Raw genomic sequence first — 115,343 nt, forward strand, 5'->3', positions numbered from 1 at the left:
CATATTGTCTGGTAGTTATGGCGAGAAGGTCACACCCGTTCCCATCCCGAACACGGTAGTTAAGCTTCTCTGCGCCAATGGTAGTTGGGGGCTTCCCCCTGCGAGAGTAGGTCGCTGCCGGGCAATATTATTTCTGGAGGTTTAGCTCAGCTGGGAGAGCATCTGCCTTACAAGCAGAGGGTCAGCGGTTCGATCCCGTTAACCTCCATTTTTATGCCGGCTTAGCTCAGTTGGTAGAGCAACTGATTTGTAATCAGTAGGTCGCGAGTTCGACTCTTGCAGCCGGCACCATTAATATTATCTTTATAATAATACATATTTTTATTGTAGAGAGCCGTTAGCTCAGTTGGTAGAGCATCTGACTTTTAATCAGAGGGTCGCTGGTTCGAACCCAGCACGGCTCACTTTTGCGGGTGTGGCGGAATTGGCAGACGCACCAGATTTAGGATCTGGCGCCGCGAGGCGTGGGGGTTCAAGTCCCTTCACCCGCACTTATTATAAAATATGCGGAAGTAGTTCAGTGGTAGAACATCACCTTGCCAAGGTGGGGGTCGCGGGTTCGAACCCCGTCTTCCGCTCCATATTTTATAGCAACGCCGGGGTGGCGGAACTGGCAGACGCACAGGACTTAAAATCCTGCGGATAGTGATATCCGTACCGGTTCGATTCCGGTCCTCGGCACTTATATTTGCGCCCATAGCTCAACTGGATAGAGTACTTGACTACGAATCAAGCGGTTAGAGGTTCGACTCCTCTTGGGCGCACTTTATTAAACGGGAAGTAGCTCAGCTTGGTAGAGCACTTGGTTTGGGACCAAGGGGTCGCAGGTTCGAATCCTGTCTTCCCGATTGTTTCATCTTTTATAATGGGGCCTTAGCTCAGCTGGGAGAGCGCCTGCTTTGCACGCAGGAGGTCAGCGGTTCGATCCCGCTAGGCTCCACTTACTTCACATTTAATCACATAATTAGAAAGAAAATGGTAGCCTTATTATTATGGCGGCGTAGCTCAGCTGGCTAGAGCGTTCGGTTCATACCCGAGAGGTCGTGGGTTCGATTCCCTCCGCCGCTATTTTCAATCTTGGACCTTTAGCTCAGTTGGTTAGAGCAGACGGCTCATAACCGTCCGGTCGCAGGTTCGAGTCCTGCAAGGTCCACTTGTCACTTTATTATTATCATGGAGGAATACCCAAGTCTGGCTGAAGGGATCGGTCTTGAAAACCGACAGGCGGGTAATACCGCGCGGGGGTTCGAATCCCTCTTCCTCCGTTTTTTCACTTGTGATATGTGGACTAAATTAAATATTATTGTCGCGGGGTGGAGCAGTCTGGTAGCTCGTCGGGCTCATAACCCGAAGGTCGTAGGTTCAAATCCTGCCCCCGCAATAGTGGTTCCGTGGTGTAGGGGTTAACATGCCTGCCTGTCACGCAGGAGATCGCGGGTTCAAATCCCGTCGGGACCGCCATTATGGCTTGGTAGCTCAGTTGGTAGAGCACTTGATTGAAGCTCAAGGTGTCGGCAGTTCGATTCTGTCCCAAGCCATTCTTTTTAAACATTTTTGCCTTATGGCGGATATGGCGAAGTGGTTAACGCACCTGATTGTGGTTCAGGCATTCGTGGGTTCGATTCCCATTATCCGCCCTTTGTTTTTAAATTTTATTATGCGGGTGTAGTTTAGTGGTAAAACTACAGCCTTCCAAGCTGTTGTCGTGGGTTCGATTCCCATCACCCGCTTTTTACCATGAAATTAGATTTACTAGGGGCCTATAGCTCAGCTGGTTAGAGCGCACGCCTGATAAGCGTGAGGTCGATGGTTCGAGTCCATTTAGGCCCATTTTATTCCACAGTAGCTCAGTTGGTAGAGCAATCGGCTGTTAACCGATCGGTCGCAGGTTCGAGTCCTGCCTGTGGAGTTATTCTTTCAAAAAGAGAATAGATTTTTTATATCTGGGGAAGTACTCAAGTGGCTGAAGAGGCGCCCCTGCTAAGGGTGTAGGTCGCTCGCGCGGCGCGAGGGTTCAAATCCCTCCTTCTCCGCCAGATATGGCCCGTTGGTCAAGCGGTTAAGACACCGCCCTTTCACGGCGGTAACACGGGTTCGATTCCCGTACGGGTCATCTAAAAAAACAATGTCGAACATCGACATTGTTTTTTTTTAGTAAGTTTTCGGAGGTGTGTTATGGGGGCAAAAGGGAAGTTTTGGATTTTAACGATGGTTGTAGCTATATCTGGATTATCTCAAGGTGTTTTACTGCCACTTATTGCGATAATTTTAGAAGAAAAAGGGGTAAGTGCTGGAATAAATGGGTTTCATGCAACAGGAATTTACTTAGGTGTTTTACTGATTTCTCCATTTATTGAGGCACCTTTACATAAATATGGTTACAAGCCTATAATATTAGTTGGCGGAGGGCTTGTTGCGATTGCAATATTTGCTTTTCCTATTTGGTTTAATTTATATTTTTGGTTTATATTGCGATTGCTTATTGGTATTGGGGATCATATGTTGCATTTTTCATCGCAGACATGGATTGGAGCAATGAGTGATCCTAGTAAGCGTGGTCGAAATATGGCTATTTATGGCTTGTTTTTCTCTGTAGGATTTGCGATTGGGCCACAGTTGGTGAATTTGGCAAAAGTAAATGCAAACTTGCCTTTCTTCTTGTCAGGTATTTTAGTATTGATTGCTTGGAGTCTTGTTTGGTTTATTCGAAATGATTTCGTGGGAGAAAAGGCTGTTATTCGGAAAATTTCTTTTTGGGGAAGTATAAAACGCTTTTCGGGCGTATTTAAGATGGCTTGGGTTGCGATGATTCCACCGTTTTTGTATGGGATTCTTGAAACCGGACTTAATGCGACATTTCCAGTTGTAGGGTTGCGAGACGGGCTTGATACAATGATGATTGCGATGATTATTTCTTCTTTTTCAGTTGGGACGATTATTTTTCAAGTGCCGATTGGGATTATTAGTGATAAATTTGGTCGGGATAAAATGTTACCGCTTTTGACTGGAGCAGGGGCTGTGGTTTTTGTATTAACAGCGTTTGTTAAGATACCTATTTTCTTTGTGATATTTTTCTTTATTTTGGGGATATTGCTAGGCTCGCTTTATTCACTAGGGTTATCTTATATGACTGATTTGACGCCGCTTGAACTACTTCCGGCTGGAAATATTTTGGTAGGAATGTTCTTTAGTTTAGGGAGTATTATTGGTCCGAGTGCAACGGGGATGATGATAGGGATTTTTGGAAATCAAATATTTTATTTTGTGGTCGCTGGAATCCTTTTGCTAGGCTGTTTATTATTAGCTTTGGGAGGACGGAAGGAAGCACATTGAAAGAAAATAAAAATTTAATGATTGACAGTTTTTAGTTGCAAGTGGTATGATGATTTCAATCCAATTTAAGTGATTAAAAAAACTAAATAAATTACTCTTATTATGAGTGGTAGAGGGACTGGCCCGTTGAAACCCAGCAACCTTTCAATTCGTTGAAAAGGTGCTAAATCCTGCGAAGTGTGATGCTTCGAGAGATAAGAGAGACTTAAAAAGTTTCACTGTATTTGTGTATCGAAACTTCCAAACCTCTCTAGTTCTCTAGGGAGGTTTTTTATTGGCAAAAAATTGAGAGGATAAGGTGATAGGTATGGTAAAGGCGATTAGTTCAAACTTGGGGTATCCGAGACTTGGGGAGAAACGTGAATGGAAACGTGCGCTAGAAAAGTTTTGGAATGGTGCGATTTCAGAAGAGGAATTATTGGCGGAAACAAAAGCTCTAAGATTACATGCGCTAAAGAAACAACAAGATAAAGGAATTGATTTGATTCCAGTTGGTGACTTTAGTTTTTATGATCAAGTGCTAGATACGAGCGTTACATTTGGGATTATTCCAAAACGCTTTCAACATGATGGTGGGAAGGTTTCGCTAAATACATATTTTGATATTGCGCGTGGTAAGAGTGACGCGGTTGCTTCTGAAATGACTAAATGGTTCAATACTAACTATCACTACATCGTGCCAGAACTTGCTGAAGCTGATCCTAAAGTATTAGATAACCGGGCGCTTTACTACTACGAAGAAGCGAAAAACGAGCTTGGGATTGAAGGGAAGCCAGTACTAGTTGGTCCAGTTACTTATTTAAAACTTGGAAAAGGTAGCGATGCAGAAAGCTTTGAAATATTATTAGATAAATTTATTCCAGCGTATATTGAAATTTTGAAAGAGCTTGAAACTGCTGGTGCTACGTGGGTTCAAATTGACGAACCTTATCTTGCAACTAGTTTTGATAAAAAAGAAATTGCTTTATTTGAAAAAGTATACAAAGCGTTTCATGATGCTGTACCAAACTTGAAAATAGAGTTACAAACTTATTTTGAAAGTTTGGATTATTATGAAGAGGTTGTTAATTTGCCAGTTGCGGCGGTTGGAATTGATTTTGTTCATGATCACGGCGATTCGATTAAAGCGTTGAAAGCTCACGGATTTCCGCAAAATAAATATTTAGCGGCTGGGGTGATTGATGGTCGAAATGTTTGGCGCAGTGATTTGGATGCGAAATTGGCACTCCTTACTGACATCGCTCATTATGTGGCGGAGGATAAATTGATTGTCCAACCATCGAATTCATTATTACATGTACCAGTAACAAAACTAAGCGAACCTGATTTAGATGAAGTGATTCTAGGCGGCTTATCATTTGCTGATCAAAAATTAGATGAAATTGCAATTTTAACGAAAGCTTTAACAGAAGGTGCGGAAAGTGTGGCTGCTGAGCTAAATGAAGCTCGTGAGGCTGTAAAAGCGCTTAATGAATCAAGCCATCGAAATAATTTAGAAGTTCAAGCGGCGATTGCTAATTTAGAAAATGTTCGGGTTGACCGAGAATTACCATTTGCAGAACGAATCAAATTACAACATGAATGGCTCAAATTACCACTGTTTCCAACAACGACTATCGGAAGTTTTCCACAGTCACCAGAAGTTCGGAAAACACGTGCAGATTGGTTAAAAGGAAATATCACCGATGCAGAATATAATGCATTTATTGAAAAAGAAACTGCTCGCTGGATTAAAATTCAAGAGGATTTAGATATCGATGTGTTAGTTCACGGTGAATTTGAACGTACTGACATGGTAGAATATTTTGGACAAAAATTAGCAGGCTTCCAGGCAACTAAATTTGGGTGGGTACAATCTTATGGTTCGAGAGCGGTTCGTCCACCACTTATCTACGGGGATGTTGCTTTTACAGAGGAAATTACAGTGAAAGAAAGCGTCTATGCCCAGTCGTTAACGAAGCGCCCAGTAAAAGGGATGCTCACTGCGCCGGTGACAATCATCAATTGGAGTTTTGTCCGTGATGATGTGCCGGAAAGTGTTGTTGCGAATCAAGTTGGCCTCGCGCTTCGTAAAGAAGTAGAAGCACTAGAACGTAATGGCATTAAGGTTATCCAAGTGGACGAGCCAGCTTTACGTGAAGGTTTACCATTGAAACAAGCGAGATGGCAAAAATATTTAGATGATGCGGTATATTCATTTAAATTAACAACTGCTTCGGTTCAAAATGATACGCAAATTCATACTCATATGTGTTACTCGGACTTTGATGACATTATTGATACAATCAGTGCTTTGGATGCCGATGTGATTTCGATTGAAACCTCAAGAAGTCATGGGGAAATTATTTCGACATTTGAAGAAGTGACTTATGATAAAGAAATTGGACTGGGTGTTTATGATATTCATAGCCCGCGAGTTCCAACTGTTTCAGAAATTCAAGATAATATCCGTCGTGCGTTACGTGCAATTGATGCAAAACAATTTTGGATTAACCCGGATTGTGGTTTGAAAACGCGGAAAGAGCCTGAAACAATTGCAGCACTTCAAGATATGATTAAAGCGACTAAAGAAGTTCGTGCGGAATATCAAGTATTAGAGAAATAAAGGAATGGAGGAGAGGTAATTATGGCAAAGCTGAAACAAGAGACGATAGCAGCGCAAATTGGAAATAGAAAGTGTGAAAGAACGGGTGCTGTCAATATGCCAGTCTACTTCTCTACAGCTTACCAGCATGCCGATCTTGGGGTATCAACGGGATATGATTATACTAGAACGGGAAATCCAACGCGAGATGCTTTACAAGAAGCACTTGCGGAACTAGAGAATGGCACGCATGCATTTGCGACGAGTTCTGGGATGAGTGCGATTCAATTAGTCTTTCAGCTATTTAAAACGGGTGAACATATTATAAGTTCGCAGGATTTGTACGGAGGGACTTTTAGATATTTTGAACAGTTTGGAGCGCAATATCAGATTGGTTTTTCTTATTGGGACGGGGCGAACGTGAATGATTTGGAAAAATTGGTTCGCCCGGAAACAAAAGCGATTTTCATCGAAACGCCGACTAATCCATTGATGCAAGAAACAGACATTGCTAGTGTGTCTCGGTGGGCACATGCGAATGATTTACTTGTTATTGTAGATAATACATTTTATACACCTGTTTTGCAGCAACCATTAACTTTAGGCGCAGATATTGTTATTCATAGTGCGACGAAGTATCTTGGTGGACATAACGATGTGCTGGCAGGCGCGGTTATTGTTAAAGAGGAATGGCTTGGAAAATTCTTTTTTGATCAGCTAAATGCAACGGGTACTGTGTTATCGCCATTTGATAGTTGGCTTTTGATTCGTGGTCTGAAGACGCTTGTTTTACGAGTGAGACAGCATCAGGCAAATGCGGAGAAAATCGCTGCGTTTTTGGAGGAGCATGAGTTAGTGGAGGAAGTACGCTATCCGGGCCGCGGGGGAATGATTAGTTTCTTTATTAAGGATGCAGCGCTCGTATCGCCACTTTTAAAAGAGCTTGAGTTGTTTACTTTTGCGGAAAGTTTAGGTGGGGTAGAGAGTTTGATTACTTATCCAACAACACAAACTCATGCGGATATTCCATTGGAACTTAGAAATTCTTATGGGCTCACAGATAAATTATTACGAATTTCGGTTGGAATTGAAGCTAGTGAAGATTTAATTGCTGATTTATCTAAAGCGCTTGATGCGGTTTTGAAAGGGGTGACCGCTCGTGGCTAAGGATTATGGGCAAGATACAGCTGTAATTAAAGCTAGTTTAGGAATCGATAAAGAAACAGGTGCTCTTAATACGCCCATTCATTTATCGTCTACATTTCATCAGCATGATTTTGATAATTACCATACTTATGATTATGCAAGAAGTGGCAATCCGACGAGAGAAAAAGTGGAGCAAGCGATTGCGGAGTTAGAAAGTGGCACGAACGGTTTTGCTTTTGCAAGTGGTATGGCGGCTGTTTCTGCGGCACTTTTTACCTTATCTAAAGGGGATCATTTTATTATTTCAAAAGATGTGTATGGTGGAACTTTTCGTTTGGTTGAGCAAGTGTTGCCGAGGTTTGGGATTACGCATACTTTTGTTGATACGACAAACATTGATGAAGTTGCGAAGGCGTTTCAAGCGAATACTAAGTTGGTTTACTTGGAAACACCATCCAATCCGCTATTACATGTGACGGACATTCGGACTGTTTCTAAACTTGCGAGAGCGAATGGCTGCCATACGTTTGTTGACAATACTTTTTTAACACCACTTATTCAAAAACCGTTAGAGCTTGGAGCAGATTTAGTTATCCACAGTGCGACGAAATTTCTTGGCGGTCATAGTGATATTTTGGCAGGACTTATTGTTACTAATAACCCGGATTTGGCTGAAGCTATTTACTTTTTGCAAAATTCAACTGGTGGGGTTCTTGGGGTACAAGATTCATGGTTGCTGCTTCGCGGACTTAAAACGCTATCTGTTCGGATGAAAGCTGGGACGGAAACTGCGGAAAAAATTGCTTTGTTTTTAAATGCAGAACCAGATGTAGTTGCGGTGCATTATCCTGGCTTACCATCCCATGCAGGCTATGAAATTCAAGTAGAACAAGCGACGAGTGGTGGAGCTGTTTTGTCTTTTGATCTTGGTAGCGAAGAAGCTGTGCGCGAGCTCGTAAATCATTTGGAGTTACCGGTATTTTCCGTGAGTTTAGGTGCGGTTGAGAGTATTTTATCTTATCCTGCTAAAATGTCTCATGCTGCTGTTCCAGAAAAGGAGCGTTTGGCGCAAGGAATTACACCAGGATTATTACGTTTTTCAGCGGGGCTTGAGGATGCAGATGATTTGATTGCTGATTTAAAACAAGCACTTTCGTTCATTAAGAAAGGAAGTGTCGCGAAATGAATTTAAGAAAAGATTTAAGCGAAAAAGTATTAATTGCAGATGGTGCGATGGGCACTTTGCTTTATTCCTACGGGGTGGACCGTTCGTTTGAAGAACTGAATTTATCTCATCCGGAAGATATTGTAGCGATTCATAAGGCTTATATTGGTGCTGGTGCGGATATTATTCAAACTAATACTTACGGAGCCAATTATATTAAACTCGCTCGATATGGTCTTGAGGATGAAGTGAAGCGAATTAACCAAGCCGCCATTCGGTTAGCAAAGGAAGCGGCGAGAGGGACTGGGACGTATATCTTTGGCACGATTGGCGGGATAAATGGAGCTGTGGATGCAAGACTTCCGGCGGCTCCTCTGGAAGAAATTAAGCGTAGTTTTCGGGAGCAGCTATACTGTTTTTTGTTAGATGGTGTGGATGCAATTTTGCTCGAGACGTATTATGATTTAGATGAACTTAAAACGGTGTTGAAAATTCTCCGTGAGACGACTGATTTACCTGTCGTGGCAAATGTATCGATGCATGAACCAGGTATCCTGCAAAACGGGAAAAAATTACCAGATGCGCTGGAAGAACTTATTGCGCTCGGTGCAGATGTGGTTGGTATCAATTGCCGACTTGGACCATATCATATGGCGCGTGCTCTTGAAACAGTACCACTTTATGATAAGGCATACTTAGCTGTTTATCCCAATGCGAGCCTGCCAGAAGTGCAAGAAGGGAAAGTCATTTATCAGTCAGATACAGATTATTTTGAGCATTACGGGGAAGTTTTTCGACAAGAAGGTGCACGAATTATCGGTGGCTGTTGCGGAACGACTCCAGATCATATTCGGGCTTTGCGTAAAGGATTAGAGAGCACTAAGCCCGTTTTGGAAAAAGAAGTTCGACCGATTTTGGAGCTTGTTCCTGAAGAAGTGGAGGACGAGGAGTCTGGTGAGCGTTTACTTGATAATGTGAAGGAACGGTTGACGATTTTAGTAGAACTTGATCCACCTCGGACTTTTGATACATCGAAATTTTTTGAAGGAGCTAAGGCGCTGGATGAGGCTGGAGTTGACGCGATTACGATTTCGGATAATTCACTAGCGACTCCGAGAATTAGTAATATGGCGCTGGCTTCCATTTTGAAACATGAGTATGGCATTAAGCCGTTGATTCATTTGACGACGCGGGACCATAATTTAGTTGGGATGCATTCGCATGTGATGGGATTTCATAAGCTAGGTCTCCATGATGTGCTTGCGATTACTGGTGATCCGACTAAAGTAGGTGATTTCCCAGGAGCATCCTCGGTGTTTGATTTAAGATCGGTGGAGCTCGTTCAACTGATTAAAAAGTTTAATGACGGTATTTCATATACAGGAAAATCGTTGAAGGAAAAAGCGCGGTTTCATGTTGGCGCAGCGTTTAACCCCAATGTGCTTAACTTAGAAAAGGCGGTTCGATTAATTGAACGAAAAGTAGAATACGGCGCGGATTATATTATTACGCAGCCCATTTATGATGTAAATAAAGCTGTTTTACTTAAAGAAGCTTTGCAAAAGGCAAATATTGATGTGCCGCTTTTTATCGGGGTTATGCCATTACTTTCAAGTCGAAATGCAGAATTTCTTCATAATGAAGTTCCGGGCATTCGCTTGACTGATGAGGTTCGGGAACGGATGAGAGAAGCGGAAGAACACGGTCACGCAAATGAAGAAGGCATGGCGATTGCGCGTGAATTAGTTGATGCTATTTGTGAGCATTTTCAGGGGATTTATATTATTACGCCATTTTTACGATATGATTTGTCGATTGAACTTGCGAAATATGTTCAAAATAAACAACAATTACAAATTGCTTCCAAATAAAAAAACTGGTTGTCATTAGGACAACCAGTTTTTTACATGAATAAGTTTCTAGATAATAGGCTTAAAAGATAAGCGAATGCTAGTGTAATTCCAAAGATAGTTAAAGCTTTGGAAGTGGATTTCATAGCGGGAACCATTGTGATCGGTGAAGTTTTTCCAATGAAACGACGAACAGCACGAATGGCTTCTGGCAAACTAAGTAGAATTAATAGCGTCCACCACGGAGCATCTTGGGTAAAGATAAGGGCGATTTCAAATACATAACTGAAAAGAAAAGCAGCTGCGAAAAGAACTGTTGCCCATTTACGACCAAGTAAAATAGCTAAAGTTAAACGACCATTTTTCTTATCAGGAACTAAATCACGAATACTATTGGCTAGTAACAAGTTTCCAACAAGTACCATTATTGGAATAGAAACGTAGACGATAAACGAACTAATAAATTCCGCTTGGATGTAGAAAGAAATAAAAGTAATAATTCCTCCCATAAAGAACCCTGCCATAATTTCACCAAACGGCGTATAAGCAATTGGGTAAGGTCCGCCTGTATAAAGAAAGCCAACAAGCATACAAATTGCGCCAAGTAAGCCAACGTACCAATTTAATTCAATGGATAGATAAACGCCACCGAGGATCGATAAAATGTATAAAAAGATTGCTAGGAACAATATAAAACCTGGGCGCATACCATTACGAACGATAGCACCACCATTTCCAACCGAATGTTCATCGTCTTGTCCTTTTTTATAATCAAAATATTCATTGAATAGATTGGCTGATGTTTGAATGAAGAAACAAGCAATTAGCATGACGATAAAACGTGTAAAATGAAAACTGGTATAGCTCATTGCGACGGAGGTTCCTAAAAATACCGGAACAAAAGAAGCTACAAGCGTATGAGGGCGAAGTAACGACCACCATTTTTGAAATCCAGTTTGTTTTGTAAGTGCAGATTTTGAGGCATTAGCCATGTTTTTCTCTCCTTTTTCACTTCCATATGTTTCAGATGTCTACCCTTCATTTTAGGGAATTAATTGAACGACGTCAATAATTAATAACGAAATGAAAGAAAAAACGCAAACCAAGCAGTTTAGCTCTATTTTTGGTATAATAGAAGATGTGAATGTAAAAGGAGAGATAAGCATATGAATACTAAATTGCCTCTTGATTTATTTAATCAAGCGAAACGTAGCGCAAGCCAAGATCAACCGGCTCTATTTAGCTGGGTAACTGAGTTAGATGAATTAGTGTCTCCAGTCAAATTGTTTAAAAAAGCTGGTACGGCTTTTAAAGGTGAACGTTTTTTCTGGCAAAATCCAGAAATGACACTGACGATGACCGGTTTTGGTGTAACGAAACAATTTTTGGCGGAGAAGAAAAAAGATGCTTTTCTTGGACTGCAAGAGAAAATTGAAAAAAGACTGCGCACTTGTGTAACAAATGCAACAGTAGATGCAACTGGGCCAATTTACTTTGGCGGTTTTGCTTTTGATCCTGAGCGGGATACAGAGAAAGAATGGCAAAGTTTTAAAGATGGTTTGTTCTACTTACCGCTATTTATGTTGACTAATAAGGATGGGAAAAGCTACTTAACGGTCAATTTGTCCATCTACTCAGATGATACGGAGAGCAAATTAGAAGCTGTTTTTAATCAGTGGCAAAAAATCATTCATCAAGAGGTTAATGAAGCTGAAATGGCATTGCTAACAGATTTTAAGGAAATTGGTAAAGAGCATTTCCTAGAGACTGCAAGTGAGATTATCGATATGATTAATCATTCAGAAGACGTGAAAAAAGTAGTTTTAGCTAGACGGATGGGGTTACGTTTCCAGCGACAAGTAGATAGCGCAATTATTTTGGAAAATATGCTAGCAACACAAGAAAATAGTTATTTCTTTCTTATAGAAAAGGGAACGGGAGTCTTTTTTGGCGCAACTCCAGAAAGATTGCTTGCTGTAAATGGGGATACAATCCAGTCCTCTTGTGTAGCTGGTTCAACCGAACGTGGTGCTACGGATGATGCAGATGAAGCCCTAGGAAATGCTTTACTGCAAGATGCAAAAAATTTACGAGAGCATTCCTATGTTGTACAAATGATGGAAGAAACATTAAAACCATTTACAACAGGTCTTTCGTTATCTAGCCAACCCGTTCTACTAAAAAATCGCGATATTCAACATTTATATATGAATATTACAGCGAAGAAAAAGCCTGATGTGACAATGCTTGAAATGGTGAAAGCTCTTCATCCGACACCGGCACTTGGCGGATTACCGCAAAAAATGGGGCTGGCGATTATTCGAATGAAGGAAGAAATGGACCGCGGATTTTACGGCGCACCAATTGGCTGGGTTGATTTAAAAGGCTCTGGTGAGTTTGCTGTTGCGATTCGTTCTGGTTTAATTGTTGATTCGCAAGGTTTGATCTATGCTGGTTGCGGGATTGTTGGTGATTCTGTTCCAAAAGAAGAATTAAAAGAAACTGAGGTTAAATTCCAACCGATGTTACGCGTATTAGGAGGCATAAAGAAATGACAAACCACGAACAAGTGCTGACAGATTATTTAGCTGCATTTATTGAGGAGCTTGTGCAAGCCGGTGTAAAAGAAGCAATTATTAGCCCGGGTTCTCGTTCAACTCCGCTGGCACTGATGATGGCAGAACATCCAACATTGAAGATTTATGTAGATGTTGATGAACGATCGGCTGGTTTTTTTGCGCTTGGACTAGCGAAAGCATCCAAACGTCCAGTTGTTCTGCTCTGTACTTCCGGAACTGCAGCGGCAAACTATTTTCCTGCTGTGGTGGAAGCAAATTTATCACAAATTCCATTAATTGTCCTAACTGCTGACCGTCCGCATGAACTTAGAAATGTTGGAGCACCACAAGCAATGGATCAACTGCATTTATACGGTTCGCACGTAAAAGATTTCACTGATATGGCGCTTCCTGAAAACAGTGATGAAATGCTTCGTTATGCTAAATGGCATAGTAGTCGCGCGGTGGATATTGCTATGAAAACACCTAGGGGACCAGTGCATCTTAATTTTCCGCTTCGTGAACCACTTGTGCCTATTTTAGAACCTTCTCCATTTACTGCTACTGGGAAAAAACATCATCATGTACATATTTACTATACGCATGAAGTTTTAGACGATAGTTCCATTCAAAAAATGGTCACCGAATGCACGGGCAAAAAAGGCGTATTCGTTGTTGGACCGATTGATAAAAAAGAATTGGAACAGCCCATGGTAGATTTGGCGAAAAAACTAGGGTGGCCAATTTTAGCGGATCCTCTTTCTGGCTTACGTTCTTACGGGGCAATGGATGAAGTGGTAATTGACCAATATGATGCATTTTTAAAAGAAGCGGATATTTTGGATAAATTAACACCAGAAGTAGTGATTCGCTTTGGAAGTATGCCAGTTTCTAAACCACTAAAAAACTGGTTGGAACATCTTTTTGGCATCAGATTTTACGTAGTAGATCCTGGTGCTGCTTGGAAGGATCCAATTAAAGCTGTAACTGATATGATCCACTGCGACGAGCGATTTTTACTTGATATTATGCAACAAAATATGCCGGACGATACGAAAGACGCTTCATGGTTAAATAGATGGACTTCTTACAATCAAAAAGCGCGCGAAATCGTTCTGGAAGAAATGGCGAATACAACTACTTTAGAAGAGGGCAAAATTGTTTCGGAATTGCGCCGTTTGTTACCAGATAAAGCTGGTTTATTTATTGGTAATAGTATGCCAATTCGCGATGTAGATACTTACTTTTCGCAAATTGATAAGAAAATAAAAATGCTCGCAAACCGTGGCGCTAATGGTATTGATGGGGTTGTTTCCTCGGCGCTAGGTGCTAGTGTTGTATTCCAACCAATGTTTTTACTGATTGGTGATTTATCGTTTTATCATGATATGAATGGCTTGCTTATGGCGAAAAAATATAAGATGAACCTTACTATTATTATTGTCAACAATGACGGCGGTGGGATCTTCTCATTTTTACCTCAAGCAAACGAACCGAAGTATTTTGAGTCACTGTTTGGTACTTCAACTGAACTTGATTTCCGCTTTGCTGCGGCATTTTATGATGCTGATTATCATGAAGCAAAATCTGTGGACTCACTTGAAGAAGCTATTGATAAAGCAAGCTACCATAAAGGTTTAGATATTATTGAAGTAAAAACCAATCGTCATGAAAATAAAGCAAACCACCAAGCGCTTTGGGAAAAAATTGCGACTGCTTTAAAGGCGTTAGATTAATATGCTAGTAAACGGTCAACATTATCATTTAATAAATGATATAAGCGGGGAAAAACCAGTTTTATTAATGTTACATGGTTTTACTGGTTCCAGCGAGACTTTTCAAGATAGCATATCGCTTTTAAAAGAGCATTTTAGTATCATCGCGCCTGATTTACTTGGGCATGGAAAAACTTCTTGTCCCAAGGAAGTTGCGCGTTATTCGATTGAAAATATTTGCGATGATTTGGCCAGTATTTTACATCAATTAAAAATCGATAGCTGTTTTGTTTTAGGGTACTCAATGGGCGGGAGAGTAGCGACTGCTTTTGCTGCAAAATATAAGGAGCTTGTGCGCGGGCTTATTCTAGTTAGTAGTTCACCAGGACTGCGAGATGAAAAAGCACGCGCAAGTCGAATTAGTGCAGATAATCGGTTAGCAGACACGCTTGATTCAGATGGTATTGAACCTTTTGTAGCTTACTGGGAAAATTTAGCCCTTTTTGCATCACAGAAGAATTTACCGTTTGCGTTAAAAAAGCGAATAAGATTAGAGCGATTAGCTCAAAATCCACATGGTTTAGCAAAGAGTTTACGCGGAATGGGCACCGGGAAGCAACCTTCTTATTGGGAAAATTTAGCGGACTTTACTTTTCCTGTGCTACTGATTACGGGCAATTTAGATGAGAAATTCGAAAAAATCGCCCGAGAAATGAAGCAACTTTTACCAAATAGCACTCATGTCACGGTACAAGAAGCGGGGCATGCTGTTTATTTAGAACAACCAAACATTTTTTCAAGTCAGCTCATATACTGGCTGGAAGGTATTTTAAAGGAGGAAGAAAAATGAGTTTTAATTGGCAAACAGAAAAAGTATACGAGGAAATCAAATATGAAAGTTATGAAGGAATCGCAAAAATTACGATTAATCGTCCAGAAGTACATAATGCATTTACACCAAAAACGGTAACAGAAATGATTGATGCATTTAACTTGGCACGCGATAATTCGGATCTTGGCGTTATTATTTTAACTGGGGAAGGCGAAAAAGCATTCTGTTCTGGCGGAGACCAAAAAGTTCGCGGTCACGGCGGTTACGTTGGCGATGACCAAATTCCACGCTTAAACGTACTTGATTTACAACGTTTAATTCGCGTTATTCCAAAACCAGTTATCGCGATGGTTGCAGGCTGGTCCATTGGTGGAGGAAATGTTCTTCAATTAGTTTGTGACTTAACAATTGCAGCAGACAATGCGAAATTCGGTCAAACTGGGCCGAATGTTGGTAGCTTTGATGCTGGATATGGTTCTGGTTATTTAGCACGTGTGATTGGCCATAAGAAAGCGAAAGAAGTTTGGTTCATGTGCCGTCAATATACAGCGGACGAAGCACTTGAAATGGGCTGGATTAACACAGTCGTTCCAGTAGCAGATTTAGAAAAAGAAACGATAGCTTGGGCAAAAGAAATGCTACAAAAAAGTCCAACTGCCTTGCGTTTCATCAAAGCTGCTTTCAATGCAGATACTGACGGTTTAGCAGGTATTCAGCAATTAGCTGGTGACGCAACACTTCTATACTATACAACAGATGAAGCCAAAGAAGGTCGCGATGCCTTTAAAGAAAAACGCGATCCAGACTTTGACCAATTTCCAAAATTCCCTTGATTTGAAGGTGTAAAAATGGACATGACAAACTGGCTTCAAAAACGAGTGCGGCTTTCTCCTGGAGAAACCGCGCTCGTTTTTGAAGGAAAACAAGAAACGTTTGAAGAAATATATGAAGCCGTAGAGAAACTTGCGGGTAAATTATTCGCGCGTGGTATTAGAAAAGACGAGATGGTTGCTTTACTTGGAAAAAACGACCGAATGACTTTTTTACTTATTCATGCTTTGCAACAACTTGGAGCTATCACTTTATTCCTTAACAATCGTTTAACGAAAAAAGAGATTACTTTTCAATTGGCAAATGCTGAGGTAAAACAAGTGATTGTAGCAGATGCGTTTGTGGATAAAGTGACTTCTGGAATTAGCTACGAAGAGTTACAGCAAACGACATACGTGGAACCCGATTTATGCAAAACATGGGATTTATCACGCACAGCTTCGGTTATGTATACTTCAGGAACAACTGGAAAACCAAAAGGTGTAATGCAAACATATGAAAATCATTGGTGGAGCGCTGTTTCTTCAGTTTTAAATTTAGGTTTAACGGAGAAAGATAGTTGGCTTTGCGCTGTACCTATTTTTCATATCAGCGGTTTATCAATTATGATGCGTTCCGTTATTTATGGAATTCCCGTGTATTTAGAAGAGCATTTCGATGAAGAAAAAATTACGCAATTGCTTGAAAGTGGTAAAATTTCTACCATCTCTGTAGTGACTTCGATGTTAGAACGATTGTTAAAAATTCAAGGCGGAAGCTACCATCCGAATGTGCGAACTGTTTTGTTAGGTGGGGGACCAGCTAATAAAGCTGTTTTGGAAATTTGTAAACAACGCGATATTCCATTAGTACAGTCGTTTGGAATGACTGAAACGGCTTCACAAATTGTGACATTGCCACCAAAAGATGCCTTAAACAAAATTGGCTCCTCAGGTAAAGCATTATTTCCTGCAGAAGTAAAAATTGCTGACGATGGCGAAATTTTACTAAAAGGCCCTTCAATTACACCTGGATATTTACACAATGAAAAAGCAACGGCAAAAGCTTTTATAGATGGCTGGTTTAAAACGGGTGATATTGGTTATTTGGATGAAGAAGGCTTTTTATTTGTTTTAGAGCGGCGTTCTGATTTAATTATTTCTGGTGGCGAAAATATTTATCCGACTGAAATAGAACATGTGATTGGCGCTTATGAGGCTGTGGAAGAAGTTGCGGTTGTAGGTAAGTCAGATGCTAAATGGGGCAGTGTTCCTGTTGCCTTTATCGTTGTAAATGAAGGATTTGATGAAGGGGTATTAAAAGATATTTGTCAAACGAACTTGGCTAGTTTTAAAATCCCTAAGCAAATAACGATTGTGGAACATCTACCGAAAACAGCTTCAGGCAAAATTCAGCGAAATAAATTAAAAGAAAGACACTCTAATTAATTAGAGTGCCTTTCTTTTTTTAATAATCAAGTCCTTGTTTTAAAGCTTTTAAATTATCGTTCATGATGGAAAGATAATCGCGACCTTGGTCTATATCTTTTTGTGTCAGTGTTTCGAGATTATGAAGTGTCAGTGTTTTTGTATTTGTTTCTTGCTTGATGACATCTGCTATTTTCGAATTAGTGTTTTGTTCAAGCATAATGTAAGGGATTTTTGCTGCTTCAATTTTTTCCACGATAGCTTTTAATTTCTTCTGAGAAGGTTCGTCGCTAGTGGATACGCCGGCTATAGGGATTTGGTGTAAGTGATATTCTGTTTCCCAGTAACTGTAAGCGGCATGAGCTGTAACAAAATCTTCTTGTTTTGCTTCACTTGTAACGGAGCGGAAATCTGCGTCTAGTTTTTTTAATTTTTCTTCTACAGCTTGATAATTTTGCTCGAATGTTTCTTTTTGATCGGGCATTTCTTTAATTAACTTATCTTTTACGATAGTAGCCATTTGTTCCATATACACAGGGTTTAACCAAACGTGCGGATTTATATCGCCATGATCGTGTTCCTCTTCGCTTTCGTGGTCATGTTCTTCGGCCGCATCAGGATCTTTTGGCAGGTCGAGTTTTTCTGCGGTAGGGACAAAAGTAACATGTTCATTCGCTAATGTTTTTTCTGCTTTATCGACAAAACCTTCCATACCAAGTCCGATATAGAAAAATAAATCGCTATCGGCAATTTTCATCATATCTTTCTGTGTCGGTTCAAAACTGTGGGCATCAGAACCAGGCGGGTAAATGCTTTTAACGTCTACATATTTGCCACCAATTTGTTCTGTTAAATACTGTAAAGGATAAACGGTAGTGTAGACGTTCAATTTACCGCTTTTTGTTGCTTTTGTATTACTACTGTCTGAACAGCCCGTAAGTATTAAAAAAACGGATAATAATGCTGTTAAAGCAAGAAGATAACTTTTTTTCAATCCATTCACTCCTCTAAATCGAAATTGTTCTTGTTTAAATAATATACTAATCGTAGCAATTACGATTTATAGTCCGAATTTGATAATACCTTATTATTTCAGAAAAAGCAAGAAAAAATGAACCGGTATAAACCGATTCATGCTATTATTAATGGTGATGATGCGCTTTACAAGTATGGCTAGAATCATCATTTTTATCTTTTTTAGGTGGTACGAAATCAAGTCCGCCTTTATGAAAAGGGTGGCATTTGGAAATACGTCTAATTGCGAGATAACTTCCTTTTAGGGCGCCATGTGTTTCTATCGCTTCAATTCCGTAAGCAGAACAGGTCGGATAAAAACGACAGGTAGCCGGAGTGAAACGAGAGATATATTTTTGATAAAGTCGGATTCCTCCGATAAGCATTTTTTTCATTAATATTCATCCTCTAAAATTCATCTTACTAACAGCTTACCATATTTTTGAAAAAAGAAAAGGAAGTGAGTTTTTGTTTATTTATAAAGATACTTTAGGCAATAAAGTGACCATTTATTTTGAAGAACAAGGGAAAAATCCAGATGACGTACTCATTATTCCTAAAATTGACGATGGTTGGCTTTTTACGGAACATAAAATTCGCGGTCTCGAATTCCCCGGTGGTAAAGGAGAGCCGGGCGAGACTAGTCTTGTGGCAGCCCGCCGCGAACTAATGGAAGAAACTGGTGCAGTGGCTGAAGAATTTCATTTTGTTGCGGATTATTTAGTTGAATCTAAGGAACGAACTTTTACAAAACGGGTTTATACAGCAAAGATTGTTTCAATAACAAGGCAACAAAACTACTTAGAAACAAAAGGTCCAGTTGTTGTGAAAGGAACACTTAGTAAGTTTATTTTGCAACCGGCATTTAGTTTTTTTATGCGTGACGCTGGAATGGTACAAATTGTTAAGCAGGCTGAGCGGATTTTAAACGATAAAAACTAGTCAAACCAGGGTAATCTCTGCTATGATAAAAGAAACTGGAGGTGAGAAAATTGGGTATGCCACTTGAGGTAAACACAATGATCGTAACAAAGGGAAATGAAAAAAGAATTTCAGATAATTTCTTTGAACTGGAAAAAATAGGTTACCGGATTTATCCAATTGATGTTCCAATTGCTGTTCGTAAAACAAAAGAAGGCGAAACACTTGGAGAAGCAATTCCGCGCAAACTTGTATGGGAAAATAATAAAACCATCATTAAATATGAATTAATCGCTTTAAATTCAAGTAACTAATTGTGGAGGGGATTTTTTGAAACGCAAAGTTGGTATAATTGGTGCTGGTCATGTTGGAAGCGACGTGGCTTTTTCTCTTGTTACGCAGGGGATTTGTGATGAAATCATTATAATTGATAAAATAGAAGCAAAAGCAGAGAGTGAAGCGCTTGAGTTACGCGATATGGCATCGATGACTCGTTCCTATACAACCATTACAGCGAATAACTGGGAAGCTCTTTCAGATGCAGATATTATTGTGATGGCTGTTGGTCCGGAAACACTACTACGAGAAGATCGTATGGAAGAACTCGTTGAAACAAGTCGTTCGGTAACGGAGATTGTGCCGAAAATTTTAGCGACAGGTTTTAAAGGGATTTTTGTGAATATTACTAATCCGTGTGATGTTATTACCATGCTCATTCAAAAAATATCTGGTTTTGATCGTTCCCGTGTATTTGGAACAGGGACATCGCTTGATACTGCTAGAATGAGAAGAGTAGTTGGAGAAGCTTTACATATTAATCCAAAAAGCATCGAGGGGTATGTTCTTGGCGAGCACGGTGAATCACAATTCGTTGCGTGGTCGACTGTGAAAATCGGTGGCGTCAATATCACTGATTATAAAACGAAGACACCGCTTGATTTACCTGCTTTAAAAGATGCTGTACGCGGCGGCGGCTGGAATATTTTAACGGGTAAAGGTTGGACGAGTTTTGGAATTGCTACTGCTACAGCGGGAATTGTTGATGCTCTCTTAACAGATGCAAAACAAGTATTTCCGTTAGCTGTTTTTTCAGAACAAACAAATACATATATCGGACAACCAGCACTTATTGGAGCAAATGGGGTTCTAGATACGATAAAACCACCACTAACTAAAGAAGAACAAACTAATTTTGAACATTCAGCGGAAGTTATCCGTAAAGCTTTCGACTTGCTTTAGATTTAAAATTATCCATAAAAAAACTAGCTACATTAAAGATTCTCATCTTTTAACGTAGCTAGTTTTTTAAGCTGTTTTGACTTTTTTCTTTTGTTTAGTTTTTTTTGATTTTTTGGAAATAAAGCGAACTAGGCTAATAATAAGTGATACGACATATTCACCAAATGAACCAATAAAAATAGCAATAGCGATTTCTGTTTGTGACATCCCACCACCGTAGAAACTGATGAAAAATACCACACCACTTGCAATTAATCCCATTGTTGCTAGGAAATATTTAAACCAATACCAACGAAAAACAAAATCAAATAAACATACAACGGCTAAAAACCCAAGAAAAATAATCAAGGATAACGTAATTAAACTCATAGATACAATCTCCTTTAGATAAGTAAAACATCTTTTTTATCCATCTATCATACCACAGGATGGAAATAATGATAAGCGAAAAATAAAGGAAGGCATTTTTTTACTGTTTTTTGCAAATGGAAATCAAGACAAAACCGAATTTTTATTGCATATAGCCTCAGTTTATGGTATTCTATCTTAGAATTAAAATTTATCTCTTATCCAGAGCGGTAGAGGGACTGACCCTTTGAAGCCCAGCAACCTACACATATAAGTGAAAGGTGCTAATCTGTTGCAGGAGTAATATCTCCTGAACGATGAGAGCAAAGGTATAATTATAGCCTTTCTCTATTCGTGCGCGTTTCGTGCAAAATAGAGAGAGGCTTTTTATATGAGACGTATTTGGAGAGAACTAAAGGAGGAAAATAAAATTGGCTAAAAACCGTCATCTATTTACATCGGAATCGGTTTCTGATGGACATCCAGATAAAATTGCAGATCAAATATCTGATGCAATTTTAGATGCAATTATTTCAAAAGATCCGGACGCACGTGTCGCTTGTGAGACTACTGTGACAACTGGTTTAGTTTTAGTAGCAGGTGAGATTACTACTTCTGTATATGTAGATATTCCTAAAATCGTTCGTGATACTATTAAAGAAATCGGCTATACTCGAGCAAAATATGGTTTTGATGCAGAGACATGTGCTGTTTTAACGGCTATTGACGAACAATCACCAGATATTGCGCAAGGTGTGGACGAGGCACTAGAATCAAGAAGTGGTAGTGAAATTGATGCTGCTATTGAAGCAATTGGGGCAGGAGACCAAGGTTTGATGTTTGGTTTTGCAACAGATGAAACAGAAGAATTAATGCCACTACCAATCTTTTTGGCACATGGCTTAGCACGTAAGTTAACAGAATTACGCAAAACGAATAAATTAGATTATTTACGACCAGATGCAAAAACACAAGTAACCGTAGAATATGATGAATTTAATCAACCTGTTCGCATTGATACAATTGTTGTTTCAACGCAACATCATCCTGACATCACACAAGAACAAATCGCGAAAGATTTACACACACATCTATTCCCAGAAGTAATTGATGCTTCTTTCTTAGATGAAAATACGAAATACTTTATTAATCCAACTGGCCGCTTTGTTATTGGTGGACCACTTGGCGATGCTGGACTTACTGGCCGTAAAATTATCGTGGATACATACGGTGGTTATGCGCGTCACGGCGGGGGAGCATTTTCTGGTAAAGATCCAACCAAAGTAGACCGTTCGGGTGCTTATGCAGCAAGATATGTCGCTAAAAATATCGTTGCTGCTGGACTTGCTAAAAAAGTAGAAGTACAAGTTGCATATGCCATCGGAGTTGCGCGTCCAGTTTCCATTTCGATTGACACATATGGAACAAGTGACTATTCAGAACAAGAATTAATTGATGGTGTTAATGAGCTATTTGACTTACGCCCAGCTGGGATAATCCATATGCTTGATCTACGTCGTCCAATTTATCGTCAAACAGCTGCATTTGGTCATTTTGGCCGTAGCGACCTTGATTTACCTTGGGAAAGAACGGATAAAGCAGAAGCCTTAAAAAAATTAATCGTAAAATAAGCTTAACCGAACATTTCTTGTGAGGAATGTTCGGTTTTTTTCTTTCCTAAACAGTGCAAAGAAAGCCTAGTTATGATATGATAGACGTTGTGAAAAAAAGATAAAATGATTATCTATATAGAGGAGAAATGTTACCATGTGTGGATTTGTAGGATGCGTACATGACCGCATTACAGAAATTACTGGCGCTGATAAAGAAACCTTTAGACAAATGAACAGTATGATTACGCACCGTGGGCCAGATGATGAAGGATACTTCACAGATGATCACGTGCAGTTTGGTTTCCGCCGTTTAAGTATTATTGATGTAGAAAACGGTCATCAACCGTTAACGTATGAAAATGAGCGTTACTGGATTATTTTTAATGGAGAAGTTTATAACTATGTGGAACTCCGCGAGCAATTAGTTGCTGAAGGAATGACATTTGAAACCGAAAGTGATACCGAAGTAATTATCGCTACATATGCGAAATACAAAGAAAAAACAGCAGAACGTCTTCGTGGGATGTTTGGTTTCGTTATTTGGGATAAACAAGAAGAACTTGTTTACGGCGCACGCGACCCATTCGGCATTAAACCATTTTTCTATGCAGAAGAAGACGGTAAGCTATTTATGGGTTCTGAAAAGAAATCCATTTTACATGCTTTAAAAGAAAAAGAACTAGATGAAGTTTCATTACAAAACTACATGACTTATCAATTCGTTCCAGAACCAGATTCCTTAACTAAAAATGTAAAACGCTTAGAACCAGGACATCAGTTCACGAAGAAAATTGGTCAACCAATGGAAATTACTACTTATTGGAAAGCATCTTTTGCACCAGTAACTAAATCAGAAGACGCATGGATTAAAGAAGTGCGTGACGTAATGTATGATTCTGTAAAAATGCATATGCGCTCCGATGTACCAGTTGGTTCATTCCTATCTGGCGGTATTGATTCATCGATTATTGCGGCGATTGCCAAAGAATACCATCCTGCAATTAAAACATTTTCTGTTGGTTTTGAACGCGATGGTTTCAGTGAAATCGATGTAGCAAAAGAAACAGCAGATAAGCTTGGTGTAGAAAATATTAGTTATGTTATCTCACCGGAAGAATATATGAAAGAATTACCAAAAATTGTTTGGCATATGGATGACCCACTTGCTGATCCGGCTGCTATTCCGCTTTATTTCTTATCAAGAGAAGCGCGTAAACAAGTAACAGTAGCATTATCAGGTGAGGGCGCAGATGAACTTTTTGGCGGTTATAACATTTATAACGAACCAAATTCCCTTGCGATGTTTAACAAAATGCCAGGCGTATTTAAATCAATGTTAAATAGCGTGGCGCGTATTATGCCAGAAGGAATGCGTGGTAAAAGTTTCTTAGAACGCGGAACAACACCGATGGAAGAACGTTACATCGGAAACGCCAAAATGTTCACAGAAAAAGAAAAACAAATTTTACTTCCGAAATACCAATCTGGTCATGATTATACGAACATTACGGATCCATTTTATGCAGAAACTAAGAATTATCATCCTGTAGAAAGAATGCAGTATATTGATATTCATACGTGGCTACGTGGAGATATTCTCCTAAAAGCTGACCGTATGACAATGGCTAATTCACTGGAAGTCCGTGTACCTTTCCTTGATAAAGAAGTGTACAATGTGGCAAGAAATATTCCAGATACAATGAAAACAACTAACGGAACTACTAAATATATCTTACGTAAAGCGGCAGCAACATTTGTACCAGAACATGTACTTAATCGCCGTAAACTAGGATTCCCAGTACCAATTCGTCACTGGCTAAAAGACGAAATGAACGCTTGGGTTAAAAATATCATTAAAGAATCACCAACCGATCATTTAATTAACAAACAATACGTTCTAGGCTTACTAGACGATCACTGTGCCGGTAAATTCGACTACAGTCGTAAAATCTGGACAGTTGTTATCTTTATGATTTGGTATGATGTATACGTAGCAGATAAATACGATTTTGGAAAATAAAAAGAAAACCTAGACAGGCTAATTACTAGCTTTGTCTAGGTTTTCTTTTTTCGATGATAATGACGAATGGGGCATCATTTTTTTGATTGATAAAGTTATAAGATAAAACGTGGAAATCTTGTTGTGGGATTGCTTCACAAAAAGTCACAACAGCATCTTTTTCCAGTTTTCCAGCGGGGTGGCCGTGATATATAACGAGAATAATGACGCCACCAACTTCGAGTAGCTGCATTAAATGGCCAATGCTTTCTAACGTAGAATCAGCGGTTGTCGTAATTTCTTTATCGCCACCTGGCAAGTAGCCGAGATTGAAAATAGCAGCGCGAACAGGTTTTGTTGCATATTCTGGAATAAGCGCATGGCTAGCACATACGAGCTCTACTTGTGATACGACACCAGCATTTTCTAAACGAGTTTTCGTTGCATCAATTGCCATTTGTTGAATATCAAACCCGAGCACATGACCATTTACACCCACAAGTTCTGCTAGTAAAAGTGTATCATGCCCGTTGCCACATGTTGCATCAATTACATAATCTCCAGAGCGAACTACTTTTCGAAGTGTATCATGAGCGAAGGGGAGAATACCACGTAAATTCATTGGGAACTCACTTCCACAGGTTGATATAGTTTCCCTTGCCAACTATCTCTTCGAACGAGTTCTGCATCAATGGCATTCAGTACTTCAAACTTATTTAAACTCCAAACTGGTCCAATTAAGTCATCCACGCCACCATCACCTGTAATTCGGTGAATAACCATTTCAGGAGGCAGAATTTCAAGTTGGTCAGCTACTAAGTTCACATAACCATCACGGGTTAAAAATTCTAAGTCACCTTTTTTATAATCTTCTACCATTGGCGTTCCTTTTAATAAATGGAGTAAATGGATTTTAATACCATCAACGCCACTTTCAACTACTTTTTGTGCGGTTTCCATCATCATTTCCGGCGTTTCTTTCGGAAGACCATTAATAATGTGGGTACAAATGCGGATATTATGTTTTTGCAGTTTGCGCACGCCTTCTAAATAACAATCATAGTCATGCGCGCGGTTAATTAAGCGCCCAGTTTCATCGTGAGCAGATTGTAAACCAAGCTCTAACCATAAATAAGTCCGTTCATTTAATTCAGCCAAGTATTCAACGACATCATCCGGCAAACAGTCAGGTCGTGTCGCAATCGAAAGCCCAACCACGCCAGGCTCATTCAAAACCGTTTCAAATTTCTCGCGCAGTTCAGCAACAGGGGCATGAGTGTTAGTAAAAGCCTGGAAGTAAGCAATACATTTCCCGTCTTTCCATTTCGTTTGCATTTTGTCGCGCACTTGCTGGAATTGTACTTTTAAATCAAGCGCTCGGTTCCCAGCAAAATCACCAGAACCTGCCGCACTACAAAATGTACAACCGCCATGCGCTACTGTGCCATCACGATTTGGACAATCAAAACCGCCATCAAGCGCAACTTTATATGTCTTTTGCCCAAATTCTTCTCGTAAACAGTAGTTCCATGTATGGTATCTTTTATTATCATTACTATATACAAATGGATTCGTTTGTTTCACTAGTTTTAGACTCCTTCAAATGAAATTCTCCATTCATTTTAGCACATTTTACTACGAAAGTTAGATAAATCTTCAGACCGCTTGCTAAAAAACCTAAATTCAGCTACAATAAGACTAATGAATTTTGCGAAATAGCGATGAATTGGAGTAGTAATCTGCATATTTTGATGTGAAGAGAGCTGACGGTTGGTGCAAGTCAGTCACAAAATCCGGATGAACTTACCATGGAGCTTGGGTGTATCCCCGTTTTCCGCGTTAAGGAATTGTTAAGTTGAGTGGTTAAACACTAATGTGGGTGGTACCGCGGGAGAAGCATCTCTCGTCCCATGGCGATAAGCCGTTGGGATGTAGGGATTTTTTTGTAGCCAAAATTCGATATTTTAAGGAAAAGAGGATGAGTAAAGTGACATTTAATCATAAAAAAATGGAACCGAAATGGCAACAATATTGGAGTGAACATAACACTTTTAAAACAACAGAAGATAAAGATAAAGAAAACTTCTATGCACTAGATATGTTTCCTTACCCATCTGGAGCAGGTCTTCACGTAGGACATCCAGAAGGCTATACTGCAACAGATATTTTGTCTAGAATGAAACGCATGCAAGGGAAGAACGTCCTTCATCCAATCGGTTGGGATGCATTTGGACTTCCTGCAGAGCAATATGCGATTGATACTGGTAACGATCCAGAAGAATTCACCGCATTGAATATTGCCAACTTTACTCGCCAAATTAAATCTCTTGGTTTCTCCTATGATTGGGACCGTGAAATTAATACAACAGATCCAGAATATTATAAATGGACACAATGGATTTTTGAAAAACTATATGAAAAAGGCTTAGCTTATGAAGCCGAAATCGCTGTAAACTGGTGTCCGGCACTTGGTACAGTTTTAGCCAATGAAGAAGTTATCGATGGCAAAAGTGAACGTGGTGGCTTCCCAGTTTTCCGCAAACCAATGCGTCAATGGATGCTTAAAATTACCGCCTATGCAGATCGTTTGCTAGATGACCTTGAACTTGTAGACTGGCCTGAAAATATTAAAGATATGCAACGTAACTGGATTGGTCGTTCAGAAGGCGCAGAAGTTACTTTTAAAATTAAAGATAGCGATGAAACGTTTAATGTCTTTACAACACGCCCAGATACACTTTTTGGCGCAACGTATACAGTTTTTGCACCAGAACACGAACTTATCGAAAAAATCACAACACCTGAGCAAAAAGAAGCAGTTGAAGCTTATAAAAAACAAGTAGAACTAAAAAGCGAACTAGAAAGAACTGACCTTGCAAAAGACAAAACAGGCGTATTCACAGGAGCTTACGCGATTAATCCAATCAACGGCGAAGAAGTGCCGATTTGGATTGCTGATTATGTGTTGATTCAATATGGAACAGGGGCAATTATGGCCGTACCAGCCCATGATGAACGCGACTTTGAATTTGCGCAACAATTTGGTTTGAATATTCGTCCAGTACTTGAAGGCGGCGACGTTACAAAAGAAGCTTTCACTGGCGATGGACCACATATTAACTCGGAATTCTTGAACGGACTGGCTAAAGCCGAAGCGATTACCGCTGCGATTGATTGGCTAGAAAAAGAAGGCATCGGTAGCCGTAAAATCACGTATCGTTTGCGCGACTGGTTGTTCAGCAGACAACGTTACTGGGGCGAACCAATTCCAGTTATTCATTGGGAAGACGGTGAAACAACGCTTGTACCAGAAGAAGAACTGCCACTACTTCTGCCAAAAGCAACGGAAATCAAACCTTCAGGAACTGGCGAATCTCCACTTGCTAACTTGCACGACTGGGTAAACGTTACAGACGAAAATGGTCGTAAAGGTCGTCGTGAAACAAATACGATGCCACAATGGGCTGGATCAAGCTGGTATTTCTTGCGCTATATCGATCCAAACAATACAGAAGCAATTGCTGATAAAGAAAAATTAGCAGAATGGCTTCCTGTAGATGTTTATATCGGCGGGGCAGAACATGCAGTGCTTCACCTTCTTTATGCACGTTTCTGGCATAAATTCTTATACGATATCGGCGTAGTTCCAACAAAAGAACCTTTCCAAAAACTATTTAACCAAGGCATGATTCTTGGCGAAAATAACGAAAAAATGTCCAAATCAAGAGGCAATGTCGTTAACCCTGATGAAGTAGTAGAAAAATACGGTGCAGACACACTTCGCTTGTACGAAATGTTCATGGGACCACTAGAAGCTTCTATTGCTTGGAATGAAAATGGACTAGAAGGTGCGCGTAAGTTCTTAGATCGTATTTGGCGCTTACTAGTAACTGAAGAAGGCACACTCGCTGAAAAAGTTACAACCGATGCAAATACTAATTTAGAAAAAGCGTATCATCATATGGTGAAAACAGTTACCAATCATTACGAAAACCTGCGTTTCAATACCGGTATTTCGCAATTAATGATTTTCATCAATGAAGCGTACAAACAAGATACGATTCCAAAACAATATGTTGAAGGTTTCGTGCAACTCTTGTCCCCAATCGCACCACACCTTGCAGAAGAATTGTGGGAAATCCTTGGTCATACAGAAACAATTAGCTATGTAGCTTGGCCAACATACGACGAAACAAAACTAGTAGAAGATGAAGTAGAAATCGTACTTCAAGTAAATGGCAAAGTAAAAAATAAAATCACCGTTGCAAAGTCACTCGGAAAAGAAGAACTAGAGAAACTCGCACATGAAGACGATAAAATCAAAGAAAACATAGACGGAAAAACCATCCGTAAAGTAATCGTCGTTCCAGGAAAACTTGTAAATATTGTTGCGAATTGATTAGAGAAACGCTTCGAAATTGAGCTTTGTTGCTAATTTTGAAGCGTTTTTTCTTTGGAAAATTTTAAGCAACATGCATAACAAATATAGCTAATATTTTGCTAGTATTAATGTAAAACGGGGTGTCAGCAATGAAAAACAGTATAGACTACATTTAAACTGTCCAAAATGTAAAACGTTTTTTTGAGGAGTTTCAGTATTTGGTCTTCCTTTTAGGACCTAGGAACAAAATAAAACTTAATTCTGAGGGAATAATAGAAGAAAAGTTAGTAACTGATGACAGTAGCTATCTAACTGCAATAGGAAAACTAGTTCAATTATATACAGAGATATTAAATACCATGAAACCTCTGCATCGTTTTATTCTAATTAAATGTTATATTGATAAACAAAAAGACATCGCTACAATGATGGAACTACCTTATGAAATAGCACAATTTAAAAGAATAAAAAAACAAGCCGTTCTCAGTTTAGCCGAAGACCTTGAAATCATCGTTGAAAAAAATTACTTTTAGAAGAAGATATGCATTACAGGTTGCATATTTCTCGTTTTTATGGTATATTAGGAAACGGTGTTAAATCACACACGCACGGTGACAGACTGAGAAGGTGCTTAACGACTTGTTCGCTTAAGTTTTTCAGCTGGTTGATCCATGCGGAGGGCGGTTATCCGCAAAAAATAAACCAATAGGAGGGAATAACACATGCCTGTTATTTCAATGAAACAATTACTCGAAGCAGGAGTTCACTTCGGCCACCAAACTCGCCGTTGGAACCCCAAAATGAAGAAATATATCTTCACAGAAAGAAATGGTATTTATATCATTGACCTACAAAAAACAGTGAAAAAAGTAGACGAAGCTTTCAACTTCATGCGTGAAGTAGCTAGCGACAACGGAACTATCCTGTTTGTAGGAACTAAAAAACAAGCTCAAGAATCCGTTCGCGACGAAGCTATCCGTTCTGGACAATATTTCGTGAATCATCGTTGGTTAGGTGGTACTTTAACTAACTTTGAAACTATTCAAAAACGTATTCAACACCTTAAAAAAATCGAAAAAATGGAAGCAGACGGAACTTTTGAAGTCCTTCCTAAAAAAGAAGTAGTCCTTCTTAAAAAAGAACAAGAAAAACTAGAACGCTTCTTAGGCGGAATCAAAGACATGAAAGGTCTTCCTGATGCTTTATTCATCGTTGACCCACGCAAAGAACGTATTGCGGTTGCAGAAGCTCGTAAACTTCATATTCCTATCATCGGTATTGTTGATACAAACTGTGATCCGGATGAAATCGACTACGTAATCCCTGCAAATGATGATGCTATCCGTGCGGTTAAACTTTTAACTGCTAAAATGGCTGACGCTATCATTGAAGTGAACCAAGGGGAAGAGTTAACTGAAGCGGAAGTTGCTCCTGTAGAAGAAAAAGCTGCAGAAGAAACTACTGAAGCATAAGATTTTATTTGAAACTTTCAAGGTGATAAGGCACTATTCTTATCACCTTTTTTAAAGAGAAAAATTGGAGGGAAAATAAATGGCTAATATTACAGCTCAAATGGTAAAAGAATTACGTGAAAAAACTGGCGCTGGTATGATGGATTGTAAAAAAGCGCTTGTAGAAACTGAAGGAGATATGGAAAAAGCAATTGACTATCTTCGTGAAAAAGGAATCGCTAAAGCTGCGAAAAAATCTGATCGTGTTGCTTCTGAAGGTATGACTCATGTAATCAGCAATGAAAAACATGCAGTAGTACTTGAAGTAAATGCTGAAACAGATTTCGTTGCTAAAAACGACAACTTCCAACAATTAGTTGATGCACTAGCTAAACAAATTCTTGAAGTACGTCCAGATAGCTTAGAAGATGCACTTAAAACAGAAATGCCTAATGGTCAAACTGTTCAAGACTACATCACTGAAGCAATTACAAAAATCGGTGAAAACATTTCCCTTCGTCGTTTTGAAGTTAAAGAAAAAGCGGACAACTCTGCTTTCGGCGAATACATCCACATGAACGGACGTATTGGTGTTCTTACACTTCTTGAAGGAACTACTGACACTACAGTTGCAAAAGATGTTGCAATGCACATCGCTGCAATCAACCCTAAATACATTTCTCGTGAAGACGTTTCTACTGAAGAAGTTGAACACGAAAAAGAAGTATTAACTCAACAAGCATTAAACGAAGGCAAACCAGCTAATATCGTTGAAAAAATGGTAGAAGGTCGTTTGAAAAAATATCTAAGCGAAATTTCTTTAGAAGACCAACCATTTGTTAAAAACCCAGACATCACTGTTGGCGAATACGTAAAACAAAGCGGCGGAAAAGTTGTATCATTCGTACGTTTTGAAGTAGGCGAAGGAATCGAGAAAAAAGAAGATAACTTTGTTGAAGAAGTAATGAGCCAAGTGAAAAAATAAGTAATATTTGAAAGAATATCAACTCCTGCAACCCTCTATGGATTGCAGGAGTTTTTTTATTTATTTTGATAGTTTATCCTGCGTGTGTTTTTTGCTATACTTAGAAGGTACAATAAAACTAAGGGAGAACAGCATGAAAAAAATCATCAAGGTTATTTTTGTTACTTTATTTATTTTATTTTTAGTAAATAATTTACGAGTAATGATTCAAACAAAGGACGGATTAGATTCACCTCTTTGGCTACAAATTGTTTATTTATTAGCTTATCTAGTTTCTGCAATTGGTGCCTATAAAGAAAAGTGGTTCGGTTTTTTTACAGCATTTTTATTTGGAGTTATGATTATGATAGCAAGTATTATTATCACTTTATAAACAAAAAGCTTCGATTTAATTATCGAGGCTTTTTTTGAGAATTTTAATATACTATCACTGAATATTTATACATTTTATATATAAGAATTTATATATATAAAGGGATTTTGGTATTGGTTCTTAACCGCGAAATCCAGTTCCTTGAACAATTTGTCATATTTGGAACATTGGTTGCATAAAATAGTGAAATACACTCAAAATAAGGTGAAATAATAGACCAAATAGACGATTCGTTTCAAAAAGTGTAATAATAATTCTAATTTAAGCCTGATTTTAGTCGTTCATGACAAGAATTGGCTATTTCATTACATTTTTGGTTATACATTCGCTATCCATGTTACAATTTTTTTGGAGGGTATAAAGCTTAGAAATGAGGCGTTCAAGGTTGGAAAAAGGGATGACGAACATTAAAAGAAATATTTATAAATTACTTTTATTTTTACTTAGTTTGCTAGTAGCTTTTATTGTATATTTCCGTATATTTTATAATATCTTACCCATGTACTTTGGCAATATGGAGAGCTTGAATAAAAATGTTTTAGCTTTTGGGATTGTGGTATTCACCCTATACATTTTACTCAAAATGGTTTTTAAGCTTCAAAATAAATGGGATGGATATTTATTACTCTTATTGTATTTATTCGTTTTAACTATCGGCTTATTAAGACCTGATGATAGTGTATCTTTAGAGTCCTATTTCAATGTCAATGTGATGCTTATTTTAGAAGATTTACGCATTAATGAAGCTTCGTGGTTCGTACTTTTAATTAATTTAGTGTTATTCACTCCTATGTATTTTCTGCTAAGCTTTGTTCCATTTTTGGATGATTTTCTAAAGCGCTTTATTGCCTTTTTTACTTTGATTTTAGTAATCGAAAGCTTGCAATCTATATTAAAAGGGGGGATGTTTGATGTAACCGATTTGCTATTATATATCATCGGTTTTTTCGTTGGATTCGGAGTTTACTGTTGTATAAAAAATGTATTTAGAGCACAAAAGCCCAGAAACTCGAGCCAATTTTAAAAATTTAGTACGTACGAAAGCTTGTTATTATTTAAATAGGGATTTCCTATTTTTATGATATAGTTTGAGAGAAAAGGGGGAGTATTCATCACGTTTGGAAGAAAAAAAGGTATACGTATTAACTAATATGTTTACTGTTTCACTTGAAAAATTACTTACAAAGAGGAGCGACACAGAATGAAGAAAATTTTATCATTGTTAGTAGCATTTATTTGCGTATGGAGTATGGTTATGCCGAGTGTGGAAGCGAGTGCGGCAGCTAAAATTATTACATGGGATTTAGTAGATAGTAGTAAGCATTTAGATTACTCAGGTAATTCGAAGTATATGTCTTTTATAAGATCAGGGGCCAATACTTGGAACGCCTATAAAAAGGGAGTAATTAGACCAGCTTCTGCGCAGAATAAATCTGATGTTTATTGCAGTGATGTTTCCGTCAATAACAATGTTAATGCTACTACTTATAGCAATGGAAAAATTACTTTTAACAAAAAAAATATGGATAAAAAAAATAATGCTGGTAAGCAAAATGTAGCAACACACGAATTAGGTCATGGTTTGCGATTAGCTCATAATGCATCCTCTGATGTGATGTACCAATATAGTACTTCCAAGACGAGCTTATCTACGAACGACAAAAGATCTTATGATGCAGCATATAAAAAATATTAAAAAGGGGTACTTAAGATGAAAAAGACAACTATGGGAATAATTGCTTCAACAGTAACAATTTTAGGTATCGGTTGCTTGCTAACAGTAAGTACATATGCAGAAAAAACAGAACCAAAGAAAAAAGAAGTTCCAACTTATGCCATTCATTCAGACTATACACTAAATATCGATAATCCAAATGAAGTTGTTGGTGATGCGGATTATGTGTTTGTCGGAAAAGTAACAGGAGAGAGCGGGACTATTTATAAAAATAAAACGCCAATCGAACAAGAAGATGGTTCGGTAAAATATATCGGAGAAGCCTACACAAATTATAAAATCAAAGTTATTTCTAATTTAAAAAATGAACTGGCAACGGATAAAGAACTTGCGATAGCCAAACAAGGTGGTATTCGAGAGGACGGTTCTGCCTATGATATATTTGAAGATGACATACTGCCAGATGTAGGAAAAGTTTATATTTTTACTGCTTATACGCAAGATGATGGTTCATTACTTATTTCAGGTGGTAACTCTACAATAGCATTCGATGAAAAAACAAAAAATATCGATACAGCAAAAGAAGTTACGCAAACAGAAGAATATGAAACATATGAAAATGCCGTAGAAAACCAAGTGAAAATAGAAGAAAACTAAATAGAAATGATCAAAAAGCATAACGGTGCTTACTAAGTATCGTTATGCTTTTATTGTATATAGCTGTATTTTTTCTTAAAAGTAATCCCGAAATACAAATAATTTTTAAACAATTTGCAATTATTTGTTGCGCTTTCAAACGAAATCGGTTAAACTAATATCGTTGCATAATAAAACAAAGGAGGAATGGACGATGAATAATTATATTACGACTTCAAACATGGCATTATTGCGCTTAAAAATAGAATTTATTTCACCGGACCATTTCGCGAGCAAGGGAACTCTCCTTTAAGTTGGTTTTATTTTATACAAAGTGGTGACAAATAAATATATTTTTTCGGGTAATAATGGGCAGAAATAGGTCCATTATTTTTATTTGTCCAAATTTAAGGAAAAAAGGGAGGGATAGTTGTTTGAAAATTTTTAAAGCATTAAGCTGGTTTTTTAAAGAAAATTGGAAGTCTTATGCGTTTGGGGTAACAATTTTATTTACAATTGCGCTTTTGCAGTTAGTACCGCCGCAAATAATTGGCTACACGGTGGATGCAGTCACAAATGACTCACTGACAAAAGAAAAATTGATTAAATGGATGCTTATTCTCGTTGTAGCAGCTGTTCTTGCTTACGTTGGACGTTACGTTTGGCGGATGTTGATTTTCGGTTCTGATAACAAATTACAACGGACGTTACGCTTACGACTGTTCGAACATTTTACGAAGATGTCACCATTTTTCTTCCAACGTTATCGTACTGGGGATTTAATGGCACATGCGACGAATGATATTACCGCTATTCAACAAGTGGCGGGAATTGGTGTTTTGACATTATCGGATTCTGTGTTAACAGGAGGAACGGTTATTGCAACCATGGCGATTACGATTGACTGGCGCCTTACTTTGATTGCATTACTTCCAATGCCGTTTATGGTACTCGGAAGTTCGATTTTAGGTAAAAAATTACATGATCGTTTCCACGGGGCTCAAGCTGCTTTTTCGATGTTAAATGATAAAACACAAGAAAGTATTTCAGGAATTAAAGTCACACGAACGTTTGGGCAAGAAAAAGAAGATATTCAAGATTTTGCCAAACAAACAAAAGAAGTAGTTCAAAAAAATATTTCAGTTGCTAAAGTGGATGCGATGTTCGATCCAATGATTTCGATTATTGTAGGGATTTCCTTTGTGCTTTCCTTAGGGTTTGGAGCTAAATTCGTTGTTGACGGAGAATTGACTATTGGACAAGTGATTGCTTTTTCAAACTATTTATTCTTACTCATTTGGCCGATGTTAGCATTTGGATTTTTATACAATATCATTCAGCGCGGAAATGCTTCTTACGACCGTGTGCAGCATTTGCTTGCGGAAAAAGAAGATGTAATTGATCACGCAGATGCAGTAGATGTTACTCCAGAAGGTAATTTACATGTGGAAATTAATGCATTTACCTATCCTGATGAAAGTGAACCAGTATTGTCAGAGATTGGTTTTGACTTAAAATCTGGTGAAACGCTTGGAATTGTTGGGCGAACTGGTTCAGGGAAAACATCGTTATTAAAATTATTAATGCGAGAATATGATACGTACGATGGCGAAATTTCTTTTGCTGATGTAAAAATTCAAGATTACACTGTACGAGCTTTGAGAGAAGCAATCGGCTATGTGCCACAAGATCAGTTTTTATTCTCAACAACCGTGCGTGATAACATTCGTTTTGGGAAACCAGAAGCACCTCAAGAAGAAGTGAGCAAAATCGCGCAACTTGTATCTGTTGATGAAGATATTCTTGGGTTTGAACATGGGTATGATACGATTGTCGGCGAGCGCGGAGTTTCACTTTCTGGTGGACAAAAACAGCGTCTTGCAATCGCACGTGCCTTAATTATGAATCCAGAATTGTTGATTTTGGATGATGCACTTTCGGCGGTAGATGCAAAAACGGAAGAACAGATTCTATCTAATTTAAAAGAGAATCGTTCTGATAAGACAACCATCATTAGCGCACACCGACTTAGCTCTGTGGAACATGCTAATTTGATTATTGTTATTGATAAGGGGAGAATTGTGGAACGAGGAACGCATAGTGAGCTAATGACGCTAGATGGCTGGTATGCAGAAATGTTCCATGAGCAACAACTAGAGGAAGCTCTAGGAGAAGGGGGTGCGGCTGATGGAAGTGATGAATGAACAAGACGAAATGTTAGTGATGTCCGGTAAAGAACACCGTGCAGTATTAAAGCGAATGCTTAGTTACACAAAATATCATATTCCAAGTTTGATTTGGACTGGAATTCTTGTTCTTCTTGTAACGCTTGCAGATGTATTCGCGCCAATTTTAATTAAAATATTCTTGGATGATTATTTAACGCCAATGAATTTAGAAATGCAAGCTTTGTTAATTTTAGGAGCGGGGTATTTAGGGCTGACAATTGGGAAATCCATTGTGTGGTACTTCCAATTGCTTTATTTCCAAAAAATCGCGCTTGAAATTGTGCAGCAAATGCGGATTGACATTTTTACGAAGCTTCATTCACTTGGAATGCGTTATTTTGATAAAACACCTGCTGGGAGTATCGTTTCGCGTGTGACAAATGATACGGAAGCTGTGAAAGATATGTTTATTAATGTGCTTTCAACTGCGATTCAAAGTTTGTTTATGCTCGTAGGGATTTATGCGGCGATGTTTGCGCTCAATGTTCAGTTAGCGCTTTATAGTTTGCTGTTATTCCCACTTATTGTCTTTATTATTTTTGTTTACCGGAAATACAGTTCCCAGTTTTACCGGGCAAGACGAGAAAAATTAAGCCAATTAAATGCGAAAATTGCTGAGTCGATTTCAGGGATGTCAATTGTGCAACAATTTAATCAAGAGCGCCGTTTAGTAAAAGAATTCGAGCACATCAACAAAGACTATTATGATGTTGGAATGAAAAATATTAAATTTAATGCACTATTACTTGGGCCAGCCATTGACTTGATTTACGCGCTAGCAGTTGTGATTATTCTTAGCTTTTTCGGGGCTGAATCTTTAACTGGTCCTGTAGCTATCGGGACAATTTATGCGTTTGTTAGTTATTTTGATCGGTTTTTAGAAGCGATTTATAACGTAATGGAACGTTTGGCTATGTATCAAGAAGCCATCACAGCAGCGTCTAGAGTATTTCGTATTATGGATGAAACAGAAGAAGTCCCAGCTCAATTAAATGATCCAGAAGCAAAAATTACTCGTGCAAAAATTGAGTTTAAAGATGTTTCGTTTGCGTATGAAGGCGGACGTGATGTACTTAAAAATATTAGCTTTACAGCAGAACCTGGTCAAACGGTGGCTTTAGTTGGTCATACAGGGAGCGGGAAAAGTTCGATTATCAATTTAATGATGCGCTTTTATGAATTCGAGCGCGGCGATATTTTAATTGATGGTAAGTCGATTAAATCCCATGAAATTGCTGAATTGCGTAAGAAGACGGGACTTGTCTTACAAGATAGTTTTATGTTTTATGGCGATATTAACACGAATATTCGTCTTTATGATAAAAACATTACGGATGAGCAAATTGTGGATGCCGCGAAATTTGTTCAAGCAGATGGTTTTATTCAAACGCTATCCGATCAATATCAACATAAAGTTATTGAGCGAGGTGCTTCATTTTCAAGTGGGCAAAGGCAGTTGATTTCTTTTGCTAGAACAGTTGTGACGAACCCACAAATTCTTGTGTTAGATGAAGCGACAGCAAATATTGATACAGAAACAGAAAGCTTAATTCAAACTGGGTTAAAACGAATGAGAGAAGGACGTACAACGATTGCGATTGCGCATCGACTTTCGACAATTAAGGATGCCGATTTAATTTTAGTTTTATCTAAAGGGCGAATTATTGAGCGTGGTACACATGATTCATTAATTGCAGAACAAGGTGTATATCACTCAATGTATCAATTACAAAATAGCGGAATGGATTTAGACGAAGCGCTTTAAGCAGAGAAGTTTATTTCAAGCGGTAAAAGGAATATAATGAGGAGCGAAGTGTTACAGCAGATAAGTAGGGGGAATTAATCGTGTCATTAGTCATTTCAATTATCATTACACTTGTTTTTGGGGCTGGAATTATCATGATAAGAATGAAAGCATCGAAGCGTCCAGCAAGTGTGAAAGGGATTATCATACCGCCAATTATGATGTCGACAGGCGCACTCATGTTTGTTATTCCTTTTTTCCGTGTTTCGGTAGTAGATATTTTAGAAGCAATTGCCATGGGGCTAGTGTTTTCTGTTATTTTAATTTGGACTACAAAATTCGAAGTTCGTCATAAATACGTATTTATTAAACGCACGAAAGCTTTTCCGGTTATTTTGATGGGATTATTGCTTATTCGGATTTTCATTAAATATTGGATTAGCGGCAGTTTGGAAGTAGGCGAATTATCTGGTATGTTCTGGATTATGGCGTTTGCAATGATTGTGCCTTGGCGAATCGTTATGTATTTCCAATATAAAAATACGGAAAAACAGCTAGGTAAAGTAGAAGTTAGTGGCGAGTACGAATAATAGTGAAAGCATTTTCCAAAACAGCTTGAATTATCTAGTATGAATAGCTTATAATGAATAATGTTACATCGTGAGTAATGTTACTTGCCGGATGGGTGAAGCATATCCGAGACTGACGCGGCCAGTTACAAAAGGGCTTCCGAGTTTGGCTTGAAAAAAAGGAGGACATCATCTTGAAAAAATGGTTATTAGTAGTTTTAACTTTAGCACTAGGATTGTCGCTTGCGGCTTGTTCCGGTTCTAATAGTTCCGACAAAAAAGAAGACACAAAAAAAGAAACATCAAACGTTAAGGACGACGTATTAAATTATTACATGGACTTAGTAGACGTTATTAATGAAAACAACGGCGATTACAACGCTTATGTAGGAGCGGTTGGCGCAGATCCTAAACCATCTGAAGCAGACCTTGCTGCTCTTGCAAAACCAGCTAGTGAATCAGCACTTAAAGTATCTGAAACACTTGCTAGTGAAAAAACACCAGACCTAGGTAAATACACAGATGATTTCAAAGCAGCTGTGAAACAATTAAGTGATGCTTATAAATTAGAAGCAGATGCACTTAAAGCTAGCGGTCGTGACACAACAAAAGCAGACGAAGCGATGGCAAAAGCGGACGAAGCAATTGCTGGCGTATTAAAAGATGCTGGACTTAATCCTTCAAGCATTACAACTGATACAGCTTCCTGATAATAAAAAAGACAGTTTCCAAATGGAAGCTGTCTTTTTTATTATTTGTTTTTTGTTTGGTTAATTTCATTTTGAAGTTGTTCAAATGTCGCCATTAATTCTTGAGACTTAACTTCTAGTAGCTCTTTTTGGTCAAGTTCGGTATCATTGAATAATACCGGATCGCCAAAACGAATAATGATTTTTTTGCGTTTTAAAATTTCTCCAAATGTTTTGGGTCCATCATAAACAGCAGGTAGCATTGGAACTTTTGCTTTATGAGCGATAGTTACAGCACCACGTTTTAAATGAAGGTTGGTTGTTTTTCTTGTACCACTAGGGAAAATACCAACTACTTTACCAGATTTAAGCATCCGAATGGGAGCTTTAATGGCACTTGGTCCAGGATTATCACGATTGACTGGAAAAGCGTTAAGGTGCGTCATTAGCCAGTTGAGGAATTTTCCTTTGAAAAGCTCTTGTTTCGCCATATAATGTACTGGTGTTGGCGACAAAGCGAAACCAAGATATAAGATCTCAATCCAAGACGTATGAGTGGAAACTACAACATAAGGCGCTTCGATAATTTTCTCTTTGTTTTGTACTTGAAATCGTCCACCAATAATAATTAAAATAAAATGAACGAGGTTTTTTGCGAAATGATAAAACAACTTCTTCACTCCCAATATTGCTAGTTATTTTTTTAAACTATATCTAGTATACTTAAAAATGACGAGTTTTGCATTAAAAATAAATAATCTCTGAGAAAAAGAAAAGAGGAAAACGATGAAATTTTTACATACAGCTGATTTGCATTTAGGGAAAATTGTATCTGGCGTATCGATGCTAGCTGAGCAAGAATATATTTTGGCACAAATAACGAAGATTGCCGAGGAAGAACAAGTTGATGCGCTTATTTTGGCTGGAGATTTATATGACCGTGCTGTACCGCCTGCGGATGCGGTGAAAGTGCTAAATGATATTTTAGTGAAATGGAATGTAGAACTAGGTATTCCGATATTTGCGATTAGTGGTAATCATGATAGTGCAGAGCGACTAGCTTTTGGCAGTCAGTGGTACGAAAGCAGCAAGCTATATATGAAAGGGAAATGTACTTCGCAGTTTGAACCAATTTCGTTTATGGATGCGGAAGTGTGGCTTGTGCCTTATCATGAGCCGGCAATTATTCGTGAAGTTTTGGCTGATAGTTCTATTCGTAGCTTTGAGGACGCTATGCAAGCCGTGACGAAACAAATTCGAACAAAATGGAACCCAGCTAAGGCGCAAATTTTAGTAGGACATGCGTTTGTTTCTGGCGGGATTCCTAGCGATTCAGAACGCCAACTTGCGATAGGAAATGTGGACCGAGTTTCAACGAACTGTTTTGATGGATTTACTTATACCGCGCTTGGTCATTTGCATCACCCACATGCGATTAATCATCCTGCTATTTTTTATAGCGGATCGCCGTTAAAATATTCTTTTTCAGAAACAAAGGATAATAAAAGTGTGCGCATTGTAGAAATTGAGGGAAATGAACTTATTAATGTAAAAGAGCGATTTCTAACGCCGAAACATGATATGCGCATCATTTCTGGAACACTGGCGGAACTTACGGAAAACTTAGTGGAAAATCCAAATGATTTCTTTCAAGTTAATTTAATGGATGAAGGTGCTTTAATTGATCCAATGGGGAAATTGCGCCAATTTTATCCCAATATTTTACATTTAGAACGTAAAAAGCAAACCTTAAAAGAAACGCAAGATAACTTTGAAGAAATGATGAAAAAAGATGATTTAGAGTTATTTGGGCAATTTTTTGAATATGTAAATGGTACGAAATTAACGGAGACGCAACAACAAAAATTAGCAGATGTATTTGAAGAAGCTCGAAAGGAGGATACTGAATGAGACCGATAAAATTAACCATGCAAGCATTTGGAGCTTATGCCAAAAAAGAAGTAATTGACTTTGAAAAACTAGGAACGGAACAAATTTTCGTGATTTCTGGTAAAACAGGGGCGGGGAAATCCACTATTTTTGATGCAATTAGCTTTGCGATTTTTGGAAAAGCAAACACATTCGATCGGGAAAGTTTTTCCATGCGCAGCCATTTTGCGACGGACAAAGAAATAACGGAAGTAACGCTTGTGTTTAGATTGAAAGACAAAATTTATCAGATCAGTCGTATTCCTCAACAAGAAATTGCTAAACAACGAGGAAATGGAACGACAACTTCTCCTCAAAAAGCTGAATTATACGAACTCATAGGTGATGAAATGAAGCTCCTTGCGAGTTCCGTTCGTGATGTTAATACGAAAATGGAAGAATTAATTCAACTTAATGTGGATCAATTTAGACAAATTTTAATGATTCCTCAAGGTGAATTTAGAGAACTACTTGTATCGGATAGTAAAGAAAAAGAAGTAATTTTGCAACGATTAGCGCATACCGTGTACTATGAAAAAGTTGAAAATTTGCTGTGGGAAAAACAAAAAGAAGCAGAAATTTTAGTTGTCGAAGCGAGAAAAAAAGTCGCCGAGCTTGCCGAACTCAGCTTGCCAGGAATAGAAATAACCGGCAAGACAACAACTGAAATTAGTTTGCTGCAAACAGAAGCTATCAAGCAAGAACAAGCAATTTTAGCAGAGTTAGAAAGTGCTTTAAGCATCATTCGTAAAGAAACAAGTGAAGCGGTTGAAAAAGTGACTCTTGCGAAAGAACAACTGCTTGATTGGCAAAATTTAGATTTATATATAGAAGAAGTAGCTAAATTAGAAGCTGAAAAAGATTTTTATCAAGTGATAGCAAACCGAATTGAAGCAGCTAAAAGAGCCAGTAACCTGCGTTCTCAGGATGCGCTTTGTATCCGTTTAAAAGAACAATTAGAAACAGCAGTAAATACTGAAAAACAAGTGGCGCATGAAGTAGAGTTGATAACAAACCGATTTTCAAATGCAAAAAAACAAAAAGAAGCACTCGCTGAACAAGAAGCAGTACTAGAAGCTAACAAACGCACACTTTTTCAATTAGAAGAAATGGAACCAAAAATCATTGAATTAGAAACAGTAACGATTCAAAAAAGACGCGCAGAAATTAATTGGAAAGAAGCAGCGGATCGTTTAGAAAAAGTGATGAAAACAGAGCAGGAAATCGCAGTAGAACTACAGTCAATGGAAACTCGTTTAGGAGAAATTAACCAAGCAGAACTAGCGATTTTAGAGGCTATTAATAAACGAACAACTGCCGAAGCTCTCATTGAAAAAAATCAAGAACTTGTTAATAAACGAATGAAAATGGATCTATGGAATAAACAAAAACAAACAGAAGAACAAACGCTAAAACAACTTTTAACAGAAAAATTAGCTATAGAAACAACGATTAAACAAGAAGAATCAAATTTACAACAAGAACAAGCTGCAACACTCGCAGCTCATTTGCACGAGGGTGACGCTTGTCCTGTCTGCGGATCTGTGTCACATCCACAATTGGCAGAATACGGGGAATCGGCCAGCCTCACAACGCTAGAAGAGGCAAAAGCCAAACTACACGAAAAACAATTAGCGATTAATGAGGTTGAAAAATCAATCAGCCAACTTGAATGGCAATTAGCTGAATGGGCAGACATAGCAGGTGTGGATCTAGTTGCAGTAGAAAAGTTATTAGCAGAAAACCGCCAATTAGCTAAAAACCTATCAGATCAAATAAATCAATTACAAACTAACGTGGCGCAAAAAGAAAATATTCAAGGCACACTTGAAACATTAAAAAACAAACAAAAAGAGCTAGAAACAGAAAAAAATAATACGGCTCTTCAAGTAGAAAGTTTTCATCAAGAAGTCCAACTCTCATCTGGAAAACTAAGCTATTTAGAACAAGCAATTCCAGTCGATTTACGAGACAAAACTATTTTTGATAAGAAAAAGAATGAATTAAGTAACAGCATTAAAACGCATCTGGAACAAGCCGAACAAGTGGATAAAATATTTAGAGAAGCTGAAAAAGAAACAACTAGGCTGGAATCAACATTGCAATCTGCCGAGAACACAACACTGGACGCTAAAGAAGCATTACAAGTCCAACGCGAAGTTTTTAAAGACGCAATGAAACAAAATGATTTTCCTACTTATGAGGCGTATAAACAAGCTTTAATGTCAGTAGAAGAACTAAAAAGTAAAGAAGAACAACTAGCTGACTTTGAGCGGAAACGCCATTTAGCTATATCACGCCAAGCTGATTTAACAGAAAAACTGAAAAACAAACAAAAACCAAATATCGAACAACTAGAATCATTTATGACCGAAAAACAATTAGAACTTGCTCAGTCAGAAGAAAACACAATTAAACAACGCGACTTTGTTTTGAAACGAAAAGAACTTGCCGAAAACTATCAAAACAGTATTCAAGCAGTAGAAAAAGCAGAAGAAAATTATGCGGACATTGGCTTATTAGCAGACTCAGCTCGTGGTAAAAATGCTAGAAGGCTAACATTTGAACGTTATATTTTAGCGATGTTTTTAGATACTATTATCCACCGAGCTAATCATCGTTTATCTAAAATGACTAGCGGACGCTTTGAACTCAAGCGAAAAATCGAAAAAGCAAAAGGGAATGTCCAAAGTGGGTTAGAACTTGAAGTTTTTGATGAATATACGGGGCTGACGCGTCATGTAAAAACACTTTCAGGTGGAGAAAGTTTTAAAACCTCGCTAGCACTTGCTTTGTCGCTTGCAGAAGTTGTCCAAGAAATGGCTGGTGGAATTTCACTGGAAACCATGTTTATTGATGAAGGGTTTGGTACGCTTGATCCAGAGTCACTAGAGGTCGCCGTAGAATGTTTACTGGAAACACAAGAAAACGGCCGCTTAGTCGGGATTATTTCCCATGTGCCAGAGCTAAAAGAACGCATTTCAGCAAGGTTAGAAGTAACTGCAACTAATCACGGAAGTACAACTAAATTTATTACTGCTAATAGCTAAAAGACCGCTTGCGTTGCCGTCACTCGTCTTTTCCTATATAATAGTAGTTTAGAGTAATGGACGGTTTTGGGAGGAAGAAAGTAATGGAGCACTTTACAGCAATTCAAAATAAAATGATTCCATATAGTGTGAAACAGGCTGGAAAAAAACTGATGGAAGACGGAGAAATCATTCAGTTTCGTGAAAAAGACGCATCAGACCATTTTTTAACCTATTTTATTGATCAAAATGTCGTAGAAGATGCTGGGAGTGAAAATTATGCTTGTAGCTGTGCCGATTTTCAGCTAAATGCTATTTGCAAACATATCTACGCGACACATTTAAAAATGGAAAAAGAAAAACAAAAAGCAGCCAAACAAGATTTTAAAAATCGAATTCTCACACAAGAATCAAATACACTTCTTTCCCTTTTTCAACAAAATATGGCGCAACAACTTGAAGTGGAAGAGGATATTACTAATAAAATACCACTTCAAACACAATATATCATTCGCTTAAAACCCGATGATTCTAGTTATATTATGACAATTGAAGTCAAAGTAGGGACAGAGCGAACATATGTAGTAAAAAATATGAATACATTTTTAGCTGCGATTCGTGATCGGCAGTGGCTTGTCTTTACTAAGAATTTTGCTTATGATCCAAATGAGCATTTCTTTTTGGAAGAAGACAAACAAATTTTGGACAAATTACTTCAAATCAGTGAAATTGCCAAGATGTATGATACAGATTCTTTCTACTGGTCAAAATCCTATGCGGAAGAGAAAAACCTTACTATTCCACCTAGTATGGCTGGTGAACTATTAGAACTCTTAACTGAGCGCGACACGACTTGTATTATTATGAAAGAACGCGTAGAAGATATTAAATACCGCGGCATCAACGTTCGCCGCGATAACCTAGACTTTATTTTTGAACTTAAAAAAAGTGCGGATGACAAATACCAACTAGAAATGGAAGACTTACAACAAGCAATCTTTTTCGAAGCTTATCAGTTACTTTTTTTTGATGGTACTTTTTTCATTCCTGTTAAAGAAGTTTGGGAATCTTTAAAACCGTTAATGGAATTTCATAAAGTTACGAAAAATGAAGTGGTGCAGTTTTCAGAGTCGCAATTGAGTGAAGTGATTTCCTATGTTTTACCAGCTTTACAAAAAAGTGGTAAGTTGAAACTGGACGACTCGATTGAAGACCGGATTACACAGCAACCACTTGATTGTAAATTATTTATTGCGCTGGAATACGGAGAGCATACATTACGCCTTGAATATCATTATGGCAATCAATTATTTGACCCATTTGCAATTACGGAAGAAGAAAACGAAAAAATCATGATTCGTGATGTGGAAAAAGAAGCACGCGTGATGAATATTATCGAAAGCGCTCCTGTTCATTTTTCAGGAACAAAAATGGTTGTTAATAAACAAGAAAAGGATTTATATCAATTTTACTATCGAACCATTCCAAAACTTGCCGAGTATGCGGAGATTTATATGGAAGATGGTTTAGAAGAAATGGTAGAAGACAACGTGCGCCCTGTGACAACGCTAGATGTTTCTTCAGATAATGATTATCTTTCTGTTTCGTTTGATTTCAAAGGCATCCCGGAAGAAGAAGTCCAAAATGTCCTAGAATCATTGCGAGAAAAACGTAGCTATCATCGTCTGAAAAATGGACGTTTCTTATCGCTTGAATCAGAAAACTATAAACAAATGGAAGACGTACTACAAATGTTAGAAGTGCGTAAAAAAGATGTCCAGCCGAATATGCAAGTTCCGCTTTATCGAGGTATGCAAATTTACGATATTTTAGGGGCGGGAACGCAAGATGAACATCATAAATTCAGCCGTTCTTTCCGTGAACTACTGACAGACATAACTACTCAATCAGAAGACAGTTTTAGTTTACCAAAAGGATTAAAAGCAGAGTTGCGTGATTATCAGTTAACAGGTTTTGAATGGATGAAGTCACTTGCTAAATATAATCTTGGTGGTATTTTGGCAGATGATATGGGACTCGGTAAAACTGTACAAACGATTAGCTTCTTGGCATCAGAATTAGAAGAGAATCCGAACTTAAAACCGGTCTTAATAGTTACACCAGCCTCACTGCTCTACAACTGGCAAAGTGAATTAGAAAAATTTGCGCCAGAAATCCCTGTGACTGTTTTACATGGAACGAAACAGGCTCGTATGGCAGAAATGGAAGAGATAAAACACGGTCATGTTTATTTGATTTCTTATCCATCTTTACGTCAAGATATTATTCATTTCGCTGATGTAGCTTTTTCAAGTGTCATTATTGATGAATCGCAAGCCATTAAAAATTACCATACAAAAGCATCACAAGCAGTGCGTGCGCTTAAACGAAATCATGTATTTGCGTTAAGTGGAACGCCACTTGAAAATAGTATCGATGAATTATGGGCGATTTTCCAAACATTAATGCCAGGATTTTTCCCATCGCTACGCAAATTCAAAGAAATCCCGTACGAAAACATTGCCAAAATGATTCGTCCGTTCTTACTGCGCAGATTAAAACAAGACGTAGTAAAAGAACTACCCGATAAAATTGAAACAAACCTTTATTCTGAATTAACCGATGAGCAAAAAACAATCTACTTAGCTTATTTAGAGAAAATTCAAGCTGATTTAGAAGAAAGTAATGGCAATGCTTCGGAAGAACGAATCAAATTACTCGCGGGATTAACCCGTTTACGCCAAATTTGCTGTGATCCAAGCCTTTTTGTCGAAAATTATCAAGGTGAATCTGGTAAATTACTACAGTTATTTGATACAATACAGACAGCAAGAGAAAACGGCAAACGAATACTGATTTTTTCTCAGTTCACTGGTATGCTTGCGATTATTCGCCGGAAATTAGAAGAAGATGGTCAACCCCTTTTCTATATGGATGGTAAAACGCCTGCTAAAACAAGATTAGATATGGTTAATGCTTTTAATGAAGGTGAGAATGATATTTTCCTAATCTCTTTAAAAGCAGGAGGAACCGGGCTAAATCTTGTGGGTGCAGATACGGTGATATTATACGACTTATGGTGGAATCCAGCTGTAGAAGAACAAGCGACAGGACGTGCTCACAGAATCGGTCAAAAACGTGTCGTTCAAGTGTTCCGAATGATTACAAAAGGAACGATTGAAGAACGAATTTTTGACTTACAAAAGAAAAAACAAGCGCTCGTGGATGAACTTATCCAACCAGGGGAACAAATGCTAGGTAAATTAAGCACAGAAGAAATTAAACAAATTTTACAATTGGATAATGGAAGGGATGACAAATAATGAAAAAGTGGGAAGTATTCGCAGTTCAAAATGTAGGCGCAGCAGAGGAAATTATCAACAAGTTAGTAAGTGAGGGCTATGAAAAAGAAGATATTTCTGTTTTAGCTAAATCCAAACATAATAAAAATCTCGAAACATTAGCGGAAAAAGAAAATATTGAAATCGAACGTCCAGTTAATGAAGAGGCGTTTGGCATTATCTCTGGAATACTGCAATCACTTAGTGGCGCAATTGTTATTCCACAAGCTTATAATCCGAAATACGGTGCCCTTTATGCGGCAGGACCTTTTGCTAAATGGTTCTCAAAAACAGACGATAAATCTGTTAAAAAACTTCTAGAAGATTTCGACTTAACAGAAGAACAGGTTGATAAAATGATTGAAAATTTACATGCAGATAACATCTTAATTTTTGCGAGATAGTATCGGTGAAAAAGGAGAAGTTTATGCAAATTAAAGAATTTTTGATTAGTCGTCGTTCAGAGGTAGTTAACAATTTTTACGATAATTATTATACTCAAACGGATGAATATAAGTTGAGGCTTAGTGCTGGTGAGGATGAACAATCTATTCGCTCACTAAGTACCGCATCGTGTGGCATGATTATTGATGTCATTACGGGAGTGAAAGAACGAGATTTTGAAAACATCGGTAAAAGACGCTTCAATGACAAAACGGACATTAGAAAAATCCATCAACATATGAGCGAAATTGATAAATTTATTATAAACAGCTTACTTAAATGGAAAGAAACTGAAGATGTTTTTTATACGGATGCTGATATTATTCAGTTTATGTTAGAAATAAAAGACACACTCGCATCCATTCAACAGCAGCTTCTTGAAGGATTTATGCAAGAAAATAGAAATCAAGTTATGGCTCAGCGCAAAGAAATTATCCAATTATCGACGCGTATTATTCCGATTACTGATTCCATTGGAGTTTTACCGATAGTTGGAAGTTTAGATGATGATCGAGGCTATTTTATGAAAGAAAAAGCAATCGAATCTGCGGATAAGTTAAATTTAGACTTCATCGTAATAGATTTTTCTAGCGCCGTTTTAAAAGATGATTTTGCAACAAAACACATGGAAGATATGATTCAATCATTTAAATTGATTGGATTAATCCCGATACTTTCTGGTATGCAACCAAGCTTTGCCCAGCGCACAATTCAGGTTGGTTCGAATATTTCGAAACTCCAATCATTTGGCTCCCTAGAACAAGCATTAACCAATTTAGGTCTATAAAAAAAGGTGAATGGCACTTCGTTGTCATTCATTTTTTTGTTATAAGAAAAAGTTATTGAATTATAGCGAATTCTCTTTGTTTACTTATCGCTTATTTTTAAGTACAATAGATGAGAGAGACCAGTCGTTTCAAGAATTGAAGGAGGAAACGTGGATGACTAATTGGAAAGAAAAAGCAAAAGCATCATTTAAACTTAATGACAAAACGTATCATTACTACAAACTTAAAACCTTAGAAGAGGACAAAATCACAAACATCGAGAAATTACCTTATTCTGTACGTGTTCTACTTGAATCCGTATTAAGACAAGCTGATGGCAGAGTAATTAAGGATTCACATGTAGAAGACCTAGCTCATTGGTCAAAAAATGGTAACGAAGGAGAAGTTCCATTTAAACCAGCGCGTGTTATTCTACAAGATTTCACCGGTGTTCCAGCAGTTGTTGACTTAGCTTCATTACGAAAAGCGATGGCTGACCTAGGCGGCGACCCAGAAAAAATCAATCCAGAAATCCCAGTTGATTTAGTAGTCGATCACTCGGTACAAGTTGATAGTTATGCGAATCCAGAAGCGCTAAAAATCAACATGGAGCTAGAGTTCAAACGCAATATGGAGCGTTATCAATTTTTAAACTGGGCGCAAAAAGCATTTGATAACTATCGTGCTGTGCCACCTGCAACTGGTATCGTTCACCAAGTTAACTTAGAGTATTTAGCAAACGTCGTCATCGCGAATGAAGTTTCGGACGGCGAATTTGTAGCGTTTCCAGATTCCCTTGTTGGGACAGATAGCCATACGACAATGATTAATGGTATTGGCGTTTTAGGTTGGGGAGTTGGCGGTATTGAAGCTGAAGCCGGAATGCTCGGACAACCATCTTATTTCCCAATTCCGGAAGTTATCGGTGTGAAATTATTAGGCGCTTTACCAAACGGCGCAACTGCCACCGATTTTGCCTTGAAAGTAACACAAGTTTTGCGGGAACAAAAAGTAGTAGGGAAATTTGTTGAATTTTATGGTCCAGGCGTTGCAACCCTTCCACTAGCTGACCGCGCGACTGTTGCCAATATGGCTCCTGAATACGGCGCAACTTGCGGATTTTTCCCGGTAGACAAAGAAGCGCTTAACTATTTAAAACTAACTGGTCGTGACAAAGAACAAATCGAATTAGTAGAAGCTTATTTAGAAGCAAACGATTTATTCTTTACACCAGAAAAAGTAGAACCAAATTATACACAAACAGTGGAAATCGATCTTTCTGCTATTGAGCCAAATCTAGCTGGGCCAAAACGTCCACAAGATTTGATTCCGCTTTCGAAAATGAAAGAAACATTCCGTGAATCCATTACAGCGAAAGCAGGCAACCAAGGTTTCGGTCTTGATAAATCAGCTTTAGACAAAGAAGTAACTGTTACATTTGGCAATGGTGACCAATCAACAATGAAAACTGGTTCCGTTGCTATTGCAGCAATTACAAGCTGTACGAATACCTCTAACCCATACGTAATGCTAAGCGCCGGTTTGGTCGCTAAAAAAGCTGTTGAAAAAGGCTTAGAAGTACCCAAATTCGTCAAAACTTCCTTAGCGCCAGGTTCCAAAGTTGTTACAGGCTACCTGGAAAAAGCTGGTTTACTTCCATATTTAGAAAAACTTGGCTTTGACCTAGTTGGTTATGGTTGTACAACTTGTATCGGTAACTCAGGTCCATTAAAAGAAGAAATTGAAGAAGCGATTCAAGAGAGTGATTTACTAGTTTCCGCAGTTCTCAGTGGTAACCGTAACTTTGAAGGACGAATTCATGCACTTGTGAAAGCAAACTTCTTAGCTTCACCACCACTTGTAGTTGCTTATGCGCTTGCTGGGACAACGAACGTAGATATGTTAACAGAACCAATCGGACGTGGTAATAATGGCGAAGATGTCTTCTTAAACGATATTTGGCCAAGTTCAGAAGAAGTGAAGGCGCTTGTAGAAGAAACCGTAACGCCAGAACTTTTCCGTGAGCAATATGCCCATGTATTTGATGAAAATGAAGCTTGGAATGCGATTGAAACTACAGAAGATGCTTTATACAAATGGGATGAAAATTCGACGTATATTGCCAACCCGCCATTCTTTGATAATTTAGCAAAAGAAGCTGGCAAAGTAGAAGCTTTATCTGGTCTTCGTATTATTGGTAAATTTGGTGATTCTGTTACAACCGACCACATTTCACCAGCTGGTGCAATCGGTAAAGATACACCAGCCGGAAAATTCCTGCAAGAAGAAGGCGTAGCGATTCGTGATTTCAACTCGTATGGCTCTCGTCGTGGTCATCATGATGTTATGATGCGCGGTACATTCGCCAATATTCGAATCAAAAACCAAATCGCTCCTGGAACAGAAGGTGGTTACACAACATACTGGCCAACTGGGGATGTAATGTCCATTTATGACGCATCTAGAAAATATATCGAAAACAACACTGGCTTAGTGATTCTTGCTGGCGATGATTACGGAATGGGATCTTCACGTGACTGGGCTGCCAAAGGAACTAATTTACTTGGAATTAAAACTGTAATTGCAAAAAGTTATGAACGGATTCATCGTTCTAACCTTGTAATGATGGGTGTTTTACCACTTCAATTCCTACCAGGAGAAGATGCAGATACACTAGGCCTTACTGGTTCAGAAAGTTTACAAGTGGAAATCAGTGAAGGTGTAGCGCCAAGAGATATTGTCAAAGTAACAGCTGTTCGCGAAGACGGCACTAGCTTCACCTTTGATGCACTTGCACGATTTGACTCAGAAGTAGAAATTGACTATTACCGTCATGGTGGGATTTTACCAATGGTCCTTCGTGGCAAATTAAAATAATTACCAAAAAAAGAAGCGAGCAAATAAGTTCGCTTCTTTTTTTATTTTCACTTGCAAAAAGGGAACGTATGTTTTATGATTGGTAAATAGGAGGCTTGAGCGAATGAGGTATCAAAAGATAAGTTTGGTTGTAACAGGAATAATTGCAGCAGTAGTTGGTTATCTTATTTTCAAAAGCGAGTATCATCCAGATGTTCCGAACTGGCTATTATTTTTATTTTTAGCATTGAGTATCGCAGTTGCAGTTAGTCAGTGGAAAGAGAAACGGATAATTTGGAGTTGTATTGGTTTGTTTGTAGCCGTATTAATTAGTGTGTATTATATTTTAACTATATAGGAGGAACTCAATTTGTCCGAAGAATTACGTTGTCCATGGTCGATTAATGACCCGTTTGAACTAGCATACCATGATGGCGAGTGGTGCGTCCCGAGTAAGGATGATACTTATTTATTTGAAATGTTGAATTTAGAAGGGGCACAAGCTGGCCTGTCATGGAAATTAATTTTACATAAAAGAAAAGCCTATCAAGAAGCTTTTTTTCATTTTGATATTGATAAGTGTGCTCGGTTAACAGATGAAGATTTAGCGCGGATCGTTTCAGAAGCGGCCATTGTGAAGAACCGTTTGAAAGTCAAAGCAGTTCGCACCAATGCCCTAGCTACACAAAAAGTCCAAGCAGAATTCGGCTCATTCGCTAATTATATTTGGAGTTTTACAAATGGAGAGCGAATTATTAATGAATGGCAGGGAATGGGAGAAGTGCCAGCTAAGACGGAACTATCTGAAAAAATAAGTAAAGATTTGAAGAAACGAGGCTTTAAGTTCGTTGGGCCTGTGATTATCTATTCTTATTTACAAGCTATTGGCATCCTGGACGATCATTTACGTTCATGTCCATTCCATACGCTAAATAGGGAGGCGATCAAATGATGATTCCCGCAAAATTAAAACAAGGTGATGAAATTCGCATCATTGCTCCAAGCCGATCTCTTGGTATAATGGCAGAAAATCAAGTCGATTTCGCTGTTAAACGCCTAAATGAGATGGGTTTCAAAGTCACTTTTGGAGAGCATGTTTCAGAAATGGATTGTATGTTAAGCTCTAGTATTCGCTCAAGAGTAGCTGACATTCATGAAGCGTTCAATGATGCGAATGTGAAAGCGATTTTAACTGTTATCGGTGGTTTTAATAGCAATCAATTACTACCATATTTAGATTATGATTTAATTGCTGAGAACCCTAAGATTTTATGCGGATTCTCTGATATTACAGCGCTAGGAACGGCTATTTATACCCAAACCGAACTCGTTACTTATTCCGGCGCACATTTCTCTACCTTTTCAATGAAAAAAGGTCTAGACTACGTACTTGATTCATTTAGCGCTTGCTTAGTAGATAAAGAACCATTTGCGCTAACGGCAAGTACTTCGTGGAGTGATGATGAATGGTATTTGGATCAAGAAAACAGGGACTTCAAGCCAAATGAAGGGCTAGTTGTTCTTCAAGATGGAGAAGCAGAAGGAACCATTATCGGCGGGAATCTCTGCACGCTTAATTTACTACAAGGAACAGAATATATGCCTGATTTATCTGGTGCTATTTTATTTCTGGAAGATGATTTTATGACTGTTCCAGAAACGTTTGATCGTGATTTGGAGTCACTTCTTAATCAACCAGGTGCAGATGAAATAAAAGGTTTGGTTATTGGTCGCTTCCAAACAAAAACGGCAATGACGAAAGAGAAACTTGCTTTTATTATAGAAACGAAAACAGCTTTACAAAAAATCCCAGTTATTTCAGGCGCGGATTTTGGCCATACGCAACCACTTGCTACTTTCCCAATTGGCGGAACAGCAAGAATTGATACAAATGCAGTAAATAAAATTGAGATTATCAAACATTAAAAAAAGAGGTTGTCCATAACGGACAACCTCTTTTTTGGATTAACTTAACGCGACATCTCGTTTTTTGAAAATGAAGAATGTAAAGAAGAGGATAATCGCTGTATATACGCCAAGGCCAGCAATAATTTGCCAATCTGCTAAACCGCCAGCGATTTTTTGACCGCCAACTGTATCATTTAAGCTAAGCAAGTTGAAAATAATCCATTTCATCCAGTCGTATTTTTCGATAGCGAGTGGTAGTAGTTGACGAATAATTCCACCAGAGAATAGTACTCCGACACCAACACCAACTGCTAATGCTTGTGAACGAACAACGGATGAGAAGAAGAATGCGATAGTTGCATACACGATCATCAGTAAGAAGTTTGTTCCGAGTAACATCCAAGCATGGTCCCACGCTGTCATTGCGCCTGATGAAGGGGAGAGCGGCATGAAAATCGATTGCTTCGGAAGAATAAACGAGAAGATAAAACTAGCTAATAATAGCGTGATGGAACTAATGATGCTATAAACAATACACATAAAATATTTAGAGAAAAGAATTTGACTTCTAGAATAAGGTCGTGCGAGTAATAACTTAATTGTTCCGCCAGAAAACTCTGTTGCAACAATAATACTTGCCACAATTACTACTAGCATCGTTGCGACTGCTCCAGAGCTACCGAGTGATGCAAAGAAGTCAGCACTTGAAATTCCGGCTGAATTGCTAGCAGGTTTTTCATCTGCATCTACATAAGCTTGATAGAAATCAATTTGTTTTTGAACTGATTCTTTTTCATCTTTCGTTTGAGCTGCTTGTTTTTGAGTTTTTAAGTAAGCAACGGAATCTGTTAGTGATAGTGTTTCGGTTTTATATGTTGGGTTACCATCTTTATCTGCTGAATTCCAGTATTCCTCCTCACTTACCGGAGTTCCTTTATCATCGTAATAAGCTGTAATTCCAGCATTACTTGCATTGCCACCTTCAACACCGCTTGTATCAATCTTACTAACGAAAAACATAAGTAGTGCCAAAGTTAAAACTGCTGCAAATAAGACAATTTGCATAATCCAACTAGATTTTCTAGAAAATAATTTAGTAAATTCATTTTTTATTAATGCTATCATGCTTTTACACCTCCGCCATTTGTTAATTCTAGGAATCGTTCTTCAAGGGAGGCTTGAAGTGGAACCATTTCCAATAAATCGATATTTGCTTGAATAATCGCGCGGGCAATTAAATGGACATCTTCGTGAGCCACTTCGATTTTAAATGAATTTTCTTTCTCAGCAACAAGTTTTACTGGAAGTGTAGCAAGAACAGTTTTTGCTGCTACGCTATCAGTGACTTTAAGTTGATAAACAGCCACGTGATTTTTAAGTACGTCACTCATTTTTTCCGTATGAGTTAAGACACCTTTATTAATAATAGCAAAACGATCGGTAATTTGTTGAATTTCGCTAAGTAAATGGCTAGAAATTAAAACAGAAGTACCGTTTGTTGCTAAATCACGAATTAATGCTCTGAATTCTGCCATCCCTTGTGGATCAAGTCCATTGGTTGGCTCATCTAAAATAAGTAGGGCGGGGTTGTGAAGTAAGGCTTGTGCAACGCCTAAACGTTGACGCATACCTAAGGAATATGTTTTTACTTTTTGATTGATGGCATCTGAAAGTTTTACAAGTTCTACAATTTCACGAATATGATCGTCTGTAATATTTTTTTGACTCATCCGTGCAAATTGCTTTAAGTTAGCCCATCCAGACATATACATATAAAATTCCGGATTTTCAATAATTGCTCCTACTTCAGAAATTGCTGCTTTAAAGTCGGTATCAATATTTTTACCATTAATATAAACTGTACCTTCTGAGCGGCGAATTAAGCCTACAATCGAGCGGATAATAGTTGTTTTACCGGCACCATTTGGACCAAGTAAACCAAATACTTCTCCTTTATGTATGTCAAAGCTGATATCGTGGACAATATTTTTTTGTCCGATTTTTTTCGTGACATGTTCTAATTTTAAAACTGTCTCAGTCATGAACTCACTCCTTTTTTTCTCTCACTACTAAAATTGTACTATTTTTTAGTTCTAATTACATTCGGCTAGAGGACGGGAAAAAATCATACTTTAGTAGTAGACTCATTTTCTAAGTTAAGGTGCCAATCTATGCTGTAATGATCGATAACTTTTGCGTATTTTGCATCCCAAAAAGTTTTTTGAATAGGGATTTCAACGGTCCCTGTTTTAGAAAGTAGTACGAATGCATGTACAAAACTTTCTTCAGTTTCAAAATTAATTGCAAGTGATAAACGATTTCCCGCATCTGTTTCGCCTTCTAGTGTATCTGAGAAGTAAAACAAATCTTTATCGTCTTTCGTAAGCCTAGCATGAAGGATTCGTTCGCCTAATTTTTCATCTCCAGAGAATCCTTCCATCTCGTGAAAAAAACGAGTTTTTGTAATTTCTGCTTGAAACACTTTTTTATAAAATTCTAGTGCTTCTTGGGCTTCCCCGTTAAAAGTGAAGTAGGGCACAGTTGCTCGTATCATTAAATCAACTCCATTCTTGTTTCATTATACTAATTTTAGTACTAAAGCGAAAGCGCAAGCCCTGGGATGGACTTGCGCTTTCTTCTAACTTTATATATTAATGGTGGACAAGTTAGCTAGTTTTTAAACACCTTTGTAAGCTTCAAGGTAAATTTCTTTTAGTTCGCTTACAAGTGGTTGTTTAGGGTTGGCAGTAGTACATTGGTCCATGAATGCGCGATCTGCAAGTGTATCTACAACTGCATCCAAGTCTTTTTTAGCAACATTTTGTCCTTTAAGACTCATGTCGATACCAACATCTTTACCAAGTTTGATGATTTCATCTACAAGTGATTTAACGCCTTCTTCTGTAGTTGCAGCAGGGAAGCCGATAATACGAGAGATACGAGCATAATCTTCATCAGCACGGAAGCTTTCATATCTTGGGAATAACGCATGTTTTTTAGGTTTAAGTGCGTTATAACGGATAACGTGTGGCATAAGGATTGCATTCGCACGACCGTGAGGAATGTGGAATTCAGGTCCAATTTTGTGTGCCAAACTATGGTTAATTCCTAGGAACGCATTCGCAAACGCCATACCAGCTAGGGCAGAAGCATTATGCATTTTTTCACGCGCATCAGGATCACCAGTAAGAACGGATTCACGTAAGTTTTCAAAAACAAGTTCGATTGCACGGATGGATAATCCACGTGTATAATCACTTGCCATTACGGATACATAAGATTCAATTGCGTGAGTTAGAACGTCCATACCAGTATCAGCAGTAATGTGTGCTGGAACAGTTGTTACATATTGTGCATCGACAATCGCAACGTCTGGAGTTAGTTCATAGTCAGCAAGAGGGTATTTAATGTTGTTTTCTTTGTCTGTAATAACCGCAAATGGAGTTACTTCAGAACCTGTACCACTTGTTGTTGGAATCGCAACGAATTTCGCTTTTCCACCAAGTTTAGGATATTTGAAAGTACGTTTACGGATATCTAAGAATTTTTGTTTCAAGCCGAAGAATGAAGCTTCTGGGTGTTCATAGAATAACCACATACCTTTGGCAGCATCCATTGCGGAACCACCACCAAGAGCGATAATTGTATCTGGTTTGAAGTCTTTCATTAGTTCTGCACCTTTGTAAACTGTTACATCAGATGGATCTGGTTCAACATCAGCGAATACTTGATAAGCTACGTCGTTACCACGTTTTTTCAGGTGTTCGATTACTACATCAACGTATTTGAATTGAACCATACCTGGGTCAGTTACGATAAATACGCGTTCAACGCCTTCCATTTTTTGAAGGTATTGAGTAGAATATTTTTCAAAGAAAATTTTTGGTGGAAGTTTGAACCATTGCATATTATTTCTCCGATCCGCGATACGTTTAACGTTCAGCAAGTTAGTCGCACTTACATTTTGTGATACAGAGTTTTTACCATAAGATCCACAACCAAGAGTTAGGGAAGGGATGAAGCCGTTATAAATGTCACCGATACCGCCTTGAGCGCTTGGTGCATTTACGATGATACGGCAAGCTTTCATACGGATACCAAATGCTTTTTGAACTTCTTTATCAGTAGAGTGAATAACTGCTGAGTGTCCAAGTCCGCCGTATACTAACATTTCTTCACAACGATCGAATGCTTCTGCTTGGTTAGCAGCTTCGATAAATGCAAGAACTGGGCTTAATTTTTCGTGAGATAGTGGGTATTTGTCGCCAACACCTTTAATTTCAGCTACAAGAATTTTTGTATCTTCTGGAACTTTGAAACCAGCTTGGTTTGCAATCCATGCAGGGGATTTACCAACTACATCTGGGTTAAGTGTTCCTTTTTCAGGGTTGATTACATAGCTTTCTAGTTTTTTGAATTCAGCACCTTTAACGAAGTAGCATTTGTTTGCTTCCATTTCTGCTTTTACTTCTTTAGCAACTTCTTTGTCCACGATAACTGCTTGTTCAGAAGCACAAATCATACCTTGGTCAAAAGATTTAGAAAGAATGATGTCATTAACAGAACGTTTGATTTTAGCTGTTTTGTCAATGTAAGCTGGTACGTTACCTGGTCCAACACCTAGTGCAGGTTTACCAGTAGAGTATGCTGATTTAACCATTCCAGCACCACCAGTTGCAAGTACAAGTGCTACTTTATCGTGGTTCATTAATTGTTTTGTTGCTTCTAGGGAAGGTTTTTCTACCCATTGAATACAATGTTCTGGTGCTCCAGCTGCAACTGCTGCATCATAAACAACTTTTGCTGCTTCAGATGAACAACGTTGCGCACTTGGATGGAAAGCGAAGATGATTGGGTTACGCGTTTTAATCGCGATAATTGCTTTGAAAAGTGTTGTTGAAGTTGGGTTAGTTACTGGTGTAACCCCGGCAACTACTCCGACTGGTTCAGCAATTTCGATAACACCAGTTTGAGTATCTTCGTTAATAACTCCGACTGTTTTGTTGTTTTTAATGTTGTTCCAAATATATTCTGTTGCGAAGATGTTTTTAATACATTTATCTTCGTATAATCCACGTCCTGTTTCTTCTACTGCTAATTTTGCAAGGGGCATATGTTGGTCAAGTCCGGCAAGCGCCATTGCGTGTACGATATTATCTACTTGTTCTTGGTTGTAACTTTCAAATGCTTTCAATGCTTTTTGTCCATTGTCTGCTAATCTGTCAATCACTTTTTGAACTTCTAATACTTCTTGGGCCGCATTTTCTTTAATTGCCATTTTCCAGAACCTCCTAATATTTGTGCGGGACTCTAAATGTCCATAGTAGACTTTTGACGTCCCTGATAATCCAAAAAAATTTGACTTGTTGCTGTGCCATATTCTTTTGTTTTATTTGATTACACCGTTAGTATAAGCCATCAATAAAAGTTTGTCCAGTGTTTCACGTGAAAATATTCACAAATAGACGAAAATGAGCGGATAGTCCTTCTGGGAAAGCAATTTTTAGTCTATAAGGCATAGTTTGTATGAGTGGTTTTATCATATAGTTTTAAGGGGATTTTCATCTCTAGTTGACTCGTAAATAAAAGGTAATTAAGATAATGATTCTTTTTTTACTATTAATAATGTCCTGTATTAATAGGGGGATAGAGGGATTTTCTATGATAGTTCTTTTTACTTAGTTGTTTATTAACTGCTATTTTGATTTATGTGGTTTTATTTTCTTGACTTTCCGTTTGTTCTTATGTAAGATGAATACAAGTAAAAAATGATAGCTTTGATGAAGAGTAAGTAGCATGATGAAAGTTTTTAGAGAGCTGACGGTTGGTGAAAGTCAGTAGCGGACATGATGTGAATGGACTTCTGAGCTCTGGTTTGAAAAGGAATTTCCTTAGTAGGATGCAGCGATTAGGCCTTATCGTTACACAAGGCGCCCATTCGGAATTTGGATGGATTAAGTGAACTGTTTTTGCAGTTAATCAAGGTGGTACCACGGGTCTCTCGTCCTTGTCTAGTATATTTGCTAGGCTTGGAGAGAGGCCCTTTTTTAATTTTATAAAACGAAAACATGAAACAAGAATAGTACTTTTCATCGATTTTCAAAGAGAGTTAGCGTTTGGTGCGAGCTAATAAATAGATGAAATAGGAATGGGCCTTGTGCGTGATACCTTGAACTGAAGTAGGGGTGAACGGGAGCTCCCGTTATAGAGCAGCTGCAAAAAAGCAGCACTGAGATAGGGGGATTCCCCTAAAATGAGGTGGCACCGCGATAACTCGTCCTCTGAAAAAGCATGATAGTAGGCTTTTTCAGAGGGCTTTTTTTATTTTAATGAAGAAGGGATGATTTAAATGAGAAAAATGAAAAGAATGGATGCAGATACATTAACCGCGATTTTAGCCTTTCAACGTCTTTCCGGAACAGGCAAAAGCTTACTTGAAGGAGCTGCAAAAGATGCAGAGGCAGGGAGATATTCTATTATTGCTATCAATCCTGTACATGAAATTAAAGTATATCAACATGAATATTATATAGACGGGGCACTTCAAATAGTGACAGACCCTTTAAAAGAAATTGAACTATTTATTGAAAAAGCAAAGACGGAGGAAGAAAGCTTGCCTTTAGATTCAGGGGCAATTGGTTATGTTGGTTATGACGTTATTGCACTTTATGAAAATTTAGGTGACATTCCAGTCGAAACGCGGGACATGCCAGATATTCGTTTTTATATATATGAAAGTTTTATCATCATGGATCATCAAGCGGAAGAACTTATTTTAGTGCAAGATAATTGCTACTCTGGGAGAAGTGAAGCAGAACTGGATGAGGCACTTGAAGCGATGTTTTTAGAACTTACAACACCAAAAAAAGATGAACACAAAGCAGTTCAAGTTCCGAAAATGACTTACAAAAGCAATTATACCAAAGAGGAGTATATGAACTTAGTCAAAAAAGCGAAAACCTATATTCAAGATGGCGATTTCTTTCAAATAGTACTTTCTCAGCGGTTAGAGGCAGATTTTACAGTGGAGCCGTTTGATTATTACCGAAAATTACGATTGTTAAATCCTTCTCCTTATCTCTTTTTCATTGATTTTGGCGATACGGTCTTAATTGGTTCTTCACCAGAGAGTTTAATTAAAACGAAAGGGCGGACTGTTACGACAAATCCAATTGCTGGTACAAGGCGTCGCGGGGCAACAAAACAAGAAGATGAAATGCTGGCAGCGGAATTATTATCCGATGAAAAAGAACTTGCAGAGCACAGAATGTTAGTGGATTTAGGACGAAATGATATTGGAAAAATTGCAGAAACGGGTTCGGTTCATGTACCAGTATATCTAACAATCGAACGTTACCGATTCTTGATGCATTTAGTTTCCGTTGTTGAAGGTACATTAAAACCAGGATTAAGTGCGATGGATGCTCTTCGGTCGACGCTGCCGGCTGGTACAGTTAGCGGAGCACCAAAAATAAGAGCCATGGAGCGAATCTATGAATGGGAAAATGTAAAACGTGGACCATATGCTGGTGCGGTAGGTTACTTAACGAAAAATGGTGATTCTGATTTTGCCCTTTCAATTAGAACGATGGTACTCCATGATGGAAAAGCTTATGTGCAAGCTGGCGCGGGAATTGTTTATGATTCAGAACCTGAGAGTGAATACTTGGAAACAATACAAAAAGCGAAAGCCCTTTTGGAGGTGGGAGAATGATTTTATTAATTGATAACTATGATTCTTTTACGTATAACCTAGAGCAGTATTTGGCAGAGTTCAGTGATGTCGTAGTAAAACGAAATGATGCCGTGGATTTAATGGAATATGCGGCTTTGGCAGATGGGATTGTTCTTTCACCAGGGCCAGGAAAACCTAGTGAAGCCGGACTTTTGGAAGAAGTGGTTTTCAAATTTGCGAAAGAAAAACCACTACTTGGGATTTGTTTAGGACACCAGGCGATCGGTGAGGTATTTGGCGGAGATGTAAAACGAGCAAAGCACATTCGTCATGGTAAAGTTTCGCTGATGCAGCAAACGAGTGGAGCCATTTTTACTAACTTGCCAAAAGAAATACCTGTGATGCGCTATCACTCTTTAATAGTAGATAAAAATACTTTACCAGATTGCTTAGAAGTATTAGCAGTGGCGACGGATGATGCGGAAGTAATGGCGATGAAACTGAAAAATTATCCGGTTTATGGATTGCAATTTCATCCAGAATCAATCGGCACGAATGACGGAAAACAAATGATGGAAAACTTTATTCACATAGTAGAAAGGGCGGGAGAAAATGGAAATCTTATTACAAAAAGTATATGACCAAAAAAATCTATCAAAAGCAGAAATGAATATCGTTGCAACAGAAATTTTTGAAGGACGTCTTTCAAAAACGAAAATTGCTGCCTTTCTAATGGCACTTAAAGTCAAAGGAGAAACCGCAGAAGAAATGGCTGGAATAGCAGAAGCGATGCAGCAAGTTGCGATTCAAGTGGATTTCCCAGCTGGAACTGCGATGGATAATTGCGGAACTGGTGGAGATAAATCGAATAGTTTTAATATCAGTACAACGTCGGCATTCGTCCTTGCAGCAGCAGGAATTCCAGTGGCGAAACATGGGAATCGAAGTATTTCTAGTCGTTCAGGTAGTGCGGATGTTTGTCAGGAATTAGGGATTGATATTAATATGCGTCCTGAAGATATGACTTATTTACTTGAAAAAGTAGGAATTGCCTTTTTATTCGCACCACATGTTCACCCTAATATGAAATACGTGATGGACGTTCGGAAAGAACTTGGGACACCAACCATTTTTAACTTGATTGGACCTTTAACCAACCCGGTTCATCTCGAAACACAATTAATGGGCATTTATCGTCGTGATTTAATCAGACAAACTGCGGAAGTTTTAGGACAACTTGGACGAAAACGGGCCGTAGTTTTAAATGGGGCGGGCTTTATGGATGAAGCTTCTCTAGCCGGTGAAAATCATTACGCATTATATGAAAGCGGGGAAGTTCACTTATATACACTAAAACCTGAAGAAGTCGGTTTAGCTAGCTACCCACTAGAAGCAATTAGGGGCGGGGATGCAAAAGAAAATGCAGCAATTCTTCGTAGTGTACTTGACGGCGAACCTGGTGCCTATTTAGACACTGTTTTGCTAAATGCCGGATTTGGTTTATTCGCAAATGGCAAAGTAAAAACAGTAAAAGAAGGCGTTGATTTAGCCCGCGACCTAGTTAGAAGTGGTCTAGCTAAACAAAAATTGCAAGATTTAATTACTTATCAAAAAGAGGTGCTAGCGAAATGACATTTTTAGAAGAAATTTTAGCTCAAAAAGCAGTAGAGGTAGCTGAAATGCCATTAGAACAAGTAGCAGAAAAACGGAAAACTTATTCGTTTTATGATTTTTTAAAAGAAAATACGGAACAAATGCAACTTATTGCGGAAGTAAAACGCGCCTCGCCTTCAAAAGGTGAAATAAATATGGATGTGAACCCAGTCGCTCAAGCAAAATCGTATGAGGCAGCTGGAGCAGGTATGATTTCTGTATTAACCGACCCGATTTTCTTTAAAGGATCGATTGAAGATTTACGAGAAGTAGCGAAAAACGTAGCAATTCCAGTACTGTGTAAAGACTTTATTATTAGTGAAAAACAATTAATTCGCGCTCGGAATGCCGGAGCAACGGTTGTATTACTAATAATTTCAGCTCTTACAGAAGATGAGCTAGGGTTACTTTTTAAACAAGCGAGTGCCCTTGATTTGGAAGTATTAGTAGAAGTTCATGACCGGGACGAATTAGCTCTCGCGCAAAAAATTGGAGCTAAATTAATTGGAGTGAATAATCGGAATTTGCACACGTTTGAAGTAGATATTGCGGTAAGCGAAATGGTTGCGAGTGATTTTTCAACGGAGGCATGTTTCATTAGTGAATCGGGTTTTAAAACGGCAGACGATGTTAAACGAGTGAGTAAAGAATTTAATGCGGTACTTGTTGGAGAAGCGCTTATGCGAGAAAAAACTCCCCAAAAAGCAGCAGAAAGTTTGAAGGTGAAACGATGATTGTAAAAATTTGTGGATTGAAAAAAAGTGTCGATGTAAAAGCAGCAGTTGAGAATGGTGCGGATATGATTGGTTTCGTTTTTGCGAAAAGTAAACGCCAAGTTACGATTGAACAAGCGCACCAATTAGCTAAAAATATCCCATCTAATATTAAGAAAGTTGGTGTTTTTGTTAATCCGACTGAAGATGAGTTGACTGCTGCTATTAAAGGCGTACCACTAGACATCGTGCAACTCCATGGACAAGAACCGACCGAGCAAGCAGACCGCACCGATGCCGAAGTAATTAAAGCTTTTCCAGTTAAAGAGGGCAAACTTCCTAACAATATAAATGATTATTCAAATGCCTATATCTTACTTGATGCTCCGGCAGAAGAATACGAGGGCGGCAGCGGGAAAACTTTTGATTGGGATAAAGTAAATAGTGATCTACTTATAAAAAATAAATTGATTATTGCTGGTGGCTTAAATGTCGAAAACGTGAAAGAAGCTATTAACCGCTTTGAACCATATGCCGTTGATATTTCTTCCGGCGTAGAAACAAATGGTGAAAAAGATCCTGAAAAAATTAAAATCTTCATTAAAACAGCAAAAGGAGTTGGAAAATAATGACATATCAAGCACCTGATGAAAATGGTTTTTACGGAAAATTCGGTGGCAGATTTGTGCCAGAAACTTTAATGAAAGCAGTGAAAGAATTAGATGAGGCTTACCGAGCTTCTAAAACAGATGCAGCTTTTCAAAAAGAATTAAACTACTATTTAAAAGAATATGTAGGTCGGGAAACGCCGCTTTATTTTGCGGAACAACTTACTGCCTATGCTGGCGGGGCTAAAATTTATTTAAAACGAGAAGATTTAAATCATACTGGTGCGCATAAAATCAATAATACGATTGGTCAAGCATTACTTGCGCGGCAAATGGGCAAGCAAAAAGTAGTGGCAGAAACTGGAGCAGGGCAACATGGTGTAGCTACAGCGACAGTAGCAGCACTTTTTAACATGGAATGTACTATTTTCATGGGAGAAGAAGATGTTAAACGTCAATCGCTTAATGTATTTAGAATGGAGTTACTTGGCGCAAAAGTTGTCAGCGTGAAAGCTGGCAGCCGTACTTTGAAAGATGCCGTAAATGAAGCACTGCGGTTCTGGGTGGCGAATGTGGAAGATACGCATTATATTATGGGATCTGTTCTTGGGCCCCATCCGTTCCCAGAAATTGTTCGTGATTACCAAAGTGTCATTGGGACAGAAGCACGTAAACAACATCTAGAGAAAGAAGGTAAGTTACCTGAGGCGATTGTGGCTTGTGTAGGTGGTGGCAGTAATGCGATGGGCTTATTTTATCCGTTTGTGGATGATTCTTCTGTTCAAATGCACGGCGTAGAAGCTGCTGGTCATGGTCTTGAAACAGAGTTCCATGCAGCCACGATTTCTAAAGGCGAGATTGGCATTTTGCACGGGGCAATGATGGATGTTTTACAAGACGAAAATGGACAAATCCTTGAAGCTTTCTCGATTTCCGCGGGATTAGATTATCCTGGTATTGGGCCGGAACATAGTTTTTTCCGTGATTTAGGTCGCGCTGAGTATCATTCTGTTACAGATGATGAAGCAGTCGAAGCTTTTCAACTTTTATGCCGGACAGAAGGGATTATTCCAGCACTTGAAAGTTCGCATGCCATTAGTTATGCTGTGAAACTTGCTAGCCAGATGCGTCCGGATGAAAGTATGGTTGTATGCCTATCTGGTCGCGGGGATAAAGATGTTAATCAATTAAAAGAACGATTGGAGGGGCAAACTAATGACTAAGACATTAACAAAAAAATTGGCGAATAAAGAGCATGCTGCTGTAGTAACTTATATTATGGGCGGCGATGGTGGTTTAGATAATCTAGAAGAACAACTATTATTCCTAGAAAAATCAGGCGTAAGCGCGATTGAAATCGGGATTCCTTTTTCTGATCCAGTTGCTGACGGCCCTGTCATTCAACTTGCTGGTTTACGCGCATTAAAAGAACGAGTTAGTTTAGAAGCAATTTTAACTAAATTAGCCACAAGTAAGGTGCAAATTCCACTAATTATTATGAGCTATATTAATCCGATTTTTCATTTAGGTATTCCAAAATTTATCGAAATGGTTCAAAAAACACCTGTAAAAGGACTTATTATTCCTGATTTACCTTATGAACACCGTACGCTTATTACACCCGAACTAAAAGGGACAGATATTGCGCTTATTCCGCTTGTTTCACTAACCAGTCCGAAAGAGCGCCTAGAAGAAATAGCTAACCAAGCAGAAGGTTTTATTTATGCCGTAACAGTCAACGGGACGACGGGCGTAAGAAATGAATTTAATACGCATATTGATACCCATTTAGTTTATTTAAAAAGTATTAGCCCTGTTCCTGTTCTTGCAGGTTTTGGAGTTTCTTCTATAGAACATGTGGAAAAATTTGCGCGTGTTTGTGATGGTGTGATTATTGGAAGTAAGGTCGTACAAATGTTGCATGACGGGGAAACGAGGGAGCTAGGTACGTTTTTACAAAATGCAGCAGAAGTTCAAATCGAAAACTAATTACTACTTACAATTTCTCTTTAAATATGGTAAAGTCTGGTGTATAGAATGTTAAAGAGGAGTTGTAAGAATGTCTGTTGAAGTAAAACCGGAGCATGCAAGAATGCTCAATAACACGAAAAATGTAACACTTGGGATAGCGATTGTATCTACTATCCAAGCCGTATTAAGTAGCGTTTCTATTGTGGGACTTATTGCTCTACAACAAAGAAAAGAAGTACTTGCTAATGCAAATGCAACCGCTGTCGTTCAAAATACGATTATGACGACAACGATAATGGCTGTTATTTGTATCGCATTTACGATTATGCTATTTCTTTCTTATAACAAACTTAGAAAAGGCATTATTATTACACCGCTTGTTTTTTATTTATATGGTGCGTTTACCATTCTTGGTGTCGTTTTATCAATGATTAATAGTGGTGTGAACTTTGTTTCGCTTATTTTACCAGCAGTGCTACTTGCCTTGAGTGTAACTTGTATTTTAAATCTTAGAAGAATGCGTTAAAAGTAGTAATGTAAGAATGATTTTTACATAAACATATATAACAGACAGACTTAAAAGAAAAAATCAATTGAGGTAATAGAAATTATGAGTTCAAAATTAATGCGAGGAACGGCCGTACTTACTGCGGGAACTTTATTATCGAAAATTTTAGGGATTTTATATGTTATTCCATTTTACTGGATTGCTGGCGGGGAACAGGCAACGATTCTTTATCAATACGGATATGTTCCCTACCAAATCTTCTTAAATATTGCGACAGCTGGAGTTCCATTAGCAGTTGCTAAGTACATTTCTAAATATAATTCGCTAAATGAATATGCTTTAAGCCAAAGATTGTATAGGTCTAGTACATATTTGATGATATTTACCGGGATTATTAGTTTTTTAATTATGTATATTTTTGCACCGCTTTTAGCTGGGATGCAAGAGGTTAGTGGCGGAACGAGCATTCAAGATATTACAACCGTTATTCGTGCAGTGAGTTTTGCGTTACTTATTATTCCAGTAATGAGCTTACTTCGCGGTTATTTCCAGGGGTTTCATTCAATGGGACCCTCTGCTGTATCGCAAGTAATTGAACAAGTAGCAAGAATCGTTTTCCTGCTTGCAAGTACGTATATTGTGCTTCATCTTATTGGTGGAAGTCTTGTAACAGCAATGAGCTTAGCGACATTTGCGGCTTTTGTCGGAGCTTTCTTCAGTTTAATTTGTTTACTGTGGTATTACCGAAAACGCAAACCAGGTATTCAAAAAATGATTGCCGGTAGTGAAAATAAATTACAAGTGTCGACGTTACATTTATTAAAAGAAATCTCAATCTCAGCAGTGCCTTTCATTATAGTAGGAATGGCGATGTCACTATATCAACAAATTGATTTATTCACCTTTGCGCGTGTTTTAACATACGATGGCATGCCCGGGAAGGCAGCGGAAGATTTACTTTCTATTTTCAACTTTTCTGTTCAAAAAATCATTATGATTCCGGGTACATTAGCGTTGGCGTTTTCGATGACGCTCGTTCCGCTCGTGGCTGCTTCATTTCATAAAGGTCGGATTCGCGAAGTGCACCATCATCTAACAGCTGTTTTTCAAGTATTGCTATTTTTAGTCGTGCCAGCTTGTTTAGGAATAGCGCTCTTGGCTGATCCGCTCTATACGATATTTTATGGCTATAACGCTGATGGATCAATGTTGCTAAGCTTTTTCGCTCCATTTGCAATTTTCTTCTCGCTATTTAGTGTCACTGCTGCGATTCTACAAGGGATTGACGAGCAACGTTATACAGTACTTAGTTTACTTCTCGGGTTACTAACAAAATCCGTACTACAAATGCCGTTAATTTTACTTCTTGGTGCAAAAGGTGGCGCACTTGCGACCGGACTTGGTTACATTGTTTCTGTGCTGTTCACCATTTTTATTATTAAAAAATATGCTCATTATTCATTTAAGTATATTATTAGACGTCTGGTGTTAATTCTTGGAATAAGTTTTGTGATGTTAGTTAGTGTTTGGCTCATTTATCATGGGCTTGCATTATTCTTAAATCCGCATGCACGATTTACTGCATTAGTAATTATTTTTATATCAGCTGGAGTGGGGGCTTATATTTATGCCTTTTTAGCTGCAAAAGCAGGGCTATTAAACTATATTCTAGGTGACCGGATGTATAAAATTCGTAAAAAACTTCATTTGATTTAAGCTTTTTGTAAAGAGCAAGCCGATATTTATTTGGGTTTGTTCTTTTTTTTTAAAAGAGTTAATGGTAAAGTAAACAAGGATATATAATTTAATGTAAAGGAAGTTAGACGATGGGTTCAAAACTGCTCAGAGGAACATTTATTCTGACGCTAGGGACATTAATCTCTAAAGTGCTCGGAATATTGTATGTGATTCCGTTTTATGCGATTATTGGAGGAGATGAACCAGCGCTTCTGTATAATTTCGGTTATGTACCGTATCAATTATTCTTAAGCATTGCAACTGCTGGGATACCGTTAGCTGTTGCCAAATATATAGCGAAATATAACGCCAGGGAAGAATATGCTGTAGGTCGTCGATTATTTAAAACCGGTGTATATTTAATGATTTTTTCCGGGATTGTTTGTTTCCTTGCGATGTATGGACTTGCTCCAACGCTCGCTCGAATGCAGCAGTTGGAAGGCGGATATAGTTTGGCGGATGGTATTCAAGTTATCCGTGCAGTTAGTTTCGCGCTACTTATCATTCCAGTAATGAGCTTGCTTCGTGGCTTTTTCCAAGGATATAATTCGATGGGGCCGTCTGCTGTATCTCAAGTGTTAGAACAAGTTGTCCGTATTGTGTTCTTGCTTGCTGGGACTTTCATTGTAATGTATGTACTTGACGGGAATGTAGTTACAGCAATTAGTATCGCTACTTTTTCAGCTTTTGTTGGAGCTTTTGCGAGTTTACTATTACTACTTTGGTATTTTTATAAACGAAAACCTGGACTGGACCAAATGCTTTTAGAAGATAGAGGCACTGTAAAAATTTCCATTCCGACATTATATAAAGATATTATTCTTTCGGCAATTCCTTTTATTATAGTTGGGTCTGCTACTTCGCTTTATCAATTAATTGACCAATTCACTTTAGGAAGAGTGTTAGAATATATTGGAACTGCTCCTGATTTGGTCAATTCTTTTGTAGCAATTATTAACTTTGATGTACAAAAATTAATTATGATTCCAGGGACGTTGGCAATTGCGTTTTCAATGGCACTTGTTCCACTTGTTACTGGTGCTTATGTAAGGAAAGAGTACGCGCAAGTGAAGCGTCAACTCAATGATGTTTTTCAAATTTTATTATTCTTAACGATTCCAGCTTGTTTTGGAATTGCTATGCTAGCGAGACCTTTATTCACAGTGTTTTTCGCACCTAGTGATAATGGGACAGCACTATTACAATTATTTGCACCAATCGCCATTTTATTTTCATTGTTTAGTGTTTCCGCGGCTGTCCTTCAAGGGATTGATGAACAACGATTCACAGTGCTAGGCTTACTGTTAGGACTACTAGCGAAATCGGTATTACAAATGCCGCTCATTATGATGTTTGAAGCGCCTGGGTCAATCATTGCAACTGGTATTGGTTATGCAGTATCTTGTCTGTTCATGTTATTTATTATTAAAAAATATGTTCGTTTCTCGTTTAAAGTTATTTTGCGGCGAACGGTGCTTTTCTTCTTTATGACAGCTTTGATGGGCGTTATTGTCATCGGACTGTACATGGGACTTGCTAACTTTATTAGTCCGGATCGTAAAATGTCTGCGCTAGTATTGACGCTTATTTGCGGAGGAACGGGTGCTGTTTTCTACGGTTATATGGCATTCAAACTTCACTTGTCTGATAAATTATTTGGCCCACGTGGTACTAGATTACGTGAGAAATTAAGAATTCGCTAGGAGGATTTTTATGAAAAAAACACCATTTGTAATTAGTGGCATTGCTCTCCTTGGATTTGTTTTCTTTATGATAGGCGTTATGACTGGGGCAAAATGGATTAACACGTTTGACCAGTACTGGAATAGTATTATTCGGGTCGGAATAACGGATACAAAAACTACACTGATTTCTTATTTAACTGATATTGGCGGGGTAGCGACCATTTGTATTTTAACCGTTGTTGTTATTATTGCGCTTGTTCTAATGAAAAAAGTGGATACAGCAATTTGGTTTGGTGGGATTGTCCTAGTTGGCGGGGCGCTTATTCCATCAATCATTAAAAATATCGTTCAGCGCCCAAGACCAACCTATAAATTAATCGAACAAGGTGGATTTAGTTTTCCAAGTGGTCATGCGACTGGTTCAACTGTTTTTTATGGAATGCTAGCGTTCTTTTTAATTTTATATGTTAGTCATAAATGGCTTCGTTTTGCGATTAGTATTCTTGCGCTAGGGCTTGTATTGTTTATTATGTATTCCCGCGTTTATTTAGGAGTACATTTCCCAAGTGATGTTGTAGCAGGATTCTTAATTGGAAATGCTGTTATTTACAGCGGAATTGGTTGTTACTTTATTTGGAATAAAAAATTAGTTTTATGGGCTAATAAATTTAATAAATCGTAAAAAAATCCTCTCTTTATCTAAAGAGAGGATTTTTTATTAAGCATGTTCGTCTGTTTCGCTAAAAATTTTCAAATAGGTCGGTAACTCTTCAGCAATTTCAGTCGGCAACACAACATAGCGTTTTTTAGCTAAAATTTCTCCAATATAGCTATGAAGAAAAACAGCAGCTAATGTTCCGGTAAGCGGCTTCTCTGTTTGTGCCATCAAGCCACATATCGTTCCAGCGAGAGTATCGCCCATGCCACCCGTTGCCATTGCGGGAGTGCCATACATATTTTGCCATGCTGATTCACCTGAATACACTTTTGTACGATGCCCTTTTAGAACAATCGTTGCGTCAATATGAAGTGCGACATCAGTTGGCGTTTCTGCTTCAGGTGCTAGTGCTTTCAGTCGTTCCCATTCACCTGCATGTGGTGTAAAGGTAAGCTTGGCGGCAGGATGAGGATTTTCTCCTTTTGCATAAATAGTAATGCCATCTCCGTCAATAATAAGTTGTTGATGTTCTGTTGAATTTTGTAATACTAACCGAAAAATTTCTTCGGCATAGGCATCTAATCCAAGCCCAGGACCAATTAAAATGGTATCAAAATGATTAATTTGTTCACTTAGACTTGTGATGTTTTCATAGTCAATAAACATACATTCAGGAATTCGTGTTTGAAGCGCAGGGCGATTAACACTATCTGAGGCCACCGTTGTTAAACCAGCACCACTTTTAACACAAGCCTCTGCAGCCATAATCGCGGCCCCACCAAATTGTTTATTTCCAGCGACAATTAAAACGCGCCCGTAATCACCTTTATGTGTTTCATCTTCACGTTTTGGAATCCACGCGCACATTGCTTTCGGTGTAATTTTCTTCACTTTTGTAAAACCTCCTTATGACACTGGCTTTTATCTACTCAACCGGGTAAAATAAAGAACAGATAAATCATGTTTATCTTAAATGATAAGGAGGCTTTTGTAAAATGAAACCTATATATCCTGCCGTAAAAGCAGTTATCGTAAAAGATGGTAAATTTTTAGCTCTTAAAAAAAGAGGCGTAGAAGGCGAAGTATTTGAACTTCCGGGAGGCCGTATGAACTACGGTGAAACTCACGGAGAAGCGCTTTTTAGAGAAGTTTATGAAGAAACTAAATTACAAGTCCAACCATTTATCTTATATGACACATGGGAGTTTTTTCATGAAGACTATCAAATTACAGGCGTTATTTATTTAGTGGAAATGCCTGGAGAAGGGGAAGTTGTGTTGTCTGATGAACACGAAGAATATCGCTTCTTACCACTTGAAAAAGAAAGTCTGAACATAATGGATGTCGTATTTTCTACGCGGATGGAACGTTGGGATTTTGAAGCAATTAAAGGTTTTATGAGAAAATAGTAGTTCCGACTTCCAAGCGGCGTGAAAACAGTTTACAATAGAGAAGATAAGTTTGAAGGAGGGAATAATAATTATGACAGAAATTAATTGGCAAAAAGAAGTGGAATCACGTAAAGATGATTTCTTAGAAGATTTAAAAGGGCTTCTTCGCATTCCAAGTGTTCGCGATGATAGTAAAAAAACAGAAGATGCGCCGTTTGGACCAGACGTTAAACGCGCACTCGACTATATGATTGAACTAGGTAAAAAAGATGGCTTTACCGCTAAAGAAGTTGGTAATGTTGCTGGACACCTTGAATACGGTCAAGGAGAAGAACTTGTTGGCGTATTAGGACACGTTGATGTAGTGCCAGTGGGTGATGGCTGGACTAATGGACCATTTGAACCAACATTACGTGATGGTAAACTATATGCGCGCGGAGTTGCAGATGATAAAGGTCCAACAATTGCCGGTTACTATGCATTAAAAATTATTAAAGAACTAGGCTTACCTCTTTCTCGCCGCGTTAGAATCATTGTTGGTTCTGATGAAGAAAGTGGTATGAGCTGTGTAGAACGTTATTTTGAAACAGAAGAACAACCAACACTAGGTTTCGTTCCAGATGCAGAATTCCCAATCATTCACGCTGAAAAAGGTATCTCAGAACTAGATGTATCTTTTAAAGACGGAGAAGCAAGTGGAGAAGCAGCATTCCGTTTACTTAGTGTAGAATCAGGCGAACGCTATAACATGGTTCCTGACCACGCAACAGCTATTATTGAAGACGTAAAAGACTTTGATAAAGTAGCAAGTGAATTTAAAGCGTTCTTAGCAAATCATCCAGTTGAAGGCTCATTAGAAGAAAACGGCAAAACAGTTAAAATCAATATCGTCGGAAAATCCGCTCATGCGATGGAACCAAATAATGGCATAAATGCTGGTCTTCACTTAGTAGCTTTCCTAGGTAAATTTAAATTAACTGGCGCTGCAAATGATTTTGTGACATTTGGTCGCGATTACTTATTCGGTGATTCTCGTGCTGTAAAACTTGGTATTAGCTATGAAGACGTAGAAAGTGGCGAATTAACAATGAACGTCGGTGTTATTCGTTATGATGTAGCAGAAGGTGGTAAATACGGTCTTAATTTCCGTTACCCAGTGACAGCTAATATGGATAAACTAAAAAATAAAATGCAAACAGTTGTATATGAGTACAACGCTCAATATACACATTACGATGATTCCAAACCGCTTTTCGTACCAAAAGATCACCCACTTATTCAAACTTTACAAGAAGTTTATACAAAACAAACAGGTGAAGAAGCTACCTTGCTAGCGATTGGTGGGGGAACTTATGCACGTCATATGGAAACAGGAGTAGCGTTCGGCGCACTGTTCCCAGGCCGCGAAGATACAATGCACCAAAAAGACGAATTCAGCTATTTTGATGATTTATTAAAAGCTACTGCAATTTACGCAGAAGCACTTTACAAATTAGCGAAGTAAGGGTTATAATTGAAAAAATTAACTGCTGCAAAGCTTAGTTTTGTGGCAGTTTCTTTGTTTCATTAAGTTTTTAGATAGTTCCAAAAATTAACTATGCAAGGAGAGACTCGACATGAAAGTACTAGTAAATGACCGTTTAGTAGAAAGAAATGATGCTACAGTTGACGTAGAAGACCGTGGATACCAATTTGGTGATGGAGTATATGAAGTTGTTCGTTTATATAATGGTAAATTTTTTACTTATAACGAGCATATCGATCGTTTATACGCTAGTGCAGCAAAAATTGACTTAGTTATTCCTTATTCCAAAGAAACATTACGAGCGTTATTAGACAAATTAGTAGCTGAAAATAATATCAATACCGGAAATGTATATTTACAAGTAACAAGAGGAGTTCAAAATCCTCGTAATCACGTTCTTCCAGATGATTTCCCGTTAGAAGGAGTATTGACTGCGGCAGCTCGTGAAGTACCAAGAAATGAGCGTCAATTCATAGAAGGCGGCTCAGCAATTACTGAAGAAGATGTACGCTGGTTACGTTGTGATATTAAAAGCTTAAACTTACTTGGAAATATTTTAGCGAAAAACAAAGCACATCAACAAAACGCACTTGAAGCTATTTTACATCGCGGGGAGCAAGTTACCGAGTGTTCTGCTTCTAACGTATCCATTATTAAAGATGGGGTTTTATGGACACATGCTGCCGACAATCTAATTTTAAATGGTATTACTCGTCAAGTTATTATTGATGTAGCGAAAAAGAACGGTATTCCTGTAAAAGAAGCCGATTTCACTTTAACAGATTTACGAGAAGCAGATGAAGTGTTTATTTCCAGTACTACAATTGAAATCACACCAATTACTCACATTGATGGAGTACAAGTTGCTGATGGAAAACGTGGTCCAATTACCGCTCAACTTCATAATTACTTTGTAGAAGAAATCGTTCGCGCTTGTGGCGAATTAGAATATGCAAAATAATAAATCCTAACCTTCCTTTTTTAAGGAAGGTTTTTTTATGTTTAGCAACCTATGTAAAAATTTATATAACTTTTTTATGCGTTGAAACGACTCATTTGGCTCCGCTTTCAGACGAAAACAACTGTTTTAAAGCAATTGACAAATTTTTTTGAAGGTGTATAATTCAAAAGGCTAATAGTTCGTATGCGAAATATTTGTGGGCGAACAGTACGGAGGGAAGTTAATGGATGAGAAGTTAGTAAAAGAGGTTATTTTCTCTTTTCGTGAAGTACAACGAAAAACGCATCACGTGCTAGCGGAAGAAGCTGCTAACCGTGAAATCACAACGACACAATTGCTTGCAATCAGAGAACTACAGAAAGAGTCAGATTTAACACTTGGTGAACTAGCAGAACGCATGAAACTTGGAAAAAGTACTGTTTCGGGCATTGTTGATCGCTTAGTAAAAGCCGGATTTTTAAAACGAACAAGAAATGAAAGCAATCGACGCGCGCTTAGCTTAGAATTAACCGAAAAAGGAGCGACGAAAGCTGCAGAAACGTATCATGTATTTTTTAACCGTTTAGAACCTATTTTAGAAATTGGCGAAGAAAGGTTAAAAGAAATGTTAGAAATGCATCAGGAGATAATTACTATTTTAGAAAGGGAAGGTGCACGAGATTGAATATGAAAGCAGCAAGTACATCAGTGAAGCGTAATGGTATTTTAATTGTTATGCTTATGGGCGCCTTTGTTACGATTCTCAACCAAACGTTGATGAATGTCGCGCTACCAAGTATTATGAAAGATTTTGGGATTACTGCCAGTCAAGGACAGTGGTTGTCTACTGGTTTTATGTTAGTAAATGGTGTCATGATCCCGATGACAGCCTTTTTAATTGAAAGGTTTACGACTCGTCAGCTTTACTTATTTGCGATGATTACTTTTGCAATTGGTACAGCTATTGGCGGATTTGCAACAGATTATACAATGCTTATTGCTGGTCGTATGGTACAAGCAATTGGCGCTGGGATAGTTATGCCACTTCTAACCGTTGTCGTATTAAACTTATTCCCGATGGAACGAAGAGGACGAGCGATGGGCTTAATTGGTCTAGCTATGAACTTTGCCCCAGCAATTGGTCCGACACTCTCAGGTTGGATTGTTCAGCAATATGATTGGCGCAATTTATTCTTTATTATTATTCCATTTGCAATACTTGATATTGTAGTAGCAATCTTCTTACTTAAAAATGTCGGTAAAAGAACTTTCCCGAAACTCGATATACTCGGAGTCATTATGTCGACTGTTGGGTTCGGTAGTTTATTACTTGGATTTAGTAACGCCGGAGACCACGACTGGTTAACTTGGAAAGTAGCCGGATTTATTATTCTTGGTTTAGTAGTTTTAGGTATCTTTATCCGTTATCAATCAAGCAACAAAGCACCACTTCTTAATTTTAAAGTGTTTAAATATCCAACATTTGCACTTACAACAGCAATTAGTTTCTTCGTTGTGATGGGGCTTTTTGGCGGTATGTTGTTACTACCGATTTTCTTACAAACTGTTCGAGGTTTTTCACCGCTTGAATCTGGTTTAGTCCTTTTACCTGGTGCGCTTGTTACAGCTATACTATCGCCGGTGACTGGGGTTATGTTTGACCGGTTTGGGGCTAAATATTTATCGCTAGTAGGCTTAATTATTATGGCAGGTTCAACCTTCATGTTTACAAATCTAGATGAATCAACCACGTTAACTTTTATTATTATCGTTCAAACTATTCGTTCTGCGGGTATGGCGATGGTTATGATGCCACTTCAAACAGCTGCACTCAATTCGCTACCACTAAAATTAGCTTCTCACGGTTCAGCGATGTTTAATACGATGAGACAAGTAGCTGGCTCGATTGGTACAGCTGCACTTATTACGGTAATGTCAAAAAGTGCCGCGAGTTTTGCAGATAAACTTGGTCCAGCTGATGTAATTGGAAAAACGAAAACAGAAGTTGCTAACCATGTGCTTATTCACGGAATTGAAACAGCCTTTTTAGTCGCAGGAATTCTTTCTGTGGTAGCTTGTATTTTAGCTTTATTTATTCAAAAAAATAGAAGCGCAATGGATCCAATTGTCACTAAAACAGAAGAAATAAAAAATTAATTTAAAAGCGCATTCCATTTAATGAGAATGCGCTTTTTTTATGCAAAATAGTCCGTTATATAAAAAAATACGCGGAACGAACATATGTTGACTTGACGAGAGCTCTTAAGAGAAGTAAAATCATGAATAGTTACCTATTTGTTCGGAAGTTAAAAACAGGGGATAATGAAGTTGCAAAGAGCTAATAAAAGGTGTGCATGTAAATGAAAGATAATTTTTTTGGGAGAGAATATGACATAGCGCCGGCTGGAGGGGAAACTGGCCAAGCATTTGTTGCAACACATGAAGACGAAAAATTCTTTTTAAAAAGAAATTCTTCGCCTTTTTTAGCAGCGCTTTCGGTAGAGAACATTGTTCCAAAACTCGTCTGGACAAGAAGAGTAGAAAACGGAGATGTTATCACTGCGCAAAAATGGGTGAATTGCCATATTTTAACTCGTGAGGAAATGGTTGGTCCTAGAGTGGCGAAACTCTTAGCGAAAATTCACCATTCGGAAAACTTACGCCATATGCTCGAAAAAATCGAAAACTGTTATTTTTCTGCCCATCAATTACTAGCTCGTCTAAAAGCAGAAATGAAAGCAAAAAATGAAGCTAATAATGTAATGCAGACAGCAATCGAGTATTTAGAGCGAAATATTACAGCTGTCGAGAAAGCAGATTACGTCGTTTGTCACGGGGATGTAAACCATAATAATTGGATAATATCAGAAGAAAATGAATTATTCCTTGTAGATTGGGACGGCGCAATGCTTGCTGATGCGGCAAATGATTTAGGAATGATATTATACCAATATATCCCACGGGAAGGCTGGGATGAATGGCTTTCTAATTATGGAACAACACTAACTAGCGAATTACATCGTAAATTAAAATGGTATACACTTTGCCAAACCGTCATGCAACTTACGACCAACCAATCAGAAGAAGCGTACGAACGAGCAAAACAAATTTTTCAAAATGCAATAGAAGATGATGAGGTGTAAAGAAAGATGCGTGTAAAACATAAACCATGGGCAAAAGATCGATTGGAAGAATTTCCAGCAATTTACATTAAAAACCCAGAAGATTTTAAGGGGCGCTGGCAAGAAGTATTTGGAAATAATAATCCTATTCATATCGAAATCGGTTCCGGTAAAGGCCAGTTCATTAGTGGTATGGCAAAAGCGAATCCGGAAATTAATTATATCGGCATTGAAATGATTGAAAGTGTCCTAGTTTCTGCGCTTGATAAAGCGATTGAAGCAGAAGTACCTAATTTGCGCCTTGTTGCAAGAGATGCCAAATTACTGGAAGAATCTTTTGAAAAAGGAGAAATAGCACAAATTTATTTGAATTTCTCTGATCCGTGGCCGAAAAAACGCCACACAAAACGTAGATTAACGAATCCAACCTTCTTAACTATTTATGAGCGACTATTACCAAAAGCAGGGGAGATTCATTTCAAAACGGATAACCGCAGCTTGTTTGAATATTCATTAGTAGCTTTTTCAGAATATAATATGTTACTAACTTTTGTATCACTTGATTTGCATAATAGCGATTACGAAGGGAATATAAAAACTGAATACGAAGAAAAATTTTCAGCTAAAGGATTCCCAATCTATCGTCTTGAAGCAAAATTTGATAGAGATTGACTAGGATAAACCAGGTGCACTTGCTGCATCTGGTTTTTATTTTTAATTGGAGGCGTTAAAAATGGATTCCATTCAAATTGGAGAAATAAAAATTTATTGGTTGCGCGGAGGTTATACTCATTTTGACGGCGGAGCAATGTTTGGGGTAGTTCCAAAACCTTTATGGGAGAAAAAATATCCAGCAAATGAAAAAAATCAATTAGCTAATGTAACCGATCCGATGTTTTTTCAGTATTTAGGGAAAAATTATCTAATTGATAGCGGGCTAGGGAACGGGCGACTAACAGAAAAACAAAAACGTAATTATGGGGTAACTGAAGAGTCTTTCGTATTAGAAGATTTAGCAAAACTAAATATTGCCCCTGAGGATATAGACTACTGTTTAATGACTCATTTACATTTTGACCATGTGTTAGGTTTGACTGGTTGTTCAGAAGAGGGTTATTATTCTATTTTTCCAAATGCGGAAATCTGGACTTCTGAAATTGAATGGGACGAAATGCAACACCCGAATATTCGTTCAAAAGCAACTTATTGGCAAGAAAACTGGCAAGCAATAAAAGGGCAAGTCCACACATTTACGAAAGAAAAACGATTTAATGATGCGATTAAAATGACTCATACTGGAGGACATAGTGCTGGACATTCTGCCGTTTGGTTTGAGTCCGGTGGAGAACTAGCGATTCATATGGCAGATATTTTTCCGACATTCGCTCACCAAAATGTTTTATGGGTAACGGCATATGATGATTATCCTATGACATCCATCGCGGCAAAACAAGATATTTTCAAGCGAACTTTTGGGAAAAATTATTGGTTTTTATCGTACCATGATGCTAGATTCCGAGCAGTTAAAATTGGCGCAAATGAAGAAATTGATGCTGAACTAAAAATAGAAAATCGAAATTAAGAAGTGGGATTCCACTTCTTTTTTGAGGGTATTTTTATTTTGTGTTATTATATAACTTATAAAGCTTTATTTAAAGCCGAAATCATAACCTGGGTAGGGGGTTCCTATTCCATATACTATAAGGGGGTATATATGAAAAGCGAACAAAAGAAAGCGCTAGTAACAAGGTTTGCGAAGATTGAAGGTCATGTGCGCTCAATCAAAAACATGACAGAGGAAGATCGCGATTTAGAAACAATTATGCAGCAAATAGCAGCTGTGAAAAAAGCAATGGATGCAGCAGCAAAAGTGATTTATACAGAACAAATGAAAGAACTAATTGAGCAAGGCGTGGTGGACGAAGCTCTTATTAAAAAGAAAATTGACAGTTTTATTCGTTAAAAAAACGACTACCCACTTGGGTAGTCGTTTTAATTTTTTAGGCTAAATACACATCAATGATTGTTCCTGTGTTAGCGTCTGCGATAAATTCGAATTGTTTTTTCTCGCCCTCACGAATGCAAGTGATACCACCGTGGTATACGAATGTATCAATGGCGAATTTTTTATAGTGTTGCTTTTTTAGTTGAATCCAAGAACCTTCAATAGGTCCTTCTTGTTTGAACGCATTTTTTACATTTTCTAAGATGACGTCCCCTGAAATTGTTTTATCGCTAAGTAAATAATGATAAACAAGGTGTCCAGCTGCTGCTCCTGCTCCAACGCCGGCAATGAAAGCTTTCCAGTTCATCGCTTTTCCTCCCTAGTGTTTGCTATTCTTTTTAAAAGACGTCTTACGAACATCTCTTTTAACCATTATACTACAAATTTTTGATTATAAAAGGATTTTTGAACGCGCTTTCGATAAAATGGAGAAGTAAGGCGAGCGGAAACATCTTTTATTTGCTATAATAAAATAGATTTCACACGGAAAGAGATGATTATTAATGGAAAAAGAAACGTTAGCAATGTTTAAAGAATTAACGGAACTTCAAGGTACTTCGGGTGATGAACATAGAATTCGAGCATTTATGCAAAAAGAACTTGAACCTGTTTCCGATGAAATTATCCAAGATGGCTTAGGTGGCATTTTTGGCGTGCGACACGGAGCAACTGATGGTCCGCGCGTATTAGTTGCCGCTCACATGGATGAAGTTGGCTTTATGGTAACGCAAATTACAGAAAATGGTTTGATTCGTTTTCAAACAATTGGTGGTTGGAATCCGCAAGTTTTACAAGCGCAACGTGTGCAAATTATGGCGCCAAATGGTCCTGTAATTGGCGTTGTAGCCTCTGTTCCTCCGCATTTACTATCGGAAGCGGAACGTAGCAAACCAACTGACCCGAAAAACTTACTTATTGATATTGGTGCAGATGATAAAGCGGACGCTGAAAAAATCGGTATCAAACCAGGGCAATTTATCGTCCCTGTCGCTGAATTCACTCCACTTGCAAATCCAAAGAAAATTTTAGCTAAAGCGTGGGATAACCGTTATGGTGTCGGTCTTGCAATTGAGCTTATGAAAGAATTAAAAGGAGAATCTTTACCAAATACTCTTTTTGCTGGTGCGAATGTGCAAGAAGAAGTCGGTCTTCGTGGTGCGGGTGTAAGTGCGAACATGATTCAACCTGATTTATTCTTCGCGTTAGATGCTAGTCCTGCCAACGATACGACTGGAAACAAATCGCAATTCGGGAAAATTGGCCAAGGTTTCTTACTGCGTATTTTTGACCGGACGATGATTATGCACCGTGGTATGCGAGAATTTTTACTTGATACTGCGGAATCAAATAAAATTCCATATCAATATTTTGTTTCGCCTGGTGGAACGGATGCCGGTAAAGTTCACACGTCGCTTAGTGGTATTCCGAGCGCGGTAATTGGTGTTCCGGCTAGATATATTCACTCGTCTAACTCGATTTTACACGTAGACGACTATGCAGCGGCGAAAGAAATGATTACAACCCTTATCCGCGGTCTCGATAAAACAACTTTTGAAACCATTAAAAACAATGCGTAAAATAATCAAAAAACCAGTATTCTTGGTTGGGTTTCTACTTTTAGCAGCAAGTCTAGTATTCTTAGTAGGTTATGCTACAGGGATACCTTACCTTCGCGATGCTGAAATTGGCTGGATCATTACCACTCTAATAGCGGGAGTGATGACGTTAATCGTTGGTTATTTTAATCATTATGTAGAAAAGAAAAAAACGCGATCTAAAGTACGGTGAAAAGTTTGGCTCTTATAACGGAGCCGGACTTTTTTCATGAGCGTTATTCTGGACGAAAGTTAGCTAAGGCGTTAGGATTTAACTAGTATGAAAGAAGAAGGAGCGAACAAAAAATGAAAAACTTAGAATCTGTAGAACAATTCAATGAGATAAAATCGGAAGGCAAATCTGTTTTTATGTTTAGCGCTGATTGGTGCGGCGATTGTAAATATATTGAACCTGTAATGCCGGAAATTGAAGCCGAAAACGAGGATTTCACTTTTTATCATGTAGATCGAGATGAATTTATTGATTTATGTGCTGACTTAGCTATTTTTGGAATCCCTAGTTTCCTTGCTTTTGAAGATGGTGAAGAAGTAGGGCGTTTTGTTAGTAAAGATAGAAAAACAAAAGAAGAAATTAATGATTTTCTAGCTGCAATATAAAAAGTGACTGCTTTTTATGGAAGGGGAGGCACCTATGGCAAAAATGACGACATTAAAAATGAAAGAACGACTAGAGAAGGAACTGAATAAACCTAATCGGCAGTTTGCTTACGAACGAGATAGTGACACACTTTCGGTTACCCAAAATGGCAAAAAAGTAACTTTGGCTATCCCACAAATCATCGCAAATTATGAAAACGATGGTGAAGCTGCGATTGAAAAGATTATTTACTATGTCGAAGAAGGTTTTCTGGCTGCATCCGGAAACATTGAACTCAAAAACAATACAGCGAATATTTATCCCGTTGTTAGAGCGACTTCTTTTCCTGATACCACCAAAGCGGGAGAAGTGCTTTTAACAGATGAACATACCGCTGAAACGAAAATTTTCTATGCGTTTGATTTAGGGAAATCCTACCGCTTCATCGAAAAAAACATGCTGGAAAAAGAAGGGCTTTCCCATGAAGAAGTCAGAAAAGCGGCCTTCGATAATCTGGAAAAACTAGAAATTCCGCTAAAAAAAGACTCGGTTAATGGGAATGATTTTTATTTCGTGCGTACAAATGACGGCTATGATGCGAGTCGTTTACTAAATGTTAGTTTTCTTCAGCAAATGCGCGAAAAGCTAACTGGGGAAATGGTGCTCGCTGTGCCGCATCAAGATGTTTTAATTATTGGCGCTATCAAAGATAATACCGGTTATGACGTTCTGGCGCATATGACGATGGACTTTTTCGCAGATGGACTTGTGCCAATAACCTCTTTGCCATTTGTCTATAATAATGGTAAACTTGAACCGATATTTATAATGGCAAAAAACAGATTAAAGGAGTAGAAGACGTGATAGTAAACGCATTTTATAATGAAAAAGGGGTAGGGGACACTCTACTAATTGAAACAGGCGAAGTAACATTTGAAAATCGCGAGTGGGAGCGCCGTGGGGATGTCGCACGAATTTTTGACCGCGAAACAAAGCAAGTTGCAGGTTTCAATATTTTTAATAGCTCCAAATACTTTGACATTACTGCAAATGGCAAGGTGGATTTAACTGAAGAACTTGTTGCGTTAATGAATCAAGTTATCGAAAAAGCGGGATTTGAACCTGAAATCGTTGCTGATTTGACCCCGAAATTTGTCGTTGGGTATGTGGAGTCGAAAGAAAAACATCCGAATGCGGATAAACTAAATGTATGCCAGATTAATGTAGGTGGGGAAGTATTGCAAATTGTTTGTGGTGCCCCAAATATCGAAGCTGGACAAAAAGTAGTGGTTGCGAAAATCGGCGCAGTAATGCCTAGTGGTTTAATCATTAAACCATCTAATTTACGAGGCGAAGATTCTTTTGGTATGGTATGTGCCGCGCGTGAATTAGCAATTCCTAATGCGCCAACTGAAAAAGGTATTCTTGTTTTAGAAGATTCCGCTACTCCGGGAGAAGAGTTTCCGGTAAATTTTTAAATAATTGATTTTTTTAAGCGTCTGATGCTATATCGGGCGCTTTTTTGCTTGCTAAATTCGCTACTTTGTGAAAATGAGTAAAATGTAGAACAATATAACTTTAATTGTATACAATATATACATAAATCGTACAAAATAAAGATAATTTTCAAGGTATAATAAAAACTTATATCGGGTTTAAACCTAGTTGTATCAAGGTATTATAACGAATATGGCTCGAAAAATAGCGAATTCACAATTTTGTCATAGATTATTTTGTTTTTGTCTGTTAAAATCAAACAAGAAAATTAAATTTAGGGTGATAATGAATGGGATGGTTTAAAGATTTTTTCTTTGGCGATATGGACGAAGAAATAGATACATATGAAAATACGCCTACTAAAAAAGTAGAAAAGAAAGTAACGTATGCTCCTGAAGTAGAGCCGAAATCAAAAGTTACGGCAATTAAAACAAAAGAACGAAATACAAGAACTGTACGACCTACACCAAAAAGTGTAGTGCCAAAGCAAAAACACCTGCAACCAGTGAAACGGCAAGTGAAAACACAAATGGTATATCAATATCCAAAAGGTGAATTCCGCTTTCCGCTAATACCTGACAAGCCAGTCAGCCAACCAATTCAAACACAAAAACAAACGCAACCAACTAGAACTATGCATCAAACGAGCGAAAAGCCTGTTGTAAAAGAAGAAACAAGAAAACGTCCTTTTGCCGCAACAGATGTTCCTTCTCCTGTTTATGCATTTAATAAACGACCGAGTAAATTTGAGTTTGCAGTGTCTGAACCAGATGAAATTGCAGAAATCCAAGAAGATTTAACTATTCCTCCAGTGGATTTACCAGAATTAGCAGAAGCAGAAACAATTGCTTTTGATACAGAAATTGAAAAACAAATAGAAGACACTTACCCCGAAGAAGTTGGAATTGAGGAAGTAGTAGAAGAACCAGTTTTAGCTAGTAATGAAGCTAGTCCAGTTGAACCAGCTCCAAAACGCGTGACCCTTATTCAAGAAGAAACGACGCAAGTACCTAAACAAAAGAAACAAGTCGAAGCAAGTAGACAAGAACAAATGTTGAAAAGCAGAATTCCATTTAACGTTATGATGGTAAAAAAAGATAAACAAGCACTTCAAAAAGAACCAGCAGCTGAAATCGTTCAAGAGAAAGAAGTAATTACTGAAAATATTCAACCTGTTGCTATAACAGAAGAAAGACAAGTAGCACCAGAATATCCAAGCAATTATCAATTTCCGTCGTTCGGGTTGCTACATCCGCCCGTATCGAAACGAGAAGACGATTCATGGTTACAAATGCAACAAGAAATGCTAGATGAAACATTAGAAAATTTCAATGTTCATGCGAGCGTTGTTAATAGAACACAAGGTCCCGCTGTAACTAGATTTGAAGTCCAACCAGAAAAAGGGGTCAAAGTAAGTAAAATCACTAATTTAACAGACGATATTAAGCTAAACTTAGCTGCAAAAGATATTCGAATAGAAGCTCCAATTCCAGGGAAAAGCACAGTTGGTATCGAGATTCCAAACCAAACAAGTCGTCCTGTGATGCTTTCTGAGTTAATGAACACAGAAGCGTTTCAATCATCTAAGTCGCCGTTAACTGCCGCACTTGGTCTTGATATTTCTGGAACGCCGATTATTACAGACCTTCAAAAAATGCCTCATGGCTTAATTGCTGGTGCTACAGGCTCCGGTAAAAGTGTTTGTATCAACTCATTACTCGTAAGTTTGCTCTATAAAGCGACTCCCGACCAATTGAAATTGCTTTTAATTGATCCAAAAATGGTTGAACTCGCTCCATATAATCGTATTCCGCATCTCGTCAGTCCGGTAATTACAGATGCAAAAGCAGCAACAGTTGCACTCAAATGGGCTGTAGAAGAAATGGAACGTCGCTATCAACTCTTTAGTCATACCGGCGTTAGAAATATGGAAAAATATAATGAATATGCAAGTCATCCTGATCATACCGGCGAAAAACTACCATATATTTTAATAGTTATTGATGAATTAGCTGATTTAATGATGGTTGCGCCGAATGATGTAGAAGAATCTATTAGTCGTATTGCACAAAAAGCGCGGGCATGTGGTATCCATATGATTGTAGCGACGCAGAGACCATCTGTAGACGTAATTACCGGTCTTATTAAAGCTAACATTCCGACACGCGTTTCTTTCTCTGTGTCTTCGCAAATCGATTCTAGAACCATCCTTGATGCAAGTGGTGCTGAAAAACTTCTTGGAAAAGGGGACATGCTTTTCTTACCAAGTGGTGCAAGTAAACCAGTGCGCCTCCAAGGTACATTTGTTAGCGATGAAGAAATCGATGCAGTCGTAGCTCATGTTCGTAGCCAAGGGGAGGCAGATTACATCTTTGAAGAACAAGAGTTACTTGTAAAAGAATCGGTTAAAGAAAACACTGATGAATTATTTGAAGAGGCATGTGACTTTGTTTTAAGCCAAAATGCCGCATCTACCTCTTTACTGCAAAGACATTTTAGGATTGGTTACAACCGAGCGGCTAGATTAATGGAATCTCTTGAGAATCATCAAATAGTTTCAGGAATTAATGGTTCTAAGCCACGAGATGTTATCATCACGAAGGACCAATTGGCTAAACTCAGAAACAAAGAAACTTAATTTTATAGTACTAAAATAACACGATACTTAATTAGTTTTACAAATCACCTGTATTTTCATGAGTAATTTCGCTTATATTTGCTGAAAGATTTTTCTAATTACATGGAAAGTGATATAATAAGCTGGTGAATTATTGACTCAACTATGAAATCAAGCATAAAACACAATTGGAACGTAAGATGATGTCTAGAAAACGGAGACTTTATACTGTTTTCAAAGTTAAGACTTGGTGCTTAACAGTTAACATGTTTTTTTTAGGCACCCTCTTCAAGATAAATTAATGGGGGTTCAAATAATGACTATCTATCATTTTGTTGGAATAAAAGGGTCGGGAATGAGTGCACTTGCTCAGATCCTGCACGATAAAGGTTTTCAAGTGCAAGGCAGCGATGTAGACAAATATTTTTTCACGCAGAAAGCATTGGAAGAAAAACAAATTCCAATTATGACGTTTTCAGCGGATAATATAAAAGAAGGCCTAACAATTATTGCTGGTAATGCATTTCCAGATACACATGAAGAAATTGAGCGTGCTAATGAGCTTAATCTTCCCGTGATTCGATATCATAAATTTTTAGGTCAATTAATAGATGGCTATACAAGTATTGCAATAACTGGTTCTCATGGTAAAACATCGACAACTGGTCTTCTTTCTCATGTGGTCGGTGCCATTCGTCCCACTTCATATTTGATTGGCGATGGAACTGGTAGCGGCACAAAAGATGCTAAATATTTTGCGTTAGAAGCTTGTGAGTATCAACGCCATTTCCTTGCGTACAAACCAACTTATGCAATTATGACCAATATTGACTGGGATCACCCAGACTATTTCAAGAGCGTAGATGATGTATTTAATGCATTTGAAACGCTTGGTAAACAAGTGAAAAAAGCAGTTTTTGCCTTAGGAGACGATGTTGAACTACGCAAATTATCGTTAGACGTTCCGATTATTTACTTTGGCTTTGGTTTAGAAAACGAATTTCAAGCTAAAAATGTTAAAAAAGAAACTACTGGAACTAAATTCGACGTCTATCATCGCGACGAGTTTTTAGCTTCATTTGAAATTCCTGCTTACGGAGATCATAATGTTTTAAATGCCTTAAGTGTTATTGCGCTTTGTGACTATGAGGGATTACCAGTAGACGAAGTGAAAAAAGAATTAAAAACTTTTGAAGGCGTAAAAAGAAGATTTAGCATTACTGAAAAAGGAAATCAAGTTTTAGTAGATGACTATGCGCACCATCCTTCAGAAATTCGTGCGACTGTTAATGCTGCTAGACAAAAATATCCAAATAAAAAAATCGTTGCTGTATTTCAGCCGCATACATTTACAAGAACGCGCACCTTCTTACAAGGTTTTGCGGATAGCTTGAATTTAGCGGATGAAGTATATCTTTGTGACATTTTCGGTTCTGCGCGTGAAAAAACGGGTAATTTAACTATTGCTGATTTAGCGCATAAAACCAAAGGAAATCATATTATTAAAGAAGAGCACACAGAAGAATTATTACAATATCCAGAAGCAGTTATTTTGTTTATGGGAGCAGGGGATGTCCAAAAATTCCAAGCTGCCTATGAAAAAGTTCTAGATAACGAAATCGTGGCTAATGAAGTTCTAAAGAAAAGTGCGATTAATTAACTTTCAGTAAAGCGTGTCATTTATTTGGCATGCTTTTTGCTTGTTTATAATTACTATAAATAAAGCTTTACACGATTTGATAGGTGTATTAAAATATACCATGTGATACAAAATACAACTACATAGATTAATGGAGGGATAAAAGTGGCAGAACGTTTAGTAGGCACACAAGCTCCAAGATTTGAAATGGAAGCTGTTATGCCAAATCAGACTTTCGGAAAAGTAAGTCTAGAGAAAAATATAGAAGACGATAAATGGACAGTTCTCTTTTTCTATCCAATGGACTTTACCTTTGTTTGTCCGACTGAAATTGTAGCGATTTCCGCTCGGTCAGATGAATTTGATGCATTAAATGCGCGGATAATTGGTGCTTCAACAGATACGATCCATTCCCATCTTGCATGGACGAATACACCAATCAAAGAAGGCGGAATTGGAAAATTAACCTATCCTCTTGCTGCGGATACTAATCATCAAGTAGCAAGTGATTACGGGGTACTAATTGAAGAAGAAGGCGTGGCACTACGCGGGCTTTTCATTATTAATCCAAAAGGTGAAATTCAATACGAAGTGGTTCATCATAACAATATTGGTCGTGAAGTTGACGAAGTGTTAAGAGTACTTCAAGCTTTGCAAACTGGTGGACTTTGCCCGATTAACTGGCAACCAGGCGAAAAAACAATTGTTTAAACTATAAAAGCGCTTAGGAGCATATCCTAAGCGCTTTTCTTATACTAAGTTTTCTGGATTAAGAGGAGCTAATTCTGGAAGAACGAAAATGCCATCTTTACGAATAAGCACATCATCAAAGTAAATTTCGCCGCCACCATAATCAGCGCGTTGAATATTTACTAAATCCCAGTGAATGGCTGATTGATTGCCATTAAATGCTTCATCGTAGCACTGGCCAGGAGTGAAATGGAAACTTCCTTCAATTTTCTCATCAAAAAGAATATCTTGCATTGGTTCGTGGATAAACGGATTGACACCGATAGCAAATTCCCCAACAAAACGAGCACCTTCATCAGTATCTAAAACTTTATTAATGCGATCTGTATCATTGGCAGTTGCTTTAATAATTTTTCCGTCTTTAAAAGTGAAAGAGACATTTTCAAATGTGAAGCCTTGGTATGGTGAAGGCGTGTTATACGTAAGTGTTCCATTGATAGAATCACGAACTGGAGCAGTAAATACTTCGCCATCTGGAATGTTCATTTCGCCCGCGCATTTAATTGCCGGAATATCTTTAATACTAAATGTTAAATCTGTTCCTGGTCCAACTAAGTGCACTTTATCTGTTTTATTCATAAGTTCTACTAAACCATCCATTGCAGTGCTCATTTTACCGTAATCTAAATTACATACGTCAAAATAGAAATCTTCAAAACCAACCGTGCTCATTTTTGCAAGTTGTGCCATGGAGGAGCTTGGGTAACGGAGCACGACCCATTTAGTTTGTTTTACACGAATGTCAGAATGCATTTTACCAACAGTCTCACCGTGAATTTTTAATTTATCTGCGGGTACATCAGATGTTTCGTTGATATTATCACCAGCACGTAAACCTATGTAAGCATCCATTTCTTTCATAACATTACCTTCGAACTCGGCAATTTTTTCATATTGAGCACTATCAGCACCGAGCATCATCGCACGGTCGATTTGTGGTTCTTTTAAAGAAACGAACGGGAATCCTCCAGCTTTATATGCTTCTTCTACTAAAGCCATTACTAGTTCTTTTTGCACACCGAAGTTTTCGATTAATACTTTTTCCCCAGCGCCAAGTTTGACGGAATAGTTGATTAAATTATGTGCTAATTTTTCGATTCTTGCATCTTTCATATTGTACCCTCCCTAAAATTTAACAAAATAAGCCTAAAAAACAAGCCTGTTTCTATTTTACTCCAAATTACGCTAAAAGCAACCTTCTATAACAAATTAGCGGGTTTCTTTCATATTAGTTTATTTTTCAGCAGTTACTTGCTAAAATGAAGCTAATACCTTTTCTTTTTTACATTTTGTACATAGATTCATTAGAGAAGAAAGTTTTAGAGGGGAATACTCAGGGTATAGAAAAAAGAATATGGAGGTGTGGATAGATGATAGTAATTTTGTATATTGCAGCACTCATTGCCGCAATTGCGCTTTTAGTTATTGCCATCTATTTGGGAAAAACGTTAAAATCAACTTCCCAAACAATGGATGAAGTAGCTAAATCGTTAGAAAAAATAACAGTAGAAGTACAAGGGATTACAGGACAATCACAAAAATTGCTTGATAAGACCAATACACTTCTAGAAGATGTAAATGGCAAAGTTGCGAAAGTTGATCCAGTTTTTGATGCAGTTGGTGATATTGGGACTTCTTTACTAGGATTAAGTCAATCTGTTCGCGAACTAGCAACACTCGCAACTAACAAAGTAGAACAAAATGAAGCAAAAATTTCTCAAGCTGTCTCAATTAGCAATTCAATTCTTTCTTTTAGAGAAAAGATGAAAGCGAATAAAGCAGCGAAAGAAGCCGCAAAAGAAGCTCGAGAGCAATCTAATTTCTAATATAATTTGGAGGGATTTACAATGGCAGAAAAAGATGGTATTAATACAAAAGATTTTCTAATCGGTGGTTTAATTGGTGCAATCGTTGGTTCAGCCGCAGCACTTCTATTTGCACCTAAATCAGGTAAAGAACTACGCGAAGATTTAAATACACAGGTAGATACAATTAAAGAAAAAGGCAACCAATGGAAAGACGTTGCTTATGAAAAAGGTATCGAAATCAGTGGTGTAGCAAAAGGAACAAAAGATAAATTAGTAGATTCCGCTGGCGGGTTTGTTGATGTTGTTAAAGACAAATCAGGCAAATTAGCTGATACAGTTTCTAAACAAAGTAAAGCTGTGAAAGAAGTTGTTTCACAAAATAAAGAAGAAAACCAAGAAGCTGCTAAAAAAGCGGCAGAAACAGTAAAAAATGAAGCGAAAGATGCTGCAAGCGATGTAGAAAAAGCAGCAGATAAAGCAAAAAAAGAAGCAAAAAAATCATTAGATGATGGCAAAGATGAAGCGAAAAAAATTGCTTCTGATGTGAAAAAAGAAGTAAAATAAGATTAAGTTAAAAAACAGCCTTGCGAGGCTGTTTTTTTATACAAAAAAAGCAATATCCGCTTGTAATTTATTTTAAAACGTGTTAACATTAGTTTTACATTATTCACTTTAATGCTTAAAAGCGATTAAGTATAAAAGTGGATTCGTGACAAATTATCTGTTTTCCTCTATAATGAGAAATAATCTTGGAGCAGATTTTTAGAAGGGTGGAAGTAAAATGGTTAATACAAATTTAGAGGAACTTAGAACAGAGGTGGATCAATTAAATATTGATTTGCTTGAATTAATCAGCAAACGTGCCAATTTGGTACAAGAAATCGGTAAAATCAAAGGAACACAAGGTTCTCTACGTTTCGATCCATTACGTGAAAGAGAGATGCTTAATACGATTCTTGCAGCAAATAAAGGACCTTTTGAGGATAGCACGGTTCAAAAATTATTTAAAGAAATTTTTAAAGCGGGACTAGAACTTCAAGAAGAGGATCATTCAAAAGCATTACTTGTTTCTAGAAAAAATAAAAAAGAAGACACGATTGTTACTGTTAAAGGTTTACCAATCGGAAACGGCGAACCCGTATTCGTTTTTGGGCCTTGTTCCGTAGAATCTTACGAACAAGTGGCTGCAGTTGCTGAGTCTATTAAAGCAAAAGGTTTAAAACTTATTCGCGGTGGAGCATTTAAACCACGTACTAGCCCATATGACTTCCAAGGATTAGGCTTAGAAGGCTTAAAAATTCTTAAACGTGTATCAGATGAGTATGGTTTAGCAGTTATTAGTGAAATCGTAACTCCAGCTGATATTGAAGTTGCACTTGATTATGTAGATGTTATTCAAATCGGTGCAAGAAACATGCAAAACTTTGAATTACTTAAAGCAGCAGGTCGTGTTGATAAACCGATTTTACTAAAACGTGGCTTATCTGCAACGATTGAAGAATTTATCGGTGCTGCTGAATATATTATGTCACAAGGTAACGGTAAAATTATTTTATGTGAACGCGGTATTCGCACATATGAAAAAGCAACAAGAAATACACTTGATATTTCTGCCGTGCCAATCTTGAAAAAAGAAACGCATTTACCAGTAATGGTCGATGTAACACATTCTACTGGTCGAAAAGATTTATTACTTCCATGTGCTAAAGCTGCCCTTGCTATTGAAGCTGACGGCGTAATGGCTGAGGTTCATCCGGATCCAGCTGTTGCTTTATCTGACTCTGCGCAACAAATGGATATTCCTGAATTTGAAGAGTTCTGGAATGCAATTTTAGCTAGTAACCTAGTTCCTCACAAAATCAAATAATCTCGAAAAGCCCTGGTACGCCAGGGTTTTTTATTTTGGCCAAAACTAATAATGCATAATTGGTATTTAATACTAATATTCAATGCCGTTTCGGTATGAAAATAAATGAAAATAAAGAGTAAAAACAATTGCATATCGAAAAAAGTTATCGTATTATTAAGGGAAGGCAAGTTTGTTTCCGTTTACAATGGTATATAGAGCCATTAAAATAATGAATATGGAGAGTGAATAGGGATGAATGTAACAATTTATGATGTTGCTCGTGAAGCGAATGTTTCTATGGCGACGGTATCTCGGGTAGTTAACGGCAATCCGAATGTTAAACCAGTAACAAGAAAGAAAGTATTGGATGTTATTAATCAATTAGGTTATCGTCCTAATGCAGTAGCTAGAGGTCTTGCAAGTAAACGTACAACGACTGTCGGTGTAATTATTCCTGATATTTCTAACGTTTTTTATGCAGAGCTTGCGCGCGGAATTGAAGATATTGCTACAATGTACAAATACAATATTATCCTTAGTAATTCGGACGAAAATGAGGATAAAGAACTTCAAGTGCTAAATACACTGCTTGGTAAACAAGTGGATGGTATTATTTATATGGGTGAACGAATTTCTGAACAATTACAAGAAGAATTTGACCGTTCTCCTGCACCAGTAGTTTTAGCTGGAGCGGTAGATATGGAAAACAAATTAGCTTCTGTTAATATCGATTACAAAGAAGCAACAAAAGAAGCTGTGAAACGTTTTGTAGATAATGGACATAAGCAAATCGCTTTTGTTAGTGGTTCCTTAAATGAGCCTGTAAACCGTGAAATGAAATTGGCTGGTTATAAAGAAGCGCTAGAAGAAGCTGGTATTACTTACCAAGAAGACTACATTATTGAAGCAAAATACAATTACAATGCTGGTGTAAAAGTTTGGGAAGAATTAAGTGCATTATCTAAGAAACCAAATGCTGTTGTTGTCGCGGATGACGAACTAGCAATCGGAATTTTAAATGCGGCATTAGATGCTGGTATTAAAGTTCCTGAAGAATTAGAAGTCATGACAAGTAACAATACAAAATTAACATTAATGTCACGTCCACAACTTTCTACAATCGTACAACCTTTATACGACATTGGTGCAGTAGCAATGCGTTTATTAACAAAATTAATGACGAATGAAGAAGTAGACGAAAAAACAGTTATTCTACCACATAGTGAAAAACTACGTGGGACTACAAAAGAAAAAAAATAAGTTGACAGCATTTTTAGCGGTATGTTATAAATGTATGTATACTTTTCATAACGAAAATGACTATGAACGGACGAAGTAGTTGCTTATTCTTATTCCTAGAGAGCTAGTGGTTGGTGGAAACTAGTAGAGATAAGTAGACGAATTACATCCCGGAGTCACGCTGCACAGGATAATGGTGCGGCCGGTGTTGAGCCGTTATTTTTTGAAGTAGGATTTTTTCCTAAAAGTAGGGTGGTACCACGTTAATTAATACGTCCCTTCGCTAAACTGTTTAGCGGAGGGGCGTTTTTTATGTCCAAAAATAAAAGGAGAATGATGAAAATGAATATTATTGATGAATTAGAGTGGCGCGGAGCTATTTACCAGCAAACAGATGAAGAAGGATTACGCAAATGGGTAGAAGAAAAACAGATTTCTTTGTACTGCGGGATTGATCCATCTGGAGATTCGATGCATATCGGTCATTTAATTCCATTTATGATTTTACGCCGTTTCCAAAACGCTGGGCACCGTCCGATTATTTTAGTTGGTGGAGCGACAGGAACAATTGGTGACCCAAGTGGTAAAAAAGAAGAGCGCAAGTTGCAGTCGATGGAACAAATTAGCAAAAACGTCGAAAGCTTACGCGTCCAACTTGGAAAGATTTTTGATTTTGAGGGTGATTCGGCTGCTAGCATGGTAAACAACTATGACTGGACGAAAGATGTGAGTATTCTTGATTTCTTACGTGATTACGGAAAAGAATTCAATGTAAACACGATGCTTTCAAAAGATATTGTCGCTAGCCGTTTGGAAGTAGGGATTTCGTTTACAGAATTTGCTTACCAAATTTTACAAGCGATGGACTTTAATCACTTATATGAATTTAATGATTGTCGTCTGCAAATTGGTGGTAGTGACCAGTGGGGAAATATTACTGCTGGACTAGACTTAATTCGCAAAAAACAAGGTGAGAATGCCAAAGCTTTCGGTCTAACAATTCCACTTTTAACAAAAGCTGATGGAACTAAATTTGGGAAATCAGAAGGTGGCGCGATTTGGTTAAATCCGGAAAAAACAACGCCATACGAATTTTACCAATTTTGGATTAATACGGATGATCGCGATGTAGTGAAATACTTGAAGTACTTTACATTCTTGACTGAAGCTGAAATTGATGAGTTAGCGAAACAAGTGGAAGAAGAACCACATTTACGAGCTGCACAAAAAACGTTAGCTGCTGAAATGACTAAATTTGTGCATAGTGAAGAAGCGTTAGAACAAGCGCTTAAAATTTCAAAAGCATTATTCAGTGGGGATGTAACAGCTCTAACTGCGGATGAAATTGAACAAGGTTTCAAAGATGTGCCAACATTTGTAGCGGAGGATGCAGAAGTAAACCTAGTAGATTGGTTAGTAACACTTGGGATTGAACCGTCAAAACGCCAGGCTCGTGAAGATGTAACTAACGGAGCAATTTACATTAACGGTGAACGTCAGCAAAACGTGGAAAAAGTAATTGATGCAAGTGACCGGATTGAAAATAAATTTACAATTGTGAGACGCGGGAAGAAAAAATACTTCTTAGTTTCTTATAAATAAGAAGAAAAGCACTCGTTTTTAAAGGCGAGTGCTTTTTTGTGCATAAAAAAACCTTACAACCATAACCGAGGTCATGAATTGTAAGGTTTTTAGTTCTAATTAACGGCTGTAGAATTCTACGATAAATGCTTCGTTGATTTCAGCAGCAAGTTCAGAACGTTCTGGTAGACGGTTAAGAGAACCAGTTAGAGTTTCTGCATCGAAAGTTACGTATTCAGGCACGAAGCTTGAAACTTCTAAGCTTTCAGCGATTGCAGAGTTTTTAGCAGATTTTTCACGAACAGAGATCACTTGACCAACAGAAACTTGGTAAGAAGGGATATCTACGCGTTTGCCATCTACAGTGATGTGGCCATGGTTTACTAGTTGACGAGCTGCACGACGAGTGCGAGCAAGACCAAGACGGTAAACGATGTTATCAAGGCGTTGTTCTAGTAAGATCATGAAGTTCTCACCGTGTTTACCTTGTAATTTACCAGCTTTGTTGAACGTGTTTTTGAATTGACGTTCAGTTAATCCATACATATGACGCAATTTTTGCTTTTCAGCTTGTTGCAAACCATATTCTGAGATTTTTTTACGTTGAGTTGGGCCGTGTTGACCTGGAGCATACGGACGACGCTCTAATTCTTTACCTGTTCCAGAAAGTGAAATTCCTAAACGACGGGAAACTTTCCAGCTTGGACCTGTATAACGAGCCATAAGAGACTCCTCCTTTTATTTGTTTTTGGTATAAAACAAACGTGACGTAAAACCAAATCAGGGCAGTTTACCTTCATATACCATCACCATAGCAGCCGCCGGTTACGCGATATACCACAGAATTACATCTGGGGGTAAACAACACACTCATTCATTTTACTCAAGCTGCATTTTACACATCTTCCAGTATAGTATAGTTACTAGTTCTTTGTCAATTTATTTCTTGAGTAATCGCATCACGGATTTTTTCTAGCCACAACTGGTCCACTTCATCAAAACGATTAAAGAGGGGACTATCAATATCAAGCACTCCAAGCAACTGATTATTTTTTACAATGGGTAGAACGATTTCTGAATTAGAGGCAGCATCACATGCGATATGTCCAGGGAAATCATGCACATTTTCTACTATATATGTTTTTTGGTCAGAGGCAGCAGAACCGCAGACACCTTTACCTAGTGGAATGCGAATGCACGCAGGTAGACCTTGAAAGGGGCCGAGTACTAATTGATTTGTTTCTTTTTCAAGTAAATAAAACCCAACCCAATTAATATCGGAAAGTGCTTGATTTAATATAGAAGAAACATTACTTAAATTTGCAATGAGATTTGGTTCACCAGCAATCATTGCTTGTACTTGTTTTAAAGCAAGAGCGTAATTTTCTTCTTTTGTACCAGTCATTTTTTGGATTTCAATCATTTTTATCCCCACATTTCTTTTCAAATAATGTTTATAGTATAGCATGAAATAAAATGGATTTTCGGAAATTTGTTTTGAGATAAAGTTGCTTTGAAAATTTTTTCGCTAAACGCAAGTAATTCTGCGCAAATCGTGGTAAAATAAAAGATGTGTATAATGAACTGAAAATAAGGAATTAAAGACTACATATGGAAAGATGTACATAATGGAAAAAGTGTATGGACAGCACGAGTGTGGCTGTTTTTCTTTCACAAGTTAACGTTGATGGGAGGATTTTGGATGTACTACATGTTAATCGGCTTTATTATCGTAGTAATTGCAGTCATTAGTGCAGGCTACATTTTAAAAAGAAAACATTACCAAAGAATAAACGAATTAGAAGAAACGAAAATCAAACTCAGAGAACGGCCGGTTATTGATGAACTTTCAAAAGTAAAAAAATTAAAGCTAACAGGTCAAACAGAAGCGCTTTTCGAATCATGGCGCTCCTCTTGGGACGAAATTGAAACTAGATTATTTCCTGATTTAGAAGAAGTTTTGTTAGAAGCAGAAATGAATGCAGATCGATACAGATTCCGTTCTGCAACAAATACAGAAAACGATATTGAGCAAATGCTTGTTGTAATTGAAAAACAAATGGACCAAATTCTCGGCGGTTTAAAAGAATTGCTTATTAGTGAAGAAAAGAACGCGAAAGAAAGCAGAATGACGAAAGAAAAATTTGCGGAACTTCGTCGGGAAGTTTTGACACGAGGATTTAAACTAGGAGAAACACTACCTTATGTGGAAGCAAAACTAAACAGCCTTGCTGAAAATTTAAATCGCTATGATTCACTAACAGACCAAGGAGATCACTTAGAAGCTCGTGAAATCGTTATATCCGTCCAAAAAGAAATGGCAGTTATTGAAGCACAAATGGAACGCATTCCTTCATTACTACATGAAACAGATACAATTTTACCGGAAGAAATGAATAAATTGCGTGCTGGTTATGAAGAAATGGTTCGAAAAGGTTATTATTTAGCCCAAATGGAGTTAGATAAAGAAATTTCTCGTATGAAAACGCAAATTGAAAAAATGAAACAAAATGTAATCAATCTTGATTTAGATGAAGCTGAAGAAGGAATTGAAGAATTACATAATGAAATCGAATTGTTTTACGATACGCTTGAACACGAAGCAGAAGCGCGTCATTTCGTGAAAGAAAATCACAGTCCTACTTCTGATAAATTAAAACGACAAAATACTGTTTCTGATGCACTTGCTGAACAAATCACGGAAGTAAAACAAACGTATCATGTGGCAGAAGATGATTTAGCCGTTTACCTTAAAACAAGTGCTAAATTAAGTGAAGCTAAAGAAAACTTTGAGCAGTTGACAGCATTAATTGCTAGCGGAGAAATTGCTTATTCTGCAGCACAAGATACACTGAAAGAAATCGATGCAGCTTTACTTTCTATTAGTTCAGAACAAGATAATTTTGCAGAGGAATTGCGTTCGCTGCGTAAAGACGAATTAGAAGCTCGCGATGATGCAGAACGGATGAGACGAGCAATTATCACGCTTGATCGTAAAATGGAACGAGAACGCTTGCCAGGTCTTCCAGAAGAGTATCTATCACTGCGAGCACACATGGGAGAATCTATTGATGCACTTGAAAAACGTTTAGAAGAAAAGCCTTTAAACATGAAAGCTGTTAGTCAAGACTGGCGGATTGCGGAAGAAGATTTAACTCATTTAACGGAAAAAGCAGAAGAAATGATGGAAAATGTTCGCTTAGTTGAGCACGTCATTCAATATGCGAACCGCTATCGTTTGCGCAACAAGGAGTTGGCGGATGAGTTAGTTCAAGCAGAAAACCATTTTTATAACGACTACCAATATAAAAAAGCGCTTGAGATTGCTGTAACTGCACTCGAAAAAGTAGAAACGGGCGCATTTAAAAAAGTAGAAAAAGCTTATGAATCAAAAGTAAGCGTAGATGATATTGAATAAAGCCTAAAAAACAAGGATTTCTATTATAATAATAGGAATCCTTGTTTTTTTCTAAATTAGTAGTTGGAAAGTGTTGGAATTATGATAAAATGGAGAGTGGAATATTTGGGAGGAGAGTCTATTTTTTATGATTTATTTCGATAATAGCGCGACGACTAAGCCAAATGCTGCCGTGCTTGAAACATATACGAAAGTAGCAAGTAATTACTTCGCTAATCCATCTTCACTTCATCGTTTTGGCGCTAAGTCTAAAGAATTACTAGACACATCCAGAAAACAAATCGCCACAATGTTAGACGTTTTGCCAGAAGAAATTATCTTTACATCTGGTGGAACGGAAGGGAATAATTTAGCGATTAAAGGACTTGCCTATAGCTACAAAAACCGTGGGAAACATATTATAACTTCAAGTATCGAACATCCTTCTGTACGTTTAGTAATGGAAGAGCTTGAGGAAAATGGTTTTACAGTGACGTATTTAAAAGTTGATAAAAATGGCGTTATCCAGTTAGATGAATTAAAAGCGGCACTTACGGATGAAACAATTTTAGTATCTATAATGGGCGTGAATAATGAAGTCGGGAGTATTCAACCACTGCAAGAAATTGGCGAGATTCTTGCTAGTCGGGAACATACTTTCTTTCATGTCGATTTCGTTCAAGGGATTGGAAAAATTCCGCTCGAAATCGATAAGCATGCGATTGATTTACTAACTTTTTCAGGTCATAAGTTTCATGCTTTACGCGGCACAGGAGCACTTGTTAAACGAAAAAATGTTCATTTGCATCCGGAAATTATTGGTGGCGGCCAGGAAATGGGCTACCGTAGTGGGACAGAAAATTTAGCTGGTGGAGTGGCACTTGCTAAGGCATTAAGGTTGACGCTAGAAAATGAATCAAAGAGAGCAGAACTAATCGAAATCCGTGATTATTTATTAACGGAAATCACTCAAATGCCTGATATGACTGTCCATACGAAGAAAAGCGTAGCCGCACCGCACATCGTTTGTTTTTCTGCAAAAGGTCATCGCGGTGAAATTCTAGTTCATGCATTAGAAAAAGAAGATATATACATTTCGACGACGAGTGCTTGCTCATCTAAACAAAAATTAGCAAGCAGTACATTAAAAGCAATGGGCGTGACTGACGAAGAAGCAACTGGTGCTGTGCGAGTAAGTCTATCCTACGAAAACCGTTTATCTGAAGCGAAAATTTTTATTCAAAAGTTGCAAGAAATTATTGAAAATCTAAATAAAGTGGTGAAATAAATTGGAATTTGATCGTATGTTAATTAGATACGGAGAACTATCTACTAAAGGAAAAAACAGAAAGCAGTTTGTGACTAGACTGGCACAAAATGTGAAACGCGCAATGAAAGATTTACCGGAAGTCCGTATTCACGGGGAACGCGACCGGATGTATATTATTTTAAATGGGGCGGATTATCAACTTGCAGAGGAACGTTTAAAACCGATTTTTGGGATTCAATCATTTAGTCCAGCAGTTCGTGTTAATTTAGATTTAGATGAGGTCAAAGCGGCTGCTCTTTCTTTAGTTCAAGATGCGCACGAGGAAAATGGCACGTTTAAAGTAGCGGCAAGACGTAGCCACCGTGAGTTTCCGCTTGATTCTAATGAAATCAATCAGGAAATCGGCGCACATGTGTTACAAAATATCGAGGACCTGACTGTCAATGTAAAAAATCCAGATGTAAAACTAACGATTGATGTTCGTAAAGAAGGCGTCTTTTTATCATGTCGGACGATTCTTGGGGCAGCTGGTCTTCCGGTTGGTTCTTCTGGTCGCGCGATGCTGATGCTCTCTGGTGGTATCGACAGTCCAGTTGCTGGGTATTTAGCACAAAAACGTGGTGTGGAGATTGAAGCGGTTCATTTTCACAGCCCGCCATATACGAGCGAACAAGCTAAACAAAAAGCAATCGATTTAGCAGGAAAATTGGCTAAGTATAGCGGACAAGTTCAAATGCATATCGTTCCATTTACAGAAATTCAAGAAGTAATCAAACAGCAAATTCCTGAGAGCGTGATTATGACTGTTACACGCCGAATGATGCTTCGAATTACGGATGAACTTCGCCGTAAGAGAAATGGATTAGCGATTGTTAATGGTGAAAGTTTGGGCCAAGTTGCCAGCCAAACACTCGAAAGTATGCTAGCAATTAACGCTGTAACAGCTACACCGATTATTCGCCCAGTTGTTTCAATGGATAAAAATGAAATTATTCAAATCGCACAAAAAATCGATACGTATAATTTATCTGTCCAACCATTTGAAGATTGCTGTACGATTTTCACGCCGCCTTCTCCAAAAACAAAGCCAAAACTTGATAAAATCGAGCATTACGAAAGTTTCACAGATTTTGATGCCTTAATTTTAAAGGCATTAGAGAATGTAGAAACGATTGCTGTTAATGTTGCCGAGAATGCAGAAATAAAAGATGAGTTTGCTGACTTATTTTAAGATAAACCGTTTATCCTTTTTAGGGTAAACGGTTTTTTGTATATAATATACATAATGAATAACTAAAAATGCATAAAATAGTTTTAAATATTAATAAAAAACCATTTGACATTATAAATATACATCACTATAATGAAAAGTATCATTTAATAATTAACGGGAGGGGTTAGGATGAAAGTTTCTATTATTGGGGCGACAGGATACGGAGGGCTTGAGCTAATCCGCTTGCTGCACCAGCATTCTTCGGTCGACATAGCGACGTTACATAGTTTTTCCGCACAATCAGAAACATTGGCAAACTTTTATCCGCATTTAAAAGGTTTAGAAGCTAGCCCCTTAGAGAAGATAAATCCAGCAGAAATTATCGAAAAAAGCGATACAGTTTTTATTGCTACTCCATCGGGAATCGCGAAAGATGTGGCCTTACCGTACATCGATGCCGGGCTTAATGTGATTGATTTATCCGGAGACTTTCGACTAAAAGATAACCAGCTTTACGAGAAATGGTACGGGAAAAAAGCAGCACCTGAGGATTACTTAGCTAAGGCGGAATATGGTTTAGCAGAATTTCGCGATAATGAACTTGCGACTTTTATTGCTAATCCAGGATGTTACGCAACGGCGACTTTGTTAGGGTTAGCTCCACTCGTGAAAAAGCAGCTAATTGATCCCACATCCATTATTGTAGATGCCAAATCAGGTATTTCCGGAGCGGGAAAAGTGCCATCTAAAAGCACCCATTTTACAGAAACAAATGAAAATATGACACTATATAAAATGAATTCCCATCAACACATTCCGGAAATTATGCAACAACTAACAAAATGGGATAAGAGTATCCCTGCAATTCAATTTTCCACTTCATTAATTCCCATCACACGAGGAATCTTCACAACCATCTACGTAAAACCTAAAAATCCAATTACCCAGCAAGAATTACATCAATTATACGAATCCACCTACGAGCATGCTTCATTTGTCCGAATTCAAGCAGAAAATACTTACCCAACTGTAAAACAAGTAACGGCTTCTAATTATTGTGATATTGGCCTTGCTTATAATGAAAAAACGAATGTAATCACCATCGTTTCCGTAATCGATAATTTAGTTAAGGGAGCGGCTGGTCAAGCAATTCAAAATTTAAATATAATGGCGAATTTTGCTGAGAGTGACGGATTGGGATTTATTCCAGTGTATCCGTGAAAGGGGAAAGAAAAAATGGAGCTTATTAAAGGAAATATCGCCTCACCAAAAGGCTTTTATGCAGACGGAAAACATGCTGGGCTGAAAAGAAAACGAAATGATATTGGTTGGATTTACTCAGAAGTACCAGCAAATTCTGCGGCAGTTTACACGATGAACCAAATGCAAGCCGCACCCATTTTTGTCACAAAAGATTCTTTTAAAAATAGCGCGAAGTTACAGGCGATTATTGTGAATAGTGGCAATGCCAATGCGGTGACAGGAAATCAAGGAATGTTAGATGCGCTTTCAATGCGAGCAAAAACGGCAGAAAAATTAGCGATTCCAATGGATACAGTCGCAGTTGCTTCGACAGGAATAATTGGTGAAATGCTCCCAATGGATAAAATAATGACTGGAATCGATTTATTAGAAAAACAAACAGGAAACGCAGCTGATTTTGAAGAAGCTATTTTAACAACAGATACTTTTCAAAAACAGATTAGTTTTCAAACAGAAATAGGTGGTAAGACAGTCACGATGTCAGGGGTAGCGAAAGGTTCAGGGATGATTCACCCTAATATGGCTACCATGCTCGCTTTTATTACGACAGATGCTGCCATTCCAGCTGAATTATTGCAAAAATTATTAAAAATAAAAGTAGATAAAACTTTCAATCAAATAACGGTAGACGGCGATACTTCTACCAATGATATGGTGGTAGTCATGGCGAATGGCTGTGCAGAAAACCCGATGCTTCAGGAAGGGACAGCGGATTTTGCAAAATTTGCGGATATGTTCCAAGCGGTAACGGAGCACCTTGCTAAAAGCATCGCGCGAGACGGCGAGGGAGCGACAAAACTAATCGAAGTGCAAGTAAATGGCGCTACAAAAACAGAAGACGCAAGAATGATTGCTAAAAAAATTGTTTCTTCTAGTCTCGTGAAAACGGCAGCTTTTGGTGGAGATGGGAACTGGGGACGTATTATTTGCGCGATTGGCTATTCAGGTGGCAGATTTGCACCAGATAATATTACAATTAAAATTGGCGGGATTGAAATTCTGAATCATAGCAGCCAAACCATTTTTAATCAACAAGCGCTAGATGCCTATTTAGAAGAAGAGCATATTGTTATCGAAGTTGATCTTCATATCGGGCTTGAATCAGGTACGGCTTGGGGTTGCGACTTGAGTTATGAATATGTCAAAATCAATGCTTGTTACCGGACGTAAGGAGGAATAAGGGTGGAAAACACGATAGTAATAAAACTCGGTGGTGTTGCAAGCGACAATTTAACAGAAGGTTTTTTTCGACAAATTACAGAGTGGCAAGCAGCGAATAAGAAAATTGTCCTCGTTCATGGCGGCGGTCATTACATTACAAAAATGATGGAAGCCCTCGCTATTCCAGTCGAAACGAAAAATGGTCTACGAATCACCAACAAAGCAGCCCTCGAAGTAACAAAAATGGTTTTAATTGGTCAAGTTCAGCCAGCTATTACGACTGCTTTTCAAAAACGAAATATCTCGGTCATTGGCTTAAACGCTGGAGATACAGGTTTACTAGAAGCAGATAGGTTAAGTGACACTGATTTAGGTTTGGTTGGTAAAATCACAAAAGTAAAAACAAATTTAATTGAACAATTGCTTAGCGAAAATATTATCACCGTGATTGCGCCCCTTGGTATAAATAGTGAACACGATTGGCTCAATGTTAATGCGGATACAGCCGCCTGTGAGGTAGCAAGCGCACTCCATGCAGAAGCGCTCTATTTACTAACAGATGTTCCAGGAGTAAAAAATGGCTCAGAAATTATCACCGAAATAGCCACAGCAGAAATTGAAAAGCTGCAAAAGACTGGCGTAATCAAAGGCGGAATGATTCCTAAATTAGCAAGTGCCGCTTTTGCCGCTGAAAATGGTGTTGACCAGGTGATTATTACAAATTCCCTTGAAACAATAGGTACAAAAATAAAAAGCAAGGTGGCGATAGGATGAACTATGTCTTTCCAACGTATAATAGATTCCCCGTTGATTTAATAAAAGGTACGGGTACAGTTGTAACGGATGTGTTTGGTAAAACATATCTTGATTTTACAAGTGGTATCGCTGTTTGCAATCTAGGTCATTGCCCGGAGAACGTCACAGAAGCAGTACAACAACAACTAACGAATATTTGGCACACATCGAATTTATATGAATGTGCTTTGCAAGAAAGTGTCGCAGAATTAATTGCTGATGGTAAAGACAGATTAGTTTTCTTTTGTAATAGCGGAACAGAGGCAAATGAAGCAGCGCTCAAATTAGCTAGAAAATATACCGGAAAAGAAAAAATAATTACCTTTGAGAAATCTTTCCACGGACGTACTTTTGGTTCGATGTCAGCAACAGCCCAAGCTAAAATTCATCAAGGGTTCGGGGGACTTGTTCCTGGTTTCACTTACGTCCCTTATAACGACATCGAAGCTTTCCGAGCAGAAATCGATGAACATACAGCAGCAGTCATGTTAGAAGTGATTCAAGGGGAAGGTGGCGTCATCCCAGCAAATGCAGCCTTTCTTTTAGAGGTTCAATTGCTTTGCAAAAAAATGGGGGTATTATTAATTATTGATGAAGTGCAGACTGGGCTTGGGCGAACGGGGACGCTTTATGGGTTTGAGCAGATTGGTTTAGATCCAGATATTTTCACTTTAGCAAAAGGGCTTGGAAATGGCTTGCCGATTGGAGCGATGGTCGGAAAAGCGAATCTAAGTAGTGCTTTTGGGCCGGGAAGTCATGGCTCTACTTTCGGAGGAAATAAATTGGCACTTGCGGCGGCTAAAGAGATATTACTGACAATGAAACAAATGGGATTTTTAGAAGAAGTAAATGCCAAAGCAGACTATTTTAGAAACTTGTTAGAAGTGCATTTAGAGGCGTTGGATAATGTTTCTGTCATTCGTGGTGGAGGATTTCTTATAGGCATAGAACTTGAAAGTACCGCAGAACCAGTTGTAACGGAGCTTAGAGATAAAGGGTTGTTAATACTAACTGCGGGGGCAAATGTGCTACGAATCTTACCACCTTTAACCGTCAGTTATGCAGAAATCGATCAAGCCATATATTTATTGAAAAGTGTTTTGGAAAATCAATTGATTGGGAGTGAAGAGGGATGACAATGTATGCGAAAAATAATACAGCTGGTAAAGATATGCTCAGCTTGCTTGAATGGAATAAAGAAGAATTGACGGATATCATTAAATTAGCTGTTGCAATGAAAACGAACCCAGCTCACTATAGCCATATTTTAAGCGGGAAAATTTTAGGAATGATCTTTGATAAGCCTTCTACTAGAACACGGGTTTCTTTTGAAGCTGGGATTCTGCAATTAGGTGGACAAGCGATAGTGATGAGTTCAAAGGAATTGCAAATCGGGCGTGGTGAACCGATTAAAGATACGGCGCATGTGATGTCAGAATATATTGATGCAATTATGATCCGAACATTTAGTCATGAAAAAGTAGAAGAATTGGCGTATCATGCAGAAATTCCGATTATTAATGGCTTAACTGATTTACATCATCCATGCCAGGCGTTAGCGGATTTAATGACTATTTATGAATGGAAAGATCAATTGGAAGGTGTCAAACTAGCTTATATTGGTGATGGTAACAATGTATGCCATTCTTTACTGTTAGCAGGTGCCATGGTTGGACTAGATATACGTCTTGCAATGCCAAAAGGGTACGAAGTCGATGAAACAATTTTAGCAACGGCGGAGAATCTGGCGAAGGAAAGTGGTGCCAAGATTTTCGTTACGGAAGACCCAAAACATGCAGTGACAGATGCGGACTTTATTTATACAGATGTTTGGACAAGCATGGGGCAAGAAGAGGAAAATGCGAAACGTTTAGCGGATTTTGGCGAAAAATATCAAGTGAACGCAGAGTTAGCTAGCATTGCTAAGCCAGATTATCATTTCTTACATTGTTTACCAGCGCACCGAGAAGAAGAAGTGACAGCTGAGATCATTGATGGCAATCACTCGGTTATTTATCAACAAGCAGGAAATAGACTTCATGCGCAAAAAGCGTTGCTAGCAGCCATTTTAGAAGCGAAATAAAAAAAGTCTGGCACTTACGCCAGACTTTTTTATTATAAGAAATTACGTTTCACTTTATCCCAGAAAGAATTTTTAGGTAGTTTGATAATATTGATAAAACGATCGCCTACTTCTAAATTAACTTCATGCACGTGTTGGATACTAAGTGCTTCGCTGTCCATTCCAATCATTGGGAATTCGTTATTTCCTTCTTCAGACGCAATTTCAATACGTAGTTTGCGTTTTGGACTAAGGATGAACGATGATCCTAGCGTACGGAATTTATTGTTGTTAATAGAAGCTAGTTCACTTACTTGCATAGATGGAAGAAGTGGGTCCACGATGGAACCGTTCACTGATTTATTATAAGCAGTACTTCCTGTTGGTGTGGAAATTACCATTCCGTCGCCGCGGAAAGTTTCGAAGTGAGAATCATTAATATAAAGATCCATCGTAAGTGTTCTAATGATAGAGGAACGAATATTAAACTCATTTAGTACATAAAATGCTTTGGTATTATTCACTGTTCCATAAATAGTTGGGTAACGACGTACTAACCAACGATCTTCAATAGCTGCCTTGATGATTTCATCCAATTGATTAATATGGAAGTCACAGTATTGACCTAATTGCTCTGTTAGCGCAATCCCTGCATATAAACAATCTTGACGGAAGCCAGTTTCTCTTACAGATTTAAGAAAAGCACCATCACCACCAATGCTGATAATAACGTTTGCTTTTTGATAGTCATCAGTTAATTCATATCCATAATCAGTCGTAATTTTCTTCAATTCTTTTGCTTTTGCATGTAACTCTTCTGTTTTTCGATAGGAAAAATAAAAAATAGTTTTTGCCATGTTAGTTGTCCCTCCAGAATCCAATTTTAATCAACAAGCTTATTATAACATGACTTAAGGGCAATTTCTTTCTTCATCCGTAAAAAAGTGAAATGGAACACAATTTAAGAGAAAGATTGTACAAAATAAAAGAGACTGTTATTATTACATTATCTAAATAGAAAAAGGGGAGAAATTAATGAACGCTAAAAGATGGGTTGCACTAGGGATTGTTTTTGCACTTTTGATAGTTAGTGCGTTAGCAAAGTTTACTTCAAGTCAAATCGCTTCAACGGAAGAGAGTAGTCCGACATTTGTCGAAAGTCTGTTCGCGGATACCGGCGAACTAACCGAAACAGTAATTGAAGAAGGTGGGGATGATACAATTGCTGTATTATCTGTAGATGGTACTATTCAAGATACGGGAGATTCTGGTTCTTTATTTGGGGACGCGGGCTATGATCATTCATTTTTCATGCAACAATTAGAACAAGTGAGAAATGATGACTATATCCAAGGCGTACTGCTGTATGTTAATTCACCAGGTGGCGGTGTTATGGAGTCCGCGCAAATTCGCGATAAAATTTTACAAATTCAAAAAGAACGCAATATTCCATTCTATGTTTCCATGGGGAGTATGGCAGCATCAGGTGGATATTATATTTCCGCACCAGCCGACAAAATTTTTGCAAGTAAAGAAACATTGACTGGTTCACTTGGGGTTATTATGCAAGGGTATGACTATAGTGAACTCATGAAAAAATTAGGTGTTTCAGATAATACTATTAAAAGCGGCGAATATAAAGACATTATGAGCGGGACAAGACCAATGACGGAAGACGAGAAGAAAATTATGCAGTCAATGATTGATGATTCTTACAATGAGTTCGTTAAAGTCGTTGCAAAAGGCCGTGGAATGTCCGCAGAAAAAGTACGTAAAATTGCAGATGGACGCATATACGACGGCCGCCAAGCAAAAGAGAACGGGTTGATTGATGAGTTTGGTTATCAAGAAGATGCCCTAGAAGCTTTGAAAAAAGAACAAGGGTTAGCTGATGCGACAGTCATTCAATATGATGTACCAGAAGACTTTAGCTCGTTATTCTCTGTAGCTGCACAAAAAATCTCTGGTCAAAATGCAGATATTTCCCAACTAATCAAATTAACTGGCACACTTAAAGCGCCAAGAATGATGTATTTATATGGAGAATAATGTGAGAGGAGAGGCGCAAATGGCTAATGAAAATGTTGCTTTTGAAAACAAACGCCAAGTCTATCATTATGAACCACCAATTCAGAAAGAAGAAGCCATTCCTAAACAGTACTTTGCTGGCTTTTGGATCCGGTTTTTAGCTTATTTAGTCGATTTAGTTGTCATCGCAGCCTTAAAGGGAATTATTATTAATCCGATTTTCCGCGTCTCTGGAATGGGGATGGATGACAGTTTCTTCACATTTTATTGGGGAATGACAACGATTATCTTTTTAGCTTACTTTATTTTGCTTACTAAGTTTTTTGGACAAACGCTTGGGAAAATGTTATTTGGTCTTCGCGTAGTGAAACTTGATGGTGGAAAATTAACTTGGTTAACCGTTTTATTTCGAGAAGGTGCGATGCGTTTTGTCTTAAAAACCATTTGGCCGTTATATGTGGTTTGTGCCTTTACACCAAACAAACAAGGCATTGCGGACTTCTTTGAATCCACATCTGTCGTCCACACGGGGTACTTAGAACTAGATGAAAAATGGGTAAATGGAGCAAAAAAATAGCTTATAGCAAACTTCTTCTTTAAAATGGAATAGAAGCGTACATTAAAGGAGGAAGAAAAAATGACTCAAGTAACATTTAAACATAATCCAGTTACACTCGTAGGTACCGAAAGAAAAGTTGGCGACAAAGCGCCGAACTTCACAGTGGTGAATAGAGATTTAGAAGAAGTAACATTGCACGATTATGACGGGAAAGTGAGACTTATCAGCGTTGTTCCTTCCATTGATACAAGTGTTTGTTCCACACAAACGCGTAAATTTAATGAAGAAGCAAGCAATTTAGATAGTACAGTTGTCTTAACTATCTCCGTTGATTTACCATTTGCTCAAAAGAAATGGTGTGCAGCAGAAGGTTTACCAAATGCGATTACTTTATCTGATCACCGCGATCTTTCTTTTGGCGAAGCATACGGTGTAATCATGAAAGAACTTCGCTTACTAGCTCGTTCTGTTTTTGTTGTAAATGCAAAAGGAGAAATCGTCTACACGGAAGTAGTTCCAGAAGGTAGCGACCATCCAAATTACGAAGCAGCGATAGAAGCAGCCAAAAAAGCTTAAATCTTAAAAGCATTCCTTTATGCAGGGGCTGGATAAAACAGTAATATGTTATGCAGAGACGGTGTAGCCTTACGGCTACGCCGTTTTTGCTTTTTCTTTGTTTGGTCGCTCAACTACAACAGGCTGGAAGCGTTCCAGTGGTGGCAGTATCCCCACAAGATTGTAACTGATATGAATCCCCTGTCTGCGCTTGCCAGTGCTTTTGTCCGGTGCTTCCACAAATACCTTGATCACAAGGTCATTGAGGATGGCAGGGGTCAATGTTTCTAGGCTAGAGTACCGCTTGCACTTGGCAATGAAATCTTCTACCTGTGTGGTCTTTTGTTCCTGCTGATCAATCTCTTTTTCTAGCATTGTAATCATTTGCCGCAGTGTTTTCTGTTCCAGATCATATCCTCTTGACAACTGCATGAAGCGTTCATCCGTCAGCTTCCCACTAGCGTTGTCCTCATAGACTTTACGGAATAATACATCCAGATCATCTACACGCTTCTGAGACTGTGCTATTTGTTTCCGCTTGGCACTTAACTCTTTTTGGATTTCCGTGGAACGTTCTGCTTCGATGGACACCCGAAAGCTGTCCTCATACCGCTGTACAAAGCCAATCACATAGCGCATGTGCGCCAGTACCATTTCTTCCAGCACAACAGCACGGATGAAATGGGATGTACACGGGTCAACCGCTTTTTGCGAAGCAGAACACCGGAAATGGTCATGCCTTGTCTCAAAGTATCTGGTTGTGCAGTAATACAGCTTGCTCCCGCAATCAGCACAATGGGCAATGCCGCTGAACATATTGGTTTTACCAGTCTTAGATGGCCTACGCTTGTTCTAACGCAGCTGCTGGACGGTATCCCATACATCCTGTTCAATGATAGGCTGATGGGTGTTTTCAAATACCATTTGGTTTTCTTTCGGGTTCTTCCGCTGTTTCTTATTCCGAAAGGATTCCTTGTAGGTTTTAAAATTCACCGTATGCCCCAGATACTCTTTCCGTTCAAGGATATGAGCCACGGTACTGTCACACCATTTACATCGATCAGCGGGAACATCAGCAGGTGCGCTTCTGCCGTTTGACTTTGCATAAGCAGACGGTATCAGCACCCTGCGCTCAGATAATATCCGAGCAATTTTAGTGGGGCCGTTACCCTCCATGCAAAGCCGGAATATCTCACGAACAACCTCGGCGGCAGCTTCATCTACAATCCAGCGATTTTTGTCCTCTGGGTCTTTGATATATCCATAAGGCGGGAAGGTGCTAAGCGGTTTGCCGGATTGTCCTTTTGCTGTAAACACAGCTTTGATTTTCTTACTGGTATCTTTGGCGTACCATTCATTAATCACATTGCGGAATGCGATGAACTCACTGACGCCTTGATTACTGTCAACGCCATCATTGATAGCGATAAACCGAACACCTTTTTCCGGCAGTTGGATTTCGGTAAGCAGACCAACCTTCAAATAATCCCTGCCGAGCCTGCTCATGTCCTTGACTATTACAGTAGATACTTTTTCCTCATCAATTAGAGCAAGCATTTCATTCAGTCCGGGACGGTCAAAGGTAGTTCCTGATACCCCATCATCAATAAAGAAGCGAGTGTTGAGTAAGCGGTGTTCTTCTGCGTACTTTGAGAGAATTGATTTCTGATTCACAATGCTGTTGCTATCGCCTTGAAGTTCGTCATCACGAGATAGACGGCAATACAGGGCGGTGATTTGTTCAGGCTGCTGGTTCATAATTTTTCCATTTTCATCAACTTGATAGTTCAACGTTTTTCCTCCTGTTTTAAAATAGCACAAGTAAATTAGCCAAACGGTTCACTAATTCTCCAAGCCGATAACGATACCCCATAATAAAAGATGTATCGGAGATATAGATATCCTTTCTCCCCTTGGCTACCACTTACTCACTTGTTTTCGACCTGTCAAGCCCTGACGTAGTCAGCAAAGTTTAGGCTTGATGGGTCGGAACAAGTGAGTACACTCCAAACAAGGGAGAGAAGGATTTTGCTTCATATATTACCGTCTTAAAAAAGCTGTTTTCGGATAACTTAACACATTTTTTGTTGATACAGCTATAATAATTACTAAAAATATTTTAGGCTTTTGCCCACTCACAAAACATGATTTAAAAAAGGGGTATGGCGGAAGGTGGCTGGTGTATAGCCACTTCCTATGCTTGCTCTGCTTCCTGAATATTTTATTAACTTTAAAATAAAGCTTGACCTAAAGCGCACTTTATAGTGTATTCTTATTTATGAGGTGAAGAATATGGAATATATTGCGCATGAAGTGGCTGAGAAGTTGGGCATTACAGTTCCCACACTGCACTACTATGAAAAAGCTGGTTTGCTTCCATCAATAAAAAGAAATAGTGTAGGAAATAGAATATACACAGAAGAGAATATTGAATGGCTTTACATGATTGTGTTGATGCGGGAAGTTGGCGTACCGATTCGTGAAATACGCTCTTACATACAATTATTGTTGAAGGGCCCTGAAACAATCCCTGAACGCTATCAATTAGTAACGCAGTACAAGCAATCTGTAGAAGAAAAGATGAAGGCAATGCAAACTTCTTTAAAATGGCTGGGTGCTAAAGTGAATTTCTATCAGGAAATGATGGATACAGGGGAGAACAAGCCTTGCCGTACCTTTCTGGAGGAATCTGAACTTTTTAGGTTGAAGCAAGCGGAGGAGCAAAAATGAGAACTGTCTTAATAACAGGCACTACCAGTGGTATAGGCTATGCACTAAGTGAGCTTTTTGCTAAAAAAGAGTGTCATGTCATTTTGGTATCACGGAATGCTATGAAGCTATCCGCACAAAAACAAAAGCTGGAAAACGGAAATAACCGTATTGATACCATTACATGTGACCTTGAACAGACTAATGCTGCTGAAATAATATATAAATCTATTAAGCAGAACGGATGGCAAGTTGACATATTGGTAAATAATGCTGGCTTTAATGAAGCAGGGTTATTTTCTGAAACAGATGCCACATGCGAACAAGGCATGATAAATTTACATATCAATTTTGTAACCGATATGATGAAGTTGTTTATTCCTGAAATGATTCAGAATAGTCATGGACATATATTAAATGTTGGTTCAACCGGCTCCTACATTGCTTGCCCTAAAGATGCTGTCTATGCTGCTTCAAAAGCGTATATCCTTCATCTTTCAAAAGCGGTTCATGCTGAATTAAAAGGCACAGGTGTCACAGTAACAACGCTTTGCCCCGGCTCAACACGCACTGAATTTGCACATAAAGCAAAAATAGAACACACATTATTATTTAAGATATTCGTTATGTCTCCCCATAAGGTTGCGTTGTCCGGCTTGCGTGCTATGGAAAAGGGCAAGTCTGTCATAATACCAGGTCTTTATAATAAAATTTTAGTTTTATGTTCTCGATTATTGCCCTATTCCTTTATTGGCTGGATGACGAAAAAAATGTTATAGAAAAGGAGGATATCACCTTGCATTTACTCATCATAAATGGCAGTCCTCGCAAAAGTGGTGCTACCGCAAAAATTTTAACCTATATCCATGAAAAACTCTGCACAATGGATTCGGAACTTGAAATAACGCACATTGATTTAAGCAATTATAATTTAAAATTGTGTGTGGGTTGCATGGGCTGCTATAAAACTGGATATTGCTTTATTCAAGATGATGGAGTGGAAAGATTACGCAGTCTCATCGATCAATGCGATGGCTTGATTCTTGGAAGTCCAACCTATACCAGCAATGTATCCGGGTATTTAAAAATTCTAATGGATCGTGGGTATTTTATTTTTGAACAACTTCTTAGAAATAAACCATGTTTCTCTGTTATCACTTATGAGAATGCGGGTGGAAAAAAGGCACAAAAAATTCTAAATGAATTTATACACTATTCTGGTGGCTCGGTTAGCGGACATTATAGAAAAAAGCTGAATCACGGTTCAGAGGTATTAAACAAGGCAACTGAAAAAACCATAGATAGAAAATGTGCACAGTATTTGGTCAGAGCAAAAAGAACAATGTCTTTATCTGTTCTTGAAATTGTGATGAGAGCTATTGTTTTTCATGTAGGACTTCGCAGACATGCAATGAAAAATCCAGTTCGCTATAAAGCAGTTATTGATCGTTGGAATAACAAAGGCTATACCCAGACGAGATAGTCAAACGAAATCTAGAGACAGCATTAATTAAGAAAGTGTAACCAATTTTAGGGTAGTATAGTTTACTTAATTTGATAGAATAGAAAAAACTAAACCGGTTAAATGATAGGGGGATACATGTGAAACTGACGAATGATTTTATAGAGAGAAATATGCGGCAGTTTCACCGATATGCACTAAGAACCCTTCATTACGCAGCTCTCACCGCCTACTATGAGCGGCTGCGGTTAGGGAAAAATACAATCACATTTTCAAGTCTATCCTTTCAAGAAACCCGTCTCCTTTATCGTATTGATCAGCACTTTACTGACGATACTATCTTCAATGTATTGGATTATGAAATTATTGTACAAGACAATAATCTGGCTAACGCATTAAACTGTCTGCCAGAGCAGGGACGTAATATCATTCTGCTCAAATACTTTCTTGGGTGGACAGACAGAAAAATCGGAGAGGCTTTTTCAAGTTATGACTCTTCAACACGCAAACGTCGGTTAGCGGCATTAAGGGTTCTACGGATAATATATGAGGAACAAAACGGTGAGTAAAGGAAAATACATACATTTTGATACTTTAGTATCAGCTAAGACAGGTGATATCGTGGCTATTCAAGACATTTTAAATCAATTTCGTGGATATATCATAAGCCGCTCTCTGCGAACGGCTTACCGACCGGACGGCTCACTCTACCAATATATTGACACCGATGTTCAGCACAAAATGGAAACCGACTTAATTGAGGCCATCTATAAATTTGAGATTCGTTAAATTTTTCATTTCATACATAACAGGTATTCGTCTTTATTACTGTTAATAAAAGGTGCCAAAATAAAGGTTTAATTGGTCTGTCATCGGAGTTTGATTCGGTACTGGACGATTCCCCTTCTAAGGAATAGATAAGTAAAACTGTAGCAATTTAGAACATGAAAAAAGCTAGTAACGGCAAAGCAAAACCGTTACTAGCTTTTTTGTAGACAATCCATGTTGGCGGCTGGTATTAGTCAAATGTTTTGGATTACTGTTTTATCCAGTGTCGCCATAAATAGGAGGGCTTTTTTCTGTATTACTACTAAAAATAAACTGTACTAATTATAATTAAAAATTTCCAGCGTTAATTTCCGCTTTTACTACAGAAAATCCTTTCACATTCTTTGGAAATACTGTATAATGTTTGGTGGTGTTAGTAATGATAAAAATTCGAGGTGTTACTTTTGGCAAATGAAGCAACGCAAGAATTATTTCAAGTGCTTGATAATACAGCTATTATCTTGCAAAATGAGCTTGAAATAAGCTATTTGGAAGCGGTTTATGAAACAGGAGAAAATCTGTTTCAAAAAGAAGTTTTACAAAAAGAAGAGTTGTCTTCTGAAAAACAATTGAAATTACAAGAGTCCTATGAAAGTATAGAACTCGAAAATTTCTCAAATGAAGAAATACGCAAAGGTCTTCAGTTAGCACTACTAAAAGGCATGAAACACGGTATTCAAGTTAATCACCAAATGACACCAGATTCGATCGGATTTATTGTGGCATACTTACTTGAAAAAGTGATTCAAAAAAAGAAAAATATTTCTATTTTGGATCCAGCCTGTGGAACAGCGAACCTTTTAACTACTGTGATAAACCAACTAGAACTAAAAGGCGACGTAGAAGTTCATGCGAGTGGTGTGGATGTAGATGATTTGCTTATTTCACTTGCATTAGTAGGCGCGGATTTACAGCGACAAAAAATGACTTTACTTCATCAAGACGGGTTAGCTAATTTATTAGTAGATCCAGTAGATGTCGTAATTAGTGATTTGCCAGTTGGCTACTATCCAGATGATGAAAATGCAAAAACATTTGAACTTTGCCGTGAAGAAGGGCATTCATTTGCACATTTCTTATTTATTGAACAAGGAATGCGCTACACAAAGCCAGGAGGA

Annotated in this window: 103 protein-coding genes, 21 tRNA genes, 1 rRNA gene, 2 pseudogenes, 2 riboswitches and 4 other annotated features (1 of these 133 running past the window's edge); of the genes and pseudogenes, 108 read left to right on the forward strand and 19 right to left on the reverse strand. The window is 38.1% G+C overall.

Annotated elements, in window-relative coordinates; all coding sequences use genetic code 11:
* Nucleotides 1-7 precede the first annotated feature (7 nt).
* From rrf to AC4PG0_RS00135, 27 genes are all read left to right on the forward strand, one after another.
* Nucleotides 8-123 (forward strand): 5S ribosomal RNA (rrf, locus tag AC4PG0_RS00005).
* Between the two features lie 12 nt (nucleotides 124-135).
* A tRNA-Val gene (locus AC4PG0_RS00010) sits at nucleotides 136-208 on the forward strand.
* Nucleotides 209-215: 7 nt separating this feature from the next.
* Nucleotides 216-291: transfer RNA gene (locus tag AC4PG0_RS00015), tRNA-Thr, on the forward strand.
* 40 nt (nucleotides 292-331) lie between these two features.
* Nucleotides 332-404, forward strand: a tRNA-Lys gene (locus AC4PG0_RS00020).
* A gap of 5 nt (nucleotides 405-409) precedes the next feature.
* A tRNA-Leu gene (locus tag AC4PG0_RS00025) sits at nucleotides 410-491 on the forward strand.
* 15 nt (nucleotides 492-506) lie between these two features.
* Nucleotides 507-581, forward strand: a tRNA-Gly gene (locus AC4PG0_RS00030).
* Nucleotides 582-595: 14 nt separating this feature from the next.
* Nucleotides 596-681 (forward strand) — tRNA-Leu (locus AC4PG0_RS00035).
* 9 nt (nucleotides 682-690) lie between these two features.
* A tRNA-Arg gene (locus AC4PG0_RS00040) sits at nucleotides 691-764 on the forward strand.
* 10 nt (nucleotides 765-774) lie between these two features.
* Nucleotides 775-848: transfer RNA gene (locus AC4PG0_RS00045), tRNA-Pro, on the forward strand.
* 19 nt (nucleotides 849-867) lie between these two features.
* A tRNA-Ala gene (locus AC4PG0_RS00050) sits at nucleotides 868-940 on the forward strand.
* A 54-nt stretch (nucleotides 941-994) separates the two neighbouring features.
* Nucleotides 995-1,068: transfer RNA gene (locus AC4PG0_RS00055), tRNA-Met, on the forward strand.
* An 11-nt stretch (nucleotides 1,069-1,079) separates the two neighbouring features.
* Nucleotides 1,080-1,153, forward strand: a tRNA-Ile gene (locus AC4PG0_RS00060).
* Between the two features lie 22 nt (nucleotides 1,154-1,175).
* Nucleotides 1,176-1,265 (forward strand) — tRNA-Ser (locus tag AC4PG0_RS00065).
* A gap of 42 nt (nucleotides 1,266-1,307) precedes the next feature.
* Nucleotides 1,308-1,381 (forward strand) — tRNA-Met (locus tag AC4PG0_RS00070).
* A gap of 4 nt (nucleotides 1,382-1,385) precedes the next feature.
* Nucleotides 1,386-1,461: transfer RNA gene (locus AC4PG0_RS00075), tRNA-Asp, on the forward strand.
* A 4-nt stretch (nucleotides 1,462-1,465) separates the two neighbouring features.
* Nucleotides 1,466-1,538, forward strand: a tRNA-Phe gene (locus tag AC4PG0_RS00080).
* 26 nt (nucleotides 1,539-1,564) lie between these two features.
* Nucleotides 1,565-1,637: transfer RNA gene (locus AC4PG0_RS00085), tRNA-His, on the forward strand.
* 22 nt (nucleotides 1,638-1,659) lie between these two features.
* Nucleotides 1,660-1,730: transfer RNA gene (locus AC4PG0_RS00090), tRNA-Gly, on the forward strand.
* 26 nt (nucleotides 1,731-1,756) lie between these two features.
* Nucleotides 1,757-1,830 (forward strand) — tRNA-Ile (locus AC4PG0_RS00095).
* A gap of 6 nt (nucleotides 1,831-1,836) precedes the next feature.
* Nucleotides 1,837-1,909 (forward strand) — tRNA-Asn (locus tag AC4PG0_RS00100).
* Nucleotides 1,910-1,945: 36 nt separating this feature from the next.
* Nucleotides 1,946-2,036: transfer RNA gene (locus AC4PG0_RS00105), tRNA-Ser, on the forward strand.
* A 5-nt stretch (nucleotides 2,037-2,041) separates the two neighbouring features.
* Nucleotides 2,042-2,113, forward strand: a tRNA-Glu gene (locus AC4PG0_RS00110).
* 62 nt (nucleotides 2,114-2,175) lie between these two features.
* The gene (locus AC4PG0_RS00115) at nucleotides 2,176-3,333 is read left to right on the forward strand and encodes an MFS transporter (protein ID WP_045554244.1); all 1,158 of its coding nucleotides are present in this window, start codon (nucleotides 2,176-2,178) and stop codon (nucleotides 3,331-3,333) included.
* A gap of 94 nt (nucleotides 3,334-3,427) precedes the next feature.
* Nucleotides 3,428-3,534, forward strand: a riboswitch (SAM riboswitch).
* A gap of 106 nt (nucleotides 3,535-3,640) precedes the next feature.
* The gene (gene metE, locus AC4PG0_RS00120; RefSeq protein WP_010990956.1) at nucleotides 3,641-5,938 is read left to right on the forward strand and encodes a 5-methyltetrahydropteroyltriglutamate--homocysteine S-methyltransferase; all 2,298 of its coding nucleotides are present in this window, start codon (nucleotides 3,641-3,643) and stop codon (nucleotides 5,936-5,938) included.
* A gap of 21 nt (nucleotides 5,939-5,959) precedes the next feature.
* Nucleotides 5,960-7,084 (forward strand): aminotransferase class I/II-fold pyridoxal phosphate-dependent enzyme, encoded by a 1,125-nt coding sequence (locus tag AC4PG0_RS00125; RefSeq protein ID WP_003772177.1) that lies wholly within the window; start codon nucleotides 5,960-5,962, stop codon nucleotides 7,082-7,084.
* Complete coding sequence (gene metC, locus AC4PG0_RS00130; protein ID WP_194318422.1) at nucleotides 7,077-8,249, forward strand: cystathionine beta-lyase; 1,173 nt, start codon at nucleotides 7,077-7,079, stop codon at nucleotides 8,247-8,249. The genes AC4PG0_RS00125 and metC overlap by 8 nt, the downstream gene beginning before the upstream one ends.
* On the forward strand, nucleotides 8,246-10,099 hold the full coding sequence (locus tag AC4PG0_RS00135; protein WP_492167659.1) for a bifunctional homocysteine S-methyltransferase/methylenetetrahydrofolate reductase: 1,854 nt from the start codon (nucleotides 8,246-8,248) through the stop codon (nucleotides 10,097-10,099). The genes metC and AC4PG0_RS00135 overlap by 4 nt, the downstream gene beginning before the upstream one ends.
* Nucleotides 10,100-10,131: 32 nt before the next feature.
* Here AC4PG0_RS00135 and AC4PG0_RS00140 read toward each other — a convergent pair whose 3' ends face one another.
* Nucleotides 10,132-11,070: a 1,4-dihydroxy-2-naphthoate polyprenyltransferase gene (locus tag AC4PG0_RS00140; RefSeq protein ID WP_003767239.1), complete on the reverse strand. Its 939-nt coding sequence runs from the start codon at nucleotides 11,068-11,070 to the stop codon at nucleotides 10,132-10,134.
* 174 nt (nucleotides 11,071-11,244) lie between these two features.
* Between AC4PG0_RS00140 and AC4PG0_RS00145 the strand changes: the two genes are divergently transcribed.
* The 5 genes from AC4PG0_RS00145 to AC4PG0_RS00165 are packed head-to-tail and all read left to right on the forward strand — an operon-like array spanning nucleotide 11,245 to nucleotide 17,441.
* Nucleotides 11,245-12,633 (forward strand): isochorismate synthase, encoded by a 1,389-nt coding sequence (locus AC4PG0_RS00145; protein WP_003772173.1) that lies wholly within the window; start codon nucleotides 11,245-11,247, stop codon nucleotides 12,631-12,633.
* Nucleotides 12,630-14,372 carry a 2-succinyl-5-enolpyruvyl-6-hydroxy-3-cyclohexene-1-carboxylic-acid synthase gene (menD, locus tag AC4PG0_RS00150; protein ID WP_003772171.1) on the forward strand — a complete coding sequence of 581 codons (1,743 nt, stop codon included), beginning with the start codon at nucleotides 12,630-12,632 and terminating at the stop codon, nucleotides 14,370-14,372. Before AC4PG0_RS00145 ends, menD begins: the two co-directional genes overlap by 4 nt.
* Before the next feature lies 1 nt (nucleotide 14,373).
* Nucleotides 14,374-15,201: a 2-succinyl-6-hydroxy-2,4-cyclohexadiene-1-carboxylate synthase gene (gene menH / locus AC4PG0_RS00155; RefSeq protein ID WP_492167660.1), complete on the forward strand. Its 828-nt coding sequence runs from the start codon at nucleotides 14,374-14,376 to the stop codon at nucleotides 15,199-15,201.
* Nucleotides 15,198-16,016 (forward strand): 1,4-dihydroxy-2-naphthoyl-CoA synthase, encoded by an 819-nt coding sequence (menB, locus tag AC4PG0_RS00160; RefSeq protein WP_045553109.1) that lies wholly within the window; start codon nucleotides 15,198-15,200, stop codon nucleotides 16,014-16,016. The genes menH and menB overlap by 4 nt, the downstream gene beginning before the upstream one ends.
* 15 nt (nucleotides 16,017-16,031) lie before the next feature.
* Entirely contained in the window at nucleotides 16,032-17,441 is a 1,410-nt protein-coding gene (locus tag AC4PG0_RS00165; protein WP_010990951.1) for an o-succinylbenzoate--CoA ligase, read from the forward strand.
* 19 nt (nucleotides 17,442-17,460) lie between these two features.
* Here AC4PG0_RS00165 and AC4PG0_RS00170 read toward each other — a convergent pair whose 3' ends face one another.
* Together AC4PG0_RS00170 and yidD are read right to left on the reverse strand one after the other, a co-directional pair.
* Entirely contained in the window at nucleotides 17,461-18,414 is a 954-nt protein-coding gene (locus AC4PG0_RS00170) for a metal ABC transporter substrate-binding protein (protein WP_492167661.1), read from the reverse strand.
* Nucleotides 18,415-18,562: 148 nt separating this feature from the next.
* Nucleotides 18,563-18,829 carry a membrane protein insertion efficiency factor YidD gene (gene yidD, locus AC4PG0_RS00175; RefSeq protein WP_003772163.1) on the reverse strand — a complete coding sequence of 89 codons (267 nt, stop codon included), beginning with the start codon at nucleotides 18,827-18,829 and terminating at the stop codon, nucleotides 18,563-18,565.
* 73 nt (nucleotides 18,830-18,902) lie between these two features.
* On the opposite strand from yidD, the gene ytkD reads away from it, so the two are divergent.
* From ytkD to AC4PG0_RS00190, 3 genes are read left to right on the forward strand one after another with little or no spacing between them, the layout of a single operon-like run.
* Entirely contained in the window at nucleotides 18,903-19,376 is a 474-nt protein-coding gene (gene ytkD / locus AC4PG0_RS00180) for an RNA deprotection pyrophosphohydrolase (RefSeq protein ID WP_492167662.1), read from the forward strand.
* 50 nt (nucleotides 19,377-19,426) lie between these two features.
* Nucleotides 19,427-19,669 (forward strand): DUF2584 domain-containing protein, encoded by a 243-nt coding sequence (locus AC4PG0_RS00185; RefSeq protein ID WP_003767228.1) that lies wholly within the window; start codon nucleotides 19,427-19,429, stop codon nucleotides 19,667-19,669.
* A 16-nt stretch (nucleotides 19,670-19,685) separates the two neighbouring features.
* On the forward strand, nucleotides 19,686-20,594 hold the full coding sequence (locus tag AC4PG0_RS00190) for an L-lactate dehydrogenase (protein WP_045553106.1): 909 nt from the start codon (nucleotides 19,686-19,688) through the stop codon (nucleotides 20,592-20,594).
* A gap of 66 nt (nucleotides 20,595-20,660) precedes the next feature.
* On the opposite strand, the gene AC4PG0_RS00195 is transcribed toward AC4PG0_RS00190, so the two are convergent.
* Nucleotides 20,661-20,963, reverse strand: a complete 303-nt coding sequence (locus AC4PG0_RS00195) for a hypothetical protein (RefSeq protein ID WP_492167663.1) — start codon at nucleotides 20,961-20,963, stop codon at nucleotides 20,661-20,663.
* A gap of 194 nt (nucleotides 20,964-21,157) precedes the next feature.
* A riboswitch (SAM riboswitch) is annotated at nucleotides 21,158-21,266 on the forward strand.
* Between the two features lie 107 nt (nucleotides 21,267-21,373).
* Between AC4PG0_RS00195 and metK the strand changes: the two genes are divergently transcribed.
* Together metK and asnB are read left to right on the forward strand one after the other, a co-directional pair.
* Nucleotides 21,374-22,573: a methionine adenosyltransferase gene (metK, locus tag AC4PG0_RS00200; protein WP_003762563.1), complete on the forward strand. Its 1,200-nt coding sequence runs from the start codon at nucleotides 21,374-21,376 to the stop codon at nucleotides 22,571-22,573.
* A gap of 136 nt (nucleotides 22,574-22,709) precedes the next feature.
* Nucleotides 22,710-24,575 (forward strand): asparagine synthase (glutamine-hydrolyzing), encoded by a 1,866-nt coding sequence (asnB, locus tag AC4PG0_RS00205; protein ID WP_003762560.1) that lies wholly within the window; start codon nucleotides 22,710-22,712, stop codon nucleotides 24,573-24,575.
* Between the two features lie 25 nt (nucleotides 24,576-24,600).
* Here asnB and mnmM read toward each other — a convergent pair whose 3' ends face one another.
* Both mnmM and mnmL read right to left on the reverse strand, forming a co-directional pair.
* A complete protein-coding gene (gene mnmM, locus AC4PG0_RS00210) occupies nucleotides 24,601-25,176 on the reverse strand; it encodes a tRNA 5-(aminomethyl)-2-thiouridylate-methyltransferase MnmM (RefSeq protein WP_194317168.1) in 576 nt (191 codons plus the stop codon).
* Nucleotides 25,173-26,138 carry a tRNA modification radical SAM protein MnmL/YtqA gene (gene mnmL / locus AC4PG0_RS00215; RefSeq protein WP_003772148.1) on the reverse strand — a complete coding sequence of 322 codons (966 nt, stop codon included), beginning with the start codon at nucleotides 26,136-26,138 and terminating at the stop codon, nucleotides 25,173-25,175. The genes mnmM and mnmL overlap by 4 nt, the downstream gene beginning before the upstream one ends.
* Nucleotides 26,139-26,266: 128 nt before the next feature.
* Nucleotides 26,267-26,468: a binding site (T-box leader), on the forward strand.
* 73 nt (nucleotides 26,469-26,541) lie between these two features.
* Between mnmL and leuS the strand changes: the two genes are divergently transcribed.
* The 12 genes and pseudogenes from leuS to AC4PG0_RS00275 all read left to right on the forward strand — a co-directional run bounded on the left by leuS (nucleotide 26,542) and on the right by AC4PG0_RS00275 (nucleotide 39,306).
* Nucleotides 26,542-28,953, forward strand: coding sequence for a leucine--tRNA ligase (gene leuS, locus AC4PG0_RS00220; RefSeq protein ID WP_492167664.1), 2,412 nt, complete (start codon nucleotides 26,542-26,544; stop codon nucleotides 28,951-28,953).
* 170 nt (nucleotides 28,954-29,123) lie between these two features.
* Nucleotides 29,124-29,468: pseudogene (locus AC4PG0_RS00225) on the forward strand (ArpU family phage packaging/lysis transcriptional regulator); the annotation flags it as partial.
* A 189-nt stretch (nucleotides 29,469-29,657) separates the two neighbouring features.
* On the forward strand, nucleotides 29,658-30,407 hold the full coding sequence (gene rpsB / locus AC4PG0_RS00230; RefSeq protein WP_003772143.1) for a 30S ribosomal protein S2: 750 nt from the start codon (nucleotides 29,658-29,660) through the stop codon (nucleotides 30,405-30,407).
* Nucleotides 30,408-30,486: 79 nt separating this feature from the next.
* The gene (gene tsf / locus AC4PG0_RS00235; protein ID WP_003762546.1) at nucleotides 30,487-31,371 is read left to right on the forward strand and encodes a translation elongation factor Ts; all 885 of its coding nucleotides are present in this window, start codon (nucleotides 30,487-30,489) and stop codon (nucleotides 31,369-31,371) included.
* Nucleotides 31,372-31,504: 133 nt separating this feature from the next.
* The gene (locus tag AC4PG0_RS00240) at nucleotides 31,505-31,744 is read left to right on the forward strand and encodes a hypothetical protein (protein WP_194319804.1); all 240 of its coding nucleotides are present in this window, start codon (nucleotides 31,505-31,507) and stop codon (nucleotides 31,742-31,744) included.
* Between the two features lie 385 nt (nucleotides 31,745-32,129).
* Nucleotides 32,130-32,768: a VanZ family protein gene (locus AC4PG0_RS00245; RefSeq protein WP_492167665.1), complete on the forward strand. Its 639-nt coding sequence runs from the start codon at nucleotides 32,130-32,132 to the stop codon at nucleotides 32,766-32,768.
* A 177-nt stretch (nucleotides 32,769-32,945) separates the two neighbouring features.
* Entirely contained in the window at nucleotides 32,946-33,440 is a 495-nt protein-coding gene (locus AC4PG0_RS00250; protein ID WP_003772139.1) for a matrixin family metalloprotease, read from the forward strand.
* Nucleotides 33,441-33,455: 15 nt separating this feature from the next.
* Nucleotides 33,456-34,076 (forward strand): cell surface protein, encoded by a 621-nt coding sequence (locus AC4PG0_RS00255; protein ID WP_203575973.1) that lies wholly within the window; start codon nucleotides 33,456-33,458, stop codon nucleotides 34,074-34,076.
* 413 nt (nucleotides 34,077-34,489) lie between these two features.
* Nucleotides 34,490-36,259 carry an ABC transporter ATP-binding protein gene (locus AC4PG0_RS00260; protein WP_010991648.1) on the forward strand — a complete coding sequence of 590 codons (1,770 nt, stop codon included), beginning with the start codon at nucleotides 34,490-34,492 and terminating at the stop codon, nucleotides 36,257-36,259.
* Nucleotides 36,243-38,048 carry an ABC transporter ATP-binding protein gene (locus AC4PG0_RS00265; RefSeq protein WP_003772133.1) on the forward strand — a complete coding sequence of 602 codons (1,806 nt, stop codon included), beginning with the start codon at nucleotides 36,243-36,245 and terminating at the stop codon, nucleotides 38,046-38,048. The genes AC4PG0_RS00260 and AC4PG0_RS00265 overlap by 17 nt, the downstream gene beginning before the upstream one ends.
* A gap of 80 nt (nucleotides 38,049-38,128) precedes the next feature.
* Entirely contained in the window at nucleotides 38,129-38,617 is a 489-nt protein-coding gene (locus AC4PG0_RS00270) for a CcdC family protein (protein ID WP_003772132.1), read from the forward strand.
* 173 nt (nucleotides 38,618-38,790) lie between these two features.
* A complete protein-coding gene (locus AC4PG0_RS00275; RefSeq protein ID WP_003767188.1) occupies nucleotides 38,791-39,306 on the forward strand; it encodes a hypothetical protein in 516 nt (171 codons plus the stop codon).
* 41 nt (nucleotides 39,307-39,347) lie between these two features.
* Here AC4PG0_RS00275 and AC4PG0_RS00280 read toward each other — a convergent pair whose 3' ends face one another.
* Nucleotides 39,348-39,956 (reverse strand): lysophospholipid acyltransferase family protein, encoded by a 609-nt coding sequence (locus tag AC4PG0_RS00280; RefSeq protein WP_003762533.1) that lies wholly within the window; start codon nucleotides 39,954-39,956, stop codon nucleotides 39,348-39,350.
* 115 nt (nucleotides 39,957-40,071) lie between these two features.
* On the opposite strand from AC4PG0_RS00280, the gene AC4PG0_RS00285 reads away from it, so the two are divergent.
* The 9 genes from AC4PG0_RS00285 to AC4PG0_RS00325 all read left to right on the forward strand — a co-directional run bounded on the left by AC4PG0_RS00285 (nucleotide 40,072) and on the right by AC4PG0_RS00325 (nucleotide 53,577).
* On the forward strand, nucleotides 40,072-41,196 hold the full coding sequence (locus tag AC4PG0_RS00285) for an exonuclease SbcCD subunit D (RefSeq protein ID WP_185484711.1): 1,125 nt from the start codon (nucleotides 40,072-40,074) through the stop codon (nucleotides 41,194-41,196).
* Nucleotides 41,193-44,264 carry an SbcC/MukB-like Walker B domain-containing protein gene (locus AC4PG0_RS00290; protein ID WP_492167666.1) on the forward strand — a complete coding sequence of 1,024 codons (3,072 nt, stop codon included), beginning with the start codon at nucleotides 41,193-41,195 and terminating at the stop codon, nucleotides 44,262-44,264. Before AC4PG0_RS00285 ends, AC4PG0_RS00290 begins: the two co-directional genes overlap by 4 nt.
* Before the next feature lie 83 nt (nucleotides 44,265-44,347).
* Entirely contained in the window at nucleotides 44,348-47,566 is a 3,219-nt protein-coding gene (locus AC4PG0_RS00295) for a DEAD/DEAH box helicase (protein WP_033532965.1), read from the forward strand.
* On the forward strand, nucleotides 47,566-47,988 hold the full coding sequence (locus AC4PG0_RS00300) for a general stress protein (protein ID WP_003762529.1): 423 nt from the start codon (nucleotides 47,566-47,568) through the stop codon (nucleotides 47,986-47,988). Before AC4PG0_RS00295 ends, AC4PG0_RS00300 begins: the two co-directional genes overlap by 1 nt.
* Nucleotides 47,989-48,011: 23 nt before the next feature.
* A complete protein-coding gene (locus tag AC4PG0_RS00305; protein WP_003762527.1) occupies nucleotides 48,012-48,815 on the forward strand; it encodes an STAS domain-containing protein in 804 nt (267 codons plus the stop codon).
* A gap of 154 nt (nucleotides 48,816-48,969) precedes the next feature.
* Nucleotides 48,970-51,672 carry an aconitate hydratase AcnA gene (gene acnA, locus AC4PG0_RS00310; RefSeq protein ID WP_033532966.1) on the forward strand — a complete coding sequence of 901 codons (2,703 nt, stop codon included), beginning with the start codon at nucleotides 48,970-48,972 and terminating at the stop codon, nucleotides 51,670-51,672.
* Between the two features lie 103 nt (nucleotides 51,673-51,775).
* Nucleotides 51,776-52,009: a hypothetical protein gene (locus tag AC4PG0_RS00315; RefSeq protein WP_003762523.1), complete on the forward strand. Its 234-nt coding sequence runs from the start codon at nucleotides 51,776-51,778 to the stop codon at nucleotides 52,007-52,009.
* A gap of 12 nt (nucleotides 52,010-52,021) precedes the next feature.
* Nucleotides 52,022-52,603: a DNA-3-methyladenine glycosylase I gene (locus AC4PG0_RS00320; protein ID WP_010991642.1), complete on the forward strand. Its 582-nt coding sequence runs from the start codon at nucleotides 52,022-52,024 to the stop codon at nucleotides 52,601-52,603.
* Nucleotides 52,603-53,577 carry a S66 family peptidase gene (locus AC4PG0_RS00325; RefSeq protein ID WP_112119940.1) on the forward strand — a complete coding sequence of 325 codons (975 nt, stop codon included), beginning with the start codon at nucleotides 52,603-52,605 and terminating at the stop codon, nucleotides 53,575-53,577. Before AC4PG0_RS00320 ends, AC4PG0_RS00325 begins: the two co-directional genes overlap by 1 nt.
* A 39-nt stretch (nucleotides 53,578-53,616) precedes the next feature.
* Here the strand turns inward: AC4PG0_RS00325 and AC4PG0_RS00330 are convergent, their stop codons facing one another.
* The 4 genes from AC4PG0_RS00330 to lap form a co-directional block, all read right to left on the reverse strand.
* On the reverse strand, nucleotides 53,617-54,684 hold the full coding sequence (locus AC4PG0_RS00330) for an ABC transporter permease (RefSeq protein WP_003772110.1): 1,068 nt from the start codon (nucleotides 54,682-54,684) through the stop codon (nucleotides 53,617-53,619).
* Nucleotides 54,681-55,601 carry an ABC transporter ATP-binding protein gene (locus AC4PG0_RS00335; protein ID WP_492167667.1) on the reverse strand — a complete coding sequence of 307 codons (921 nt, stop codon included), beginning with the start codon at nucleotides 55,599-55,601 and terminating at the stop codon, nucleotides 54,681-54,683. Before AC4PG0_RS00335 ends, AC4PG0_RS00330 begins: the two co-directional genes overlap by 4 nt.
* An 83-nt stretch (nucleotides 55,602-55,684) precedes the next feature.
* A complete protein-coding gene (locus AC4PG0_RS00340) occupies nucleotides 55,685-56,113 on the reverse strand; it encodes a VOC family protein (protein WP_003772108.1) in 429 nt (142 codons plus the stop codon).
* Between the two features lie 123 nt (nucleotides 56,114-56,236).
* On the reverse strand, nucleotides 56,237-58,837 hold the full coding sequence (gene lap / locus AC4PG0_RS00345) for an adhesion-mediating acetaldehyde/alcohol dehydrogenase LAP (RefSeq protein WP_003762516.1): 2,601 nt from the start codon (nucleotides 58,835-58,837) through the stop codon (nucleotides 56,237-56,239).
* A 490-nt stretch (nucleotides 58,838-59,327) separates the two neighbouring features.
* Nucleotides 59,328-59,571: a binding site (T-box leader), on the forward strand.
* Nucleotides 59,572-59,619: 48 nt separating this feature from the next.
* Nucleotides 59,620-59,844: a binding site (T-box leader), on the forward strand.
* Between the two features lie 64 nt (nucleotides 59,845-59,908).
* On the opposite strand from lap, the gene trpE reads away from it, so the two are divergent.
* From trpE to AC4PG0_RS00400, 11 genes are all read left to right on the forward strand, one after another.
* Nucleotides 59,909-61,273 carry an anthranilate synthase component I gene (gene trpE / locus AC4PG0_RS00350; RefSeq protein WP_045553098.1) on the forward strand — a complete coding sequence of 455 codons (1,365 nt, stop codon included), beginning with the start codon at nucleotides 59,909-59,911 and terminating at the stop codon, nucleotides 61,271-61,273.
* Entirely contained in the window at nucleotides 61,270-61,875 is a 606-nt protein-coding gene (locus AC4PG0_RS00355; protein ID WP_194317158.1) for an aminodeoxychorismate/anthranilate synthase component II, read from the forward strand. Before trpE ends, AC4PG0_RS00355 begins: the two co-directional genes overlap by 4 nt.
* A complete protein-coding gene (trpD, locus tag AC4PG0_RS00360; RefSeq protein ID WP_010991637.1) occupies nucleotides 61,847-62,866 on the forward strand; it encodes an anthranilate phosphoribosyltransferase in 1,020 nt (339 codons plus the stop codon). Before AC4PG0_RS00355 ends, trpD begins: the two co-directional genes overlap by 29 nt.
* Nucleotides 62,863-63,621 (forward strand): indole-3-glycerol phosphate synthase TrpC, encoded by a 759-nt coding sequence (gene trpC / locus AC4PG0_RS00365; protein WP_153648078.1) that lies wholly within the window; start codon nucleotides 62,863-62,865, stop codon nucleotides 63,619-63,621. The genes trpD and trpC overlap by 4 nt, the downstream gene beginning before the upstream one ends.
* Entirely contained in the window at nucleotides 63,618-64,229 is a 612-nt protein-coding gene (locus tag AC4PG0_RS00370; RefSeq protein WP_033532971.1) for a phosphoribosylanthranilate isomerase, read from the forward strand. Before trpC ends, AC4PG0_RS00370 begins: the two co-directional genes overlap by 4 nt.
* Complete coding sequence (gene trpB / locus AC4PG0_RS00375; protein ID WP_003772095.1) at nucleotides 64,229-65,431, forward strand: tryptophan synthase subunit beta; 1,203 nt, start codon at nucleotides 64,229-64,231, stop codon at nucleotides 65,429-65,431. The genes AC4PG0_RS00370 and trpB overlap by 1 nt, the downstream gene beginning before the upstream one ends.
* On the forward strand, nucleotides 65,424-66,197 hold the full coding sequence (trpA, locus tag AC4PG0_RS00380) for a tryptophan synthase subunit alpha (RefSeq protein WP_492167668.1): 774 nt from the start codon (nucleotides 65,424-65,426) through the stop codon (nucleotides 66,195-66,197). Before trpB ends, trpA begins: the two co-directional genes overlap by 8 nt.
* 70 nt (nucleotides 66,198-66,267) lie before the next feature.
* Nucleotides 66,268-66,705 (forward strand): hypothetical protein, encoded by a 438-nt coding sequence (locus tag AC4PG0_RS00385; RefSeq protein ID WP_003762507.1) that lies wholly within the window; start codon nucleotides 66,268-66,270, stop codon nucleotides 66,703-66,705.
* 84 nt (nucleotides 66,706-66,789) lie between these two features.
* Nucleotides 66,790-68,403 carry a putative polysaccharide biosynthesis protein gene (locus tag AC4PG0_RS00390; RefSeq protein ID WP_033532972.1) on the forward strand — a complete coding sequence of 538 codons (1,614 nt, stop codon included), beginning with the start codon at nucleotides 66,790-66,792 and terminating at the stop codon, nucleotides 68,401-68,403.
* 110 nt (nucleotides 68,404-68,513) lie between these two features.
* Entirely contained in the window at nucleotides 68,514-70,127 is a 1,614-nt protein-coding gene (locus AC4PG0_RS00395; protein ID WP_492167966.1) for a putative polysaccharide biosynthesis protein, read from the forward strand.
* A gap of 10 nt (nucleotides 70,128-70,137) precedes the next feature.
* Nucleotides 70,138-70,791, forward strand: coding sequence for a phosphatase PAP2 family protein (locus AC4PG0_RS00400; protein ID WP_194317155.1), 654 nt, complete (start codon nucleotides 70,138-70,140; stop codon nucleotides 70,789-70,791).
* 36 nt (nucleotides 70,792-70,827) lie between these two features.
* On the opposite strand, the gene AC4PG0_RS00405 is transcribed toward AC4PG0_RS00400, so the two are convergent.
* Nucleotides 70,828-71,658 carry an NAD(P)H-hydrate dehydratase gene (locus tag AC4PG0_RS00405; protein ID WP_003772085.1) on the reverse strand — a complete coding sequence of 277 codons (831 nt, stop codon included), beginning with the start codon at nucleotides 71,656-71,658 and terminating at the stop codon, nucleotides 70,828-70,830.
* A gap of 104 nt (nucleotides 71,659-71,762) precedes the next feature.
* On the opposite strand from AC4PG0_RS00405, the gene AC4PG0_RS00410 reads away from it, so the two are divergent.
* From AC4PG0_RS00410 to AC4PG0_RS00450, 9 genes are all read left to right on the forward strand, one after another.
* On the forward strand, nucleotides 71,763-72,176 hold the full coding sequence (locus AC4PG0_RS00410) for an NUDIX hydrolase (RefSeq protein ID WP_492167669.1): 414 nt from the start codon (nucleotides 71,763-71,765) through the stop codon (nucleotides 72,174-72,176).
* Between the two features lie 73 nt (nucleotides 72,177-72,249).
* Nucleotides 72,250-73,662, forward strand: coding sequence for a dipeptidase PepV (gene pepV, locus AC4PG0_RS00415; RefSeq protein WP_010991632.1), 1,413 nt, complete (start codon nucleotides 72,250-72,252; stop codon nucleotides 73,660-73,662).
* Nucleotides 73,663-73,774: 112 nt separating this feature from the next.
* Nucleotides 73,775-74,644 carry a D-amino-acid transaminase gene (gene dat, locus AC4PG0_RS00420; protein ID WP_003762500.1) on the forward strand — a complete coding sequence of 290 codons (870 nt, stop codon included), beginning with the start codon at nucleotides 73,775-73,777 and terminating at the stop codon, nucleotides 74,642-74,644.
* Between the two features lie 223 nt (nucleotides 74,645-74,867).
* Nucleotides 74,868-75,308, forward strand: coding sequence for a MarR family winged helix-turn-helix transcriptional regulator (locus AC4PG0_RS00425; RefSeq protein ID WP_003762499.1), 441 nt, complete (start codon nucleotides 74,868-74,870; stop codon nucleotides 75,306-75,308).
* The gene (gene mdrM, locus AC4PG0_RS00430; protein ID WP_072218547.1) at nucleotides 75,305-76,780 is read left to right on the forward strand and encodes a multidrug efflux MFS transporter MdrM; all 1,476 of its coding nucleotides are present in this window, start codon (nucleotides 75,305-75,307) and stop codon (nucleotides 76,778-76,780) included. The genes AC4PG0_RS00425 and mdrM overlap by 4 nt, the downstream gene beginning before the upstream one ends.
* Before the next feature lie 203 nt (nucleotides 76,781-76,983).
* Nucleotides 76,984-77,766, forward strand: a complete 783-nt coding sequence (locus AC4PG0_RS00435) for a phosphotransferase family protein (RefSeq protein WP_003772074.1) — start codon at nucleotides 76,984-76,986, stop codon at nucleotides 77,764-77,766.
* A gap of 6 nt (nucleotides 77,767-77,772) precedes the next feature.
* Nucleotides 77,773-78,417 carry a tRNA (guanosine(46)-N7)-methyltransferase TrmB gene (trmB, locus tag AC4PG0_RS00440; protein ID WP_003772072.1) on the forward strand — a complete coding sequence of 215 codons (645 nt, stop codon included), beginning with the start codon at nucleotides 77,773-77,775 and terminating at the stop codon, nucleotides 78,415-78,417.
* A gap of 61 nt (nucleotides 78,418-78,478) precedes the next feature.
* Nucleotides 78,479-79,327 (forward strand): YtnP family quorum-quenching lactonase, encoded by an 849-nt coding sequence (locus AC4PG0_RS00445; RefSeq protein WP_492167670.1) that lies wholly within the window; start codon nucleotides 78,479-78,481, stop codon nucleotides 79,325-79,327.
* Between the two features lie 132 nt (nucleotides 79,328-79,459).
* On the forward strand, nucleotides 79,460-79,708 hold the full coding sequence (locus AC4PG0_RS00450) for a metal-sensitive transcriptional regulator (protein ID WP_003772068.1): 249 nt from the start codon (nucleotides 79,460-79,462) through the stop codon (nucleotides 79,706-79,708).
* Nucleotides 79,709-79,745: 37 nt separating this feature from the next.
* On the opposite strand, the gene AC4PG0_RS00455 is transcribed toward AC4PG0_RS00450, so the two are convergent.
* Nucleotides 79,746-80,057, reverse strand: coding sequence for a PepSY domain-containing protein (locus tag AC4PG0_RS00455; protein WP_003762492.1), 312 nt, complete (start codon nucleotides 80,055-80,057; stop codon nucleotides 79,746-79,748).
* A 196-nt stretch (nucleotides 80,058-80,253) separates the two neighbouring features.
* Here AC4PG0_RS00455 and AC4PG0_RS00460 point away from each other — a divergent pair, with 196 nt between their 5' ends.
* The 8 genes and pseudogenes from AC4PG0_RS00460 (at nucleotide 80,254) to AC4PG0_RS00495 (ending at nucleotide 88,407) form a co-directional block, all read left to right on the forward strand.
* Nucleotides 80,254-81,327: a M42 family metallopeptidase gene (locus AC4PG0_RS00460; protein ID WP_492167671.1), complete on the forward strand. Its 1,074-nt coding sequence runs from the start codon at nucleotides 80,254-80,256 to the stop codon at nucleotides 81,325-81,327.
* Nucleotides 81,320-81,538: a hypothetical protein gene (locus tag AC4PG0_RS00465; RefSeq protein WP_033532977.1), complete on the forward strand. Its 219-nt coding sequence runs from the start codon at nucleotides 81,320-81,322 to the stop codon at nucleotides 81,536-81,538. The genes AC4PG0_RS00460 and AC4PG0_RS00465 overlap by 8 nt, the downstream gene beginning before the upstream one ends.
* A gap of 110 nt (nucleotides 81,539-81,648) precedes the next feature.
* Nucleotides 81,649-81,963: pseudogene (locus AC4PG0_RS00470) on the forward strand (thioredoxin family protein); the annotation flags it as partial.
* Between the two features lie 34 nt (nucleotides 81,964-81,997).
* A complete protein-coding gene (locus AC4PG0_RS00475) occupies nucleotides 81,998-82,798 on the forward strand; it encodes a DUF1444 domain-containing protein (protein WP_033532979.1) in 801 nt (266 codons plus the stop codon).
* Nucleotides 82,799-82,803: 5 nt separating this feature from the next.
* Nucleotides 82,804-83,421 carry a YtpR family tRNA-binding protein gene (gene ytpR / locus AC4PG0_RS00480; protein WP_033532980.1) on the forward strand — a complete coding sequence of 206 codons (618 nt, stop codon included), beginning with the start codon at nucleotides 82,804-82,806 and terminating at the stop codon, nucleotides 83,419-83,421.
* 308 nt (nucleotides 83,422-83,729) lie between these two features.
* Complete coding sequence (locus AC4PG0_RS00485; protein WP_003762486.1) at nucleotides 83,730-86,078, forward strand: DNA translocase FtsK; 2,349 nt, start codon at nucleotides 83,730-83,732, stop codon at nucleotides 86,076-86,078.
* Between the two features lie 295 nt (nucleotides 86,079-86,373).
* Nucleotides 86,374-87,717, forward strand: coding sequence for a UDP-N-acetylmuramate--L-alanine ligase (murC, locus tag AC4PG0_RS00490; RefSeq protein WP_492167673.1), 1,344 nt, complete (start codon nucleotides 86,374-86,376; stop codon nucleotides 87,715-87,717).
* A 144-nt stretch (nucleotides 87,718-87,861) separates the two neighbouring features.
* Complete coding sequence (locus AC4PG0_RS00495; protein ID WP_003762484.1) at nucleotides 87,862-88,407, forward strand: peroxiredoxin; 546 nt, start codon at nucleotides 87,862-87,864, stop codon at nucleotides 88,405-88,407.
* Nucleotides 88,408-88,446: 39 nt separating this feature from the next.
* On the opposite strand, the gene AC4PG0_RS00500 is transcribed toward AC4PG0_RS00495, so the two are convergent.
* A complete protein-coding gene (locus AC4PG0_RS00500) occupies nucleotides 88,447-89,559 on the reverse strand; it encodes a M29 family aminopeptidase T (protein WP_003762483.1) in 1,113 nt (370 codons plus the stop codon).
* A 257-nt stretch (nucleotides 89,560-89,816) separates the two neighbouring features.
* On the opposite strand from AC4PG0_RS00500, the gene AC4PG0_RS00505 reads away from it, so the two are divergent.
* From AC4PG0_RS00505 to tyrS, 5 genes are all read left to right on the forward strand, one after another.
* Entirely contained in the window at nucleotides 89,817-90,272 is a 456-nt protein-coding gene (locus tag AC4PG0_RS00505; RefSeq protein WP_003762481.1) for a DUF948 domain-containing protein, read from the forward strand.
* Nucleotides 90,273-90,293: 21 nt separating this feature from the next.
* Nucleotides 90,294-90,818 (forward strand): YtxH domain-containing protein, encoded by a 525-nt coding sequence (locus tag AC4PG0_RS00510; RefSeq protein ID WP_003772050.1) that lies wholly within the window; start codon nucleotides 90,294-90,296, stop codon nucleotides 90,816-90,818.
* Nucleotides 90,819-91,035: 217 nt separating this feature from the next.
* Entirely contained in the window at nucleotides 91,036-92,121 is a 1,086-nt protein-coding gene (locus AC4PG0_RS00515) for a bifunctional 3-deoxy-7-phosphoheptulonate synthase/chorismate mutase (protein ID WP_003767131.1), read from the forward strand.
* A gap of 234 nt (nucleotides 92,122-92,355) precedes the next feature.
* A complete protein-coding gene (gene ccpA, locus AC4PG0_RS00520; RefSeq protein ID WP_003762479.1) occupies nucleotides 92,356-93,363 on the forward strand; it encodes a catabolite control protein A in 1,008 nt (335 codons plus the stop codon).
* Between the two features lie 53 nt (nucleotides 93,364-93,416).
* Nucleotides 93,417-93,625 (forward strand) — a binding site (T-box leader).
* Nucleotides 93,626-93,684: 59 nt separating this feature from the next.
* Nucleotides 93,685-94,944 carry a tyrosine--tRNA ligase gene (tyrS, locus tag AC4PG0_RS00525; RefSeq protein WP_010991627.1) on the forward strand — a complete coding sequence of 420 codons (1,260 nt, stop codon included), beginning with the start codon at nucleotides 93,685-93,687 and terminating at the stop codon, nucleotides 94,942-94,944.
* A gap of 99 nt (nucleotides 94,945-95,043) precedes the next feature.
* Here tyrS and rpsD read toward each other — a convergent pair whose 3' ends face one another.
* Complete coding sequence (gene rpsD, locus AC4PG0_RS00530) at nucleotides 95,044-95,646, reverse strand: 30S ribosomal protein S4 (RefSeq protein ID WP_003762477.1); 603 nt, start codon at nucleotides 95,644-95,646, stop codon at nucleotides 95,044-95,046.
* 211 nt (nucleotides 95,647-95,857) lie between these two features.
* The gene (locus AC4PG0_RS00535) at nucleotides 95,858-96,346 is read right to left on the reverse strand and encodes a GAF domain-containing protein (RefSeq protein ID WP_031649367.1); all 489 of its coding nucleotides are present in this window, start codon (nucleotides 96,344-96,346) and stop codon (nucleotides 95,858-95,860) included.
* Between the two features lie 279 nt (nucleotides 96,347-96,625).
* Between AC4PG0_RS00535 and ezrA the strand changes: the two genes are divergently transcribed.
* The 8 genes from ezrA (at nucleotide 96,626) to argF (ending at nucleotide 106,105) form a co-directional block, all read left to right on the forward strand.
* Nucleotides 96,626-98,341: a septation ring formation regulator EzrA gene (ezrA, locus tag AC4PG0_RS00540; RefSeq protein WP_147732808.1), complete on the forward strand. Its 1,716-nt coding sequence runs from the start codon at nucleotides 96,626-96,628 to the stop codon at nucleotides 98,339-98,341.
* A gap of 127 nt (nucleotides 98,342-98,468) precedes the next feature.
* Nucleotides 98,469-99,608 (forward strand): cysteine desulfurase family protein, encoded by a 1,140-nt coding sequence (locus AC4PG0_RS00545; RefSeq protein ID WP_010991624.1) that lies wholly within the window; start codon nucleotides 98,469-98,471, stop codon nucleotides 99,606-99,608.
* 1 nt (nucleotide 99,609) lies between these two features.
* Entirely contained in the window at nucleotides 99,610-100,821 is a 1,212-nt protein-coding gene (gene thiI / locus AC4PG0_RS00550; protein WP_194317137.1) for a tRNA uracil 4-sulfurtransferase ThiI, read from the forward strand.
* A gap of 171 nt (nucleotides 100,822-100,992) precedes the next feature.
* Entirely contained in the window at nucleotides 100,993-102,024 is a 1,032-nt protein-coding gene (gene argC / locus AC4PG0_RS00555; protein WP_003762472.1) for an N-acetyl-gamma-glutamyl-phosphate reductase, read from the forward strand.
* A 15-nt stretch (nucleotides 102,025-102,039) separates the two neighbouring features.
* The gene (gene argJ / locus AC4PG0_RS00560) at nucleotides 102,040-103,236 is read left to right on the forward strand and encodes a bifunctional glutamate N-acetyltransferase/amino-acid acetyltransferase ArgJ (protein ID WP_194317135.1); all 1,197 of its coding nucleotides are present in this window, start codon (nucleotides 102,040-102,042) and stop codon (nucleotides 103,234-103,236) included.
* A 12-nt stretch (nucleotides 103,237-103,248) separates the two neighbouring features.
* A complete protein-coding gene (gene argB, locus AC4PG0_RS00565) occupies nucleotides 103,249-104,001 on the forward strand; it encodes an acetylglutamate kinase (protein ID WP_003730659.1) in 753 nt (250 codons plus the stop codon).
* The gene (gene argD, locus AC4PG0_RS00570; protein WP_033532986.1) at nucleotides 103,998-105,158 is read left to right on the forward strand and encodes an acetylornithine transaminase; all 1,161 of its coding nucleotides are present in this window, start codon (nucleotides 103,998-104,000) and stop codon (nucleotides 105,156-105,158) included. The genes argB and argD overlap by 4 nt, the downstream gene beginning before the upstream one ends.
* Nucleotides 105,155-106,105, forward strand: a complete 951-nt coding sequence (argF, locus tag AC4PG0_RS00575; protein ID WP_033532987.1) for an ornithine carbamoyltransferase — start codon at nucleotides 105,155-105,157, stop codon at nucleotides 106,103-106,105. The genes argD and argF overlap by 4 nt, the downstream gene beginning before the upstream one ends.
* 32 nt (nucleotides 106,106-106,137) lie before the next feature.
* Here the strand turns inward: argF and AC4PG0_RS00580 are convergent, their stop codons facing one another.
* The gene (locus tag AC4PG0_RS00580; RefSeq protein ID WP_003723315.1) at nucleotides 106,138-106,941 is read right to left on the reverse strand and encodes an NAD kinase; all 804 of its coding nucleotides are present in this window, start codon (nucleotides 106,939-106,941) and stop codon (nucleotides 106,138-106,140) included.
* Between the two features lie 178 nt (nucleotides 106,942-107,119).
* Here AC4PG0_RS00580 and sppA point away from each other — a divergent pair, with 178 nt between their 5' ends.
* Genes sppA through tpx form a run of 3 tightly spaced genes read left to right on the forward strand, consistent with a single transcriptional unit; the run spans nucleotide 107,120 to nucleotide 109,247 of the window.
* Entirely contained in the window at nucleotides 107,120-108,133 is a 1,014-nt protein-coding gene (gene sppA, locus AC4PG0_RS00585) for a signal peptide peptidase SppA (RefSeq protein ID WP_010991619.1), read from the forward strand.
* Nucleotides 108,134-108,152: 19 nt separating this feature from the next.
* Nucleotides 108,153-108,689, forward strand: a complete 537-nt coding sequence (locus tag AC4PG0_RS00590; protein WP_003730654.1) for an RDD family protein — start codon at nucleotides 108,153-108,155, stop codon at nucleotides 108,687-108,689.
* Nucleotides 108,690-108,749: 60 nt separating this feature from the next.
* Complete coding sequence (tpx, locus tag AC4PG0_RS00595; RefSeq protein ID WP_492167674.1) at nucleotides 108,750-109,247, forward strand: thiol peroxidase; 498 nt, start codon at nucleotides 108,750-108,752, stop codon at nucleotides 109,245-109,247.
* A 75-nt stretch (nucleotides 109,248-109,322) separates the two neighbouring features.
* On the opposite strand, the gene AC4PG0_RS00600 is transcribed toward tpx, so the two are convergent.
* The gene (locus tag AC4PG0_RS00600; protein WP_492167675.1) at nucleotides 109,323-110,042 is read right to left on the reverse strand and encodes a DUF4368 domain-containing protein; all 720 of its coding nucleotides are present in this window, start codon (nucleotides 110,040-110,042) and stop codon (nucleotides 109,323-109,325) included.
* A gap of 36 nt (nucleotides 110,043-110,078) precedes the next feature.
* Nucleotides 110,079-111,017, reverse strand: a complete 939-nt coding sequence (locus tag AC4PG0_RS00605) for a recombinase family protein (protein ID WP_033532989.1) — start codon at nucleotides 111,015-111,017, stop codon at nucleotides 110,079-110,081.
* Between the two features lie 501 nt (nucleotides 111,018-111,518).
* On the opposite strand from AC4PG0_RS00605, the gene AC4PG0_RS00610 reads away from it, so the two are divergent.
* The 6 genes from AC4PG0_RS00610 to AC4PG0_RS00635 all read left to right on the forward strand — a co-directional run.
* On the forward strand, nucleotides 111,519-111,956 hold the full coding sequence (locus AC4PG0_RS00610) for a MerR family transcriptional regulator (RefSeq protein WP_003772018.1): 438 nt from the start codon (nucleotides 111,519-111,521) through the stop codon (nucleotides 111,954-111,956).
* A complete protein-coding gene (locus AC4PG0_RS00615) occupies nucleotides 111,953-112,714 on the forward strand; it encodes an SDR family NAD(P)-dependent oxidoreductase (RefSeq protein WP_003736721.1) in 762 nt (253 codons plus the stop codon). Before AC4PG0_RS00610 ends, AC4PG0_RS00615 begins: the two co-directional genes overlap by 4 nt.
* Nucleotides 112,715-112,731: 17 nt before the next feature.
* Complete coding sequence (locus tag AC4PG0_RS00620; protein WP_012581252.1) at nucleotides 112,732-113,418, forward strand: flavodoxin family protein; 687 nt, start codon at nucleotides 112,732-112,734, stop codon at nucleotides 113,416-113,418.
* A gap of 119 nt (nucleotides 113,419-113,537) precedes the next feature.
* Nucleotides 113,538-113,966: an RNA polymerase sigma factor sigma-70 region 4 domain-containing protein gene (locus AC4PG0_RS00625; RefSeq protein WP_003772013.1), complete on the forward strand. Its 429-nt coding sequence runs from the start codon at nucleotides 113,538-113,540 to the stop codon at nucleotides 113,964-113,966.
* A complete protein-coding gene (locus AC4PG0_RS00630; protein ID WP_003772011.1) occupies nucleotides 113,959-114,186 on the forward strand; it encodes a helix-turn-helix domain-containing protein in 228 nt (75 codons plus the stop codon). The genes AC4PG0_RS00625 and AC4PG0_RS00630 overlap by 8 nt, the downstream gene beginning before the upstream one ends.
* Before the next feature lie 443 nt (nucleotides 114,187-114,629).
* A protein-coding gene (locus tag AC4PG0_RS00635) for a class I SAM-dependent methyltransferase (RefSeq protein WP_033838198.1) crosses the window boundary here: on the forward strand, nucleotides 114,630-115,343 show its 5' portion. 297 nt of this gene lie beyond the right edge of the window; only the first 714 of its 1,011 coding nucleotides appear in the window; its start codon is at nucleotides 114,630-114,632; its stop codon lies off the right edge, out of view.

The organism is Listeria sp. MAN/IMW/UF464, from assembly GCF_058683955.1.

What these genes read in the sequence shown, in the direction of transcription:
- yidD (WP_003772163.1), bottom strand. Translation starts at nt 18,829, where the DNA reads ATGAAAAAAATGCTTATCGGAGGAATCCGACTTTATCAAAAATATATC.
- AC4PG0_RS00435 (WP_003772074.1), top strand. Translation starts at nt 76,984, where the DNA reads ATGAAAGATAATTTTTTTGGGAGAGAATATGACATAGCGCCGGCTGGA.
- AC4PG0_RS00315 (WP_003762523.1), top strand. Translation starts at nt 51,776, where the DNA reads ATGAGGTATCAAAAGATAAGTTTGGTTGTAACAGGAATAATTGCAGCA.
- trpD (WP_010991637.1), top strand. Translation starts at nt 61,847, where the DNA reads ATGGAAATCTTATTACAAAAAGTATATGACCAAAAAAATCTATCAAAA.
- AC4PG0_RS00445 (WP_492167670.1), top strand. Translation starts at nt 78,479, where the DNA reads ATGGATTCCATTCAAATTGGAGAAATAAAAATTTATTGGTTGCGCGGA.
- trmB (WP_003772072.1), top strand. Translation starts at nt 77,773, where the DNA reads ATGCGTGTAAAACATAAACCATGGGCAAAAGATCGATTGGAAGAATTT.
- AC4PG0_RS00240 (WP_194319804.1), top strand. Translation starts at nt 31,505, where the DNA reads ATGAAAAAAATCATCAAGGTTATTTTTGTTACTTTATTTATTTTATTT.
- AC4PG0_RS00510 (WP_003772050.1), top strand. Translation starts at nt 90,294, where the DNA reads ATGGCAGAAAAAGATGGTATTAATACAAAAGATTTTCTAATCGGTGGT.
- AC4PG0_RS00355 (WP_194317158.1), top strand. Translation starts at nt 61,270, where the DNA reads ATGATTTTATTAATTGATAACTATGATTCTTTTACGTATAACCTAGAG.
- rpsD (WP_003762477.1), bottom strand. Translation starts at nt 95,646, where the DNA reads ATGGCTCGTTATACAGGTCCAAGCTGGAAAGTTTCCCGTCGTTTAGGA.
- tpx (WP_492167674.1), top strand. Translation starts at nt 108,750, where the DNA reads ATGACTCAAGTAACATTTAAACATAATCCAGTTACACTCGTAGGTACC.
- mnmM (WP_194317168.1), bottom strand. Translation starts at nt 25,176, where the DNA reads ATGAATTTACGTGGTATTCTCCCCTTCGCTCATGATACACTTCGAAAA.
- AC4PG0_RS00390 (WP_033532972.1), top strand. Translation starts at nt 66,790, where the DNA reads ATGAGTTCAAAATTAATGCGAGGAACGGCCGTACTTACTGCGGGAACT.
- AC4PG0_RS00485 (WP_003762486.1), top strand. Translation starts at nt 83,730, where the DNA reads ATGGGATGGTTTAAAGATTTTTTCTTTGGCGATATGGACGAAGAAATA.
- metE (WP_010990956.1), top strand. Translation starts at nt 3,641, where the DNA reads ATGGTAAAGGCGATTAGTTCAAACTTGGGGTATCCGAGACTTGGGGAG.
- AC4PG0_RS00425 (WP_003762499.1), top strand. Translation starts at nt 74,868, where the DNA reads ATGGATGAGAAGTTAGTAAAAGAGGTTATTTTCTCTTTTCGTGAAGTA.
- AC4PG0_RS00305 (WP_003762527.1), top strand. Translation starts at nt 48,012, where the DNA reads ATGCAAATTAAAGAATTTTTGATTAGTCGTCGTTCAGAGGTAGTTAAC.
- AC4PG0_RS00580 (WP_003723315.1), bottom strand. Translation starts at nt 106,941, where the DNA reads ATGGCAAAAACTATTTTTTATTTTTCCTATCGAAAAACAGAAGAGTTA.
- rpsB (WP_003772143.1), top strand. Translation starts at nt 29,658, where the DNA reads ATGCCTGTTATTTCAATGAAACAATTACTCGAAGCAGGAGTTCACTTC.
- AC4PG0_RS00460 (WP_492167671.1), top strand. Translation starts at nt 80,254, where the DNA reads ATGGAAAAAGAAACGTTAGCAATGTTTAAAGAATTAACGGAACTTCAA.
- menD (WP_003772171.1), top strand. Translation starts at nt 12,630, where the DNA reads ATGACAAACCACGAACAAGTGCTGACAGATTATTTAGCTGCATTTATT.
- AC4PG0_RS00385 (WP_003762507.1), top strand. Translation starts at nt 66,268, where the DNA reads ATGTCTGTTGAAGTAAAACCGGAGCATGCAAGAATGCTCAATAACACG.
- AC4PG0_RS00500 (WP_003762483.1), bottom strand. Translation starts at nt 89,559, where the DNA reads ATGAAAGATGCAAGAATCGAAAAATTAGCACATAATTTAATCAACTAT.
- trpE (WP_045553098.1), top strand. Translation starts at nt 59,909, where the DNA reads ATGAGAAAAATGAAAAGAATGGATGCAGATACATTAACCGCGATTTTA.
- trpC (WP_153648078.1), top strand. Translation starts at nt 62,863, where the DNA reads ATGACATTTTTAGAAGAAATTTTAGCTCAAAAAGCAGTAGAGGTAGCT.
- AC4PG0_RS00250 (WP_003772139.1), top strand. Translation starts at nt 32,946, where the DNA reads ATGAAGAAAATTTTATCATTGTTAGTAGCATTTATTTGCGTATGGAGT.
- argD (WP_033532986.1), top strand. Translation starts at nt 103,998, where the DNA reads ATGAACTATGTCTTTCCAACGTATAATAGATTCCCCGTTGATTTAATA.
- AC4PG0_RS00325 (WP_112119940.1), top strand. Translation starts at nt 52,603, where the DNA reads ATGATTCCCGCAAAATTAAAACAAGGTGATGAAATTCGCATCATTGCT.
- argF (WP_033532987.1), top strand. Translation starts at nt 105,155, where the DNA reads ATGACAATGTATGCGAAAAATAATACAGCTGGTAAAGATATGCTCAGC.
- ezrA (WP_147732808.1), top strand. Translation starts at nt 96,626, where the DNA reads ATGTACTACATGTTAATCGGCTTTATTATCGTAGTAATTGCAGTCATT.
- AC4PG0_RS00330 (WP_003772110.1), bottom strand. Translation starts at nt 54,684, where the DNA reads ATGATAGCATTAATAAAAAATGAATTTACTAAATTATTTTCTAGAAAA.
- AC4PG0_RS00615 (WP_003736721.1), top strand. Translation starts at nt 111,953, where the DNA reads ATGAGAACTGTCTTAATAACAGGCACTACCAGTGGTATAGGCTATGCA.
- murC (WP_492167673.1), top strand. Translation starts at nt 86,374, where the DNA reads ATGACTATCTATCATTTTGTTGGAATAAAAGGGTCGGGAATGAGTGCA.
- AC4PG0_RS00590 (WP_003730654.1), top strand. Translation starts at nt 108,153, where the DNA reads ATGGCTAATGAAAATGTTGCTTTTGAAAACAAACGCCAAGTCTATCAT.
- AC4PG0_RS00300 (WP_003762529.1), top strand. Translation starts at nt 47,566, where the DNA reads ATGAAAAAGTGGGAAGTATTCGCAGTTCAAAATGTAGGCGCAGCAGAG.
- AC4PG0_RS00600 (WP_492167675.1), bottom strand. Translation starts at nt 110,042, where the DNA reads ATGTTCAGCGGCATTGCCCATTGTGCTGATTGCGGGAGCAAGCTGTAT.
- AC4PG0_RS00475 (WP_033532979.1), top strand. Translation starts at nt 81,998, where the DNA reads ATGGCAAAAATGACGACATTAAAAATGAAAGAACGACTAGAGAAGGAA.
- pepV (WP_010991632.1), top strand. Translation starts at nt 72,250, where the DNA reads ATGACAGAAATTAATTGGCAAAAAGAAGTGGAATCACGTAAAGATGAT.
- AC4PG0_RS00400 (WP_194317155.1), top strand. Translation starts at nt 70,138, where the DNA reads ATGAAAAAAACACCATTTGTAATTAGTGGCATTGCTCTCCTTGGATTT.
- AC4PG0_RS00395 (WP_492167966.1), top strand. Translation starts at nt 68,514, where the DNA reads ATGGGTTCAAAACTGCTCAGAGGAACATTTATTCTGACGCTAGGGACA.
- AC4PG0_RS00290 (WP_492167666.1), top strand. Translation starts at nt 41,193, where the DNA reads ATGAGACCGATAAAATTAACCATGCAAGCATTTGGAGCTTATGCCAAA.
- AC4PG0_RS00505 (WP_003762481.1), top strand. Translation starts at nt 89,817, where the DNA reads ATGATAGTAATTTTGTATATTGCAGCACTCATTGCCGCAATTGCGCTT.
- menB (WP_045553109.1), top strand. Translation starts at nt 15,198, where the DNA reads ATGAGTTTTAATTGGCAAACAGAAAAAGTATACGAGGAAATCAAATAT.
- AC4PG0_RS00455 (WP_003762492.1), bottom strand. Translation starts at nt 80,057, where the DNA reads ATGAACTGGAAAGCTTTCATTGCCGGCGTTGGAGCAGGAGCAGCAGCT.
- AC4PG0_RS00195 (WP_492167663.1), bottom strand. Translation starts at nt 20,963, where the DNA reads ATGAGTTTAATTACGTTATCCTTGATTATTTTTCTTGGGTTTTTAGCC.
- tyrS (WP_010991627.1), top strand. Translation starts at nt 93,685, where the DNA reads ATGAATATTATTGATGAATTAGAGTGGCGCGGAGCTATTTACCAGCAA.
- argJ (WP_194317135.1), top strand. Translation starts at nt 102,040, where the DNA reads ATGGAGCTTATTAAAGGAAATATCGCCTCACCAAAAGGCTTTTATGCA.
- AC4PG0_RS00410 (WP_492167669.1), top strand. Translation starts at nt 71,763, where the DNA reads ATGAAACCTATATATCCTGCCGTAAAAGCAGTTATCGTAAAAGATGGT.
- AC4PG0_RS00115 (WP_045554244.1), top strand. Translation starts at nt 2,176, where the DNA reads ATGGGGGCAAAAGGGAAGTTTTGGATTTTAACGATGGTTGTAGCTATA.
- trpA (WP_492167668.1), top strand. Translation starts at nt 65,424, where the DNA reads ATGACTAAGACATTAACAAAAAAATTGGCGAATAAAGAGCATGCTGCT.
- ccpA (WP_003762479.1), top strand. Translation starts at nt 92,356, where the DNA reads ATGAATGTAACAATTTATGATGTTGCTCGTGAAGCGAATGTTTCTATG.
- AC4PG0_RS00340 (WP_003772108.1), bottom strand. Translation starts at nt 56,113, where the DNA reads ATGATACGAGCAACTGTGCCCTACTTCACTTTTAACGGGGAAGCCCAA.
- AC4PG0_RS00255 (WP_203575973.1), top strand. Translation starts at nt 33,456, where the DNA reads ATGAAAAAGACAACTATGGGAATAATTGCTTCAACAGTAACAATTTTA.
- menH (WP_492167660.1), top strand. Translation starts at nt 14,374, where the DNA reads ATGCTAGTAAACGGTCAACATTATCATTTAATAAATGATATAAGCGGG.
- AC4PG0_RS00165 (WP_010990951.1), top strand. Translation starts at nt 16,032, where the DNA reads ATGGACATGACAAACTGGCTTCAAAAACGAGTGCGGCTTTCTCCTGGA.
- tsf (WP_003762546.1), top strand. Translation starts at nt 30,487, where the DNA reads ATGGCTAATATTACAGCTCAAATGGTAAAAGAATTACGTGAAAAAACT.
- lap (WP_003762516.1), bottom strand. Translation starts at nt 58,837, where the DNA reads ATGGCAATTAAAGAAAATGCGGCCCAAGAAGTATTAGAAGTTCAAAAA.
- argC (WP_003762472.1), top strand. Translation starts at nt 100,993, where the DNA reads ATGAAAGTTTCTATTATTGGGGCGACAGGATACGGAGGGCTTGAGCTA.
- acnA (WP_033532966.1), top strand. Translation starts at nt 48,970, where the DNA reads ATGACTAATTGGAAAGAAAAAGCAAAAGCATCATTTAAACTTAATGAC.
- AC4PG0_RS00450 (WP_003772068.1), top strand. Translation starts at nt 79,460, where the DNA reads ATGAAAAGCGAACAAAAGAAAGCGCTAGTAACAAGGTTTGCGAAGATT.
- AC4PG0_RS00145 (WP_003772173.1), top strand. Translation starts at nt 11,245, where the DNA reads ATGAATACTAAATTGCCTCTTGATTTATTTAATCAAGCGAAACGTAGC.
- trpB (WP_003772095.1), top strand. Translation starts at nt 64,229, where the DNA reads ATGACATATCAAGCACCTGATGAAAATGGTTTTTACGGAAAATTCGGT.
- AC4PG0_RS00610 (WP_003772018.1), top strand. Translation starts at nt 111,519, where the DNA reads ATGGAATATATTGCGCATGAAGTGGCTGAGAAGTTGGGCATTACAGTT.
- AC4PG0_RS00370 (WP_033532971.1), top strand. Translation starts at nt 63,618, where the DNA reads ATGATTGTAAAAATTTGTGGATTGAAAAAAAGTGTCGATGTAAAAGCA.
- dat (WP_003762500.1), top strand. Translation starts at nt 73,775, where the DNA reads ATGAAAGTACTAGTAAATGACCGTTTAGTAGAAAGAAATGATGCTACA.
- AC4PG0_RS00125 (WP_003772177.1), top strand. Translation starts at nt 5,960, where the DNA reads ATGGCAAAGCTGAAACAAGAGACGATAGCAGCGCAAATTGGAAATAGA.
- AC4PG0_RS00515 (WP_003767131.1), top strand. Translation starts at nt 91,036, where the DNA reads ATGGTTAATACAAATTTAGAGGAACTTAGAACAGAGGTGGATCAATTA.
- AC4PG0_RS00535 (WP_031649367.1), bottom strand. Translation starts at nt 96,346, where the DNA reads ATGATTGAAATCCAAAAAATGACTGGTACAAAAGAAGAAAATTACGCT.
- AC4PG0_RS00465 (WP_033532977.1), top strand. Translation starts at nt 81,320, where the DNA reads ATGCGTAAAATAATCAAAAAACCAGTATTCTTGGTTGGGTTTCTACTT.
- AC4PG0_RS00545 (WP_010991624.1), top strand. Translation starts at nt 98,469, where the DNA reads ATGATTTATTTCGATAATAGCGCGACGACTAAGCCAAATGCTGCCGTG.
- AC4PG0_RS00335 (WP_492167667.1), bottom strand. Translation starts at nt 55,601, where the DNA reads ATGACTGAGACAGTTTTAAAATTAGAACATGTCACGAAAAAAATCGGA.
- AC4PG0_RS00285 (WP_185484711.1), top strand. Translation starts at nt 40,072, where the DNA reads ATGAAATTTTTACATACAGCTGATTTGCATTTAGGGAAAATTGTATCT.
- sppA (WP_010991619.1), top strand. Translation starts at nt 107,120, where the DNA reads ATGAACGCTAAAAGATGGGTTGCACTAGGGATTGTTTTTGCACTTTTG.
- AC4PG0_RS00135 (WP_492167659.1), top strand. Translation starts at nt 8,246, where the DNA reads ATGAATTTAAGAAAAGATTTAAGCGAAAAAGTATTAATTGCAGATGGT.
- AC4PG0_RS00265 (WP_003772133.1), top strand. Translation starts at nt 36,243, where the DNA reads ATGGAAGTGATGAATGAACAAGACGAAATGTTAGTGATGTCCGGTAAA.
- AC4PG0_RS00295 (WP_033532965.1), top strand. Translation starts at nt 44,348, where the DNA reads ATGGAGCACTTTACAGCAATTCAAAATAAAATGATTCCATATAGTGTG.
- AC4PG0_RS00140 (WP_003767239.1), bottom strand. Translation starts at nt 11,070, where the DNA reads ATGGCTAATGCCTCAAAATCTGCACTTACAAAACAAACTGGATTTCAA.
- asnB (WP_003762560.1), top strand. Translation starts at nt 22,710, where the DNA reads ATGTGTGGATTTGTAGGATGCGTACATGACCGCATTACAGAAATTACT.